105 protein-coding genes (1 of these 105 cut by a window edge) are annotated in these 114105 nt (G+C 70.5%); 59 read left to right on the top strand and 46 right to left on the bottom strand.

Annotated elements, in window-relative coordinates:
* Nucleotides 1–3 precede the first annotated feature (3 nt).
* The 8 genes from ABZ463_RS16205 to ABZ463_RS16170 form a co-directional block, all read right to left on the bottom strand.
* Nucleotides 4–324, bottom strand: coding sequence for a Dabb family protein (locus ABZ463_RS16205; RefSeq protein WP_352013830.1), 321 nt, complete (start codon nt 322–324; stop codon nt 4–6).
* A complete protein-coding gene (locus ABZ463_RS16200) occupies nt 321–992 on the bottom strand; it encodes a hypothetical protein (RefSeq protein WP_352013829.1) in 672 nt (223 codons plus the stop codon). Before ABZ463_RS16200 ends, ABZ463_RS16205 begins: the two co-directional genes overlap by 4 nt.
* A gap of 54 nt (nt 993–1046) precedes the next feature.
* A complete protein-coding gene (locus ABZ463_RS16195; protein ID WP_352013828.1) occupies nt 1047–1820 on the bottom strand; it encodes a thioesterase domain-containing protein in 774 nt (257 codons plus the stop codon).
* Nucleotides 1817–3013, bottom strand: a complete 1197-nt coding sequence (locus ABZ463_RS16190; RefSeq protein WP_362776669.1) for an acyl-CoA dehydrogenase — start codon at nt 3011–3013, stop codon at nt 1817–1819. The genes ABZ463_RS16195 and ABZ463_RS16190 overlap by 4 nt, the downstream gene beginning before the upstream one ends.
* On the bottom strand, nt 3006–3689 hold the full coding sequence (locus tag ABZ463_RS16185) for an acyl-CoA dehydrogenase family protein (protein ID WP_362776667.1): 684 nt from the start codon (nt 3687–3689) through the stop codon (nt 3006–3008). Before ABZ463_RS16185 ends, ABZ463_RS16190 begins: the two co-directional genes overlap by 8 nt.
* Nucleotides 3686–5278, bottom strand: coding sequence for an amino acid adenylation domain-containing protein (locus ABZ463_RS16180; RefSeq protein ID WP_362776664.1), 1593 nt, complete (start codon nt 5276–5278; stop codon nt 3686–3688). The genes ABZ463_RS16185 and ABZ463_RS16180 overlap by 4 nt, the downstream gene beginning before the upstream one ends.
* On the bottom strand, nt 5275–5556 hold the full coding sequence (locus tag ABZ463_RS16175; RefSeq protein WP_362776661.1) for an acyl carrier protein: 282 nt from the start codon (nt 5554–5556) through the stop codon (nt 5275–5277). Before ABZ463_RS16175 ends, ABZ463_RS16180 begins: the two co-directional genes overlap by 4 nt.
* Nucleotides 5557–5625: 69 nt before the next feature.
* Nucleotides 5626–6681: an iron-containing redox enzyme family protein gene (locus ABZ463_RS16170; protein WP_362776659.1), complete on the bottom strand. Its 1056-nt coding sequence runs from the start codon at nt 6679–6681 to the stop codon at nt 5626–5628.
* 326 nt (nt 6682–7007) lie between these two features.
* On the opposite strand from ABZ463_RS16170, the gene leuC reads away from it, so the two are divergent.
* From leuC to ABZ463_RS16140, 6 genes are all read left to right on the top strand, one after another.
* Complete coding sequence (leuC, locus tag ABZ463_RS16165; RefSeq protein WP_352013822.1) at nt 7008–8411, top strand: 3-isopropylmalate dehydratase large subunit; 1404 nt, start codon at nt 7008–7010, stop codon at nt 8409–8411.
* Between the two features lie 4 nt (nt 8412–8415).
* Entirely contained in the window at nt 8416–9018 is a 603-nt protein-coding gene (gene leuD / locus ABZ463_RS16160) for a 3-isopropylmalate dehydratase small subunit (protein ID WP_352013821.1), read from the top strand.
* Nucleotides 9019–9125: 107 nt separating this feature from the next.
* The gene (locus ABZ463_RS16155) at nt 9126–9359 is read left to right on the top strand and encodes a 4-oxalocrotonate tautomerase family protein (protein WP_352013820.1); all 234 of its coding nucleotides are present in this window, start codon (nt 9126–9128) and stop codon (nt 9357–9359) included.
* Between the two features lie 305 nt (nt 9360–9664).
* On the top strand, nt 9665–10660 hold the full coding sequence (locus ABZ463_RS16150; protein WP_352013819.1) for a class I SAM-dependent methyltransferase: 996 nt from the start codon (nt 9665–9667) through the stop codon (nt 10658–10660).
* A 103-nt stretch (nt 10661–10763) separates the two neighbouring features.
* Entirely contained in the window at nt 10764–11057 is a 294-nt protein-coding gene (locus tag ABZ463_RS16145; protein ID WP_352013818.1) for a YciI family protein, read from the top strand.
* A gap of 74 nt (nt 11058–11131) precedes the next feature.
* Nucleotides 11132–12043 (top strand): hypothetical protein, encoded by a 912-nt coding sequence (locus ABZ463_RS16140; protein WP_362776655.1) that lies wholly within the window; start codon nt 11132–11134, stop codon nt 12041–12043.
* Nucleotides 12044–12086: 43 nt separating this feature from the next.
* On the opposite strand, the gene ABZ463_RS16135 is transcribed toward ABZ463_RS16140, so the two are convergent.
* A complete protein-coding gene (locus ABZ463_RS16135; RefSeq protein WP_352013816.1) occupies nt 12087–13298 on the bottom strand; it encodes a pyridoxal phosphate-dependent aminotransferase in 1212 nt (403 codons plus the stop codon).
* Between the two features lie 101 nt (nt 13299–13399).
* Nucleotides 13400–16096: a M4 family metallopeptidase gene (locus tag ABZ463_RS16130; RefSeq protein ID WP_362776652.1), complete on the bottom strand. Its 2697-nt coding sequence runs from the start codon at nt 16094–16096 to the stop codon at nt 13400–13402.
* A 283-nt stretch (nt 16097–16379) separates the two neighbouring features.
* Here ABZ463_RS16130 and ABZ463_RS16125 point away from each other — a divergent pair, with 283 nt between their 5' ends.
* Nucleotides 16380–17519, top strand: a complete 1140-nt coding sequence (locus ABZ463_RS16125) for a hypothetical protein (protein WP_362776650.1) — start codon at nt 16380–16382, stop codon at nt 17517–17519.
* On the opposite strand, the gene ABZ463_RS16120 is transcribed toward ABZ463_RS16125, so the two are convergent.
* Together ABZ463_RS16120 and mca are read right to left on the bottom strand one after the other, a co-directional pair.
* Complete coding sequence (locus ABZ463_RS16120; RefSeq protein WP_352013813.1) at nt 17514–17705, bottom strand: hypothetical protein; 192 nt, start codon at nt 17703–17705, stop codon at nt 17514–17516. The genes ABZ463_RS16125 and ABZ463_RS16120 overlap by 6 nt on opposite strands.
* Before the next feature lie 67 nt (nt 17706–17772).
* A complete protein-coding gene (gene mca, locus ABZ463_RS16115) occupies nt 17773–18657 on the bottom strand; it encodes a mycothiol conjugate amidase Mca (RefSeq protein WP_352013812.1) in 885 nt (294 codons plus the stop codon).
* A 221-nt stretch (nt 18658–18878) separates the two neighbouring features.
* On the opposite strand from mca, the gene ABZ463_RS16110 reads away from it, so the two are divergent.
* The 3 genes from ABZ463_RS16110 (at nt 18879) to ABZ463_RS16100 (ending at nt 21384) form a co-directional block, all read left to right on the top strand.
* Entirely contained in the window at nt 18879–19307 is a 429-nt protein-coding gene (locus ABZ463_RS16110; RefSeq protein WP_352013811.1) for a DUF4307 domain-containing protein, read from the top strand.
* 106 nt (nt 19308–19413) lie between these two features.
* Entirely contained in the window at nt 19414–19914 is a 501-nt protein-coding gene (greA, locus tag ABZ463_RS16105) for a transcription elongation factor GreA (RefSeq protein ID WP_352013810.1), read from the top strand.
* A gap of 222 nt (nt 19915–20136) precedes the next feature.
* Nucleotides 20137–21384, top strand: a complete 1248-nt coding sequence (locus ABZ463_RS16100) for a C40 family peptidase (RefSeq protein WP_352013809.1) — start codon at nt 20137–20139, stop codon at nt 21382–21384.
* A 188-nt stretch (nt 21385–21572) separates the two neighbouring features.
* Here the strand turns inward: ABZ463_RS16100 and ABZ463_RS16095 are convergent, their stop codons facing one another.
* Nucleotides 21573–22172, bottom strand: coding sequence for a TetR family transcriptional regulator (locus tag ABZ463_RS16095; RefSeq protein WP_352013808.1), 600 nt, complete (start codon nt 22170–22172; stop codon nt 21573–21575).
* A gap of 122 nt (nt 22173–22294) precedes the next feature.
* Here ABZ463_RS16095 and ABZ463_RS16090 point away from each other — a divergent pair, with 122 nt between their 5' ends.
* The 8 genes from ABZ463_RS16090 to ABZ463_RS16055 all read left to right on the top strand — a co-directional run bounded on the left by ABZ463_RS16090 (nt 22295) and on the right by ABZ463_RS16055 (nt 30357).
* Nucleotides 22295–22822: a hypothetical protein gene (locus ABZ463_RS16090; RefSeq protein ID WP_352013807.1), complete on the top strand. Its 528-nt coding sequence runs from the start codon at nt 22295–22297 to the stop codon at nt 22820–22822.
* A gap of 290 nt (nt 22823–23112) precedes the next feature.
* The gene (locus tag ABZ463_RS16085) at nt 23113–24912 is read left to right on the top strand and encodes a phosphoenolpyruvate carboxykinase (GTP) (protein WP_352013806.1); all 1800 of its coding nucleotides are present in this window, start codon (nt 23113–23115) and stop codon (nt 24910–24912) included.
* Nucleotides 24913–25127: 215 nt separating this feature from the next.
* Entirely contained in the window at nt 25128–26123 is a 996-nt protein-coding gene (locus tag ABZ463_RS16080) for a TIGR04222 domain-containing membrane protein (RefSeq protein WP_362776644.1), read from the top strand.
* Nucleotides 26116–26937, top strand: coding sequence for a DUF692 domain-containing protein (locus ABZ463_RS16075; protein ID WP_362776641.1), 822 nt, complete (start codon nt 26116–26118; stop codon nt 26935–26937). Before ABZ463_RS16080 ends, ABZ463_RS16075 begins: the two co-directional genes overlap by 8 nt.
* Complete coding sequence (locus ABZ463_RS16070) at nt 26930–27331, top strand: hypothetical protein (protein ID WP_362776638.1); 402 nt, start codon at nt 26930–26932, stop codon at nt 27329–27331. Before ABZ463_RS16075 ends, ABZ463_RS16070 begins: the two co-directional genes overlap by 8 nt.
* 129 nt (nt 27332–27460) lie before the next feature.
* Entirely contained in the window at nt 27461–27970 is a 510-nt protein-coding gene (locus ABZ463_RS16065) for a hypothetical protein (protein ID WP_352013802.1), read from the top strand.
* A gap of 47 nt (nt 27971–28017) precedes the next feature.
* Complete coding sequence (locus ABZ463_RS16060) at nt 28018–28785, top strand: isoprenyl transferase (protein ID WP_352013801.1); 768 nt, start codon at nt 28018–28020, stop codon at nt 28783–28785.
* Nucleotides 28786–29007: 222 nt separating this feature from the next.
* Nucleotides 29008–30357 carry a PhoH family protein gene (locus ABZ463_RS16055; RefSeq protein WP_352013800.1) on the top strand — a complete coding sequence of 450 codons (1350 nt, stop codon included), beginning with the start codon at nt 29008–29010 and terminating at the stop codon, nt 30355–30357.
* 23 nt (nt 30358–30380) lie between these two features.
* On the opposite strand, the gene ABZ463_RS16050 is transcribed toward ABZ463_RS16055, so the two are convergent.
* The 3 genes from ABZ463_RS16050 to ABZ463_RS16040 are packed head-to-tail and all read right to left on the bottom strand — an operon-like array spanning nt 30381 to nt 33072.
* Nucleotides 30381–30941: a hypothetical protein gene (locus tag ABZ463_RS16050; RefSeq protein WP_352013799.1), complete on the bottom strand. Its 561-nt coding sequence runs from the start codon at nt 30939–30941 to the stop codon at nt 30381–30383.
* A gap of 32 nt (nt 30942–30973) precedes the next feature.
* Entirely contained in the window at nt 30974–32401 is a 1428-nt protein-coding gene (locus ABZ463_RS16045; RefSeq protein WP_352013798.1) for an ATP-binding protein, read from the bottom strand.
* The gene (locus tag ABZ463_RS16040) at nt 32398–33072 is read right to left on the bottom strand and encodes a response regulator transcription factor (RefSeq protein ID WP_352013797.1); all 675 of its coding nucleotides are present in this window, start codon (nt 33070–33072) and stop codon (nt 32398–32400) included. The genes ABZ463_RS16045 and ABZ463_RS16040 overlap by 4 nt, the downstream gene beginning before the upstream one ends.
* Before the next feature lie 326 nt (nt 33073–33398).
* Here ABZ463_RS16040 and ABZ463_RS16035 point away from each other — a divergent pair, with 326 nt between their 5' ends.
* Entirely contained in the window at nt 33399–34109 is a 711-nt protein-coding gene (locus tag ABZ463_RS16035) for a lytic transglycosylase domain-containing protein (RefSeq protein WP_352013796.1), read from the top strand.
* Between the two features lie 60 nt (nt 34110–34169).
* Nucleotides 34170–36149, top strand: a complete 1980-nt coding sequence (locus ABZ463_RS16030; RefSeq protein ID WP_352013795.1) for a glycosyltransferase family 2 protein — start codon at nt 34170–34172, stop codon at nt 36147–36149.
* Here ABZ463_RS16030 and ABZ463_RS16025 read toward each other — a convergent pair.
* The 5 genes from ABZ463_RS16025 to ABZ463_RS16005 are packed head-to-tail and all read right to left on the bottom strand — an operon-like array spanning nt 36134 to nt 41275.
* Entirely contained in the window at nt 36134–38032 is a 1899-nt protein-coding gene (locus ABZ463_RS16025; RefSeq protein WP_352013794.1) for a GAF domain-containing protein, read from the bottom strand. The two genes, ABZ463_RS16030 and ABZ463_RS16025, sit on opposite strands and share 16 nt — an antisense overlap.
* A 34-nt stretch (nt 38033–38066) precedes the next feature.
* Nucleotides 38067–38813 carry a 3-hydroxybutyrate dehydrogenase gene (locus tag ABZ463_RS16020; protein WP_352013793.1) on the bottom strand — a complete coding sequence of 249 codons (747 nt, stop codon included), beginning with the start codon at nt 38811–38813 and terminating at the stop codon, nt 38067–38069.
* Between the two features lie 50 nt (nt 38814–38863).
* The gene (locus ABZ463_RS16015) at nt 38864–39427 is read right to left on the bottom strand and encodes a GyrI-like domain-containing protein (RefSeq protein ID WP_362776629.1); all 564 of its coding nucleotides are present in this window, start codon (nt 39425–39427) and stop codon (nt 38864–38866) included.
* Between the two features lie 43 nt (nt 39428–39470).
* Nucleotides 39471–39857 carry a tautomerase family protein gene (locus ABZ463_RS16010; RefSeq protein WP_352013791.1) on the bottom strand — a complete coding sequence of 129 codons (387 nt, stop codon included), beginning with the start codon at nt 39855–39857 and terminating at the stop codon, nt 39471–39473.
* Entirely contained in the window at nt 39854–41275 is a 1422-nt protein-coding gene (locus tag ABZ463_RS16005; protein WP_362776627.1) for a class II fumarate hydratase, read from the bottom strand. The genes ABZ463_RS16010 and ABZ463_RS16005 overlap by 4 nt, the downstream gene beginning before the upstream one ends.
* Before the next feature lie 144 nt (nt 41276–41419).
* Between ABZ463_RS16005 and ABZ463_RS16000 the strand changes: the two genes are divergently transcribed.
* Entirely contained in the window at nt 41420–42667 is a 1248-nt protein-coding gene (locus tag ABZ463_RS16000) for an SLC13 family permease (protein WP_362776848.1), read from the top strand.
* Between the two features lie 55 nt (nt 42668–42722).
* Here ABZ463_RS16000 and ABZ463_RS15995 read toward each other — a convergent pair whose 3' ends face one another.
* The 5 genes from ABZ463_RS15995 to ABZ463_RS15975 form a co-directional block, all read right to left on the bottom strand.
* Nucleotides 42723–44357, bottom strand: coding sequence for a serine/threonine-protein kinase (locus ABZ463_RS15995; RefSeq protein WP_362776626.1), 1635 nt, complete (start codon nt 44355–44357; stop codon nt 42723–42725).
* A gap of 35 nt (nt 44358–44392) precedes the next feature.
* On the bottom strand, nt 44393–45571 hold the full coding sequence (locus tag ABZ463_RS15990; RefSeq protein ID WP_352013788.1) for a serine/threonine-protein kinase: 1179 nt from the start codon (nt 45569–45571) through the stop codon (nt 44393–44395).
* A 69-nt stretch (nt 45572–45640) separates the two neighbouring features.
* Nucleotides 45641–46249, bottom strand: a complete 609-nt coding sequence (locus ABZ463_RS15985; RefSeq protein WP_352013787.1) for a superoxide dismutase — start codon at nt 46247–46249, stop codon at nt 45641–45643.
* A 254-nt stretch (nt 46250–46503) separates the two neighbouring features.
* Nucleotides 46504–46947 (bottom strand): TIGR03668 family PPOX class F420-dependent oxidoreductase, encoded by a 444-nt coding sequence (locus tag ABZ463_RS15980; protein WP_362776622.1) that lies wholly within the window; start codon nt 46945–46947, stop codon nt 46504–46506.
* Between the two features lie 104 nt (nt 46948–47051).
* On the bottom strand, nt 47052–48704 hold the full coding sequence (locus ABZ463_RS15975) for a fumarate hydratase (RefSeq protein ID WP_352013785.1): 1653 nt from the start codon (nt 48702–48704) through the stop codon (nt 47052–47054).
* Between the two features lie 199 nt (nt 48705–48903).
* Here ABZ463_RS15975 and ABZ463_RS15970 point away from each other — a divergent pair, with 199 nt between their 5' ends.
* The gene (locus ABZ463_RS15970) at nt 48904–49179 is read left to right on the top strand and encodes a hypothetical protein (protein ID WP_352013784.1); all 276 of its coding nucleotides are present in this window, start codon (nt 48904–48906) and stop codon (nt 49177–49179) included.
* Nucleotides 49180–49199: 20 nt separating this feature from the next.
* Here the strand turns inward: ABZ463_RS15970 and ABZ463_RS15965 are convergent, their stop codons facing one another.
* Nucleotides 49200–50006: an SDR family oxidoreductase gene (locus ABZ463_RS15965; RefSeq protein ID WP_352013783.1), complete on the bottom strand. Its 807-nt coding sequence runs from the start codon at nt 50004–50006 to the stop codon at nt 49200–49202.
* A 273-nt stretch (nt 50007–50279) separates the two neighbouring features.
* Between ABZ463_RS15965 and ABZ463_RS15960 the strand changes: the two genes are divergently transcribed.
* Nucleotides 50280–51068 (top strand): 5-deoxy-glucuronate isomerase, encoded by a 789-nt coding sequence (locus tag ABZ463_RS15960; RefSeq protein WP_362776619.1) that lies wholly within the window; start codon nt 50280–50282, stop codon nt 51066–51068.
* A gap of 160 nt (nt 51069–51228) precedes the next feature.
* Complete coding sequence (locus ABZ463_RS15955) at nt 51229–51840, top strand: DUF1707 domain-containing protein (RefSeq protein WP_352013781.1); 612 nt, start codon at nt 51229–51231, stop codon at nt 51838–51840.
* 4 nt (nt 51841–51844) lie between these two features.
* On the opposite strand, the gene glpX is transcribed toward ABZ463_RS15955, so the two are convergent.
* Nucleotides 51845–52879: a class II fructose-bisphosphatase gene (gene glpX / locus ABZ463_RS15950; protein ID WP_362776616.1), complete on the bottom strand. Its 1035-nt coding sequence runs from the start codon at nt 52877–52879 to the stop codon at nt 51845–51847.
* An 85-nt stretch (nt 52880–52964) separates the two neighbouring features.
* On the opposite strand from glpX, the gene ABZ463_RS15945 reads away from it, so the two are divergent.
* Entirely contained in the window at nt 52965–53567 is a 603-nt protein-coding gene (locus tag ABZ463_RS15945; RefSeq protein ID WP_362776613.1) for a TetR/AcrR family transcriptional regulator, read from the top strand.
* 38 nt (nt 53568–53605) lie between these two features.
* A complete protein-coding gene (locus tag ABZ463_RS15940; protein ID WP_362776610.1) occupies nt 53606–54151 on the top strand; it encodes a DUF4245 domain-containing protein in 546 nt (181 codons plus the stop codon).
* Here ABZ463_RS15940 and ABZ463_RS15935 read toward each other — a convergent pair.
* On the bottom strand, nt 54148–54387 hold the full coding sequence (locus ABZ463_RS15935) for an exodeoxyribonuclease VII small subunit (RefSeq protein WP_352013777.1): 240 nt from the start codon (nt 54385–54387) through the stop codon (nt 54148–54150). The two genes, ABZ463_RS15940 and ABZ463_RS15935, sit on opposite strands and share 4 nt — an antisense overlap.
* A 128-nt stretch (nt 54388–54515) precedes the next feature.
* On the opposite strand from ABZ463_RS15935, the gene ABZ463_RS15930 reads away from it, so the two are divergent.
* On the top strand, nt 54516–54986 hold the full coding sequence (locus tag ABZ463_RS15930; protein WP_362776607.1) for a GNAT family N-acetyltransferase: 471 nt from the start codon (nt 54516–54518) through the stop codon (nt 54984–54986).
* Here the strand turns inward: ABZ463_RS15930 and xseA are convergent.
* Together xseA and ABZ463_RS15920 are read right to left on the bottom strand one after the other, a co-directional pair.
* Entirely contained in the window at nt 54964–56172 is a 1209-nt protein-coding gene (xseA, locus tag ABZ463_RS15925) for an exodeoxyribonuclease VII large subunit (protein ID WP_352013775.1), read from the bottom strand. The two genes, ABZ463_RS15930 and xseA, sit on opposite strands and share 23 nt — an antisense overlap.
* 28 nt (nt 56173–56200) lie before the next feature.
* The gene (locus ABZ463_RS15920) at nt 56201–57271 is read right to left on the bottom strand and encodes a hypothetical protein (protein WP_362776605.1); all 1071 of its coding nucleotides are present in this window, start codon (nt 57269–57271) and stop codon (nt 56201–56203) included.
* A gap of 108 nt (nt 57272–57379) precedes the next feature.
* Between ABZ463_RS15920 and ABZ463_RS15915 the strand changes: the two genes are divergently transcribed.
* Nucleotides 57380–58348, top strand: a complete 969-nt coding sequence (locus ABZ463_RS15915) for a 4-hydroxy-3-methylbut-2-enyl diphosphate reductase (protein ID WP_352013773.1) — start codon at nt 57380–57382, stop codon at nt 58346–58348.
* A gap of 46 nt (nt 58349–58394) precedes the next feature.
* Here the strand turns inward: ABZ463_RS15915 and ABZ463_RS15910 are convergent, their stop codons facing one another.
* Together ABZ463_RS15910 and ABZ463_RS15905 are read right to left on the bottom strand one after the other, a co-directional pair.
* Nucleotides 58395–59102, bottom strand: a complete 708-nt coding sequence (locus ABZ463_RS15910) for a DUF6542 domain-containing protein (protein ID WP_362776603.1) — start codon at nt 59100–59102, stop codon at nt 58395–58397.
* A gap of 88 nt (nt 59103–59190) precedes the next feature.
* Nucleotides 59191–60495 (bottom strand): DNA recombination protein RmuC, encoded by a 1305-nt coding sequence (locus ABZ463_RS15905; RefSeq protein WP_352013935.1) that lies wholly within the window; start codon nt 60493–60495, stop codon nt 59191–59193.
* Between the two features lie 98 nt (nt 60496–60593).
* On the opposite strand from ABZ463_RS15905, the gene ychF reads away from it, so the two are divergent.
* The 9 genes from ychF (at nt 60594) to ABZ463_RS15860 (ending at nt 74055) form a co-directional block, all read left to right on the top strand.
* Nucleotides 60594–61682, top strand: a complete 1089-nt coding sequence (gene ychF / locus ABZ463_RS15900) for a redox-regulated ATPase YchF (RefSeq protein ID WP_352013771.1) — start codon at nt 60594–60596, stop codon at nt 61680–61682.
* Nucleotides 61683–62798: 1116 nt separating this feature from the next.
* A complete protein-coding gene (locus ABZ463_RS15895; protein ID WP_352013770.1) occupies nt 62799–63626 on the top strand; it encodes a conjugal transfer protein in 828 nt (275 codons plus the stop codon).
* 134 nt (nt 63627–63760) lie between these two features.
* Nucleotides 63761–64051, top strand: coding sequence for a hypothetical protein (locus tag ABZ463_RS15890; RefSeq protein ID WP_352013769.1), 291 nt, complete (start codon nt 63761–63763; stop codon nt 64049–64051).
* 47 nt (nt 64052–64098) lie between these two features.
* Nucleotides 64099–66909, top strand: coding sequence for a TcpE family conjugal transfer membrane protein (locus tag ABZ463_RS15885; protein ID WP_362776598.1), 2811 nt, complete (start codon nt 64099–64101; stop codon nt 66907–66909).
* 72 nt (nt 66910–66981) lie between these two features.
* Nucleotides 66982–69474: an ATP-binding protein gene (locus ABZ463_RS15880; protein ID WP_352013767.1), complete on the top strand. Its 2493-nt coding sequence runs from the start codon at nt 66982–66984 to the stop codon at nt 69472–69474.
* Nucleotides 69471–71852 carry a type IV secretion system protein gene (locus ABZ463_RS15875; RefSeq protein WP_362776594.1) on the top strand — a complete coding sequence of 794 codons (2382 nt, stop codon included), beginning with the start codon at nt 69471–69473 and terminating at the stop codon, nt 71850–71852. Before ABZ463_RS15880 ends, ABZ463_RS15875 begins: the two co-directional genes overlap by 4 nt.
* 2 nt (nt 71853–71854) lie before the next feature.
* Nucleotides 71855–72502 (top strand): conjugal transfer protein, encoded by a 648-nt coding sequence (locus ABZ463_RS15870; protein WP_352013765.1) that lies wholly within the window; start codon nt 71855–71857, stop codon nt 72500–72502.
* 58 nt (nt 72503–72560) lie between these two features.
* Entirely contained in the window at nt 72561–73649 is a 1089-nt protein-coding gene (locus tag ABZ463_RS15865) for a bifunctional lytic transglycosylase/C40 family peptidase (RefSeq protein ID WP_352013764.1), read from the top strand.
* A gap of 13 nt (nt 73650–73662) precedes the next feature.
* Nucleotides 73663–74055 carry a (deoxy)nucleoside triphosphate pyrophosphohydrolase gene (locus tag ABZ463_RS15860; protein ID WP_352013763.1) on the top strand — a complete coding sequence of 131 codons (393 nt, stop codon included), beginning with the start codon at nt 73663–73665 and terminating at the stop codon, nt 74053–74055.
* 8 nt (nt 74056–74063) lie between these two features.
* Here ABZ463_RS15860 and ABZ463_RS15855 read toward each other — a convergent pair whose 3' ends face one another.
* Nucleotides 74064–74834, bottom strand: a complete 771-nt coding sequence (locus ABZ463_RS15855; protein ID WP_362776590.1) for a hypothetical protein — start codon at nt 74832–74834, stop codon at nt 74064–74066.
* A gap of 1113 nt (nt 74835–75947) precedes the next feature.
* On the opposite strand from ABZ463_RS15855, the gene ABZ463_RS15850 reads away from it, so the two are divergent.
* A complete protein-coding gene (locus tag ABZ463_RS15850; RefSeq protein WP_362776587.1) occupies nt 75948–77630 on the top strand; it encodes a hypothetical protein in 1683 nt (560 codons plus the stop codon).
* 395 nt (nt 77631–78025) lie between these two features.
* Here the strand turns inward: ABZ463_RS15850 and ABZ463_RS15845 are convergent, their stop codons facing one another.
* The 7 genes from ABZ463_RS15845 to ABZ463_RS15815 all read right to left on the bottom strand — a co-directional run bounded on the left by ABZ463_RS15845 (nt 78026) and on the right by ABZ463_RS15815 (nt 86007).
* Nucleotides 78026–78787, bottom strand: a complete 762-nt coding sequence (locus tag ABZ463_RS15845) for a succinate dehydrogenase/fumarate reductase iron-sulfur subunit (RefSeq protein ID WP_352013759.1) — start codon at nt 78785–78787, stop codon at nt 78026–78028.
* Between the two features lie 2 nt (nt 78788–78789).
* A complete protein-coding gene (locus ABZ463_RS15840) occupies nt 78790–80682 on the bottom strand; it encodes a fumarate reductase/succinate dehydrogenase flavoprotein subunit (RefSeq protein WP_352013758.1) in 1893 nt (630 codons plus the stop codon).
* Between the two features lie 9 nt (nt 80683–80691).
* The gene (locus ABZ463_RS15835; RefSeq protein WP_352013757.1) at nt 80692–81477 is read right to left on the bottom strand and encodes a hypothetical protein; all 786 of its coding nucleotides are present in this window, start codon (nt 81475–81477) and stop codon (nt 80692–80694) included.
* 294 nt (nt 81478–81771) lie between these two features.
* The gene (locus tag ABZ463_RS15830; protein WP_352013756.1) at nt 81772–82221 is read right to left on the bottom strand and encodes a response regulator; all 450 of its coding nucleotides are present in this window, start codon (nt 82219–82221) and stop codon (nt 81772–81774) included.
* Entirely contained in the window at nt 82214–83797 is a 1584-nt protein-coding gene (locus ABZ463_RS15825; protein WP_362776583.1) for an ATP-binding protein, read from the bottom strand. Before ABZ463_RS15825 ends, ABZ463_RS15830 begins: the two co-directional genes overlap by 8 nt.
* Entirely contained in the window at nt 83794–84960 is a 1167-nt protein-coding gene (locus tag ABZ463_RS15820) for a SpoIIE family protein phosphatase (protein ID WP_362776580.1), read from the bottom strand. The genes ABZ463_RS15825 and ABZ463_RS15820 overlap by 4 nt, the downstream gene beginning before the upstream one ends.
* A 114-nt stretch (nt 84961–85074) precedes the next feature.
* Nucleotides 85075–86007, bottom strand: a complete 933-nt coding sequence (locus tag ABZ463_RS15815) for a LysR substrate-binding domain-containing protein (protein WP_352013753.1) — start codon at nt 86005–86007, stop codon at nt 85075–85077.
* 209 nt (nt 86008–86216) lie between these two features.
* Between ABZ463_RS15815 and ABZ463_RS15810 the strand changes: the two genes are divergently transcribed.
* From ABZ463_RS15810 to ABZ463_RS15780, 7 genes are all read left to right on the top strand, one after another.
* Nucleotides 86217–86975, top strand: coding sequence for a succinate dehydrogenase cytochrome b subunit (locus tag ABZ463_RS15810; RefSeq protein ID WP_352013752.1), 759 nt, complete (start codon nt 86217–86219; stop codon nt 86973–86975).
* The gene (locus ABZ463_RS15805) at nt 86972–88897 is read left to right on the top strand and encodes a fumarate reductase/succinate dehydrogenase flavoprotein subunit (protein ID WP_352013751.1); all 1926 of its coding nucleotides are present in this window, start codon (nt 86972–86974) and stop codon (nt 88895–88897) included. Before ABZ463_RS15810 ends, ABZ463_RS15805 begins: the two co-directional genes overlap by 4 nt.
* Before the next feature lie 72 nt (nt 88898–88969).
* A complete protein-coding gene (locus tag ABZ463_RS15800) occupies nt 88970–89707 on the top strand; it encodes a succinate dehydrogenase/fumarate reductase iron-sulfur subunit (RefSeq protein ID WP_352013750.1) in 738 nt (245 codons plus the stop codon).
* A 183-nt stretch (nt 89708–89890) separates the two neighbouring features.
* A complete protein-coding gene (locus tag ABZ463_RS15795; RefSeq protein WP_362776576.1) occupies nt 89891–90580 on the top strand; it encodes a DUF4097 family beta strand repeat-containing protein in 690 nt (229 codons plus the stop codon).
* 90 nt (nt 90581–90670) lie between these two features.
* The gene (locus tag ABZ463_RS15790) at nt 90671–92197 is read left to right on the top strand and encodes a hypothetical protein (RefSeq protein ID WP_362776573.1); all 1527 of its coding nucleotides are present in this window, start codon (nt 90671–90673) and stop codon (nt 92195–92197) included.
* Between the two features lie 12 nt (nt 92198–92209).
* Entirely contained in the window at nt 92210–92650 is a 441-nt protein-coding gene (locus ABZ463_RS15785; RefSeq protein ID WP_362776570.1) for a hypothetical protein, read from the top strand.
* A gap of 160 nt (nt 92651–92810) precedes the next feature.
* Entirely contained in the window at nt 92811–94412 is a 1602-nt protein-coding gene (locus ABZ463_RS15780) for an MFS transporter (protein WP_352013746.1), read from the top strand.
* 449 nt (nt 94413–94861) lie between these two features.
* Here the strand turns inward: ABZ463_RS15780 and ABZ463_RS15775 are convergent, their stop codons facing one another.
* Nucleotides 94862–95050, bottom strand: a complete 189-nt coding sequence (locus ABZ463_RS15775) for a hypothetical protein (RefSeq protein WP_362776567.1) — start codon at nt 95048–95050, stop codon at nt 94862–94864.
* A 211-nt stretch (nt 95051–95261) separates the two neighbouring features.
* Between ABZ463_RS15775 and ABZ463_RS15770 the strand changes: the two genes are divergently transcribed.
* The 5 genes from ABZ463_RS15770 to ABZ463_RS15750 all read left to right on the top strand — a co-directional run bounded on the left by ABZ463_RS15770 (nt 95262) and on the right by ABZ463_RS15750 (nt 100904).
* Entirely contained in the window at nt 95262–95831 is a 570-nt protein-coding gene (locus tag ABZ463_RS15770; RefSeq protein ID WP_362776565.1) for a MauE/DoxX family redox-associated membrane protein, read from the top strand.
* Between the two features lie 11 nt (nt 95832–95842).
* Nucleotides 95843–96391 carry a TlpA disulfide reductase family protein gene (locus tag ABZ463_RS15765; protein ID WP_362776563.1) on the top strand — a complete coding sequence of 183 codons (549 nt, stop codon included), beginning with the start codon at nt 95843–95845 and terminating at the stop codon, nt 96389–96391.
* Nucleotides 96388–98307, top strand: a complete 1920-nt coding sequence (locus ABZ463_RS15760) for an ABC transporter ATP-binding protein (RefSeq protein WP_362776561.1) — start codon at nt 96388–96390, stop codon at nt 98305–98307. Before ABZ463_RS15765 ends, ABZ463_RS15760 begins: the two co-directional genes overlap by 4 nt.
* Entirely contained in the window at nt 98304–99008 is a 705-nt protein-coding gene (locus ABZ463_RS15755; protein ID WP_362776559.1) for a S26 family signal peptidase, read from the top strand. The genes ABZ463_RS15760 and ABZ463_RS15755 overlap by 4 nt, the downstream gene beginning before the upstream one ends.
* Before the next feature lie 603 nt (nt 99009–99611).
* A complete protein-coding gene (locus tag ABZ463_RS15750) occupies nt 99612–100904 on the top strand; it encodes a phospholipid carrier-dependent glycosyltransferase (RefSeq protein WP_362776557.1) in 1293 nt (430 codons plus the stop codon).
* Between the two features lie 36 nt (nt 100905–100940).
* On the opposite strand, the gene ABZ463_RS15745 is transcribed toward ABZ463_RS15750, so the two are convergent.
* Complete coding sequence (locus tag ABZ463_RS15745; RefSeq protein WP_352013740.1) at nt 100941–101525, bottom strand: Clp protease N-terminal domain-containing protein; 585 nt, start codon at nt 101523–101525, stop codon at nt 100941–100943.
* A gap of 2 nt (nt 101526–101527) precedes the next feature.
* A complete protein-coding gene (locus ABZ463_RS15740) occupies nt 101528–101761 on the bottom strand; it encodes an RNA polymerase subunit sigma-70 (RefSeq protein ID WP_362776554.1) in 234 nt (77 codons plus the stop codon).
* A gap of 114 nt (nt 101762–101875) precedes the next feature.
* Between ABZ463_RS15740 and ABZ463_RS15735 the strand changes: the two genes are divergently transcribed.
* The 3 genes from ABZ463_RS15735 to ABZ463_RS15725 are packed head-to-tail and all read left to right on the top strand — an operon-like array spanning nt 101876 to nt 105987.
* Nucleotides 101876–103627: an ABC transporter ATP-binding protein gene (locus ABZ463_RS15735; RefSeq protein WP_362776552.1), complete on the top strand. Its 1752-nt coding sequence runs from the start codon at nt 101876–101878 to the stop codon at nt 103625–103627.
* On the top strand, nt 103624–105465 hold the full coding sequence (locus ABZ463_RS15730) for an ABC transporter ATP-binding protein (protein ID WP_362776550.1): 1842 nt from the start codon (nt 103624–103626) through the stop codon (nt 105463–105465). The genes ABZ463_RS15735 and ABZ463_RS15730 overlap by 4 nt, the downstream gene beginning before the upstream one ends.
* Nucleotides 105466–105510: 45 nt before the next feature.
* The gene (locus ABZ463_RS15725) at nt 105511–105987 is read left to right on the top strand and encodes a hypothetical protein (RefSeq protein WP_362776548.1); all 477 of its coding nucleotides are present in this window, start codon (nt 105511–105513) and stop codon (nt 105985–105987) included.
* A gap of 62 nt (nt 105988–106049) precedes the next feature.
* On the opposite strand, the gene ABZ463_RS15720 is transcribed toward ABZ463_RS15725, so the two are convergent.
* A complete protein-coding gene (locus tag ABZ463_RS15720; protein ID WP_362776546.1) occupies nt 106050–108110 on the bottom strand; it encodes a prolyl oligopeptidase family serine peptidase in 2061 nt (686 codons plus the stop codon).
* Between the two features lie 84 nt (nt 108111–108194).
* Between ABZ463_RS15720 and ABZ463_RS15715 the strand changes: the two genes are divergently transcribed.
* The 6 genes from ABZ463_RS15715 (at nt 108195) to ABZ463_RS15690 (ending at nt 113337) form a co-directional block, all read left to right on the top strand.
* Entirely contained in the window at nt 108195–109607 is a 1413-nt protein-coding gene (locus ABZ463_RS15715) for a hypothetical protein (RefSeq protein ID WP_362776544.1), read from the top strand.
* On the top strand, nt 109564–110469 hold the full coding sequence (mshB, locus tag ABZ463_RS15710; RefSeq protein WP_362776542.1) for an N-acetyl-1-D-myo-inositol-2-amino-2-deoxy-alpha-D-glucopyranoside deacetylase: 906 nt from the start codon (nt 109564–109566) through the stop codon (nt 110467–110469). The genes ABZ463_RS15715 and mshB overlap by 44 nt, the downstream gene beginning before the upstream one ends.
* Nucleotides 110470–110474: 5 nt before the next feature.
* Complete coding sequence (locus ABZ463_RS15705) at nt 110475–110897, top strand: DUF6113 family protein (protein WP_352013732.1); 423 nt, start codon at nt 110475–110477, stop codon at nt 110895–110897.
* Nucleotides 110898–111247: 350 nt separating this feature from the next.
* Nucleotides 111248–111670 carry a hypothetical protein gene (locus ABZ463_RS15700; protein ID WP_352013731.1) on the top strand — a complete coding sequence of 141 codons (423 nt, stop codon included), beginning with the start codon at nt 111248–111250 and terminating at the stop codon, nt 111668–111670.
* Nucleotides 111671–111793: 123 nt separating this feature from the next.
* Nucleotides 111794–111952: a DUF6355 family natural product biosynthesis protein gene (locus ABZ463_RS15695; RefSeq protein WP_362776539.1), complete on the top strand. Its 159-nt coding sequence runs from the start codon at nt 111794–111796 to the stop codon at nt 111950–111952.
* A 416-nt stretch (nt 111953–112368) separates the two neighbouring features.
* Nucleotides 112369–113337 (top strand): MBL fold metallo-hydrolase, encoded by a 969-nt coding sequence (locus tag ABZ463_RS15690; protein ID WP_362776537.1) that lies wholly within the window; start codon nt 112369–112371, stop codon nt 113335–113337.
* 6 nt (nt 113338–113343) lie between these two features.
* On the opposite strand, the gene ABZ463_RS15685 is transcribed toward ABZ463_RS15690, so the two are convergent.
* Nucleotides 113344–114105 carry the 3' end of a penicillin acylase family protein gene (locus ABZ463_RS15685; protein WP_362776535.1) on the bottom strand. Its footprint extends 1773 nt past the window's final position, so 762 of the gene's 2535 nt are visible here — the last part of the coding sequence; its start codon lies beyond the right edge, outside the window; it ends in the stop codon at nt 113344–113346.

Here is a 114105-nt window from a genome sequence, read left to right as displayed (position 1 = left end):
CGATCAATATGAGAGATGCTTTGTATCGGATTGTGAGATGATCGTCGGTGTCCGGTATTCGAAGACGAGCAGTTCGGCGTCTCGCAGCAGCGTGGTCCGCAGCGGGGCGTGGGCCGGGTGGTCGCTCCAGGCCGCGATGTCCTCCGCGTCACCGAAGCTCAGCGCGAACATCCGGTCGTAGCCGAGGCAACGACCACCGATGTCCGCGGCCACCTCGATGTCCCGCAGGCAGGGGACGGTGCCCCTGAGCCCCGCCAGGCGGGCGAGTTCGTCGTCGATCCGAGCCGGCCGATCGGTCCTGACCAGCACCACGCGCTTGATCACTCCGGCCTCCGGCTCTCCACCGGCACGCTGGAGCTGCCGAGGCTGAGCCGTACCTCCATGGCGGTAGCCCTGCCGTTCTCGTCCTCGAAGACGGGTGGCGCCCAGGCGCCGACGCTCAGCGCCACGTCGTCGCCGAAGCTCTCCAGATGGCAGATCATGTTCAGCGGCCAGCCCCCGTTGCGGAACAGGTACTCGTCCATCGCGGTGGGGCGGTGGCTGAGCAGCTGGCCGTTGGCGTGCTCGGGCCAGAAGCGGTGCATGTCCGCGTGCATGTGGACGGAGCCGAGCACGTCCAGCCCCTGCGCCTCCGCCTCGCGGATGATCTTCAACAGCTCGGCCGGATCACACCAGTAGCCGCGCCTGCCGTTGGTATAGGAGGAGCCGAAACACGGCACGATGACTTCGGCGAACTCCTCCAGCACCGCCTCGTCGCTCTCCCGGACGTTGCCCGCCCAGCGCAACGCCTGCACCCGAAGGGCGCCCTGGTCCATCTGGCCCAGCAGCAGGGCCCAGCAGCGGGGAAGGTAGGGCTCGCCGCGGCGGGAGCCGTCACAGGCCCGCCGGTACTGGGAGAGCGCGTCGTCCAGCAGCGGGTCGAGGACCCCGGGGGCGATCAGCACCAGCGGTGCGGGGGCGGTGTCGGGGAGGACGTCGGACCGCAGGACCATGAAGGTTTCCTTTCCCTGGTCGAACGTGCGGGTGGACGCACGGTTCAGGACGGTTCAGGACGGTTCGGCAGGAGGAAAGCGCCGGATGAGGTCGGCGGAGACCACGGGCAGCAGATCGGTCAGGCCGTGCCGGTAGAAGTGACCGCCGGGCAGCACGTGCGCGGCGAATCCGCCGGTGGCGACGGACCGCCACTCCAGAGCCAGGGACGGCTGGAACTCCGTCTCCCGCGCCCCGACGAACGCCACCACGGGGCAGCCGACCGCGACAGCGGCGGCGGGCCGCCAGGACGCGGCGGCCCGTACGTCGGCCCGCATCAGAGGGGTCAGCAGCCTGCGGGCCGTGTCGTTCCCGGCCACCTCGGCCGACAGGCCGCCCAGGCCCAGCATGTGGCGCCACAGGCCGTCGTCGTCGAGGTGGACCAGGGGCTCGGCGGTGGAGTGGAGCCATGGTGGAGCGGCCGCGCTCAGATAGAGCACGCTCGGCGACCGGCCCCGGCGGTGTGCCCTGGCCGCCCAGGCCACGGCGGCCAGGGCGCCCATGCTGTGCCCCAGCAGAGCCCAGGGACTCCCGGCCGGGGGCGTGAGCTCCTCGTCGAGCGCGCCCGCGAGCTCCGCCAGATCGGTGAAGGGCGGGGTGGCCATCCTGCGCCCACGGCCCGGAGGTTCGACCGGGCACGGGGTGACCCCCGGTCCGAGCGCGTCCGGCCAGTCGCGGTAGAGCGTGGTCGAGCCACCGGCGGCGGGCAGCAGGAACAGCGGCGGCGATCCTTCGACCGGGGTACGGCAGGGCAGCGCGGCCGATCGGCGCGCGGGAACGGCTTCGGTCACCGCAGCTCCCGGGCGATCACCATGAGCAGGGCCTCGTCGCTGCCGCCGGCCAGGGCGAGGCCGGTGGCGTCGCGCAACGCGCGTTCCGCCAGCCCCGGATCGGCAGGGTCGAGTCCGGCGAAGCGCGGCCGGGTCGAGGCGAGTTCCGCCTCGCGCCGGAGCGCGGCCTCGGCCGTACGCCGCAGCACGTCGGCCGATCGGAGCTTGCAGCCCGCCGCGGTCCGGGGCGGGCAGCCGCCGGCTCCGAGCAGTTCGAGCGCCCGCCGGCAGGACGCCCGCTCCTGGGCGATGTCGACGAACAGCTCGGCGGCGGCCCGGTCGGCGTACCCGGAGCGTGGCCCACCGGCGGAGCGGAGCAGGGCGAGCAGCCCCTCGGCCATCGCCGTCATCCGCAGCGCCACCATGACGCGCTCGTGGACCCAGTGCCTCATCAGGGTGAGCAGGCCCGTACCGGGCGAGCCGAGCAACGCCTCAGGCGCCAGCCGGACGCCGGTCAGCCGGATCCGCCCGGTGACGCCCCGGTGCCCCAGGGTCCGCAGCGGGTGGACCTCGACCCCCGGCGCGTCCACGGGGACCCGCACCAGGGAGTGACGCCCGAGCGCCGAGTCGGCGAAGGCGGTGTCCCGGGCCAGCACCAGCAGTTCGTCCGCGAAGGGGGCGTTGCTGGAGAGCCACTTCTCCCCCTCGACGACGACCCCCTCGTCACCGCGGCGCACCGAGGTGGTCATGGCGTCGAAGTCCAGGCCGCCGCCGGGCTCGGTCACCGCGAGCGCGGCGAGAGACCGCCCCGCCAGGGCCTGGCGGGCGGCGTGGGCGGTGGCCGGGAAGGCGGCCAGCAGTTTGGCGGCCACCTCGACCTGGGTGAGGACCACCGCCCCTGCGGGCAGCAGACCCAGCTCCTCGTGCAACGCCGCCGCGAACTGCCAGGACGGGGCCGGGTCCGGCTCCGGCGGCACCCGCCGAACCGGGGCGGGGGCAGGGGCGGCCGGGGCGAGCAGCCCGGCGCGGCCCAGCAGGACCACCGCCTCCCGCCCGGGCGGAACGCGGCCGGGGACGTCCCAGACCGCGGGCGCGAACACCTCGGGGTGACGGTCGACCAGCGCCCGGACGCTCCGGCGGAACGCGGCCGGGGTGGCGAACCCCGGTCCTGGCCGCCCGTGGTGCGGGGCCGTCGCGGTCGGAGGCTCAGTCATCGGCCCCTCGCAGGTGCCGGGCGACGGCGTCCAGCAGCTGTTCGTCGGAGATTCCGTCGGCGGGCCGGTGACCGGCGAGCAGGAGCCGCTGAGCCGGGTGACCGGCGACATACCCACTGGCGCCGTGCAGGTGCAGGCAGACCCTCGCGGTACGGCGCAGCAGCTTGCGGGCCTGGAGGCGGGCGGCCTCGACCACGCCGTCCCCCCGCGCGCCGGCCGCCGTGTCGGCCGTGGCCGCGTGCACCAGATGCCGCGCGCCTTCGGCGTAGGCCATCAGCTCCGCGAGCCGGAACCGTACGACCTGGTGGTCGATCAGGCGCTGCCCGAAGGAGTGGCGGGTGCCGAGCCAGCCGCCGGTCGTGGCCACCAGGCGGGCTGAGGCGGCGACCTGCAGCGCGGCCACCGGCAGGCCTGCGCCCGCCCCCGGCCTGTCGTGGCGGGCCAGCACCTCGGCGGCCGGGTCGAAGTCCAGCGCCGCGGCGAGACTCTCGGCGAGGACGACCCGGTCGGGGAGTCCGGGGAAGCACAGGCCCGCCGCGTCGAGCGCGGCGACGACCGGCTCGGCACGGTCGGAGGCGCACTCGCGCAGGCACTCGGTGACGCGGGCGCGCAGTCCGGCGGGCGCCAGGTCGTCGACGGGCGAGCCGGCCGGGGCCGCGGCGCGCGGCGCGTTCACGCGTCCCCCCGAGGGGAGGCCGCGGTCAGGCGCCGCACGATGCCGCGGACGTCGGGTTTCCCGCTGGAGAGCAACGGAACCGCGTCCAGCAGCCGGAAGTCGGCGGGCACCATGTAGCCGGGCAACCGCTCCGACAGGTGCGTCCGCAGCGCGCGTGCCCGGTCGGCGTCCAGGGCGGGCAACGGGCTCTCGTCGCCGCAGGGGACGCTCGCCGGGGCGCCGGGCGGGGTGACCGCGCAGGCGAGGATCTCCCGGCCGCGCCCGTCCCGGGAGGCGGTGACGAACGCGCGCCCCACCGTCCGGTGGGCCTCCAGCGTCTGGCGCACCTCCTGCGTGTTGACCCGGTAGCCGCGGACCTTGACCTCGTCGTCCCGCCGGCCGTGGAAGTGGAGTACGGCGTCGGCGTCACGGTGCGCCTGGTCGCCGGTGCGGTAGAAGCGGGTGCCGTCGAGGTCGAGGAAGGCCCGCCGTTCCTCCTCGGGACGCTCCAGGTAACCACTCATGAGCTGTGCGCCTGCGACCAGGAGCTCGCCGGGCCCCTCCTCGTCGATGTGCCCGTCGTCGCGCAGGAAGCGCACGGTGACCCCGTCCAGCGGACGGCCGATGGGGTAGGGCGCGGTGCGGTCCGGTTCCCGTTCGTCGATGGGATGGGCGACGACCAGGCAGGTGGCCTCGGTCGGGCCGTATCCGTTGATCACGACGAGTTGGGGGGCGGCGGCCAGCCAGCGCTGCACGGTGTGCGGCTGGAGCACCTCCGCTCCGGTCATCACCCGGCGCAGGTGCGACAGGTCGCGTCCGGCGAAGCCGCGGGCGTGGTCGGCGAGCAGGGTCAGGGTCGAGCCGACCGCGGCGAAATAGGTGATCCGCTCCTGCTCGATCAGCCGGTTCAGCAGCGGCGGCATCGGGACGGCGGGCGCCAGGTGCACCGTCGCGCCCCGTGTCAGCGGGTAGAGCAGATCGACGACCGAAACGTCGAAGTGCAGCGCCGAGGTGTTCAGGCAGCGGTCGTCCGGCCCGACACGGAGCAGCGGATGGACCGCCGCGAAGAAGGCGTCCACCGCCCGGTGCGGGATCTGCACCCCCTTGGGGCGGCCGGTGCTTCCCGAGGTGTACATGCAGTAGGCGACGCTCTCCGGGGAGATCTCCTCCGGCAGCGGGGCCGTCGCTGGTTCGGCGGCGGCCTCGCCGACGCCGAGCGGGAGGGTCCCGGTCCGTTCGGCCAGGTCGCGTGCGAGGTCGGTGTCGGTGGCGGAGACCAGGACGAGCGGGCAGCGCGCGTCGGCGACCAGGTCGGCGAGCCGGGCCGCGGGTGCCCGGGGATCGAGCGGTACGTAAGCCGCGCCGGCCCGTTGTACGGCGAGCAGCGCGACCACCGCGTCCACCGTCTTGTGGCCGACCACGGCGATCCGCTGGGTGGGGCCCACCCCCCGGCGCACCAGCGCCGCGGCGGTCCGCTGGACGCGCTCGTGCAGCTCCCCGTAGTCGACGCCGCGATCGTCGGCGACCAGGGCGGTGCGCCGGGGGGTGTCCTCGGCCAGGGCGGAGAGCGCGCCGAGAAGCGACGGGAGCCGGCCGTGGCGCGGGTTCATCGCGTCCTCCGGTCGCGGACCAGGGCGGTCAGGGTGTCGAGGGAGGCCAGAGCGGGAAGGTCGTCGGCCTCGGCGCCGACCTCTATCCCGTACTCGGTGTCCAGGCGTACCGCCAGCTCGACGAAGTCGAGCGAGTCGTACTCAAGTGCCGAGGCGTAGTCGTCGGTTTCGCCGAGGGCCGTGGGGTCGCTGTTCTTGATCCGGCAGACCAGCAGCCGCAGCTCTTCACGCAGGACGTGTTCGGTGTGCGGTGGCCGGCCGCGCTGGGGGACGGGCATGGCGGACTCCAGGGGGTGCGGGTGTGTGGGGCCGGAGGACGGGCCTCCGGCCATGGGACACATCACTGCTCAGGAGCGGGAGCGCGCCTCTGCCAGCCGCTCGTCCAGGTAGCGCGCGGAGGAGTTGAGTCTCAAGAGCGCGCCGCGGGCGATGCCGCGCCGCATGGCCGGCGACTCCGCCGCCGGAATGATCACGTTGTGGAACCACCCTGCGGCGTGCAGGGAGTCGACCGTGATGTGCAGCCGGTGGTAGACGATGCCGACGTCCGGCAGCCCCAGCCGCTCCCAGGCGTGGACCACCTGGACGAAGCGGTCAGGGGCGAACCACTCGGTCATCCCGAGGAAGCCGACGGCCTCCGGGTACAGGCGCCGGTAGCGGCAGAGCATCACGGCGAGGTTGCCGGACAGCAGGGCCTCGGCCGTCAGCGCGTCCTCCAGTTCGTCCGCGCCGATGTCGAACACCTGGAAGATCTGGTTGAACAGATGGGTGTGGACCTGGTCGGCGTCACCGTTGCCCATCTCGTCCCAGTAGTTGCGGGCGATCTCAAGCTTGGCGTCGTCCGTGGTTCCGACCTGCATCATGGCCAGCAGGTCGTCGAAACGGCCGTCGACCACCGACTCCTGGATGACGTAGGTACGCAGGTCCTCGCGCCCGGCGCGGTCGCGGATGAACTCGGCGTAGTACGGATGCTTGTAGGCGGGGTGCCGGCGGGCGAGGTTCTTGAGCCAGGACAGGTAGTCCTTCGGGTCGGCGGGCGCCTCGTCCAGCAGGACGGTGTCGACCCCGTGGTCCTCGCGGGCCAGAGTGGCCTCCTCCAGCAGTCGGACCACCTCGTGGAGTACCACGGAACCTTCGGCGGTGACCGCCTGGGGGAGTCGCAGCACCAGGCCGTAGAGCCTGGAGAGCAGTAACTGTTGTTGATGGAAAGCCGCTGAGTCGCCGCCGCCCGCCAATTCGTTCATCGTGCGCACGGCCTCGATCACGATCCTGCGCTGGTCGGCGTTGACGGTGAGATCGAGTTCGGTGGCGGGAATGTGCAGCCAGGAGCTGATGATTTCGACGAGTGCACGGGGGCTGAGAGCGTCCGCGCATCGGGGAAGGGCTAACTCCACAGAAACGGACATAGCGACAATCTCCTTCTGTGAACGGCCACTCGGCCATCTCCCGGGCAGGGTTGCGCCGTTGGCGAAGCTACTTTTGGAGACTGAGTATGTCTACGATTCCGGCTAAAAATCTCAGAATTCGAGACTCATATCCGGAGGGGTTTAATCCATAGGGAGATTCCAGATATTCCGAAGGGGGTTTAGTCCGTAAAGAGATTGGGTCACAGTTGTCCTGTGCCGTTTTGGGATTTGGCTCCGGACGTGGCTTGTGATCGACTAGAGTCCGGTCCGTTGCGAGACGTGTCGTCTCACATTTCAAGATAATGCACGGAAACTCGGAGGGCCGTATGGGACGGACAATCGCCGAGAAGGTCTGGGACGAGCACGTCATCCGACGTGTCGAGGGCGAGCCCGACCTTCTCTACATCGATCTGCACATGCTTCACGAGGTCACCAGCCCGCAGGCGTTCGAAGCCCTCCGGCTTGCCGGGCGCTCGGTACGGCGCACCGACCTGACCATCGCGACGGAGGACCACAACGTCCCGACCGACGTGATCGACCGCATCAGCGACCCGGTTTCCCGCAACCAGATCGAGACGCTGCGCCGCAACTGCGACGAGTTCGGTGTGCGGCGGCACTCGCTGGGCGACGCCGAGCAGGGCATCGTCTTCGTCATGGGCCCTCAGCTGGGCCTGATCCAGCCCGGCATGACGGTGGTCTGCGGAGACTCGCACACCTCGACCCTGGGCGCCTTCGGTGCCCTGGCGTTCGGCATCGGCACCTCGCAGGTCGAACACGTGCTGGCCACCCAGACCCTGCCGATGGCGCCGTTCCGGACGATGGCCGTCACCGTCGAGGGCGAGCTGCCGGAAGGGGTCACCGCCAAGGACCTGATCCTGGCCGTGATCGCCGAAATCGGCACCGGCGGCGGCCAGGGCCATGTGATCGAGTACCGCGGCGAGGCGATCCGCGGGTTGTCGATGGAGGGCCGGCTGACCATCTGCAACATGTCCATCGAGGCGGGCGCCAGGGCCGGGATGATCGCCCCGGACGAGACCACCTTCGCCTACCTGAAGGGCCGTCCGCACGCGCCGCAGGGCGAGGACTGGGACGCGGCGGTGGCCTACTGGAAGACGCTGTACACCGACCAGGACGCGGTCTTCGACAAGGAGGTGGTGATCGACGCCGCCGCGTTGACGCCCTTCGTCACCTGGGGGACCAACCCCGGACAGGGCGCTCCTCTGGGCTCGCTGATCCCGGCTCCGGAGTCCTTCACCGACCCGGTCGAGCGCTCCGCCGCCGAACGGGCGCTGTCCTACATGGGGCTTGAGGCCGGCACGCCGCTGCGCGAGGTCCGGGTCGACACGGTGTTCCTCGGCTCGTGCACCAACGGCCGGATCGAGGACCTGCGCGCCGCCGCCGACGTGCTGCGGGGCCGCCGGGTCGCCGAGGGGGTCCGGATGCTGGTGGTCCCCGGCTCCGCCAAGGTCCGGCTGCAGGCGGAGACGGAGGGCCTGCACCAGGTCTTCACCGAGGCCGGCGCCGACTGGCGGTTCGCCGGCTGCTCGATGTGCCTGGGGATGAACCCGGACCAGCTGGCGCCCGGCGAGCGCAGCGCGTCCACCTCGAACCGCAACTTCGAGGGCCGGCAGGGCAAGGGCGGACGCACCCACCTGGTCTCGCCCGTCGTCGCCGCCGCGACCGCGGTCACCGGCCGCCTCTCCTCCCCCGCCGACCTGCTGGAGGCCTGACACCATGGAGAAGTTCACCGTCCACACCGGCCGGGCCGTCCCGCTGCGCCGCAGCAACGTCGACACCGACCAGATCATCCCCGCCCACTTCCTCAAGCGGGTGACCCGCGACGGCTTCGAGGACGCGCTCTTCGCGGCCTGGCGCGCCGACCCGGAGTTCGTGCTGAACCGGCCCGAACGGCAGGGCGCGACCGTGCTGGTCGCGGGACCCGAGTTCGGTACCGGCTCCTCGCGCGAGCACGCGGTCTGGGCCCTGCAGAACTACGGCTTCAAGGCCGTGATCTCCTCCCGGTTCGCCGACATCTTCCGCGGCAACTCGCTCAAGAACGGCCTGCTCACCGTGGTGCTGCCGCAGGAGGTCGTGGAACGGCTGCAGTCCCTGACCGAGGCCGACCCGGCGGCCGAGATCACCGTGGACCTGGAGTCCGGTGAGGTACGCGCCGACGGTGTGACCGCCCCGTTCGAGATGGACGAGAACGCCCGCTGGCGGTTGCTCAACGGTCTGGACGACATCACTCTGACACTGGGCCACGAGGACGAGATCGCCGCGTTCGAGGCGAACCGCCCGTCCTACAAGCCGCGGACCCTGCCCCGTCCGGCGGCCTGACCGAGGCTCGCCGTCCCAGACGCGCTGCACCTGATTCATTGATCACGGCGCCGGTCCGAGGCCGCCAACGGCCGGCGCCGACGGCTTCCCGACCCGGAGGTAGCGTTATGCCGATCGTCACCATTCAGGTTATCAACGAGAACCTCACCGCCGAGAAGAAGAAGCAACTCATCGACGGCGTCACCGACTTGGTGCACGACGTGCTGCGCAAGGATCCGGAGCGGATCTACGTCATTGTTCAGGAAGTGCCGCTGGACAACTGGGGCGCCGGAGGATTCACTGTTTCTGAGCGCCGCGCCCAGGGCTTCGACGGTTTGTGCACCTGCCCGAAGCACGAGTGATCATCGCATTCCGTCCCAGAATAAGAGAAAATCGATCCCGGCCTCTGGTTCGTCACCGGCGCGTGCGGCATAATCATCGCGTCGGCTGATCCGACTCCCACGGCGAGCCTGGAGGATTTACCCGTCGGCCCGTTTTCGACAGCCCCGCCGATAGTTTCCGGATTTCTTTTTCCGGCCCTGGGCGAACGTTTTGTCCCATGGTCGGGGCGGCTTTCCGGCGGGCGCTGAACGTCCTCGTATCCTGTCGTCCAATTTCCTGCGCCGCTGCCCGTGGGGCCGCGGAGAGGAAACATGAAAGGACTGTTATGGCCACGAACGACTTCGCTATCCGGGGCATCCCCCGTCGGCACTCCTTCGAGCTGCTTGAGGGTTACATCATGTGTTCGGTCATCGCCTCGCTCGACGACCTGGGCGTGCTGGACATCCTTGAGGAGAAGGGGCTGCGCGTCGAGGACGTGGGCGGCAACCTCCAGCTGGCCCGGGACACCGTCTTCTACCTGGTCGACCGCGGGGTCGTGGCACCCGACGGCGACGTCTACCGGCTCACCGGGTACGGCCGGGAACTGTTGCGCGACCGTGGCTACATCTTCTGGATCGCGGGAGGCTTCGGCGAGCCGTTCTGGCGCTTCGGCGAACTGGTCTCCGGCAAGAGCAAGTACGGCAAGGACATCTCGCGCGACGGCCGGATCGTCGCGGTCTCCTCGGCCGACCTCGGTCTGGAGGACCTCAAGCCGTATGTGCACTCCCTGCTGTCCGAGATCGAGTTCACCCGGGTCGCCGACTTCGGCTGCGGGAACGCCCGCAACCTCATCGGGATCTGCGGGCTGAAGGACGCCGACGGCCTGGGCGTGGACATCAGCGCCGACGCGATCGCGGAGGCCCGCCGTGAAGTGGCCAAGGACGGCCTGACGGAGCGCATCACGGTGGTCGAGGCGGACGCCTCCAACGCCGCCGCGATCCCCGGCCTGGAGACCGTGGACCTCGTGGTCGGTTTCTTCTTCATGCACGAGGTGCTGGAGCAGGGCCTCGACTACTTCGTCTCATATCTGCGTGGCCTGGCCGAGCGGCTCCCGGCCGGGGCGCACGTGCTCGCGGCCGAGGTGCTTCCCCCGCAGCGGGACCGCGCCTGCCCGGAGACCTTCACCCCGGAGTTCACCCTCATCCACGCGCTGATGGGGCAGGGCCTGCTCAGCGAGGAGGGCTGGAGCGACGCCTTCCGCCAGGGCGGGTTCGAGATCCGCAAGACGGTCCGTCCCAACATCCCCGGTGGCCTGCTGCTGCTGGCCCAGAAGACCGACTGACCCGGACGGACCGGAGGGGGGCGCGCCGTCGTCGTCCGGCGGTGCGTCCCCTCACCCCGTCCGTCGTCGCCCATCACCGACAATGAGCTCTGGGAGCGGCCGCATGTTCCTGGTACTGCTGTCCTATCTGGTCCCGGAGGAGCGAATTCTCCCGCTGCGCGATGAGCACTACGTCTTCATCGACCAGCACTTCAGGAGCGGGACGTTCCTTCTGGGCGGCCGCAAGGTGCCGGCCACCGGAGGGTTCATCCTCGCCCAGGGGGTGTCCCGTGAGGAGCTCGACCGCATTCTGGGGGAGGACCCCTACCTGCGGGCGGGTCTGGTGGCGCACGAGGTCACGGAACTGCTGCCGACCCGGGCCCGGCCCGACCTGGCGGCGGTGATCGGCGTTCCCTGACAGGCCACCGGGCACATCGGAGCACGGCCCGGGCTCCTGCTCCACGACCTTTCCCACCCGCCTCGGAGGCTTCCGTGAACGATCTCACCCGGGCCATGCGCGCCGTCCTGGAGCCCTACCATCTGGTGGCCGTCCTCGCCCCGCAGGCCGGCGAAGCCTTCCGGCGGCTCGGGCTGACCGGCCGCTGGACGCCGTACTTCGCGCTGCGCACCGCTCCGCTGGGGGAGGTCTCCCCGGCCGCTGTCCACGCGTTGTTCCACCACTTCAGCCCGCGCATGGTGGAGCGCGAAGTCCGCGCGGTCCGGGCGGAGACGAACCCCGAAGCGGTGCTCGCGGCGCGACTGGCCGCCGCGGACGCCGGTCTCCGCGCGATCCTCGGGGAGGAGTCCGTCGCCGCACCCGAGCTGGCCGAGGCGGCCGGGCTCGCCGGGCTCGCCGCGAACGCCTGCCGGGATGCCCCGGGCCGCCCGCTGGGCAGCGCCAACGCCGCGCTGCCCCTGCCGTCGCGACCTCACCTGGCGCTCTGGCAGGCCGCGACCACTCTGCGTGAACACCGGGGTGACGGCCACTTCGCCACGCTGTTGCACTCCGGCGTCGAAGGGCCGGAGGCCCTGGTGCTGGTCGTCGCCGCGGGCGCGGACCGGCGCGAGCGTCTGCAGGGGATCCGGGAGTGGACGGACGAGGAGTGGGAGGCGGCCGAGCGGCGCCTGATCACCCGCGGGCTGCTGGAGCCCGACACGCGCGCTCTCACCACCGCGGGCCAGGCCCTCCGCCGGGCGGTCGAGGAACGGACCGACGAACTCGCCGAACGCCCCTGGGCCACCCTCGGCGCTGACGCCACCCACCGGCTCCACGACCTGCTGGCCCCCGTCGCCGACCGGATCATCGCCCACCTCGGCCTGCCCGCCCGGCCAGGGGCCGCGCACACGCGGGAGGCGCCGGTGGACGGTTCGCCGCGCCACCGTGAGGGGGCCGGGCGGTCGTGACCGCCTTCCCGTCAGGGCACGACGGAGAAGCGGTCACGGGACGTCACTGCCGGTAGGTGGACAGGAAGCCCCCCAGGCGGCCGATGGCCTCTTCGAGGTCGTCGGCGTGCTGGAGGGTGACCAGGCGGAAGTGGTCGGGGCGGGCCCAGTTGAAGCCGGTGCCCTGCACGATGAGGAGCTTCTCCCGTTCGAGCAGGTCGAGGGCGAAGCGGACGTCGTCGGTGATCGGGTGGACCTCGGGGTCGAGCCTGGGGAAGACGTACAGCGCGCCCAGGGGCTTGACGCAGCTCACCCCGGGGATGTCGTTGAGCAGCTTCCAGGCGCGGTCGCGCTGCTCGCACAGGCGTCCGCCGGGCCGTACGAGGTCCTCGATGCTCTGGTGGCCGCCGAGGGCGGCCTGGATGGCGTGCTGGCCGGGCACGTTGGGGCACAGGCGCATGTTGGCCAGGATGTCGAGGCCCTCGATGTAGGACGACGCCCGCTCCCTGGGACCGGAGAGCACCATCCAGCCCGAGCGGTAGCCGCACACCCGGTAGGTCTTCGACAGGCCGGAGAAGGTCAAGCAGAACAGGTCGGGGGCCAGCGCCGCGATCGAGGTGTGGACGGCGCCGTCGTAGAGGATCCGGTCGTAGATCTCGTCGGCGAGGACGACGAGACCGTGCCTGCGGGCCAGGTCGGCCAGGCCTTCGAGCAGCCGGGGCGGGTACACGGCGCCCGTCGGGTTGTTCGGGTTGATGATCACCAGGGCCTTGGTCCTGTCGGTGATCTTCGAGGCGATGTCGTCGAGGTCCGGCAGCCAGTCGGCTCCCTCGTCACAGACGTAGTGGACGGGGGTTCCGCCGCTGAGCGAGACCGCGGCGGTCCACAGGGGGTAGTCGGGGGAGGGGACCAGCACCTCGTCGCCGTTGTTGAGCAGCGCCTGCATCGCCATCACGATCAGTTCGGAGACGCCGTTGCCGAGGTAGACGTCCTCCACGCCGAGGTCGGGGAAGCCGTGCCCCTCGTAGTGCTGCACGACGGCCCTGCGGGCGCTGAGGATGCCCTTGGAGTCACCGTAGCCGTGGGAGACGGGCAGGTTGCGGATGATGTCCTGCAGGATCTCCTCGGGAGCCTCGAAGCCGAACGGAGCAGGGTTGCCGATGTGCAGCTTGAGAATGTGGTGACCCTGGGACTCCAGCTCTGCCGCGCGCTTCGGTACGGGACCGCGAATGTCGTAGCAGACGTTGGCCAGCTTGTCGGACTGCCGTACGTACATCATCACACTTTAACGGCGGATCCATCCGATACTGCCCGTTGATCCCGCTCGCGGAGCCGTCCAGCGGGCGCCCCCACGCCCGCTGGACGACCTCGGTACGGTTACGCCGCCCGGCAGGCACCCCTCGGGCGGGCCCGGGTGGCCAGGTCCACGTGGGCCGCGGTGCCGTCGATCCAGATCACCCTGCCGCCCTCGCCCGAGGCGAACTGGGCCTGCTCACCCCGGTTGCAGGTGACCCGTACGGCCTTGCCGCCCCTGGCCGGGATCTGGGTGATCTTGGGCAGGGTGTCGTTGCTGATCACCGTCAGGTCGGGGTAGACGCTGTAGGTGACGGCCGTGTCCGTGGCGTCCATGTCCAGCAGCCTGGGCGAGGTGGCGTCGTCCGGAGTGAGCGCCACCGGGGAACCGCCGTCGGCGTCGGCGCGCATGATGCCCTGAAGACCGTCCTGCTGGGCGTCCTGGAGCCAGAACAGGGAGGTGCCGGTCAGCACCGGGCCGCTCACGAGCCCGATCACGTTCGGCGGGCTCGGCGGGGCCGGCAGGTCGGTCTCCTGGCCCGTCGCGAGGTCACGGGTGGTGATGACCATACGGCGGGGGCCGCCCTCCCACAGGTACAGCTTGATGTAGGCGATCCGGCCGCCGCTGATCGTCGGCACCCTGCTGTAGATCCCGGGCTGCGGCGTCATGTTGACCGGGGCCGCGTCGCCCTTCTTGACCCACAGGTCGTAGCCGCCCGTGGCCGAGTCCCAGACCGAGTAGGCGATCGTGTCACCGTCGACCGCCATGTTGGGCACGTCGCCGTCGCCCTCGTGGATCAGCCGCTGCGGCTGGGAGCGGTCGAGCGGCCTGCTCCACAGCTGCATCTTCCAGCCGTCCTCCCGCTGGACGTAGGTCGTCCACACCGAGCTCCTGCCGTCCGTCACGGCGTCGTAGCTCGACATCTCGTTCGGCTCGGAGAGCTGGACGGCCTTGCCGCCGCGCACCCGTCCGGTGTAGACGGCCGCGGGGGCGGTCTGGTCGGCGGAGGAGTTGGTGACCACGTAACGGTCACCGGCCGCGTCCGGCTGGGCGTAGGGGTCGGTGACGCCGCGCAGCAGGACGTCGTGGTCGGTGGCGATGCGACGCTCCCAGCCGTTCCTGATGCCGTGGGCGTCGAAGGCCCGCGCGATCGTCAGCAGGTCCCGCGCCCCGAGCCGGGACCGTACGGCCGCCGCCAGCACCGCGCGCCTGCCGTCGCTGAAGTCGTCGAGCGGGGTCATGTACTCGGACAGGGCCTTGAGCACGACCTTGTCGGCCCTGGCGCCGAGCTTCTCGCGGATGTCCCACAGCGCGCCGCTGAAGATCGTCGAGTTGAGGTGGACGCCCGCGCTGTCGATGCGGCCGGTGGAGCCCACGTAGTCGTCGGCGGCCACCCGCCCGTCGTTGAGGTCACGCAGGGCGCACTGACGCGGTGTCCCGGTACGGCAGAGCGTCTCGCCGAGCAGCCCCGCGTCGGGGTCGGCCGGGTCGATCCCCTCGGCGTCACTCTGGATGGCGTTGCCGAAGTAGTCGGCGATGCCCTCGTTCATCGCGCCGGACTGGCCGAAGTAGACCAGGTTGGCGGTGTGCTCGACCACGCCGTGGGTCATCTCGTGGCCGACCACGTCCAGGGCCGAGGCCAGCGAGTAGTACTGGTCACCGCCCCCGCCGTAGACCATCTTGGTGCCGTCCCAGAAGGCGTTGATGTACGGCCTGCCGGAGGAGGTGACGTTGACGACCGAGAGCATCGAGCCGCCCTTGCCGTCGAGCCCGTCACGTCCGAGCCGCCGGTAGTACTCGTAGACCTGGTTCGCGCCCCAGTGGGCGTCCACCGCGCCGATCTCCGTGGTGGCGCCGGTGAAGGTGGGGGTGTCGGAGGCGACGATCGGGGTGTCCGCGGGCAGCGAGCCCTGGAACCGCGAGACGTCGCGCTTCTGCGCGTCGTAGGTGACGACCTCGCCGGCGGTGCCGTTCCACCGGGTGCGGTCGCGCAGCTCGTACCTGCCGTCGGCCCGCTGGTAGGCGTTGATCGGCACCGTGGCGCCGCGCACCGTCGTGCCCGTGGTGGCGAGGGGTCCCTCGGCGGAGCTCTCGACGGCGGTGCGGATCCGGTCGGAGGCGAACAGCGGGGCGCCGTTCCCGGCGTTGACGTAGACGTCGGTGAGCAGCGGCAGCTGCCTGCGCGCGTCGGTCCCGGTGACGGTCACCCGCCAGGCCAGCAGGCCCTTGCCGGTCGGGACGACGACGAGGCCGCCGGAGACCGCGGTGAGGGCCTCCTTCTCGCCGCCGGTCCGTGCCGCGGTCCGGGAAAGCGCGACGTCGAGCGCGAGTCTTTCCGGGAATTTCGGCGTGGTCGAAACACTCAATTCGGTGAGGAAACGGCCGCCCGCTCCGGTGACCCGGTGGGCGTTGCCCTCCTTCGTCATCTGCACGAGGTAGTTGGCGCCGAAAACGCGGATGCCCTGGTAGCGCTGCTCGAACCGGACGGTCTCGTCCTGGCCGTCGCGGACCACGTCGAGGGGGACCAGGTCGGTGTTCACGTTCGTGATCCCGTACCGGCCCTGGCGGAGGTGGTGCCGGGCGACGGTGACGGGGTCGCCGCTGACCGGAGCCTCGTTCAGGCCGCTGACCAGGGCGGGGGTCTCGGTGCCGGTGCGGGGCTCCACCTGGGCGGGCGGGTCGGCCGCGTGGGCGGGGGTGCTTGTCACGAGGGCCGCGGTGAGGGAGAGGATCACGGCGACGGGCGTCGCCGTGGCGACGCTTCTGGGGGGTCGTAGCACGAGTTCTCCTGACGTCTCGAAGATCGCCGAGACTGCTCAAAAGGCGATAATCATGATCTAGCAGGAGATTGGCGAAAAATCATGACTATTAGTCATGTCTGTTGTCTGATAGATTTAAAGCGACAAATGAGGAATGGGTGCTTTCTAGATGGCTTTCCCGGCGCCGGGGAAAACGGCCGGAGGGATGGGGTGAGGTGTCCCGGCGATCCCTCTTTGGACGCGGGGAGGAAGTTTACGGGCTGGGAGGTGTGTTCGAGCGGCTTCGCGCGTAGGCTCACTGGGCGTGGATCTCGACTTCGTCTGTGTGCACGCGGGACGGCCCGCCCTTGAGCTGACCCGTCGTGACGTGGCCCGCGCGCTGCTCGCCGTACCCTCGGGGGTCGCCCTGGTGGCGGTTCCCGACCTGCGCAGGGCGCTGGCGGCGCTGGGCAATCCGCTGTCCCCCCACTTCTGGGACTCGGCCAAGACGACGCTTGGCGCGATCGAGTCCGGCAACGCGACGGTCGGTGACGTGCAGCGGTGGCTGGAGTCGACCGGCACGGAACCCCTCCTGCTCACCCGCAGCTTCTTCGTCTGGCCCGAGGAGGACGAACGAGGCCCGGTCGCCAGGGAGATGTTCCAGCGGATGGTGTCCTTCCTTGAGGAGCGGGTCGCCTCGGGGGAGATCGACCCGGACGCGCTCGCGCTACGGGACGAACGGGCCAGGGAGGCCTACGAGGACCTGCAGGAACGCTGGCTCAACGGCCCGCTGCCCGACGGGCGGGTGCCGGGGATCGCGGTGAGCGACGAGCAGGACGAGGAGCTGTTCGCGGCCTGGGACGAGGAGGAGGCGTTCGCGCTCGGCGAGCTGCGGCGCATCCTGGCCGAACTGCCGCCCCCGGAGCGCCCCGCCGCGGACCTGCGCGCCGCCTGCGTACGGCTGCGCGAGGTGCTGGCCGACCCCGGCTACCCGGGAAACGTGCTGCGGGCCTGCGCGGGCTACGAGGGGGAGCCGCTTCCCGCCGACGACGAGGAACTGTGGCTGAGCGTCACCGCGGGCATCGCGGGACCGGTCTCCGACCTGCCGGAGGACGACGACGTTTCCGAGGAGTTCGCCGACCTGGACGGTGAGCTGAGCCACGAGGACGCGGTGCTGGCCGCGCTGTGCGCCATCCACCACGCCGACTGGCTGGCCGTGGTCGCGACGCTGGCCAGGCGGGGGCCCGGCGTGCTGGCCTCACCGGAGCGGATCGCCAGGTTCATCGCCGAGTCCGAGGACATCGACGTCCAGATGGACGACCCGGAGGACCTGGAGGCGGCGGAGACCCTCTTCAGCTCGGTCACGCCGCTGTGGGCCTGCCTGGGCATCGTCGACAAGAGCGAGGTGCTCACCCCGCTGGGGCGCTGGGGCCTGCCGAAGGCCCTTGAGCGCGCCTGGTCATGAGATCGGCGTGGCGCCGTCCCTGTCGCGCTGCCGCAGCTCGGCCTCGGACGGCACCTCGATCTTGGAGATCTGCCGCCGCATCGACTTGACGAGCAGGTAGAGGGCGAGCCCGAGCGCGGCGACCATCAGGAAGCCCAGCAGGCCGGGGCTGACCAGGGAGTTGAGAGAGTTCGGATCTGTAGGCACCCTTCAAGTCTGCCATCCCGACCCCGTGGTCCCGCCTCCGGCGGGGCCGAAGGGGCCGGTGATTTCCCTAGTGGCAGGCGGGGGAGACCTCGTCGGCGTGGATGCCGGCGAACAGGTCGTCCTCGGGGAGCGTGGTGTCGATCAGGGAGCGGGCCAGGTGGTAGTCCTCGGTCGGCCAGATCTCCGCCTGGAGCTCGCGCGGGCAGACGAACCAGAAGCCGTCCGGGTCGACCTGCGTCGCGTGCGCCAGGAGCGCCAGGTCACGGACCTCGAAGTAGTCGCCGCAGGGCACCCGGGTGGTCACCGGCCACTTCTCCGGCCGGTCCTCCCACCGGGAGATCCAGTCGGCGTACGGCGAGCCCATGCCGCGGGCGTTCATCGCCTCGTGGAGCGCCTCGAAGCGGGCCTTGGTGAAGCCCATCTGGTAGTAGAGCTTGAGCGGCTGCCAGGGCTCGCCCGCCTCCGGGTAGCGGTCGGGGTCGCCCGCCGCCTCGAAGGCCTCGACCGAGACGCGGTTGGTCATGATGTGGTCGGGGTGCGGGTAGCCGCCGTCGTCGTCGTAGGTGAGGATGACGTGCGGCCTGAACGAGCGCACCGCGGCGACCAGCGGCGCGGCGGCGACCTCAAGCGGCTGCACGGCGAAGCACCCCTCGGGCAACGGCTCGCTCTCGTCCTCGGGAAGGCCCGAGTCGACGAACCCCATGAAGCGCTGCTCGACGCCGAGGATCTCCCGCGCGCGTTCCATCTCCAGACGCCTGACCTCCCCGATGTTCTCCAGGATGTCGGGACGGTCCATCTTGGGATTGAGGATCGAGCCGCGTTCCCCTCCGGTGAGGGTACAGACGAGCACGTCCACGCCCTCGGCGACATAGCGTGCCATGGTCGCGGCACCCTTGCTCGACTCGTCGTCGGGATGCGCGTGAACTGCCATCAGCCTCAGCGGTGCACTCACGGGCTCGGTGTCTCCTCTTCGTTGGGCGCGCTGGGGTCCGCGCGGGCCGCACGGACGCGCTCATCGCCGTGACGTGCTCGGCCCCGCCTGCCGCACCGCTCCCCGGGTTGGGCTGGGTCACTCTAAAGAGAGGTTAGTTTCTCTTGGGCGGTCGCGAGGGCAAGGCCCCCGCGAGAGACAATTGTCTTGGATAACACCGAGGTAGCGCAGGGAGATTCCGCATGGCCACCAGCGAGGCCGGGACGGGCCGTCAGACCGGCCCCGTGCTCGGCACCCCGGACGACTTCCCCGACCGTCCGGAGCGCAGGGGGCGCTTCGTCGTGCACGTCGTGATCGCGATCCTCTGCGCGGTGTGCGCCGGGGGCTGGGGATACGTGATGTGGGCGTCCAAGGGCAACACCGAGGTCATCGACCAGGTCATCGCGTTCGACACCAGCCGCGGCGATTCTCTGCAGATCACCTTCGAAGTGGTCAAGCCGTCCAGCCGCGCCGCCGTGTGCAGGCTCAGGGCCATGGATGTGGATCACGTCGAAGTGGGCAGCCGCGAGGTCAATATTCCCGCTGGTGAGGGGTATGTCCGCCTTACCGAGAGGCTAGAGACCAGTAGCCAGGCTACTTCCGGCGACGTTCACTACTGCTATCTCGTATAGTGAGACATTTGGGGAAGCGCTCGGCCGGTTAACTTGTTAGCCTGTCGAAATTCGAACGAGCGCTACCCCTTAGTACCAAGCCCCACAGAGGAAGCAAGGAGAACCCGTGGCCGACTCCCGAAACGAGAGCGTCACCTGGCTAACTCAGGAGGCGTACGACCGCCTGAAGGCGGAGTTTGAGTACCTCTCGGGGCCCGGGCGTGTCGACATCGCGAAGAAGATCGAGGCCGCCAGGGAAGAGGGCGACCTGAAGGAGAACGGCGGCTACCACGCCGCCAAGGACGAGCAGGGCAAGATGGAGGCCCGCATCTTCCACCTCCGCCAGATCATCGACAACGCCAAGGTCGGTGAGGCCCCCCGTGCCGAGGGCGTGGTCGGGCCCGGCATGACCGTCACCGTACGGTTCGAGGGAGAGGACGAGGAGGTCGCCTTCCTGCTCGCCTCCCGCGAGGAGAGCGGTGCCCCGATCGACGTCTACTCGCCCAAGTCGCCGCTGGGGGCGGCGATCAACGGCAAGAAGATCGGCGAGAAGGCCACCTACACCATGCCGAACGGCAGGTCCAACACGGTTGAGATCATCGAGGCCGTGCCGTACATCGGCAACTGATCCGCATCGGACACGCTGATCCGCCGGGACCGGGTCCCGGCGGATAGCCATGTCCAGACCCGTGTCCGTACCCATGTTGGGGGCCCTTCGGGCCGGCCGAAACCCCGACGCCACTGCACAGCGTGTCGTGTTTGGAGCGTTTTGGTGAGTTCCTGCGCATTGTGGCGCGGCGTACGGCACTCTACGTAGGGGTGGATCAGGACGGGTGGAAGGGAAGATGTCGTGCCCGACAGGCGGACGCGTGTCTCCCGGTTGATCGACGAGGCCAGACAGGACCTCGCCTACAGCCCCCGCATCCGCACGCCGCGCCCTGCCGTTCCCATCGTGGCGACGGTCGCGGTGGTCATGCTGACCGCGGCCGTGGTGATCGTCCTGAGGCTGCCCGACGACTCCTCGACGACGGCCCTGCGCAGGCCCGTCGCCAGACAGACGCTCCAGGGAGCTCTCCAGGAGGTCCCGCAGAACACGGCGACCCCCACCCCGGCCCAGACCCCGCCACCGCCGGTCGCCCCGCTGACCACGATCCGCAAGCCGCACCTGTTCGTCGTGACGAACAAACCGCTCAGCTCGGCGGTCGTGGCGAGGGTGACCCGGCTCTCCGGGGTACGGGCGGTGGAACGCGCCGACGCCGCCGAGGTCGTCCTCGACGGGAAACGGGTGCAGACGCTGGGGGTCAACCCCTCGACGTTCCGTGCCTTCACCCCCAAGCCGACCGCCCGCTCCGACCGGCTCTGGCGCAACGTCTCGGCGGGAGAACTGGTCGTCTCCTTCGTCCTGGGCAACGACGGCGGCATGACCCTGGGCAAGACCGTCTCCACCTCCAGGACGAGCCTGCGCGTCGGCGCCTACGCGACCATGGGCATGGGCGCCATCGACGCCGTCGTCTCCCAGCAGACCGCGCGCTCCCTCGGTTTCCCCCAGGACAACGCGCTGGTGGTGAGCGCGCCGGGCGCCGACTCGGCCGAGCTGCGCAACAGGCTGTTGCGCGTCCTGCCCAAGGGCAGCCAGGTCGCCACGATCAACCCGGTGTTCACCGCCCCCAGGCGCACCGTCTGGCCCGTGGGCGCCTTCCCGACGGCCCCCCAGATCAGGACCGTCCTCACCGCCGCGATCAGCAAACTCGGCCGCCCCTACGTGTGGGGAGCGGAGGGCCCCGACACCTTCGACTGCTCAGGCCTGGTCCAGTGGGCCTACCGCCAGGCGGGCATCCAGGTCCCCCGGGTGACCCACCAGCAGTTCGTCTCCGGGCCGCGGATCGAACTGTCCCAGGCCCAGCCGGGTGACCTGCTGTTCTGGCGGAACGACCCGACCAACCCCGGCTACGTCTCCCACGTGGCGATCTACTGGGGCGACGGCAAGATGCTGCACGCGCCGAGGACCGGTGACGTGGTGAAGCTCGTCCCGATCTACACCAGAAACTTCGCCGGCGCCGTCCGCATCAGCCCCCAGATAGCCGCCCAGGTGAGATGACTGTGCCTATTTGCGCCGCCTGCGGCGTCGCGGGCTTGGGCGCGTCGGGTCGGTGCCTTCCCTCGCCGCTCATCCGCTTCGCTCCTTCGCTCCTCAGTCCAAGCACCGACGCGCCCAAGCCGAAACTCCTCACACACGGCACCGGTAAGGCACAAGCCACACCCCTCACGGATGGCACCGGAGGAGTCCTAGACCTTTAGGCCTCCTTCCAGGAGGGACAGGGCCTCGTCGACGGTGTCTGCTAGGCGGGTGACGCCGCCGGACTCGGCCCAGCCGAACAGGGCGGGCAGGATCGCGCCGACCACCGCGCCCGCGGCCGTACGGCTCAGCGGATCGCCGCTGTGGCGGCCCAGACGTCCGGCGAGGGCCTCGGCCAGGGTGTCGATCGTGCAGATCATGCTGTCCACGGCCCTGGCCCGCAGCGCGACGTGGCGTAGCTGGAGCCTGGTCATGGCGAGGATCTGCGCCTCCTCCTCGGGGGCGAGCCGGGTGAAGGCGGTGTGCACCGCCGCGCGCAGCGCCGGGACCGGTGCCAGCTCAGGGGGCTGGGCGGCCAGCTCCGTCATCACCAGGGGGGTGTGGTCGTCCTGGACGACGACGTCCTCCTTCGTGGGGAAGTAGCGGAAGAAGGTGCTCGCCGAGATCTCCGCGGCCTCCGCGATCTGTTCGACGGTCGTCTCGTCGTAGCCCTGCTCGGCGAACAGGCGCAGTGCCTGCTCCTGGATGGTTCGCCGGGTTCTGGCCTTCTTGCGTTCGCGTAGTCCCTCGGGGCGCTGAGGTGAGCTCATGGGCCGATTGTCGCGTCTAGGCGACAGGTGTGAACACTGCAACGAGTGCCACAGGAGGCCCACCCGTCCCTGTCCGGGGCCGGCGATGGTCCCCTTGGATGAAGCGATGTAATCTCGATTACATGGATAGTGACGAAGCGGTCGAGAAGCTGCGTGGCTGGTTCTCCGGGCGGTTGCCCGAGGGGTGGTTCGAGGGGCGTCCCGAGATCGTGCTCGACCGTGAGGAGATCACGGTCGTCGGCAGGCTCGCCGCGCCCGCGCCCGCCGAGGGCGTCTCCGAGATCGAGCGGGCCGCCGCCGTCGAGGGCGGCATCCAGCGCTTCCGTGAGGAGACCAGGGAGCGGCGCGTCGAGATCGCCAGGGAGGCCGAGCACCGCTTCCGCAGGAAGGTCTCGTGGGGCATCGCGGTGGGTGACGAGACGGTGATGTTCACCACACTCTCGGTCCCGGTCATGACACGTCTGCGCCAGCCCGAGCGGCGCGTCCTGGACACTCTTGTGGCGGCTGGGGTCGCACGCAGCCGCAGTGACGCGCTCGCCTGGTGTGTGCGTCTGGTGGGCGCCCACACCGACACCTGGCTGGCCGATCTGCGCGACGCGCTTCAGCACGTCGACCGGGTGCGCGCCTCCGGCCCGGACATCGGTTCCTGAGGCGGGCCAGGGAAAACGGGCCGAAATTGGTCTGAACCTGTGCGGTGATTGGTTTAGACCTCTGTTAATGGCCTATACCACTGGCGGAACACGCTCCTTTAACGTCGCTTCTTTTGGGTAGGTCACCCGGAACATCATGACTCCTGCCTGCCCTTATGCCGGTCGCCGGGGCCGGTTCGGAGTCGTTGCGGCGACGGACAGCCGTTATTCACTGGTCTATGCCAATTGGATTAACGGCGGTTTGGTCGTCAATGATGACCTGGCCCTGAGGAGCGTAAGGAGCCGTAGCAGTGTCCGTTATCGAGGACGTAACCGCCCCCAGTCCTACCACCCACGAAGAGTTGGCCGCGTGGGTCAACGAGATCGCCGAGCTGACCCAGCCCGACCGGATCGAATGGTGCGACGGCTCGGAGGTCGAATGGACCCGGCTGACGAACCTGCTGGTCGAGCAGGGGACGCTCACCCGCCTGTCCAAGCGGCAGAACAGCTTCTACGCCGCCTCCGACCCCACGGACGTCGCCCGTGTCGAGGACCGGACCTACATCTGCTCCGAGCGCGAACAGGACGCGGGCCCGACCAACAACTGGATCGCCCCCGACGAGATGCGCCGGACCTTCGCCGGGCTCTTCAAGGGCTGCATGCGCGGGCGCACGATGTACGTCGTGCCGTTCTGCATGGGGCCGCTGGGCGGTGAGATCTCCCAGCTCGGCGTCGAGATCACCGACTCGCCGTACGTGGTGGTCTCCATGCGGATCATGACGCGGATGGGGGAGCGGGCGCTGCGGCTCATCGAGGAGCGCGGCGGTTACGTCAAGGCCGTCCACTCGGTCGGCGCGCCGCTCGCGCCCGGCCAGGCCGACGTGCCGTGGCCGTGCAACTCCACCAAGTACATCAGCCACTTCCCCGAGACCCGCGAGATCTGGTCGTACGGCTCCGGCTACGGCGGCAACGCCCTGCTGGGCAAGAAGTGCTACGCCCTGCGCATCGCCAGCACGATGGCACGCGACGAGGGCTGGCTCGCCGAGCACATGCTCATCCTCAAGCTCACGCCCCCCTCAGGGCAGACCCGCTACATCGCCGCGGCCTTCCCCAGCGCCTGCGGCAAGACCAACCTGGCCATGCTCCAGCCGACCATCCCGGGCTGGAAGGTCGAGACGGTCGGCGACGACATCGCCTGGATGCGCTTCGGCGACGACGGCCGCCTGTACGCCATCAACCCCGAGGCCGGGTTCTTCGGCGTCGCCCCCGGCACCGGCGAGTCGACCAACGCCAACGCGATCAGGACGCTCTGGGGCAACAGCATCTTCACCAACGTCGCCCTGACCGACGACGGCGACGTGTGGTGGGAGGGGCTCACCGACGAGCCTCCCGCGCACCTGACCGACTGGCGGGGCCGCGACTGGACGCCGGAGAGCGACGAGCCCGCCGCCCACCCCAACGCCCGCTTCACCGTGCCCGCCGGGCAGTGCCCGACCATCGCCCCCGAGTGGCAGGACCCCAGGGGCGTGCCGATCTCGGCCATCCTCTTCGGCGGGCGCAGGGCCAGCGCCGTACCGCTGGTGACCGAGTCGCTGAGCTGGAACCACGGCGTGTTCATCGGCGCCAACATCGCCTCGGAGAAGACCGCCGCCGCCGAGGGCAAGGTCGGCGAGCTGCGCCGCGACCCGTTCGCGATGCTGCCCTTCTGCGGCTACAACATGGGCGACTACTTCGCCCACTGGATCGGCCTGGGCAGGCGTGAGGGCGTCAGCCTCCCGCGGGTCTACTACGTGAACTGGTTCCGCAAGAGCGAGGACGGCCGGTTCATCTGGCCCGGCTTCGGGGAGAACAGCCGCGTCCTGAAGTGGATCGTGGACCGCCTCAACGGTGAGGCGGAGGCCGTACGGACGCCCATCGGCCTGCTGCCCGCCGAGCTGGACACCGAGGGCCTCGACATCCCCGCCGAGGACCTGCGCACCCTGCTCACCGTGGACGAGGAGGTCTGGCGCCAGGAGGCGGCCCTGGTCCCGGCCTTCTTCGAGACCTTCGGCGACCACCTGCCCAGGGAACTGTGGGACGAGTACCGGGCGCTGGTCGAGCGTCTGGGCTGATCCACGCGTCCCTTTCGCCGGGGACATCCGACACGCCGGTTCCGGTACGGGGACCGGCGTGTCGTGTCGTACGGGTGCCGTACGGGGGTAGGGGAAGACCAAGGCGACAAAGATGACGACAAAAAGGCGGTCAGGCGCAACCTCGGGGACGTTCCCCACGTCTACCTGACAGAACAGTCACGCGCGCACGCCTTGCCTTTCCCCCGGAGGCGGACATGGAATTCACACTGCTCGTCATCGGCGTCACCCTCGTGGCGGCTGTATGGACCACCGCGGTGGGGCTGCGGAGCGAGCATCGCAGGGTGCTCGCGGGCCCCCCGAGGGGTACGGGCGCGCCCCTGGGCCCCTACGAGCTGGCCTATCTGGCCGGTGGGCCGCTCAGGGCGGTCAACACCGCGCTCGGCGTGCTGGCCAGGGCGGGTTCGATCCGGGTCGCCAGGGGCGGCCGGATCAGCCTCGTGACGGGCGCCCTGCCTCCCGCGGAACCTGTCGAGAAGGCCGTTCTCGACGCCCTCAGGCAGCGGGGCGGCTCCTGCCCGGCGGCGGAGCTGCGCCGTACGGTGGGGACCGGGGTCGCCGTGGACGGCCTGCGTTACCGCCTGCTGGGGATGGGACTGCTGGTGCCCGAGGGCGCCTTCGCCGAGGCGCGCAGACTCCACGGCAGGCTGCTGGTCCTCACCGTGATCGCGGCGCTCTTCGAGTTCGGCTCGCTGCTGTCCGTCCTGTCGTGGGGGCACCTGGGCGTGCTGTCCACGCTGGCCGGGGCGGTGGCCTCGGTGAGCGGCCTCGTCGTCTACTCGCGGATGCGGCGAGCCCTGCGGGGGGCGCTCAGCCGGGCCGGGCACGAAACGCTCGCCGCCGCCCGCGGGGTCCACGTGCGCGGCGCCCGTCCCGCGACCTCCGACCTGGCCTTCGCGGTCGCCTTCCCCGTGGCCCTGTACGGCCTGGGCGAGCTGGGCGACCCGCTGCTGACCGAGGAGCTGAAGAGGAACGCCCACACCGCCGGCGGCGGGTCGAGCTGCGCCGCGGGCGCCTGCGGCGGAGGCTCGTCCTCCTCCGACGGCTCCTCCTTCGGCGGCGGTGGTGACTTCGGGTCGGGAGACTGGGGCGCAGGAGGGGACTCGGGCGGTGGTGGGGACTCGGGCGGGTCGAGCTGCGGCGGCGGCTCCGGCTGTGGTTCCGGCTGCGGAGGAGGATGCGGCGGTGGCTGAGCACGGGGCGGCCGGGCGACTGGGGGTCGGCCTGGGCTGGCGGCCCGAGATCGACCTGACCGTCGAGCGCATGCCCGGTGTCGACTTCGTCGAGGTGATCGCGGAGAACATCCGGCCCGGCGCGCTCCCCGAGTCGCTGCGGGTGCTGCTGGCCCGAGGCGTTCCGGTGATCCCGCACGGGGTCGGCCTCGGGATCGGCGGCGCGGAGCCGCCCGACCCGGACAGGCTGGCCCACCTGGACGCCTGCGCGCGGGCTCTGGGCTCACCCCTGGTCAGCGAGCACCTGGCCTTCGTGCGGGCGGGCGGCATGGAGGCGGGCCACCTGCTGCCCGTGCCGCGCACCAGGGCCGCCCTGTCGGTCGTGGTGGAGAACGTACGGCGGGCCCAGGACGCGCTGGCCGTACCGCTGGCGCTGGAGAACGTGGCGGCGCTGTTCGGCTGGCCCGAGGACGAGATGACCGAGGCGCAGTTCCTCGGGGAGCTGGTCGAGGCGACCGGGGTCGGGCTGCTGGTCGACGTCGCCAACCTCTACACCAACCAGGTCAACCTGGGGCTCGGGGCGGTCTCCGCGCTGGACGGGCTGCCGCTTTCCGCCCTGGCCTACGTCCACGTCGCGGGCGGGCACTCCCACCACGGGCTCTGGCACGACACGCACACCTCCCGGGTGCCGCAGGAGGTGCTGGAGATCCTCACCGAGCTGTGCGCCAGGACCGAGCCGCCGGGCGTGCTGCTCGAATGGGACGGCGACTACCCCAGTGACGCCGTGTTCGAGGAGGAGCTCGGCCGTATCCGCGGTGCGATGGCCCGTGTCTGAGCCTTCCCGTGAGCGGGCGCGGCAGGAACTGGGCAGGGCGCAGGCGGAGCTGGTCGCGGCCCTGGTCGCGGGGGGCGAGGTCCCCGAGGGGTTCGACGCGGCGCGGCTGCGGGTCCAGGAGGGGGCGCTGATCTCCAAACGGCGCGGTACGGTCGCCAGGGTCAGGCCCGACCTGGTCGTCCTGCTCGGCGACGGCTTCGCGGCCCACTTCGACGGCTACGCGCGCGGACGCCCCAAGCCGGAGGGCGGCTCCCGGGCCGACGCGCGTGACTTCGCGGCCTGGCTCGGCGAGCGGGGGCTGCTCCCGGAGCCCCCCGGTGCCGCCGCGCCGGTCGGCCGCTCCGGCGGGCTGGGACGGCTGCTCGGCCGGGTCCTGGGGAGAGGGAGCGGCTGAGCCGGGACGGGGGTGTCCCATGGTGGCCCGCTCGGCCCCGGGGACGTTTTGGCAGCCTGTGCCAGGGATACCCTCTCTGAGGTGGGGGGATTGCGTTGCCTTGATGGGTCGTACCTGACCGTTACGCCGGTGGCGTGCCGCGACAGCATCGGCTCGCCGTACGAGGTCACGCTCGAACTCCACCGGGACGGCGCGCTGTACGGGACGGTCGGCGAGAGGTGCGGGTGGTTCCTCGTCAGCCTCGCCACGGGCGTCGCGGAGGCCCGCGCCGGTCAGCAGGACCAGTGGCCGGATCCGGACGACCGTTTCCCCGAGGACGACGAGCTGTTCACCTTCCGGTACCGGACGAGGAGGGGGATCGTCAGCGGGGGTGAGCTGCGCTGCCAGCTGCGCACCATCCCGATCTGGATTCCCGGGGGCCGGGACCACCCCGGAGAGTGGCGCCTGGCCAGGCGGGCTTTCCTCGAAGCCTGGGGCCAGGGCGGTGTCGGGATGCGCGCGGTGCTCACCTCAGCGGAACTCGGGGCCTTCGTGGACGGACTCGTCGCCGAGGCCGAGGAATGTCTGGGAGCACAGAAGTCCGGCAACTCCCCCAGAACCCCGATAGAGGGGGCGCGGAGGTCTCTGGGGCGGCGATAATTGCCTGGCGGCGCCCTTCGACGGCGGGCGTTGAGGGGAGGGCTTCAATGGGCGTGCGTGATCTCGTCTACCGGCTCTACGAGAGGCGGCTGGAAGGGAAGCTGTCCCGTCAGAGCGAGATGGTCCCCCGGCATGTCGGCGTGATCGTCGACGGGAACAGGCGCTGGGCGCGTTCGATGGGCCTTGAGGACGTCAGCCGAGGTCATCGCAAGGGCGCGGACAAGATCTCCGAGCTGCTCGGCTGGTGCCGGGAGGCCGGGGTCGAGGTGGTCACCGTGTGGCTGCTGTCCAGTGACAACCTCAACCGGTCCCAGGACGAGCTGGACCTCCTGGTGAAGATCATCGAGGACGTGGTCCAGGAACTCGTGGATGACGGCTGGCATGTCAAGCCCATGGGAGCGCTTGACCTGCTGCCCGATCACACGGCCCGTGTCCTGAAAAACGCTAAAGAGGCAACATCACACCGTCCGGGTTTGATTGTGAACGTTGCCGTTGGGTATGGGGGAAGGCGTGAGATCGCTGATGCGGTGCGCTCCCTTCTCCAGGAGCACGCCAGCAAGGGCGCGAGCATCGAGGACATCGTGGAGGTCCTCGATGTCGAGCACATCGCGGAGCATCTCTACACGCGCGGCCAGCCCGACCCTGACCTGGTCATCAGGACCTCGGGAGAGCAACGGCTGTCCGGCTTCCTGCTGTGGCAGAGCGCCCACTCGGAGTTCTACTTCTGCGAGGCCTACTGGCCTGACTTCCGCAGAATCGACTTCCTGCGGGCCCTGCGCTCGTACGCCGCGCGGCACCGACGGTACGGCTCCTGAAACAGGACGTGAACTCCGTCTTTCGGCAGGACTTGCCCTGTTGGAAGACGGGCATTCAGGACGTACCGTAACAAGTAGGCGGGCGCAGCTCGTCTACTCCGGAGAGGGCCCACCTTTGCGTCACGACCTGCCAAGGAGGGCCGGTCACCGGTGCCTCCTCGTCATGCCGCGAGCGTGGGTCCGGGTCCGGTCCGCATCCCAGCTCATGGCAGGGCGCCCCCCATGGCGCCCGGGGGAGAACGCGTGGCAAACCCTTCGTCGTCCTCACCGACGTCGCCGGTCACCAACCGGCGTACGTACGTCCTGGACACCTCGGTCCTCCTGGCGGATCCAGCGGCGATAAGCCGTTTCGCGGAGCACGAGGTGGTCCTCCCGATCGTCGTCATCACCGAGTTGGAGGGCAAGCGCCATCATCCAGAACTCGGATACTTCGCGCGCAAGGCGCTGAGGTCCCTCGACGACCTGAGGGTGACACACGGACGGCTGGACGAGCCGATGCCCATCGGAGAGGGCACCATCCGGGTGGAGCTCAACCACAGCGACCCATCCATCCTTCCCGTCGGCTTCCGGCTCGGCGACAACGACACCCGCATCCTGACCGTGGCGCGTACGCTCGCCGCGGAGGGGCACGACGTGGTTCTGGTCTCCAAGGACCTGCCGATGCGGATCAAGGCCGCCTCGATCGGTCTCGCCGCCGAGGAGTACCGGGCGGAACTGGTCGCCGTCGAGTCGGGCTGGACGGGCATGGCCGAGCTCCAGGTGACCACCGAGGACGTCGAGACGCTCTTCGAGCACGGCACGGCCGACCTGGCCGAGGCACGTGACCTGCCCACCCACACCGGCCTGCGGCTGCTGTCCAGCCGTGGTTCCGCCCTCGGCCGGGTGCAGCCGGACAAGTCGGTCCGTCTGGTGCGCGGCGACCGGGAGGTCTTCGGCCTGCACGGCCGTTCCGCCGAGCAGCGCATCGCGCTCGACCTGCTGATGGACCCCGAGGTCGGCATCGTCTCGCTGGGCGGCAGGGCGGGAACCGGCAAGTCGGCCCTGGCCCTGTGCGCGGGCCTCGAAGCCGTGCTCGAACGGCGCCAGCACCGCAAGGTCATCGTCTTCCGCCCCCTGTACGCCGTCGGCGGCCAGGAGCTGGGCTACCTGCCCGGTTCGGAGAACGAGAAGATGGGCCCGTGGGCCCAGGCCGTCTACGACACCCTGGGCGCGGTGACGAGCCCCGAGGTGATCGAGGAGGTCATCGACAGGGGCATGCTGGAGGTCCTCCCGCTGACCCACATCCGCGGGCGTTCGCTCCACGACGCCTTCGTCATCGTGGACGAGGCGCAGTCACTGGAGCGGGGCGTCCTGCTCACCGTGCTGAGCAGGATCGGCGCCAACTCCAGGGTCGTGCTTACCCACGACGTCGCCCAGCGCGACAACCTGCGGGTCGGCAGGCACGACGGCGTGGTCGCGGTGGTCGAGAAGCTCAAGGGACACCCGCTGTTCGCCCACGTCACGCTGACCCGTTCCGAGCGCTCGCCGATCGCCGCGCTGGTCACCGAGATGCTGGAGGACGTCACGATGTGATCGGGCCGCAGGGCCCGTGACGATCACGGGGGGAGTCGCACCCCTTTGGCCGCGAGATCGCGGTACTCGAAGCAGGTGTGCTCCCCCCAGGTCTTCGGCGCTCCGGGGAACAGCCTGGTGACCTCGACGCTCCAGATGCTCTCCTGCTTGTTCTGCCGGATCGTGCAGGTGATCTGGGCGAGAGCCTCCCTGGACATCTCCCCGGCGCCCGTGACGATCACGGTCAGCCGGTAGCCCAGGTTGCCCGACGGGTCGTTGCGCGGCGACTCGTCGCGGTACCTCGTGGTCTCGGTGTCGTGGTGGCTGAAGGAGCCGAGCGCGCTGGTCAGCTTCAGCTCCGGCTTCGGCGGCTGCTTGCCCGCCCTGAACAGGGCGTCGATGATGTTCTTCGCCGAGTTCGAGCCGACCGGGACGTTGGCGGGCTCCAGACGGCCGTTGTGGAGCAGGTAGACCGTCACCCACGTGGGGCTGTAGCTGATCACCGGGGGGCGTCCCAGGTCTTGCACCTCGGTCGGTGCGATCCCGCACGCGCTCAGCGTCAGGACGGCCGTCAGCAGGCAGGTGAGCCGCCGCGCGCGCCGCATCGCCGTTCTCCTCGTTCTCCTGGTGTCTCGGTTCATGCGGGGGGCAGCCAGACCGTGAAGAGCGTGCCCGGGTCCTGCGGGCGCACCGAGATCGTGCCGCCGTGCAGGTGCGCGTTGGCCCGCGCGATGGACAGGCCGAGACCGCTGCCGTCACCCCTGGCCCCGGCCTTGTAGAAGCGGTTGAACACGTGCGGAAGGTCGGAGGCGGGGATTCCCTTGCCGTGGTCGCGCACCTTCACCTCAAGCCCGTTCGGCGTGCTCCGCGCGGTCACCACGACGGGGGGCTCGCCGTGGCGCAGGGCGTTGCCGACCAGGTTGGCCACGATCACGTCGAAGCGCCGGGGGTCGAGGGAGAAGGTCAGGCCCTGCGGCACGTTCGTCCGCACCTTGTCCAGCCAGCCCCGCACCTCAAGGCAGTCGCTGACCGCGTCGGCGACGTTCACGCTGTCCAGGTGCAGCGTCGCCGTCCCCGAGTCGAACCGGCTGGCCTCGATGAGCTGCTCGACCAGGGTCCGCAGCCGCGCGATCTCCCTGAGCACCAGCCGTACGGCCGCCGCGGGCTCGCTGGGCAGCCGGTCCGCCTCCTCGGAGAGCATGTCGGTCACCGCGGTCATCGCGGTCAGCGGGGTCCGCAGTTCGTGGGACACGTCCGCGACGAAACGACGGGACATGGCCTCAAGCGCGCGCAGCTCGGAGACGCTGCGCTCAAGGGCGGCCGCGGTGTCGTTGAACGTCGCGGTCAGCTCGGCCAGCTCGTCCTGGCCGTGCACCGGCAGCCGGGTGTCCAGGTGGCCGGCGCCGAGGGCGCGCGCGGCGGAGCCGAGCCTCCTGACGGGCAGCAGCACCCGCCTGGCCGACAGCAGGGCGACCGCGAGCGCGATGCCCAGCATGATGACCCCCGCCGCCGCCAGGGGCTGGCGCAGGTCGTTCAGGAGCTGCTCCTCCTCGGACAGCGGGACGAAGGCGAAGATGCTCATCCCGGTCGGCTGGGCGGTGTGGATCGGCTCGATCCGCCACACCGGGGTGCCGACGATCAGCCACATGCGGCCGTTGATCCGCTGCCGTTTGATCGCGATCTTGCGGTCGGCCCCGAGGACGAGGTCGGTCGGGACGTCGTTCATGCTGAAGTCGCCGTCCGGGTAGAGGTACTCGTCCCGCGGCACGCGGGGGTCCTCGTAGCGGACGACGACGGCGCCGTTGGGGGTCCGCAGCCTCTTCTGCAGCTCGTCGATCTCCGTGTCGGTCGGCGGCGTCTCACCGGGCCAGAGGCCGCCGATGGGCACCCTTATCCCTTCGAGGGTGTTGCGCACGTCGCCGACCGCGACCTGTTCTGCGCGTTCGATCACCCGGGTCTTGACCAGCTCGTAGCCGATCCCCGCGACGAGGGAGGAGGCCGCGATGGCGATCAGGGTGAAGGTGATGACCAGGCGCCCGCGCAGGCCGGTGTAGATCCGTCTCACGGCGGACTGAAGCGGTAGCCGAAACCACGCACCGTGTGGATGAACTCGGGCTCGGCGGGCACCGCCTCGATCTTGGCGCGGACCCGCTGGACGCAGGCGTCGACCAGCCGGGAGTCCGCGACGTGGGTGTGGTCCCACACGGCCCGCAACAGGTATCTGCGGTTGAGGACCTGGCCGGGGTGACGGACCAGTTCGAGCAGCAGGCGCAGTTCGGTCGGGGTCAGGTGGACCTCCCGGCCGGCGAGCGAGACCTTCAGCGCCCCCCGGTCGACGACCAGGTCGCCGAAGGTGATGCGGTCGGAGGCCAGGGACTCGACCCGGCGCAGGACCGCGCGGATCCGGGCGTCGAGAACCCTCGGCTCGACCGGTTTGATCACGTAGTCGTCAGCTCCGGCCTCAAGCCCGACCACCACGTCCAGGTCGTCGCCCCGCGCGGTGAGCAGGATCACCGGGAGCTGGTCCAGCTTCCTGATCCTGCGGCACACCTCGACTCCGTCGATCCCGGGAAGCATGACGTCGAGCACGGCGATCTCGGGGCGGCGCGACCGGATGTGGTCGAGTGCCTCCTCGCCGGTGCCGTACGAGGTCACGGTGTGGCCCTGACGGCTCAGTGCCAGCTCAAGTCCCGTCCGGACCGAGGGGTCGTCTTCTACAAGGAGGATGCCAGCCACGCGGTCATTATTGTTGCAATGCCCGATAGCACCTGCCACGTCACGAAACTGTGACGAGGGTTGGGCGAGATCATGACGCTGTTCTGTGAGGCTTGACCGAGGCCACTTCCCTCGGAACAGGGGCCCGTGGGACAGGTCTCCTGAGAAAAGTGTGATTAACATCACATTTGCCGGTCAGTGTCAAGGAAAGACCATGTAGTCACGCACCTAGGTCACACAAATCCCATTGGACGTTCCGTGAACAGCCGTCAACTCCATCGTTCGGGTTGCGAAGCACCCCCCAGAGCACGGCAAGCTCATAGGTCGTGAGTTCAGGATCACCGCACTTGAAGGAGCCCCGGGCTCCGCGTTCCCGTCGTACGGCCCGCTCCGACGGGACCGTCAAGCCGCGGGGATGGCTGACTCCCAAGCGCGCCGTCATCATCGGCACGTCGATCGTCGTGGTGGTCGGCGGCGGGGGCTTCACCGTCCACACCGCCATCCAGAACGCCTCGGCCACCTCCTCGGCGTCGGCGCTCTCGGTGGACGAACTGGCCAGGGTGTTCGGCGGCGGCGACCCGTTCGCGCCCGACCCCAAGACCGACGTCATGAAGGCGCAGGCGGCCCAGGCCGCCAAGGAGGACAAACTCAAGGCGGCGCGCGGCGACCGTGACCCGCTGGACCCGATCGTCATCCCGAAGAAGGCGCCGGGCGGCAACGGCTTCGACCCCAAGGCCTTCCCGCCGGGAAGCGCGAACCCCACCGGCAACAAGGCCCTCGGCAAGAGCATGCTTGAGGCCATGGGCTGGGGCGACCAGTGGGGCTGCCTGGAGAAGCTCTGGATGAAGGAGAGCGGCTGGAACGAGCGGGCGATGAACCGCTACAGCGGCGCCTACGGCATCCCGCAGTCCCTGCCCGGCAGCAAGATGGCCAGCGCGGGCAGCGACTGGCAGGTCAACCCGGCCACCCAGATCCAGTGGGGCCTCACCTACATCAAGGGGCGTTACGGCACCCCTTGTGGTGCTTGGGGCCATTCCCAGGCCACGGGGTGGTACTGAGACTCCAAGAGTCGGCAAGTCTGACCATCTCGAAGACGCGGGCGTCGCACGCTTGGGCGCATGGATGTAAAAGTCAGCGTCGTAGTGCCGGTGTACAACCCCGGTGATACCGCCGACGCGTGTATCCGGTCCGTGCTCGAACAGTCGATGTCCTCGGAGGAGTACGAGGTCATCTTCGCCGACGACGGATCGGACGACGGAATCCAGCTCCGCCTCGACGCCATCGCCGCGGTCCGCTCGAACGTCCGGGTCCTGCACCTCGGGCGGACCGGCTCGCCGATGCGCGGGCGCAACGTCGCCATGGCGGTCGCCAGGGGCGAGTACGTCTACCTGCTCGACCAGACCGACCGCCTCGACCGCCTCGCCCTTGAGCGCATGTACGACCGGGCGGTCGAGACCGGAGCGGACATCCTCATCGGGCGGCTGGCGGACGGCCAGGCGCCGCCGTCCAAGATCTTCGAACGCAACCGGGAGAACGCCGACCTGCTCGGGGACCGGCTGCTGACCCTGCCGACGCCGCACAAGCTGTACCGCAGGGAGTTCCTCGACGAGGAGGTGCTCACCTTCCCCGACCCCGGGGGGACGCTGGCCGAGCAGACGTTCGTGACCAGGGCCTACCTGCGGGCCAGGACGATCACCGTCCTGGCCGACCGGGTCTGCTGCCTCCTCGGGGAACGTCCGGCGCGTCAGGAGGACGACCCCTACGTCCACGCCACCGAACTACGCGAACTGCTCGACGTCGTCGACTACGAGGTCCCCCAGGGGCGGCGGCGCGACCGGATGTACGCCCACTGGTTCCGCACGGCCGTGCTGCGCCGTCTCGCGGGGGCCGGGTTCGTCACCTCGTCCAAGGACAGGGCGGCGACCTTCACGACCCTGCGCGAACTGGTCGTGCAGCGTTTCCCCCCACGCCTGGACCGCTACCTGCCCGTCCACATGCGTGTGCGCGCGGCGCTGCTGCGCGCGGGCAGGCTCGACCAGCTCGTCGAACTCGCCCAGGCCATGCGCGGCACCCGCCTGCGGGCCGACCTCAGGGGCCTGTCCTGGCAGGACGGCGCCTTCACCATGAACCTCGCCGTGGAGATCGTCCGCGCGGGCGGGGAACCGGTGCGGTTCGTCCGGTACGGCGACGACGGCCTGGCCTGGGAGCCGCCCGTCCCCCTCGACGGCCTCAGCCTGCGGCCCGAGCTGGCCGACGTCACCCACGCCGCCTCCCGGGCCAGGTTCGAGGTCTACGTCAGGCACGAGGAGAGCGGGCTCATCTACTTCCTGCCCGTCACCTGCTCGGTGATCCAGAGCAGGCACCACAACGGGGTCAGGCTCCAGGTCACCGGATCGGCCAGGCTCGACGCCTCCTCCGCGGCCCTCGGGGAGGCGCTGCCCCCCGGCCTGTGGGAGGTCCACGTCCGCATGTACGGCGGCCCCCACCAGGTCCGCGCCCGGGTGACCGGCTCCCCGCCGAACCGCACCGGGACACTGGCCGACCACTCCGAGCGCCTGGTCATCCCCTGGTGGTCGGACCGGGGTGAACTCGGCGTGTGCGTCGAGCCCCGCTCGTTCGCCGAGTCGATCGCGCTGGTCTCCCCGGGGGCGACCGTCACCTCGCGGCGCGACCACGTGTTCGTCGTGGTGCCCGTGCCGTACGTGCCGCCGAGCGGGGGGCCCGCGGCGGAGCTGGTGCTGCGCAGGGCCAGCAGGGGGGAGCACGAGATCTGCGCGCCCGCGCTGGTCGAGCCGGGCGTGCCGGGGCAGCTCGCCGGGCGGCTCGTCGCCAAGGTGCCGGTACGGCGGGTCTACCGTGAGGGGTTCCTCGCCCCCGGCGACTGGCGGCCGTTCCTGCGGATCGGGGACCGGGAGGTCGGACTGCGCTTCAAGGTCGGGATGAGCCTCGGTGGCCGGGTCGAGGTCCGCGCGGCCTCCGCCGCGAGGAGACCGGCCCCGCGCTACCCGCTGTTCAAACGGGTGGCGTTGCGCATCCCGGGGGTTCGCAGGGTCGTCAGGGTGACGAGGGCCGCCCAGCGGCGTTACGTGCCCGGCTGACCCGGCGGGGCCGAGCCCGGCCGGCCGCTGAGCCGGTGCAGCCGCAGGGCGAGCTGGACCTCCAGGGCCCGTTCCGGGGCCTGCCAGCCCGGCCCCAGGAGCTGCGCCACCCGGTCAAGGCGCTGGGTGACCGTGTTGACGTGGATGTGCAGGGCCTCGGCCGTACGGGACAGGGAGCAGCCGGTGCCGAAGTAGGCGGTGAGCGTGCGCACCAGCGCCGTCCCCCGCCGGGCGTCGTAGTCGAGCACCGGGCCCACGGTCGCGGTGAGGAACGCCTCGATGTCACGGCCTCCGCCGACGAGCAGCCCGACGAAGCCGAGCTCGGCGACGCCCGCGCCCTCTCCCTCGCGGCCCAGGGCCACCAGGGCGTCCGCGCAGCGCCTTGCCTCCTGGTGGGCCCCGGCCACCTCTCCGGGGCCGCGTACGGGGCCACAGGCGCCCGCCGTCGCCGGACGGCCGAGGGCGGCGCCGAGTTCGGCCGCGACCCGCCTGGCGAGCGCGCCGGGGTCCTCGCCGGGCAGCAGCAGCACGACCTCGTCCCCGCCCTGGGCCGCCAGGCCGCGGTTGAGCGCGGCGTGCGAGGAGGCCCAGAACGCGGCCCGCTCCCGCTCGTCGCCGTAGCGGGCCACGACGACCACGTGGGCGGCCCCGAGATCGACGCCGACCCGCCGGGCCCGCTCGGTCAGGCCGTCCATGCCGGGACGGGAGATCAGGTCTTCGAGCAGCTCGCCCCTGACCCGGCCCTCGGCCTCGGCGACCGTACGGCGGAACAGTGTCAGCAGCGCGGTGACCAGCGCCGCCCGTTCCAGGATGCGCTGGTCGGTGTCGGCGACCGGTTCCGCGGCCCGCAGCACGAGCGTGCACAACGGTTCCGCGCCCACGTCGACCGAGGCGACCAGCAGGTTGCCCCTCCTGACCGTACGGCCGAGCGCGCGGGACGTCCTGGCCGCCTCGGCGATCACCGCCGTGACGCCCTCGCCCAGTTCGCCCGGGTCGCCGGCGATCGGCCGTCCCGCGTCGTCGAGCACGACCAGAGAGCCGCCGAGCACCTCGGTCACCACGGCGGCCACGTCCTCGACGCCGCCGCCGCGCAGCACCAGCCCGGCCATCCGGTCGTGGGCGTGCGCCGCCCGCTCGACGGCCCCGCTGTGGGCGCTGGCCAGGCGGCTGGTCTCGCTCAGCTCCTCAAGGGCGTTCCTGGTCTCCTGCAGCAGCCTGGCGTTGTCGATCGCCACCGCCGCGTGCGCGGCCAGCGAGCCCAGGAGCACCACCTCGTCCTGGCTGAAGGGCCGCACGCCGCGGTTGGCCGCGAACAGCACGCCGATGACCCGGCCGCCGAGTTTGAGCGGGACGCCCAGGATGGCGACCAACCCCTCCTCGACCACGGCGTCGTCGATGTCCGTGTTGTGGCGGAAACGGGGGTCGGCGAAGTAGTCGGCCGTCGAGTACGGCGTCGCCGTCTGGGCCACCAGCCCGCCGAGCCCCGCTCCCATGGGCAGCCGCAACGCCCTGAACTTGGCCGAGACCGAGCCGTCGGTCACCCGCATCCAGGTGTCTCCCCGGTCGGGGTCGTGCAGCGTCATGTAGGCGGCGTCGGTGCCGAGCAGCTGCCTGGCCCGGCGCACGATGGCCTCAAGGACGGCGTCGAGGTCGCGCAGCCCGGCCAGGTCGCCCGCGGTGTCGAACAGCGCCGACAGCTCGGCCTCACGCCGGGCCCTGCGCCGCAGCAGCTCCCGCACCCGCAGCGCGACGATCTTGGCCTCCTCCAGGTCGGCCAGCGTCGCGGCGTCCGCGCCCGCGCTCCTGGCGGCCAGGACCGGGCCCTCGAACTCCACGGCGGACGCCTCCCTGGCCAGTAGTTCGAGGAAGACCCGCGCGCTCATGACGTCATTGTCGCGCCCGCCCCGGCGGTGGCTCTCAGCGGGCCGTCCAGCCTCCGTCGAGAGGCAGGGAGGCCCCGGTGACGAACGAGCCGTGCGGGCCGCACAGGTAGGCGACCAGCTCGGCCACCTCCTCCGGTTCGATCAGCCGCTTGATCACCGCCGGGCCGAGCATGATCCGTTCCACGACCTCGTCCCTGCCGATGCCGTGGTTCCTCGCCTGGTCGTCGATCTGCTCCTCGACCAGGGGCGTGCGGACGTAGGCGGGGTTCACGCAGTTGGAGGTGACGCCGTGTTCGGCGCCTTCGAGCGCGACGACCTTCGACAGCCCTTCGAGGGCGTGCTTGGCCGTGACATAGGCCGACTTGTACGGCGAGGCACGCAGGCCGTGGACCGAGGAGACATTGACGACCCGCCCCCAGCCCCGCCGGTACATCCCCGGCAGCACCGCCCTGACCAGCAGGAACGGCGCCTCGACCATGACCTTCAGCATCGTGGAGAACACCTCGGGCGGGAACTCCTCGATCGGCGCCACGTGCTGGAACCCGGCGTTGTTCACCAGGACGTCCACGTCGGCGGGGACCAGGTCGACGAAGCCGGGCGAGGCCAGGTCGGCGACGACCGGCGTCCCGGCGACCTCCCTGGCCACCTCGGCGGCGGCCCCCGCGTCCCTGTCCAGCACGACCACGTGCGCCCCGGCGGCGGCCAGCCGGTGCGCGCACGCCCGTCCGATCCCGCTGCCCGCCCCGGTCACCAGGGCCAGTCGCCCCGCCAGATCAGTCATGACGTCGAATGTAGTGTCCGGTCCCGCCGATCCGGTGGACGCCAGGCCCGTCAGCCGACGGGGTAACGGATGACGGTCCGCTGCTTCTCCAGGGCGGTGCGGCGGAAGTCCGACAGGTAGATCTCGTGATGCCTGCCCGTCAGGGCCAGGCCCTGCCCGGTGATGAACTCCATCAGCGTCTTGACCGTCGCGGGCTCCTCGCTGAAGGGGCCGACGTGCAGGATCTGGGCCGACCTGCCCTCGTTCACGGTGCCCAGCCGCAGGCCGTCGAGCCGCGTCCCGGGCCGCTTACGCCGTACGGTCTCCACCGCCCGCTCGACGATCTCGGCGGTCACCTGGGCGGGCTGGGGGATGAGGGCCGTCCAGCGCATGGTGGACAGGTCCCCGGGGTCGCCGTCCCAGAGCCCTTCGATGGGGGCGACCGAGTAGGTCACGACCGGCTTCAACTCGGCGCGTACGGCGTAGGCCACGCCGTACAGGGCGGCGACGGCGTCGAGGTACGACTCGTCCGAGGGGGCGCCCGAGCCGTCGAACATGAGGCAGGGCAGTTCGGGGACGTCGAGGAGGCGTGGGGTCGTGGTGGCCTTGTAGAGGTCGCGGTGGATCTGCTTCATGCCGTAAGGCTGGACTCTCCCACGGGGGGAGAGTCCAGTCGCCTCAGACGGAAACCGGGTAGGTCAGCGTGAGCTCGTCACCGGGCAGGCCCCTGATGCCCCAGTTGACCTGCGGAGACTCGATGATCACGATCTCCAGGTCGGCGGCGGGCAGGTCGAGTCGCTCCTGGGCCCTGGCGAACAGCGTGCGGATGAGGTCGCGTTTGGCCTCGTCCGTCCTGCCGGTGAAACAGACGATCTCCACGATGAGGTACCGCTCGCTCCGTTGCGGGCAGAGGAGGTCCTCGGCGTCGAGCAGCAGGAACCGGTGGAAACGCTTGTCCTCGGGCAGCCGCCACACCTCGGTGAGGCACGCGTGCAGGGTGTCGGACACCTCCCGGCGCCGGTCGGCCCAGACGTCGCGGCGGCCGTAGATCTTGATCTGTGTCATGTCCGGGAGTCTCCCCGATCCTCGGGAGCCGACGGCGGCCGGGTCATGGAGAGCACGTCGAGCAGCGCGTCGAGCTGCTCCTCGGTGAGGGCGCCGCTGGCGACGTGACCGCGCTCGACCACGACCTCCCTGATCGTCCTGCGCTGTTCCAGGGCCTGCTTGGCGATCTTCGCGGCCTCCTCGTAGCCGACGTGCCGGTTGAGGGGGGTGACGATCGAGGGGGACGACTCGGCGTATTCGAGCAGCCGGTCCACGTTGGCGGTGATCCTGGCGATGCAGCGGTCGGCCAGCAGCCGGGAGACGTTGGCCAGCAGCCGGATCGACTCCAGCACGTTGCGGGCGATGACGGGCAGCATCACGTTGAGCTCGAAGTTGCCCGAGGCCCCGGCGAAGGCGATGGCCGCGTCGTTGCCGATGACCTGGGCCGCGACCATGCACACGGCCTCGGGGACGACGGGGTTGACCTTGCCCGGCATGATCGAGGACCCGGGCTGGAGGTCGGGGAGGTTGATCTCCCCGAGTCCGGTGCGCGGCCCCGAGCCCATCCAGCGCAGGTCGTTGGCGATCTTGTTGAGCGAGACCGCGACGGTGCGGAGCTGGCCGGACAGCTCCACGATGGAGTCCCTGGCCCCCTGCGCCTCGAAGTGGTCGGGGGCCTCGGAGAACGGCAGGCCCGTCGCCTCGCGGAGTTTCTCGATGACCTTGGGGGCGAAGCCGGGCGGGGTGTTGATCCCGGTCCCCACGGCCGTGCCGCCGAGCGGCAGCTGCACGAGGCGGGGGACCACCCCGCGAACCCTGGTGATGGCGTTGTCGATCTGGGTGGCGTAACCGCCGAACTCCTGCCCCAGCGTCACCGGGGTGGCGTCCATCAGGTGCGTACGGCCCGCCTTGACCACGTCCTCGAACTGCAGCGCCTTGTTCCTGAGCGCGGTCGCCAGGTGCCGCAGGGACGGGATCAGGTGGTAGGTCACCTCGGTCGTCGCCGCGACGTGGATCGAGGTCGGGAACACGTCGTTGGAGGACTGCGAGGCGTTGACGTGGTCGTTCGGGTGGACGGGGCGGCCGAGACGCTCTTCGGCGAGGGTCGCGATCACCTCGTTGGCGTTCATGTTGGAGGAGGTGCCTGAGCCGGTCTGGAAGACGTCGACGGGGAACTCGGCGTCCCACTCGTTCTCCGCGACGTCCGTCGCCGCCTCGGCGATCGCCTCGGCCATCTCCTTGTCGAGCACACCGAGCTCGGTGTTGACCTCGGCCGCGACGGCCTTGATCAGGCCGAGTGCCGCGATGTGCGCGCTGTCCAGGCCACGGCCGGAGACGGGGAAGTTCTCGACGGCCCGCTGTGTCTGCGCCCGCCACTTCGCGTCCGCCGGGACCCGCACATCGCCCATCGAGTCATGTTCGATCCGAAACTCGCTCATGCTTCCAGTTTGCGCCTTCGCCGGACACGGACGCCTGGGGTGACGTGACCATACCTGAGGGCGTTTGCGAGACTCCTCCCACAGTTGTGGCCGCCCTGTCCGTGCCCGGAAGGTCCCGCCCAGGAAAGGACGCCGTTGAACGCCGTGCTCGCCGAGACGGTCTCGGTCCTCCTGCTCCTGGCGGTGCTGGCCTGCGCGGTCATCCGGCCGTGGGGCTGGCAGGAGGCCGTGGTCGCGGTCCCCGCCGCCGGAGCGGTCGTCGCGATCGGGGCGATCTCCGTGGAACAGGCCGTCGCCGAGATGGCCCGGCTGGGACCGGTTGTCGGCTTCCTGGCGGCCGTGCTCGTCCTGGCCAAGCTGTGCGACGACGAGGGGCTGTTCCACGCCTGCGGCGTCTGGATGGCCCGTGGCGCGGCGGGACGGCCACGTCACCTGCTGGCCCAGGTGTTCGCCGCCGCCTCGCTCATCACCGCGGTGCTCAGCCTGGACGCCACGGTCGTGCTGCTGACGCCGGTCGTGCTCGCCACCGCCGCCCGGCTCGGCGCCCGCCCAGGGCCGCACGTGTACGCCTGCGCCCACCTGTCGAACACGGCCTCGTTGCTGCTGCCGGTCTCCAACCTGACGAACCTGCTCGCCCTCGCCGCCAGCGGCCTGAGCTTCACCCGGTTCACGGCCCTGATGGCGCTGCCCTGGCTGGTCGCGGTCGGGGTGGAGTACGTCCTGTTCCTGAGGTTCTTCGCCACGGACCTGGACGCGGGGGCCGTGGCCCCGGCCGTCGCCGAGCCTCGTGAGACACCGGTCTTCGCGCTGGTCACCGTGGTGTGCACGCTGGCCGGGTTCGTGGTCGCCTCCTGGCTGGGGATCAACCCCGCGTGGGCGGCCCTGGCGGGCGCGGCCGTACTCGCCTGTCGTGCCCTGGCCAGGGGGCACACCACCCCGGTGGCCGTCGTGCGGTCGGCCGCGGTGCCGTTCCTGGCCTTCGTCCTGGCGCTGGCCGTCGTGGTGCGGGCGGTGGTCGGCAACGGTCTCGCCGACGCGCTCGGTCACCTGGTCCCGGGTGGCACCGGCCTGCCCGCCCTGCTGGGGATCGCGGCACTGGCCGCGGTCCTGGCGAACGTGATCAACAATCTGCCCGCCGTACTGGTCCTGCTGCCGCTGACCGCCCCCGCCGGGCCGGGCGCGGTCCTCGCGGTGCTGATCGGGGTGAACATCGGGCCCAACCTCACCTACGCCGGGTCCCTGGCGACCCTGCTGTGGCGGCGGATCGTGCGCGAGCACGACACCGGGGTCGGGCTGGGGGAGTTCACCCGGCTCGGCCTGCTCACCGTCGGCGCCACGCTGCCGCTCGCGGTCGTGGCGCTGTGGGTGTCCCTGAACGTGATCGGGGTCTGACCCGGCGACGCCCCGTGGCGCCCGGTCCGTCGCCGGGCGCCGTGGTTCAGCCGGTTCAGCCGGTCAGGAAGGACACGCCCAGGATGACGATCACCACCAGGGCGACGGCCGCCACGCCCATGAGGACGAGCACCCCGGCCCGGCTCCCGGAGGACTTCCGCTGGGGAACCTGACCGTTCTGGGCGGAGGGGCCGTTCTGCCCGGCGATGGCGAACAGGTCGGTCCCGAGCCCGTGGGAACGCACGCCGTCCCCCGGCTGCCCGGCGGGCGCCCAGGGACCCTGCGGCGGCCCCTGCGGCGGTCCTTGGAGCGGCGGTCCTTGCGGCGGCGGTACGGCTCCGCCGGGCGGGAAGCCCGGGGAAGGGGGAGGGGCCGAGGGGCCCGCGACCGGCCTGTCCCGCACCGGAGGGGCAGGCGGGGAGGGAGTCCGCGCTCCCGCGACCGGCGTTCCGAGGCCGGGTACGGCAGGGCGCCCGTCGACCGGCGCGGGGGCCGTCGGCGGGACGGGAGCGGCGGCCTGCGGACCGGGAGGCAGGCGCAGACCCCCCTTGGGGCGGATGACCACCACCGTGCGGTTGGCGTCGAACTCCTCGTCGTCTCCCTGCGAGGAGACCGGAGCGGGAGCCGGCGCGGAGGGCTGGGCGGGAGCCGGAGCCGGGGCCTGTACGGGCGGCTGGGCCGTGGAGGGGCGGGACGGGGACTGGACGGGGTTGACGGGTACCCCGGCAGGCCTGGACGCCCCAGGGACGGCCTTCGCAGTAGTGCCCCCGGTGCCCCCGGCGGCTGTTCCGGGCGCCGCCTTCTGGGAGGTCGCCTTCTGGGACGCGCCGGGGGCCTCCAGGGGCGGCACGACCGGGATGGACCCGGTCGGGGTGTCCGCGACGGTCCTGAGCATCGCGATCGCCTGCAGGTGTGAGGGACGGGCGGTGTGGTCCCGCTCCAGGAGGTGTTCGAGCACCGGCCGGAGCGGGCCGGCCTGGGTCGGCGGATCGGCCTTGTCCGTCATCAGCGCGGCCAGGGTCTCGGCCACCGAGGAACGCTCGTAGGCCGGACGGCCCTCGACGGCGAAGTACAGCGTCGCGCCGAGTGACCACAGGTCGGACTCGGGGCCGGTGTGCTCACCGCGTGCCCGCTCCGGCGCCGTGTAGCCGGGCGAGCCGATCACCATGCCGGTCTTGGTGAGGCTGCTGTCCCCCTCTGCCTTGGCGATGCCGAAGTCGGTGAGCACCACCCTGCCGCTCTCGGTGACCAGCACGTTGCCCGGCTTGACGTCCCGGTGCAGGATGCCCTGGTCGTGGGCGGCGCGCAGCGCGCCGATCAGGTCCACGCCGATCTCGGCGACGAGCCGGGGCGGCAGCGGCCCCTCCTCCTCGATGACCTGTTCGAGGGAGCGGGCCTGGACGAGCTCCATGATGATCCACGGGCTGCCGTCCTCGACGATCGCGTCGTGGACGGTGGCCACCGAGGGATGACTGATGCGGGCTGCCGTACGACCCTCACGGATCATGCGCTCCCGAAGTTCGGCGCGTTGTGCCTCGCTGAGCCCGGGCTCCTGACGGATCTCTTTGATCGCGACCTCACGACCGAGGGAACGGTCGTGGGCACGCCAAACGGTCCCCATCGTCCCCCGGCCGAGCGGTGTGATCAGCTCGTAGCGGTCAGCGAGCACGCGCGTCTGCTGTTCCGGCATGAGAAGAAGATAGCGATTCTTCCTTGAAGCTCGCTTTATCTTCGCTTACGGAGCTCCTTAGGCCACAACAGCCGAGGGAGCACCAGGCGGATCAGGGGCGTGACGAACCGGACAAACGGCCGCGGTTCCGGGGCCTGGCTCATCGGCTTGCGGTGCATCCCCTCCGCCGGGCGGCGGTGCGCCCTGGACGAGGGCGGCGGGTACGGCGGGGGTGGCGCGGGAGGCTGCGCCACGGTCTGCGGAGGCGGAGGGATGAGCGGGGGCGGCGGCAACGGCGCGGAACCCGCGCGGTGCAGCCCACGGTGCTGCGGACGGCGGTTGAACGACGGGACCGTGAGCGTCGCGGTGTTCCTGCCGATCCTGCCCGTGGTCCTGGCGAGCGGCTCCTCCGCCGTCCCGCCCGCCGCGACCCTGGCGAGCATCATCGAGGCGCGCACCGCGTCGAGTCTGGCCGCCGGGTCGATCATGAGCAGGCCGCGCAGTACCGGGGTCAGCGGGCCGGCCTTCTCCATCGGGATCGGCTCACCGCTGGTCAACGCGGCCAGGGCGGCGGCCGCCGTACGGCGGCCGTGCAGGCCGCGGCCCTCGACGGCGGTGTAGAGGGTCGCGCCGAGCGACCACAGGTCGGCCGAGGGGGTGGCCTTGGCGCCGAGCACGCGCTCAGGGGCGATGTATCCGGCGGAGCCGAGCACGATGCCCGCCTGGGTGATCGACACGTCGCCTTCGAGCGCGGCCAGGCCGAAGTCGGTGAGCACCGCCCGGTCGTCGGTCACCAGGACGTTGCTCGGCTTGACGTCCCGGTGCAGGATCCCCTTGGCGTGTACGGCCCGCAGCGCCCCGAGGACCTGGCGGCCGATCTCGGCGGTCTCGCGGGGCGGCAGCGGTCCCCGGTCCTGCAGGAGCTGCTCCAGGGATCTGGCGCGCAGCAGCTCCATCACGATCCAGGGACGCTCGTCCTCCGTCACGACGTCGAAGACGGTGATGACCGAGGGATGGGCGACCATCGCGGTCGCCCGCCCCTCACGCTCGGTCCTGGCGCACAGTTCCGCCCGCAGGTCCTCGTCCAGGACGAGGGGCAGCCGCACCTCCTTGACCGCGACCTCGCGGTCGAGCAACTCGTCGTGCGCGCGCCAGACGGTACCCATGCCGCCGCGCCCGACCGGCTCGGAAAGCCGGTAGCGCGCTGCAAGGAGGTATCCGGAGGGCGCACGCATGATGGGCAGCTTACCGATTTGCGTAATGCGACCAGTAGGGACCGGGCCGAAACTTCTTGCGTTCTTCGGTCAGATTTTCGCGCTCGTCGCTGTCGAGAAGCGCCGCTTCACGTCGTCCCAGTTGATCAGCGACCACAGCTTCTCGACGTAGTCGGGGCGCACGTTGCGGTACTGGAGATAGTAGGCGTGCTCCCAGGCGTCGAAGACCAGCAGCGGCGTGGTGTTCAGCCCGACGTTGCCGTGGTGGTCGTAGATCTGCTCGACGACCAGGCGGCGGCTGAGCGGCTCCCAGGCCAGCACGCCCCAGCCGGAACCCTGCACCCCGGCGGTCGCGGTGGTCAGCTGCTTCTGGAAGGCCTCGAACGAGCCGAAGTGCTCGTCGATGGCGGAGGCCAGCTCACCGTCGGGGCGGTCGCCGCCGTCGGGGGAGAGGTTCTCCCAGAAGATCGAGTGCAGCACGTGGCCGGACAGGTTGAAGGCGAAGGTCTTCTCAAGGCCGACGAGACCGCCGAACTCGCCCTTGTCACGGGCCTCGGCCAGCCGCTCCAGGGTGTCGTTGGCGCCCTTGACGTAGGCGGCGTGGTGCTTGGAGTGGTGCAGCTCCAGGATCTCGCCGGTGATCGCGGGCTCAAGCGCCGCGTAGTCGTAGGGCATATCCGGAAGGGTGTACTCACCCATGAAGGTCTACCTCCTCGTTGGTCGGTGCTTCGCCGACACTACTGCCGGATACATGCATGTGCATCAGACTTGCGACCTAGGACTCTCAGTAGTTGCAAGTAATTCGCAATTACATCATGATGGCAGGTGTCAGCTGGTCCAGAGGGGGTCCCGCACACCCGTACGGCGCGGCGCGGACGGAAGCATGGTCCAGGCCGTCGCCCGAGCCGGTCGGATCGAGGGCGTTCGCACCGTCCTCCCGCGCGGGACCTTTCTCAGCCCTCCCTCGGCGGATCGCTGAAGGCCCATCCCGTCCACGACGTCACCTCGATGAGCACGACGGGGCCGTGCGGAGGCCGTTCGCGATACTGCGGGTAGCGCCGGGCCAGACGGGCCAGGGCACGCTCCCTGCCGGGCCCGTCCGTGACGATCCTGGCCCTGCCGTCGGCACGGACCCACCACAGCCGCGTCCAGTCGTCCTCGTAGTGGTCGGCCAGCAGGCACACCCGGTCGTCGGCGGCGATGTCACGCAGCCGCCGCAGATCCGTCGTGCGCTTCGGCTTGTGGTCGATCGCGAAGGCGACCGTGTCACCGTCCACGTCGAAGGTCACCGGGACGATCCGGGGCGCGCCGGCGCTGACGGCGGCACCGGCGCTGACGGTTGCCAGGCGGGCGACCCTGGCGGTCACGAACAGGGCCCGCGCCCGTGAGGTGTCCATCCGGCCATTGAAACGCGGCCGCCGGAACACCTTGGCAGGGACGCAAAACGGAACACGGAAAAGGGGGCGAGGATCTCCCCGCCCCCTCCCAGGGTCGTCTCAGGTCAGCGCCGCCCGATGGACAGCACCGGCCCCGTGCGGTCGGTGAAGAAGTCGTCGCCCTTGTCGTCGACCACGATGAACGCCGGGAAGTCCTCGACCTCGATCTTCCAGACGGCCTCCATGCCCAGCTCCGGATACTCCAGGACCTCGACCTTCCTGATGCAGTCCTGGGCGAGCCGGGCGGCGGGGCCGCCGATGGAGCCGAGGTAGAAGCCGCCGTGGGTCGCGCAGGCGTCGGTGACCTGCTTGGAGCGGTTGCCCTTGGCCAGCATGACCATGGAACCGCCCGCGGCCTGGAAGCGCTCGACGTAGGAGTCCATGCGGCCCGCCGTCGTCGGGCCGAACGATCCGGAGGCGTATCCCTCGGGGGTCTTGGCGGGACCGGCGTAGTAGACCGCGTGGTCCTTCATGTACTGCGGCATCTCGCCGCCCGCGTCGAGCAGCTCGCCGATCTTGGCGTGCGCGATGTCACGGGCCACGACCAGCGGGCCGGTCAGGGACAGGCGCGTCTTGACCGGATACTTGGTCAGCTCGGCGAGGATCTCCTGCATCGGGCGGTTGAGGTCGATCCGTACCACGTCGTCGGACAGGTGCTCGTCCGTGGTCTCGGGCAGGAACCTCGCCGGGTCGGTCTCCAGCCGCTCAAGGAAGATCCCGTCGGCCGTGATCTTGGCCAGCGCCTGGCGGTCGGCGCTGCAGGAGACCGCGATGGCGACCGGGCAGGAGGCGCCGTGCCGGGGCAGGCGGATGACGCGGACGTCGTGGCAGAAGTACTTGCCGCCGAACTGGGCGCCGATGCCGAGCTTCTGGGTGAGCTCGAAGACCTTCGCCTCAAGCTCGGTGTCGCGGAAGCCGTGGCCGCTGGGGGAGCCCGAGGTGGGGATGGAGTCCAGGTAGCGGGCGCTGGCGTACTTGGCCGTCTTCAGGGCGAACTCGGCAGAGGTGCCGCCCACGACGATCGCCAGGTGGTACGGCGGGCACGCGGCGGTGCCCAGGGAACGGATCTTCTCCTCAAGGAAGGCGAGCATCCGCTTCTCGTTGAGGACCGCCTTGGTCTCCTGGTACAGGAAGGACTTGTTGGCGCTGCCGCCGCCCTTGGCCATGAACAGCAGCTTGTACTCGTCGGGGTGCCCGTTGGGGTCCTCGGCGTACAGCTCGATCTGGGCGGGCAGGTTGGAGCCGGTGTTCCTCTCCTCCCACATGGTGATCGGGGCCATCTGGGAGTAGCGCAGGTTCAGCCTGGTGTAGGCGTCGTAGACACCGCGCGAGATGTGCTCGGCGTCCGCGCCGTCGGTGAGCACGTGACGCCCCCGCTTGCCCATGACGATCGCGGTGCCGGTGTCCTGGCACATCGGCAGCACGCCGCCCGCCGAGATCGAGGCGTTCTTGAGCAGGTCGAGCGCGACGAAGCGGTCGTTCCCACTCGACTCGGGGTCGTCGACGATCTTGCGAAGCTGGGCCAGGTGGGAGGAGCGAAGGTAGTGGGAGATGTCGTGGACGGCCGTCTCGGTCAGCAGTCGCAGCGCCTCGGGATCGACTTCGAGGAACCTGCGGCCCGCCGCCTCGACGACACGCACCCCCTCGGTGCTGATCAGGCGGTACTCGGTCTCGTCCTGTCCCAGCGGAAGCAGGTCGGTGTAGTCGAACTCGGGCATCGTCCTCGGTCCTCCGTGCCGGTGGCCTTCTCCGGTCTCATAGAGGGTACGGCCTGCCGCTCACGCCTCCTCGCCGTGGTCGGGCACCACAAACCCACCAAAAGGCATATATCAACATTTGGGCCTTTAATGACGGCTTTTCGACCACCCTTCGCGAAGAAGAGGAGAAAGGTGGAAAGAGAGAAGGCCGGAGGACGTCATGGGAACCGTGGACACCATCCTGAGCAGCAACATCGTGATGCTCGCGATCCTGGCTCTCCTCGTGGTCGCGGGACTGGCGGTCTCGCTGATCGCGATAGCGCTGGCGACCATCAGAAGCAACGAAGGCGAGGCGCCCCAGCAGCCGGCCGACATCTCCAAGGCGGAGCAGCGCAGGCGCCGGCTGGAGAGGAGTGACCTGCCCAGCCAGCGCAGCGCCCCGGAGCAGAGCCCCGGACAGATCCAGGGACAGACCCACGAGCGGCTCACCCACTGACCTCCGGAGGAGGCGACGGATCAGACCGCCTTGAGGAAGCCGCCGTCCACCACGAAGTCGGCCCCCGTGGTGCTGGCCGACCTCGGGGAGGCCAGCAGCGCGACCGCGTCGGCCACCTCCTGCGGGTCGACCAGGCGGCCGGTGGTCAGGCGCATCATCTCCGGCGCCAGGCGGTCCATCACGCTGTCCCGGTCGGAACCCGTCATCGAGGCGATGACGTCGGCCGCGCCGCCCTGCTTGGTCCACCACGGCGTGCGGACCGGACCGGGGGAGACCGTGTTCACCCGGATGCCCTGCGGGCCGAACTCCTCGGACAGAGCCTTGGTCAGGTTGTTCACGCCCGCCTTGGCCGCGCCGTAGTCGACGTTCATCTGCGAGGGCTGCCTGGCGTTGCCCGAGGAGACGTTGACGATCGCCCCGCCGCCCCGCCGCAGCATCAGCGGGACGGCCGCCCGTACGGCGCGCACCACCGAGAACAGGTTGAGCTCGAACACCGTCCGCCAGTCGTCGTCACCGGCCTCGAAGAACGACGAACGCGGCAACGTCACCCCGGGCGGCGGCCCTCCGGCGTTGTTGACCAGGATGTCCAGCCCGCCGAACTCCTCGACGGCACGGGCGACGACCAGTCCGGGAGCCGACGGCTCCATGAGGTCGACCGCGACGTGCACCAGGTCGTCTCCGGCGAGCGCCTCAAGCCCCGGGCTGCTCCCGCGCGAGGCGGCGACCACCCGGGCGCCCTCGGCCAGCAGGGTGCTCACGACCGCCAGCCCGATTCCCTTGGACGCCCCGGTGACGACGGCCACCTGTCCGGACAGTCGCAGGTCCATGTGTCCTCCTCCAGTCGAACCCCGCGACCCGGTCCCGGGCCGCGGTTGTCGAAGGTAGTCCGGCCGCCCGCCCCGGCCCCGGCGCAGGTCGGACGGGTAATTCGCGCGGGAATCGGCCGTCGTTATGTCGATGTCCACGGCCGCCGTCATACCGTGTGCGGCGGTGGGTCTTGTGGTCGGGCCGACGGTGTTATACGCCTGCCGGTAACGGCCAGGACACGCTGGAGGCGGCATGGGCGAAGGATCGTGCGAAACACGACGTCGGGAGAGACCATGACCCTCGTCCCCGCGGGTACCTCCACCCTGGCGCCGTGGGCGCTGTGGATCACCCCGGAGACGGCGGGCTGGAACCACGCCGGGCTCCGCCTGCTCACGCTCTCCGACGAGAGCGTGCTCTTCTGCACCGGCGACGAGGAGATGCTGGTCCTGCCGCTCTCCGGTTCGTGCCGGATCGAGTGCGACGGCGTACGGCTCGCCCTCGAAGGGCGTGTCTCCGTCTTCCACGCGGTCAGCGACTTCGCCTACCTGCCCGTCGGCGCGACGGTCAGGATCACCGGCGCAGGCCGCTTCGCCTTCCCCACGGCCCGCGCGAGCAGAAGCTTCCCCGTCAGGTACGGCCCCGCCCGCGAGGTGCCCGTCGAGGTGCGCGGGGAGGGCCGGACGAGCAGCCAGATCAACGGCTTCTGCGCCCCCGGCGCCTTCGAGTGCGACCGGCTCGTCGCGGTCGAGGTGCTCACCCCGGGCGGCAACCGTACGCCCTGCCCGCCGTACGAGCACGACGCGACCCCGGAGTGCGGGGCCGTGCGCGAGCGGATCTACTACTTCGAGGGCGGGCCCGGCTACCAGCGGATTCACGGCGCCCACGAGACGGTGACCGAGGTCTCCTCAGGAGACGTGGTGCTCGTCCCGCACGGCTGCCACAGTCCGTCGACGGCGGCGCCGGGCCACGACCTCTACCACCTGAGCGTGCTGGCCGGGCCCGAGCGCCCGGCGGCGGCCACCGAGATCCGGGCGCACGGCCAGGCCCCCGACCCGCGCCTGCCCATGACGAAGGCGCCCTAGACGGCCTCCCGGACGCAACCGTGGACAGGCCGCGGGCAGGGAGGGCCGGAAGCCTCCGGCGAGCCGGGAGACCCGAAGGACCGGGGAGCTGCCGTACCCGACGGTCAACGGACGCTCACGCGGAGGCTTCACGGGTTTCCCGGAAGGTTATGGTCGAGAGGTGGACAGCTACCCTCCCCCGGCGCCTCGCGATCCCGTGTACGAACCGCGTCCCGGTGATCTGAGGGCGGGCAACGACGACCGGGAACGCGTGGCGGCGGTGCTGGCCGACGCGCTCGCCGACGGCAGGCTCACCCCCGACGAACACGAGGAACGCCTCACCGCCGTCTACCAGGCCAGGACCCTGGGTGAGCTCGCGGCGTTCACCACGGACCTGCTCCCGCCGGAGGAGCAGCCCCTGCGCACCGACGTCCGGCCCGTCATGGCCCTCTTCGGCACCCAGACACACGCGGGCCGCTGGGTGGTGCCCACCCGCTACTCCGCCACCGCCATCTGCGCCAACGTCACCCTCGACCTGCGCGAGGCGGTGCTCCAGTCGAGCCACGTGACGCTGAACGTCACCGTGATGGCCGCCACCCTCACCCTGATCGTCCCCGAGGGGGTGCGCATCCTGATGTCCGGGTCGGGGTTCATGGCGGGAAGGAAGAACCAGGTCCCGCCCTCCCCGGACGGGCCGGTGATCGAGATCACCGGCCTCGTCACCATGGGCAACGTCGTCGCCAAGTCGCCCAAACGTCCCCGCAGGCCGTGGTTCCGCCGCCGGTCGGCGTGACGGGTCAGCTCGCGTCGTCGAAGTTGATCGCGCTGTAGGCCCGCAGCTTCCAGAGCTGGTGCTCGCTCTCGATCTTGCGGATCGTGCCGGAACGGCCCCGCATGACCAGGGAGTTGGTCACGGCCCGCCCGCTCCGGTAGCGCACGCCCTGCATCAGCTCACCGTCGGTGATCCCGGTCGCGGCGAAGAAGACGTCGTCCGACCTGACCAGGTCGTCGGTGGTCAGCGTGGCGTCGAGGTCGAGACCGGTGTCCAGCGCCCTGCGCCGCTCGGCGTCGTCCTGTGGCCACAGCCTGCCCTGGATGACCCCGCCCAGGCACTTGAGCGCGCACGCCGCGATGATGCCCTCGGGCGTGCCGCCGATGCCGAGCATCAGGTCGACGCCCGTGCCCGCGCGGGCCGCCATGATGGCACCGGCCACGTCGCCGTCGGTGATGAGCTTGATCCGGGCGCCCGCCTCCCGGATCTGCCGGATGACCTTGTCGTGGCGCGGCCGGTCGAGGATCACCACGGTCACGTCGGAGGGCGCGCCGCCCTTGGCACGTGCCACCGCGGCGATGTTGTCGGCGACCGGGGCGTTGATGTCCACCGCGTCGGCCGCCTCGGGCCCGGTGACCAGCTTGTCCATGTAGAAGACAGCCGACGGGTCGTACATCGAGCCGCGCTCGCTGACCGCGATGACCGAGATGCCGTTCGGCATGCCGAGCGCGGTCAGCCGGGTGCCGTCGATCGGGTCGACGGCCACGTCGCACTCGGCGCCGCTGCCGTCGCCGACGCGCTCACCGTTGTAGAGCATCGGCGCGTTGTCCTTCTCACCCTCGCCGATCACCACCACACCGCTCATCGACACGGTGTTGATCAGCTGGCGCATGGCGTTCACCGCGGCGCCGTCCGCGCCGTTCTTGTCACCCCGCCCGACCCAGCGGGCCGCGGACATCGCCGCCGCCTCGGTCACCCGGACGAGTTCGAGGGCGAGGTTGCGATCAGGTGCGTGTTCACCCGTGGCCAGTTCGGCAGGGACGGTCGTCTGATCGGACATGGCGGAGGGCCCCTCTCGTGGATTGCTGCACATCGATCGTAGTTGTCCCTCTTCTGACCGAGCAGCGGAGGATAATGTCCCCACGATGAGCCGTGACACGGAACGGGAACCCGCGGGCCTGACCGCACGCGCCTCGGAACGAGGCGCCGCGACACGTACGGCCCTGCTCGCCGCAGCCAGGGAGGCCTTTCTCACCGGCGGTTTCGCCGACACCGGCGTCACCGACATCGTCTCCAGGGCCGAGGCGAGCGTCGGCAGCCTCTACCACCACTTCTCCGGCAAGGCCGACCTCTACCTGACGCTGTTCGAGGAGTTCCAGGAGCGGCAGGCCCGGCGGACCAGGCAGGCCGTCCACACGGCCCGCGCCACGGGTGAGGACGACCCCGTGCGGCTGTTCGTCGCTGGCGCCCGCGCCTACCTCGACGGCTGCCTGGCAGAACGCGAGATCGCCGCGCTGTTCCTGCGCGGTGACGGGCCGCCCGGCTTCGAGGTCGTCATGCGCGAACGGCTGCGTCGGTGGACCAGGCGCAGCGCCAGCCTGTTCGACGGCGAGAACGCGCTGGTCGTGGTGCTCACCGGGGCGCTGGACGCCGCCGTCATCGAGGTCGTCCTGTCACCGGACGAGGAGACCTCCCGCGCCCTCGCCGAGAACGTACTGGGCATCATCGGGCAGATCCGGCGCCCCTGAGGCGGGAGCGCCCCCGCGAGCGGATAGTCTCGATGGTCGTGAGACGGTTCACTCAGGGCTTCTACGGATACGCGTTCGCGATGATGGTCTGTCTCGCGGGCGTCGGTGTCTTTCTCCTGGTGACCCCGCAGAGCCGTACCGAGCACATTCCCAAGGTCGACTACTCGATCGACGTGGCCAACATGCGCCGGGACGCGCCGTACCAGGTGTGGTCCCCCGCGTCCGTGCTCGCCAACTGGGTGCCGACGAGTTCGCGGATGACCAAGGGCAAGGACAGCGAGGGCAAGACGACCGTGACCTGGCGGCTCGGCTTCGCCACCGCCAAGCGCGCCCACGCCCTGATCGCCCAGAGCGACGAACGGCCCGCCGCGGGGTTCGCCAACCGGATGGCCAACAGCGACCGCCCCCAGGGCAGCCTCCAGGTCGACGGGGTGACCTGGGAGAAGCGCTTCCGCGAGGACAAGAACCAGCGCTCCCTGGTGCAGGTCCTGCCCGACGTCACACTCGTCGTCACCGGCACCGCCCAGTGGGACGAGCTGTCCGCCCTGGCCGCGACCCTCAAGCAGCAGACCAAACTGACCTAGAAGGGCTGGAAGGGCGCGTCTCCCGCCGGGTCCGGCCCCCTGCGCTGCGCCATGGCCGCCGCCAGCTTCACCCGGGCGCCCTGCAGCCACTCCTCGCACAATGCCGCGAGCCGCTCGCCCCGTTCCCACAGCTGGATGGACTCCTCCAGGGTGAGCCCGCCCGCCTCAAGACGGCGGACCACCTCGGTCAGCTCCTCACGCGCCTGCTCGTACGACGGTGTCTTCTCATCGGCCACGCCCCCACCCTAGGGCTTGTTCCGCGGGGCGCGGCCTGGGCGACCTCGGTAGGTGGAAAGTTCCGCGGACAGGCCCCTGACGGGGACCCGCCGACTGCCGACGATCTTCCGCCTGGGAGACTGGGCCGGTGAGTGTTCGCCCCGCGACATCCGAGGACATCCCCGAACTGGTACGGCTCCGCCAGATCCTGGCCGACCGCATGGCGATGGACGGCAGTTTCCCGATCGACGGAGGCTGGCGTGAGTCCTACGCCGACAGCCTCAGCGAGCGGATCGGCAGCACCGACACCGCCGTCTACGTGGTCGACGCCCCCGAGGGCGGACTCGCCTCCTGCGGGGTCGGTCTCATCTTCGACCGCTTCCCCGGCCCCGGCCTGCCCGACGGACGCTACGGCTACATCCAGGGCATGACGACCGACCCCGCCCACCGCAGGCAGGGACACGGCAGGGCCGTGCTGGCCGCCCTCATGGCGTGGTACCGCGCCAGGGACATCCGCAGGATCGACCTGCACGCCACCTCCGACGGGGCGCCGCTCTACCGGGAGATGGGCTTCACCGCCGACGGCTACCCCTCGCTCACGTGGCGGAGTCCCGTCTGACGGTGACCCGGTCGTCGGGGAACCTGATCGTCAGCTCGGCGCCGGGGGCGACGTCGGCCGCCCGCCGTACGACCTCGCCGCCGGGGCGCTGCACGATCGCGTAGCCGCGCTCCAGCGTCGCCGCGGGCGACAGCGCGACCAGCCGGGCCCGCAGATGCCCCAGGGCGTCCTCCGCCCGGTCGAGGGAGGCGCCCAGGGAGCGCCGGGCACGGTCCCTGAGCTGCTCGGCCTGCTCGGCCCTGCGCTCGATCTCCCGGACCGGGTCGGCCAGCGCGGGCCGGGACCGTACGGCCGCCAGCCAGGTCAGCTCGCGGTCGAGCCACCCGCCCGCGACTCTGCGCCCCCGGTCACGTAGCTGGCGCACCAGCGTGAGCTGCTCACCGACGTCGGGCACGACCTTCTTGGCCGCGTCCGTGGGGGTCGAGGCCCGCACGTCGGCGACCATGTCGAGCAACGGGTTGTCCTGCTCGTGGCCGATGGCGCTGACCACCGGCGTACGGCAGGCCGCCACGGCCCTGACCAGCGACTCGTCGGAGAAGGGCAGCAGGTCCTCAAGGGAGCCGCCGCCCCGCGCGACGACGATGACCTCGACCTCGTCGTCCGCGTCGAGCCCGCGCAGCGCCTCGGTGACCTCGGTCACGGCGTACGGCCCCTGCACGGCGACCGTCTCCACCTTGAACCGCACCGCGGGCCAGCGGCGCCGCGCGTTCTCCAGCACGTCGCGCTCGGCGGCCGAGTCACGGCCGCAGATCAGCCCCACGACGCCGGGCAGGAACGGCAGCCGCCGCTTGCGGTCCACCTTGAACAACCCCTCGGAGGCGAGCAGCTGGCGCAGGCGTTCGAGCCTGGCCAGCAGCTCGCCGACCCCCACGGGGCGCATCTCCAGGGCCGTGAAGGCGAAGGAACCCTTGTTGACCCAGAAGTCCGGCTTCAGGTGCATGACGACCCGGGCGCCGTCCACCGGGCGGGGGACGGTCGCCTCGTACACGCCGCGCGGGCAGGTGACACGGGCCGAGACGTTGGCCACCGGGTCGCGCAGCGTCAGGAAGACCGTGCCACCCCGGGCGGTCAGCTCGGTGATCTGCCCCTCGACCCACACGGTGCCGAGTTTGCCGATCCAGCCGCCGACCATCTGCAGCACCGTGCGGACGGGAAGCGGCTGTTCGGGGGTGGTCTTCGAGGTCATGTCCGCAGAGCCTACGCGGCCCGGGCCGTCATTCGGCGGCCTGGAGCTTGGCCAGGCGGTTCTCGTACATGCGCACGACCTCGGGCCTGGCGGAGGTGGCCCGCTCGTAGGCGAGCAGCTCACCGATCTGCTCGGCGGACTTGCCGCGCATCCGGGCGCGCAGGGAGGCGATCGTCAGGGTGGCGTACCCCGGCATCGGCTCCACGAGCGCGCTCTTCTCCTCCTCGGCCGCCTTCGTCCCTGAGGCCTCTGAAGGCTCAGCGGCCTCAGCGGCTTCGGGGGCCTTGGCGGCTTCGGGGGCCTCGGTGGTCTCAGCCTGCGGGGCGGCCTTCTCCGGGGTCCCGGTGGTGGTCTCAGCGAGGGGCTCGGCAGGGGCCTCCGCAGGGGCGTCCGTGGAAGCCTCAGCGGGGGCTTCGGCGGGGGTCTCGGCCGAAGGCTTGGCGGGGACGTCAGCGGGGGCGCTCACGGCGGCGTCGGTGGGGGCGTCAGCCGGGGCGGCGGAGGCTTCCTCGGCGACCTCACCGACGGGCTTCGCGGCGGGCTCAGCGACGGCCCCGGGAGTCTCGGCCTGCGGGGCGGCCTTCTCCGGGGTCTCGGTGGTGGACTTCGCGGTGGGCTCGGCGGCGGGCTCGGTGGTGGACTTCGCGGTGGGCTCGGTGGCGGGCTCGGTGGTGGACTTCGCGGTGGGCTCGGTGGCGGGCTTCGCGGCGGGCTTCGCGGGGGCGAAGATGACGGGTTCGGGGCGCGTCCTGGCGCCGTTCGCCTCGGCCTTCGGCTCGACGGGCTCGGCGGTCTCCTTGGCGGCCGTCCTGTCGGGACGCGGGGCGAAGATCACCGGCTCCCTGCGGGCGGGCTTGTCGTCGGCGGCCTGCTCGGCGGTCTCGGTGGTTTCGGTCTCCTCCTCCACGTCCTGCCCGGCGAGGCGCCTGATCCTGTCCTTCACGCGGCCGCCGAACTGCAGGGCCTGGCCGACCCCGCTCAGCGTGCTCTGCAGCACGTAGAGCGGCAGATCCTTGGTCTTCTCCTTGAACTCCTCACGGCTGGAAAGCGCCTCGCGCACGTTTCTGGTGACATTGCGAATGATGTCGGGGACTGACATGTCGTCTCCCTGATGGATCTGTTTGGGTCGTTCCGTATGGCAAGTGTCGGGCAAGACGATGCCTCATGTGGCCACAGGACGAGTGGGCGCTCCACGTAGCATAAGAACATGACGTCAGAGACCCCCACGATCCGGCGCGTCCTAGTGGCCAAGCCTCGTGGTTACTGTGCCGGAGTGGACCGCGCGGTCCAGGCTGTGGAGAAGGCCCTGGAGCGGTACGGCGCGCCGATCTACGTCCGCAAGCAGATCGTCCACAACACCCATGTGGTCCGGACGCTCGAACAGCGCGGCGCGATCTTCGTCGAGGAGACCGAGGAGGTGCCCGAGGGCGCCATCGTCGTCTTCTCCGCGCACGGGGTCTCCCCAGCCGTCCACGAGGAGGCCGCGCAGCGCCGCCTGAAGACCATCGACGCCACCTGCCCGCTGGTGACCAAGGTGCACAACGAGGCCAGGCGCTTCGCCTCCCAGGACTACGACATCCTCCTCATCGGCCACGAAGGCCACGAGGAGGTCGAGGGCACCGCGGGCGAGGCACCCGAGCACATCCAGCTCGTCGACGGCCTCGACTCGGTCGAAACGGTCAAGGTGCGCGACCCCGAGCGGTTGGTGTGGCTGTCACAGACCACGCTGTCGGTCGACGAGACCACCGAGACGGTCTCCCGGCTCAAGGCGCGCTTCCCCAACCTCATCGACCCGCCCAGCGACGACATCTGCTACGCCACCCAGAACCGCCAGGTCGCGGTCAAGGAGATCGCCGCCCAGGCCCAGCTCGTCATCGTCGTCGGCTCGGAGAACTCCTCGAACTCCAAGCGCCTGGTCGAGGTCGCCCTCGACCACGGGGCCGACGCCGCCCACCTGGTCGACGACTCCTCCTTCATCAGGGACGAGTGGCTCGACGGCGTCACGACGGTCGGCGTGACCAGCGGCGCCTCCGTCCCCGACGAACTGGTCGCCGGGGTCCTGGCCCGCCTCGCCGGGCACGGCTTCGACCACGTCGAGGAGGTCGAGTCGGTCGAGGAGAGCGTCCGCTTCGCCCTGCCGCACGAGCTGCGCAAGGACCTGCGCGCGACCGTCTGACCCGTCCCGCCACCGGGCCGCGCGGGTGCCGTACGGCACCCGCGCCCTACCGGCCGTCCGCCGCCTGCTCCTGGGCGGGCCGCTCCTCGGTGGGCTGCTCCTCGCGCGGCGTGCCGTACACCTTGGGTTCGAAGTAGCCCTCGGGCTCCGGGGCGAAGGCCGCGCCGGTCGCCTTCTGCCGTGCGGGGGCCGGTCCCGCCGCCCGCAGCTCCTCACGCAGCTCGCGCACGCACGTGGCCAGGCCGCGCCGCCAGGCGACGAGCAGGACCAGCAGCGACCCCGCGAACAACCACGGGGCACTGGCCGACAGCAGCGCGAACATGCCGAGCCCGAACGCCTGGACCGGCACCTTGGCCCCCATCGCGCTCACGGCCTCGGTGACCAGCGCCGCGACGAAGAAGACCAGTGGTGGGCTGACCACCAGCGAGAGCAGGTCCCGCCGGTTCACCAGCACGACCGCGCCCGCGCAGCCGGCCACGAACGTCAGGCCGAGCAGCGCCGACGGCCCGACCACCGCCTGGAGCACCCTGCCCGCCAGCGTCGAGACCAGCACCAGCGCGATCGCGCCCCTCGCGGTCAGCCGGACACCGCCGCCCGGCCGCCCGCGTTCGTCCTTACGCCCCGTCCCGCCCGTACGGCCTGCGGCCCCACCCGTACGGCCCGCCCCGTTCGACTGGCCGGTCCCGCCCGGCCGGTCGGCTCCGCCCACACGGGCGGCCTCATCAAGCGGCTGCCCGTCGCCTCGCTCGTTCACCACTGTGCCCCCCTCGACCTCGGCCCGCGTCGACCCCCCTGTCCGCCTGCGGTCTCCGGCCGCCTGCGCTTCGCGGGGAACAGCATCTCTAGGGCAGGTCGCCCGCCAACTTACCGTTCAGGCGGGAGATGGGAGACGGGCTTGACTCCTCTTCTGCCAGCAGTTCGGGCGAGGTCAACGCCCGCGGCAGGTTCTCGACGCTGCCGGGGCCGTCCAGCTCGCCGTCCACGAGGCCCAGATCGTTCAGTTTGCGCGCGCTCACCAGGACCCGGCTCTCCAGGGAACCGACGGTCTTGTTGTACGCCTCGACCGCCCTGCCCAGGGAACGGCCCATCGTCTCCATGTGCTGCCCGAGGGTGCCGAGCCGTTCGTAGAGCTCCTTGCCCAGCTCGAAGACAGCCCGCGCGTTCTCGCTGAGCGCCTCCTGCTGCCAGGCGTAGTGCGCGGTACGGAGCATTGTGATCAACGTGGTCGGCGTCGCGATGTGGACCCGCCGCCGCATGGCGTATTCGAGCAGCCCCGGGTCACGTTCGAGCGCGGGCGCCAGGAAGGCCTCACCGGGGATGAACAGCACCATGAACTCGGGCGCCGGGCTGAACGCCTGCCAGTAGGCCTTGCCCGCCAGCCGGTCCACATGCTCGCGCACATGCCGGGCGTGGGCGTCCAGCCTGACCGACTGGCGCTCGGGGTCGGCCGACTCCGCCGCCTCCAGGTAGGCGGCCAGGGAGACCTTGGAGTCGACCACGATGTTCTTGCCGCCCGCGAGCCGTACGACCATGTCGGGCCTGAGGGCGCCGTCGGCGGTGGTCACGCTCGCCTGCTCGTCGAAGTCGCAGAACCGCTGCATCCCGGCGATCTCGGCGACCCTGCGCAGCTGCAGCTCGCCCCACCTGCCCCTGGCCTCGGGCCGCTGCAACGCCCGCACCAGCGCCGTCGTCTGCAGCCGCAGCTGCTCGTTGCTCTCCCTGACCACGTCGATGTGCTTGGCCAGCTCGGCGTGGGCGGCCCGCTGACCGGCCTGGGTGTCACGCAGCTGCGTCTCGACCCGCGCCAGGGTGTCCTTCAGTGGCTCGATCAGGTGTTCGACGGCCTGCTTGCGCTGTTCGAGCTCTCCCGCGGCCTCCGCCCGGCCCGCCGCGAGCCTGGCCTCGGCCAGTTCGAGGAAACGCAGGTTGTTGACGTCGAGCGCCTTGGCCGACAGCGCCTGGAACCGGTCGGTGAGCTGCCCTTCGACGTAGGCGAGCTTCTCCTCGGCGGCCTTCGCCCTCGCCTCGGCGTCCGCCATGCGCGCCACGACGTCGTCCGCACCCGTGGAGGCACGGGATCTGCCGAGCAGGAACCCGATGGCGAGCCCGGCGGCGAGTCCTACGGCGAGTTGGAAGGCGAGCGCCATGACATCCACCACGGAATGATGTCAGCACCGCCGGTTCCGGGTGCCTCCGGCCCGCAGCGGCGGTCAGCACCGGGTGATTCGCCGTAAACTCGGCTGACGTGAGCCTGAGCATCGGCATCGTCGGATTGCCCAACGTCGGCAAGTCAACGCTTTTCAACGCGCTGACGAAGACCGCTAACGCCCTGGCGGCGAACTACCCCTTCGCCACCATCGAACCCAACGTGGGCATCGTCGGTGTTCCCGACCCCCGTCTGGAGAAACTGGCCGAGATCTTCGGCTCCGCGAAGATCCTCCCGGCGAAGGTCGAGTTCGTGGACATCGCCGGACTGGTCAAGGGCGCCTCCGAGGGGCAGGGGCGGGGCAACCAGTTCCTCGCCAACATCCGGGAGACCGACGCCATCTGCCAGGTCATCCGTGTCTTCGCCGACCCCGACGTGACCCACGTGGACGGCGCCGTCGAGCCGGGCCGTGACATCGAGACGATCAACACCGAGCTGATCCTCGCCGACCTGCAGACCCTGGAGAAGGCGCTGCCCCGCCTCCAGAAGGAGGCCAGGACCAACAAGGACCGCAAGTCGGCCCTCGACGCGGTCGAGGCGGCCGTCAAGCTCCTCGACGGCGGCACCACCCTGTACGCCGGGGCCAAGGGCGCGGGCATCGACCTCGCGGACCTGCGTGAGCTGCACCTGCTGACCGCCAAGCCGTTCCTGTACGCCTTCAACCTCGACGCCGACGAGCTGACCGACGACGACCTCAGGGCGCGTCTGTCCGCGCTCGTCGCCCCCGCCGAGGCGGTCTTCCTCGACGCCAAGATCGAGTCCGAGCTGGTCGAGCTGTCCGAGGAGGAGGCCCTTGAGCTGCTGCAGTCCGTGGGCCAGCAGGAGTCGGGCCTGGCCCAGCTCGCCCGCGTCGGCTTCGAGACGCTCGGCCTGCAGACCTACCTGACCGCGGGTCCCAAGGAGACCAGGGCCTGGACGATCCGCAAGGGCGCGACCGCCCCCGAGGCCGCCGGGGTCATCCACACCGACTTCCAGCGTGGCTTCATCAAGGCCGAGATCGTCTCCTTCGACGAACTGGTCGAGGCGGGCTCCATCGCCGCCGCCCGCCAGGCGGGCAAGGCCCGCATCGAGGGCAAGGACTACGTGATGCGCGACGGCGACGTCGTCGAGTTCAGGTTCAACGTCTGACGGCCCCCGCAGATCCGCGACGCCCGAAGGCCCGATTCCAGGGGTCGTCGTAACACAGGTCGATCAACCGGCTGCCGCCGGAGGCTTGGCGAGACGCTCGGCAGGGGTTTCCCCGCCGAGCGTCTCGCGTGGGGCGGCCGTCGGGTTCGGTTCAGGTCCTTGACGGTGTGGACCCGCCGGATATGCGTCCTTGCGGAAGTATCGGCGTGGCGGGCCGTCGGCGTTCCCGTCGGAACCGCGCCGCCACGGGCCTGCCGGGTCGAGGAAGCGCGTGCCCTGGTCCCAGGTCGGGGAGCGCCACAGGCGTGCTGGATTCAGAGGTACGGCGGGCGGGACGAGACTTTCCGCTCGCCGTATCCGTTCCCGGCCGTTTCCGCGACGAACGGCGCGGCGGCTCCCGGCCCGGCCTTCGTGATCATGGACGCGAGCGCCTCTGACGTGTTGGTTCCGGCCCGCATGGCGGCTCTGTCCCTCCCGGCGCCCTTCGCGACGTCCCTCGCGACGTCCCTCGCGACGTCCCTCGCGACGTCCCTCGCGACGTCCCTCCCCGTGCGCCTCCCGTGCGAGGGGAGCGGGCCTGCGTGAACGGTCACGGTGAGTGACCGGTTCGGGGAGGAAAGGGCAGGTCGGGACAGTGTGGGGACCGTTTGGATAGCAATGCGTGGCGTTTGAGTAATCGACGTAGGGGCTGGCCAGGTGGAATGTGCTTTCTTCGTCTTGTTGTCCCCGGATGGGCCGTCAGCCGGGTTCCAGACCCGGTTTGCTCGGTAACCGTGATGCCTGCAGCATAGGCGTGGCTTTCCTGGAACAATCGTCAAGGCGGTTAGAGTAAGTGCTTGACCATGGTTTACGGGGTCGGGAGTAATACGAGACCGCGTCAGCCGGGGGTTTGGCGCGAGCGGAGGCAAGATGGCTCGAAGGTCAACCGTCCGTGATCCTCGGATCACCGACGACCCTGAGCTGTCGGCATACCCGGGGGCGCCGCACGACCCCGAGTTCGACCGTGCTCCGGCGCGGGGACGTGGTGCGCCGTCCAGGGGTCGTTGGTCCGGTGGCGGTGGTCGTTGGCTCGTATGGGCAGGTCGCGCCATACTTTGGGCGCTAATAGTGGTCATCGTGGTGAACGGGGTCCGTGCACCTTTTGAACGCTTCACCCAGCAGAACACGACCAGTGGAACCCCGCAGATTTCCCCCGACGCCGAATTCCCCGTCAGCAGGGCGACCTCTTTCGCCAGCCAGTTCGCGGCGGTCTATCTGAATTTCGACGCCGTCCGCCTCCAGGAAAGGGCGTCGCGGCTGGCCCCCTATCTCCCCGACGGCGCCGAGCCGCAGTTCGGCTGGGACGGCCTGGGCCGGATGGCCGCCGGGGCGGTGCAGCCGTACGGTTCGGAGATCATCGACAGGCAGAACGCCGTCGTGACGCTGGCCTTCCAGTCGGACGACCGCCGTCAGCTGCTGTCCGTGCCGGTGTTCTACGACACGGAGACCGGGAGGTTCGTGGTCTCCGGCCGCCCGGCCGTCCTGCCCGCGCCCTCCTCGGCGAACCTGCCCGCGATCCCGGCGGGAGACAGGGACGCGGCCGCGGAGACCGAGCTGCGCACACCCCTGGCCGACTTCTTCAAGGCGTACGCCGCGGGCAACAACGTGTCGTTGCAGCGTTACGCCGCCGCCGGGGTGACCCTGGAGGGCTTCGGCGGCGCCTTCACCTTCGTGAGCCTCAAGGACCTCGTCGTTCCCGCGGGGAGCGGGGCCACCCGGGAGGTGACCGCGACGGTCGTGTGGGGGGTGCCCGCGCGGACCACCACGTCCCTCGACTCGACCACCAACGTCGATCCCGGCGAGGCGAGCGGGAAGTTGGAGCAGGCCTACCGGCTCACCGTGGTGAAGCAGGGCGACAAGTGGTTCGTCAAGGACATCCGAGGCGCGAAACGGTCTGTGGGGTAACACATGATCGAATGGTGCCGGTCCACAGTGAACAAACCCCCCCTGATCGGTGAGTCGGCAGTGAGCGGGTTCCCATATGCGCGTCGCGGGCCCGTTATCCCCCGGGCCGTGATCATGAGCACGGAGGACGAGAAATGATCCTGAAGACGATCCTGCTGCACGCGGTCGATCTCGCCCAGCCGACGTCCCCTCCACAGGGTGTGAACACCCAGGGGCTGGCCACCTTCCTCAGGAGCTTCTTCGCGCCGCTCTTCCTCGTCATCGTCTCCGTGGTGGCGCTCTTCTTCCTCTTCACGCGTGAGATCACCAGGTTCGTCCAGTTCATCATTCTCGCGATAGCCATCGGAGTGATCTTCTACGTGCCCAACATCATCGAGGTGACCGCCAAGGCGATCGCGGGAGCACTGGGCATCTCGGCGGGTTGAGACCGCGTGTTTGCGGTCAAAGAACGAGTGGCGGAGAGGAGGAGCGTGTGGATCTACCCACGTATACCAATATCTGGCGGATCGAAAAGCGGCTCTACAAGCTGTACGACCTACGGCTGCCGACGCCGCTGCCGATCGTCTGGATCGGTGTCTTCGTGGGTGTGGCGGCCCCCTGGTCGTTGCTGCTCGCGCTTCTCGGTCTGCCCTTCGACGCCCCCTGGCACGTGGTCTACCTCGTGCCGCCCGGGGTGGTGACCTGGCTCTCGACCAGACCGGTGATCGAGAGCAAGCGGCTCACCGAGCTGCTGCAGTCACAGGTCCGCTACATGGGGGAGCCACGCTCCTGGTGCCGGATGGCGCCGACCTCCGAGCCCGGCGAGATCGCGCTGACCGGCCGGGTGTGGCGGGCCGATCCCAGTCCCGCGCGGGTGAAGGACCGTGTGAAGGGCAAGGCCGGGCGCAAGGCGAAGGGCGCCACGGCCCCGGAGATCGCCCCCTCGGCCCCGGCCCGTGAGGTCCGTCCCGCCGTGGCCGCCGCGGCGGCGGCGACCACCGCTCCCGCCGTCCGCGAACGTCCGGTCAAGGGCACGCCTGCTGTCCCACGCAGGGGTACGGCCCCGGCCCTCGGGACCGAGACGCCGAGCCCGGTCGAGCGGGTCTTCGCCCCTTCCGCACGCGCCCTTCCCGAGCAGGCCCCGGTCCGGGAGGCCGAGGCGGCGCCCGCCGTACCGGTGGCGCGGGTCGAGCCTGTGGTTCAGGCTCAGCCCTCCACGGCGTCCGAGAACGCGCGAACCCCGGCTCCGGCATCCCGCGCCGAGACGGCCACGCCCCAGGCCGCGGCGCCCCGGACCCCCGCCACGCAGGGCCCCACGGCCCAGAGCCCCACTGCGCGGAGCCCCGAGATCGCGCTCTCCCAGGCTCCGGCCCCCACTCCCCAGGCCGTCCCCACGGTCTCGGAAACGGTCTCGGAACCGGCGGCCTCCGAGCCCGTGGCCCCCACGGCGTCGGCGGTCGCGGCGTCCACGCCCGCGGACTCCGTACCGGTGAACCCCGCCTCCGAGGACTCCGCTCTTGAGGAGTCCGCCCCGGCGGCCCAGGAGGCCCCGATCGGTCCGGAGGCGCTGCGCCGGCTGCGCAGGCTCGCCGCCGCCACCGAGGCCGAGCGCGCCGCCGCCTTCCGCGCCGACCCGCCCGCGACCGAACAACCCACGACCGTCACGCGCGACGACAGGCCGGAACGGCAGGCCGTGCTTCCCGGTCCGTCCGAGCGGGCCACCCCCGTCGAGGCCGTGACCGCCCCGGCGCCCGAGGTGCCGAAGGCCCCCGAGAAGCCCGCCGTGCAGGCCCCGGTCCAGGCCGCGGCACCCGGCACCCCGGCCCCCACGACCGAGGCGCCCAAGACCGAGGCCCCTGGCACCTCGGCCCCCGAGATCGCGGCACCCGGCACCCCGGCGGCCGAAGCCCCGGCTCCCGGGGTGCCCGTCGGCCTCCCGGACCAGGAGCCCGTGAAGCGGCCGGAGGCGGCGCCGTACAGGAACGTCCCGCCCGTGGGTGCCCCCGCCGGAGCCGACGAGGGGGTTCGCGCCCAGCACCGCAGGGGGCAGCCCGTCCCCGCGGAGCAGTTCGCCGAGCGACGCCGCCTCGCCGAGGAGCAGCGGGCCGCCCAGGCGGGCAGAGGGCAGGACCGGCTGGTCGCCAGAGCGCCGCGCGCCGAGCAGATCCCCCAGGTACGGCGGAGCCAGGACCAGCAGGCCACCGGGGAACACCCGGTGCAGAGACCGGCTCAGCGCCCCACCCAGCGCCCCGCCCAGCGGCAGGGGCCCCCGCAGGGCGTCTCGATCAGGGCGGTCCCCAGCGGGCCGACGGCGGGCCCGGCACCGGTCGTGCCCCCGGTCCCGGTGTCGAGGCCGGGGCAGGCCGAGCCCAAGGTCCGCCGGGTCGAGTCGGTCGTCGGCAGAGACTCGGCCGGCGGCTGGCGGCGTCTCGCGCAGGTCGTGATCGGGCCGGGCGCGGGCCGTACCGACGGGTCGGAGATCGACGAGGCGCGGGCCAAGGCCATGTTCACCGGCAGCCGCAGGGTGGTCGTGCTCGGGTGCACCGGCGGCGCGGGCCAGACGACGACCGCGCTCATGCTGGGTCACACCCTGGCCAGGCACCGTGAGGACCGGGTGCTCGCGGTAGACGCCAACACCGGGGCGAACGCCCTGTCCGGCCGGATCCAGGCCGAGTCGCCGGAGACGCTGACCTCCCTGCTCGCGGGCCTGGACGGCGTCAACGGCTACCTCGGCATGCGGGCCTACACCAGCAGGTGCGCCTCCGGCCTCGAAGTCCTGGCGGGCGACGCCGACTCGGGCGCCGAGCAGCGGCTCTCCGACCGGACGCTCTTCTCCGACCGGCGGCTCGGCAGGACCATGGACCTCCTGGACCGGCACTACAAGCTGGTCGTGGTCGACCCGGCCGCCGCGCTGGCGGCGAGGGTGCTGCCCTACGCCGACCAGCTGGTCCTGGTCGTCCCGGCCAGCGAGGACGGCCCCGACGCGGTCGCCATGACCTACGAGTGGCTTGACGGACACGGCTGCGCGGACCTGCGCAAGCGCGCGATCATGGTGGTCAACGGAGTGAGCCGCCGCAGCATGGGCGACGTCGAGCAGGCCGAGGCCGTCGCCAGAGGGCGGTGCAGGGCGATCGTGCGGGTGCCCTGGGAGGACGAGCTGGCTCCGGGAAGGTCGGAGCGTGTCGAGCCGTCCCACCTGCGTGCCCCCGGCCGCCGGGCCTACCTCGCGCTGGCCGGGGTCGTGGTCGCGGGCTTCGGGACGGCGCAGGCGGTTCGACCGAGCGAGGAGGAAGTGGCCCAGTGATCCCCCGGGCGCGAGGAGACAGCGAGGTGCTCAGGTGAACCCCCGAAAGGTCGTGCCGGTTGGGGGGCACGGGTGAGCCGCTCTTCGCGGGCGCGCAACCGTCTGGCCGTCCGCTACTTCGACGACAGGATTCTGCTGACCGACACGTCGGTCTGGGCGTACTTCCGGCTGCCGACCGTCAGCTACGAGTTCATCACCCCCGACGAACGGGAGGCGCTGGCCACCAACATCACGATCGCGCTCGCGGCGATCAGGATGCCGGACGCCGAGGTGCACCTGCGGGTCGCGCACCGCACCTACCCGGCGGCCGAATGGGCGATGGCGCTGGACGCCACCTCCGACGAGGGGCCGGGCTGGCGCGACTACCTGGAGGAGATGTACCGGCACGTCTGGGCCAAGGACTTCTGGACCAAGGAGGTCTACCTCGGCGTACGGCTCGGCGCGCGAGGCAGGCAACTCGGCACCGGGGTGCTGTCCCAGCTGTTCGGCTTCTACCAGCGCGGTGAGAAGGTCCTGGGCATCGAGGACGATCACGTTCCCAAGGCGGAGATCACCCGGTGGAGTGAGCAGGCCGAGCGTCTGGGACGGGCCCTGTCGTCGAGCGCGCTGTACGCCAGGCACGCGACCTCGACCGAGATCGCCTGGCTGTTCCAGCACGCCGCGACCGGTTCCCTGGGCGATCCGCCCCCCTCGGCCAGCCCGAGGCGGCAGTGGGGGAGGGGTGAGATCGAGTCCCTCGTGGAGGGGCAGATCCACAACGGCAGGTCCCTGCTGCGGATCGAGCAGCCGGACGGTGACTCCTACGTCGCGCACCTGTCCTTCGCCCGCTTCCCCGACCTGATGCCCTTCCCCGACGGCGAACCGTGGATGCACTTCGCCGACCAGCTGCCCTTCCCCGTCGAGATCAGCTCCAGGATGCGGCTGATCTCGCCGATCAAGGCGAGCAAGGACGTGGCGCGCAAGCTCGCGCACGCCCGCGACATGGACATCCACATCCGCGAGGCCGGGGCGGAGGCGCCACTGGCGCTCGCCGAGCAGATCGACGCGGCCCGGATGCTCGAACACGGCATCACCAAGGAACGCCTGCCCTTCGTGTACGGCTGGCACCGGCTGATGGTGTCCGCCCCGACCGAGGAGATCTGCGTGCAGCGGGTCGAGGCGGTCGTCGAGCACTACCGGGACATCGGCATCGACATCGTCAACTCGACCGGCGACCAGTTCTCGCTGTTCTGTGAGGCGCTTCCCGGGGAGAAGGTCAGGGTCAACGCCTACGCCCAGCGGCAGCCGCTGCGCACGATCGCGGGCGGCATGGCCGGCGCCACCGTCGATCTCGGCGACCGGGTCGACGAGGGCAACGCGGGCTGGATGGGACCGTACATCGGGGAGACCCTGGGCAGGGCCCGCAGCATCGTGCACTTCGACCCGCTGGTGGCGGCGACCCGTAACCGGCCGACGGCCATCGCGATCACCGGTGAGCCGGGCGGCGGCAAGACCACGCTGGCCCTGCTGATGATCTATCAGATGGCGCTGCGCGGGGTGACGGTCGCGGTGATCGACCCCAAGGGCGACGCCGACTCCCTGGTCCAGCTGTTGCAGGCGCGGGGCAGGAAGGCACGGGTCATCCCGCTCGGTTCCGCGGCGCCGGGCCTGCTCGACCCGTTCTCCTTCGGCGACGACATCGCGGCCAAGAAGACCATGGCCAGCGAGACGCTGCGGCTGCTGCTTCCCCGGATGTCGGAGGAACGCGAGTCGGCGATGATCCAGGCGGTCGCGGCGGTCTCCGCCAGGCCGGATCCGTCGCTGGGCAAGGTCGTCGACTTCCTCGAACAGGCCGAGGACGCGGCCTCGAAGAACCTGGGCGCCGTGCTGCGCTCGATGTCGGAGATGCACCTGGCGCGGTTGTGCTTCGACCCGTCGGGTGGCGACCAGATCGACACCGAGGGCTGGACGACGGTCTTCACGCTGGGGGGCCTGACGCTTCCCGACGCCTCGACGGGCCGCGACGACTACTCCTACGAACAGCGCCTGTCCGTCGCGCTGCTCTACCTGGTCGCGCAGTTCGCCAGGGGACTCATGAACGGCCTCGACCGCAGGACGCCGAAGGCGATCTTCCTGGACGAGGCGTGGGCCATCACCTCGACCCCGGAGGGCGCCAAGCTGGTGCCCGAGGTCAGCCGGATGGGGCGTTCGCGCAACACCGCGCTGGTGCTGGTCTCGCAGAACGCGGGCGACCTGCTGAACGAACAGGTGACCAACTGCCTGTCGTCGGTGTTCGCCTTCAGGTCCACCGAACGGGTGGAGGTGGACCATGTCATGGCGCTGCTCGGGGTCGAACCCTCCGAGGAGCACAAGGCGGTGCTGCGCTCGCTGGGCAACGGCGAGTGTGTTTTCCGGGATCTGGACGGGCGCGCGGGGCGGATAGGGGTGGACCTCATCTCCGATGAGCTGCTCCGTTGGCTGGACACGAATCCGACCCACGACAAACCCGCCGAGAACGTGCATGATCTTTCCGGGGGCGACAGAGTCAGTAGGCCGGGGGCCACGGCGCTGGAGGTACGGTCATGAAGGGCTCCCGCGAGGGCAGCAGAAACTCCCGCAAGAGACGACTACGCAGGCGGATAGCCATCACCCTGGTGGCCCTGGCCGCCTTCTTCGCCTTACCGATGCTGGTGCCGACGGGGGACTCGACCGCCGTCGCCGCCGGCCCCTGCGACCTCTCCCCGGACCTGGCCCCCGAGATCGTGGGCTCGGGTGTGGACGGTCTGGTCAAGGCGCCGCCTCCGGACACGCCCGCGGCGGGCACACCCACCGCGGCACCCACCCCGGCGCCGACCGCGCCCGGCGCCGCCCCGCAGAGCAACTACGCCCGGTACGGCACCGGCGGCCAGTTCTGGCACACCTACGGGCTCGGCTGCGGCGACGTCGCGGCGGTCATGGGCAACATGACCGCCAACACCGTCTTCTCCTGGGCCAAGGCGCTCGACCGGCTGACCATCACGACCTACCAGGCGGCGGCGACCGAGGGGCCCCTTGAGTCGATCAAGGGCGTCGTCGACGACATCGTGGGCAACCTGGCCGAGGCGATGTACTGGCCGTACCTGCGGCCCATCGTCATCCTCGGCGCCATCTGGCTGGCGTGGTACGGCCTCATCCGCAAACGCGCGACCACGACCGCCGAGGGCATCATCTGGATGGTCCTGGCCGTCACCGTCGCCGTCTGGTTCTTCAGCAGGCCGGGCGACTTCACCGGTCTCGGCAAGACCGTGACGGACAAGACCGGAGAGGTCGTCAACTCGGCCTTCTCCAACCTGCCCAACGCGGGCGGTGCCTCCTGCCTCGCTCCCAAGGACGTCGCCAATCCCCAGGCGAAGCCCGGTGGTTACGGCCAGACCGGCGTCCCCGGCGTCGACCAGAACGCCGAGGCGCTCTGGTCGACCCTGGTGTGCAAGCCGTGGCTCATGGGTGTGTTCGGTACCGCCGACCCCAACGCGCCGGTGGTGAAGGTCTTCGGTGCGAAGCTGCTGGACATCCAGGCGCTGGACGCGGCCGAGCTGAAGGCGAACCAGACGCCCAACACCAATGCCCACCAGGCAAGATACGAGGAAGAGGTCGCGAGCAAGCTGCAGAACACCCCCATTTTCTTCCTCTTCCAAGGAAAGGATTGGACGAGCAGGCTCGGCATCGCGATCGGCGCCCTGATGGCCGCGATGGTCGCGGGGTTGTTGATCTTCCTGGTCGCGGTCTCGCTGCTGGTCCTGAAGATCGGGTTCCTGCTGCTGCTGATCCTCGCGCCGGTCTTCCTGCTGATCGGCGTCCATCCGGGGTCGGGGCGGATCATCGCGATGCGCTGGGTGGAGATGCTGATCGGCACCCTGCTCAGACAGGCGGTGCTGGCACTGGTCCTGGGCGTCCTGGTGTACGGCTACGCCCTGATCATCGCCACCGAGCTGCCGTGGGGCATGCAGGTCATGTTCATGGCGCTGATGACGATCGCGGTGTTCTTCTACCGGCGGCCGTTCCAGCACCTGTTCTCCTCGATGGACGGCCACACGTTCACCACGCGCATGCTGGGTGAGGCGGCCTCCGCGCCGACCCTGCAGCGCGCGGCGGGGGTGCTGCCCCCGGTCGCGGCGGCCAGGGCGGGCCGGTGGGGGATGCGCAAGGCCGAGCCCGTACTGCAGGCGGCGGCCATGGCGGGCGGTGCCTCCGTCGCGACGGCCGCGGCGGCGGTCGCCCAGGGCAAGGTCAGGGGCGAGGAGGGCGACCGGGGCGCGGGAGCGGGCACCCGGGTCCCGGCGGGCGCGCAGCCCGCGCCGCTGGACACCGAGGCCCAGTCGGGCAACCGGCGCAAGGGCGTGGGGCGTCCCGTCACCGCGACCCGTACGGGCGCGGCCCCGCCGCTGAACCTGTCCGGTGGCGCGGGCGGCTCCACCTCGGCCAGGACGGGCTCAGCCGGTCGTGGCACCGGCTCGGGCGGTTCGGCCGGTTCGGGCGGCTCGGGTTCCGGCGGTGGCTGGTTCGGCGGGTCCTCGGGGGGCTGGGCTCCGCGAGGCTCCTCTGGCGGGTCGTCCACGGGCAGGTCGTCGGGCGGTGGCCGGTCCTCCGCGCCGTCCTCGGGCAGCAGGCCGTCCTCCGGCGGTGGCAGGTCGTCCGGTTCCTCCGGTGGTGGCCGGTCGGGCGGTGGTCTCTTCGGCGGCGGTGGCGGCAACAACGGCGGCGGTTCCCGGCGTGCCGAGTCGAGCCCGCGGGGCTCCGGCTCCTCGGGCGGTTCCTCCAGGTCCGGCAGCAGCATCTTCAGCTCCTCCGGTTCCCGGGACGACGCGGGGCGCGGCCGGTCCTCAGAGGCACCGCCGCTCTGGCTGGCCAGCAGACCGGAGCGCGACAGGCAGGCAGGGGAGGCGGCGCCGTTCTGGCTGCGTGCCTCGAACCCCGATAAGGACTGACGATGGTCGAAGGCAGGCGGGGCGTCGTCTTCGCGGTGCTGGTGGCGGTGCTCGCGCTGGTCGGGCTCTACCTGACCATGTGGTCCGGTCCGGACGGCGGCGGGCAGGAGCCCGCCGCCGAACCGGCGGGCGTGAGCCGTACGACACGGGGGGAGGCCGAGCCGCCGCACGCCGAGGCGACGGCGAGCAACGCGCCCTTCGACGTCTACTCCTACCTGCCGATGACCAAGCAGGAGCTGGCGGCAGCCGCCGACTACGCCCGGCGGTTCACCGTCGAGTACGGCACGTTCAGCTACGACGAACAGCCCTCCGCCTACGGTGACCGGCTCAGGAGCTACACCACGTCGGACTTCGCCGACGTGCTGCTGCGTACGGTCACCTCGCCGGGCACCATCGCGGCCAACACCGCCGACGAGGTGGTCTCCGTCGGATCGGCGAAGGTGAAGGAGATCAGGCAGATCCAGCGGTCCTCGGTGATCTTCGTGGTCACCGGGACCCAGACCGTCACCGCCAAGAGCGGCGCCAAGGAACGCACCGCCGACTACGCCGTGACGGTCGTCGAGATGGGCACCGAGTGGCGGATCCACGACCTGCAGCCCGCCGACGAGGGACAGGACGGAGACGACCAGTCCTCGGGCGCGGCCGGATGAGAGGGAAAGCGATGCTCGTCCGCCTGATCCCGTACGGCGTGCCCTCCGGAGCGGCTGGATGAGGGACAACAAGAGGATCCGTCTCGCGCTGATCCTGGCCGTCGGGGCGCTGTGCCTGTTCACGCTGAGCATGGCGCCGGTGCTGATGATCGGCTCCTTCCCATCCTTCACCGGCGGTGACCTGCCCGACTGCAACGACAGGGCGCAGCCGGTCGGAGACGAGTCGGAGACCGCGGCCTCCGACATCCCCTCCGAGTACCTCAAGCAGTACCGCGCCAGCGCCAAGAAGATCGGCGTGCAGTGGAACGTGCTCGCCGGGGTCGGCAAGCGGGAGACCGACCACGGACGCTCGACACTGCCGGGGGTCAGCAGTGGCACCAACTACGCGGGCGCCGCGGGGCCGATGCAGTTCCTGATCAGCACCTGGGGCGGCAAGGCCAAGATCAAGATCCCGTCGACGTTCAACGGCTACGCCTCGGACGGCGACGGCGACGGCTGGGCGGACGTCTACAACCCGGCCGACGCCATCCTGGGCGCGGCCAAGATGCTCAAGCACAACGGGGCGCCCGAGAACGTGCGCAGGTCGCTGTTCGTCTACAACCGGGCCTGGTGGTACGTCGACCAGGTCATGGAGATCGCCGAGCGGTACGCCAAGGACGGCGCGGTCGGCGTGCCGTCACAGGCGGAGGAACTCTGCGACGAGCCGCTGATCGCGGCGGCCCCCTCCGGCACGGTGGCCGGGATCCTGGAGTACGCCCTGAACCAGCGCGGCAAGCCGTACCTGTGGGGTGGCACGGGGCCCGACGCCTTCGACTGCTCGGGGATCATCTACATGGCCTACCGCAGCGTCGGCCTGACGATCCCGCGCACGACCTTCGGCCAGTGGCCGTTCGGCGTCAAGGTGCCGGAGGGGCAGGAGCAGGCGGGAGACCTGGTCTTCTTCAACGCCGGGCCCGGCACCTCGGCCGACCGGCCGGGGCACGTCGGAATGGTGGTCTCACCGGGCAAGATGGTCGAGGCCAGGTGCCGTCTGTGCGGGCCGATCAAGGTCACGACCTACAAGGACCGTACCGGCATCGTCGGGTTCACCCGGCCGCTGGCCAACCCCCAGGTCGTCGAGCAGCTCAGGTTGAGGGAACAGGGCTGACACAATCGAGCCCATGGACAAGGTCGTTGTGGGAGCCGCGATCGTCGACGGCAACGGGAGACTGCTCACCGCACAGCGCGCCGACCCCCCTGAGCTGGCGGGCGGTTGGGAGTTCCCCGGAGGGAAGGTCGATCCGGGGGAGGACGACCGCACCGCGCTGGTCCGGGAGTGCGAGGAGGAACTCGGCGTCCTGGTCGAGGTGGGGCAGCAGATCGGCGGTGACTGGCCGCTGGCGGGTGGATACGTGCTGCGGGTCTGGCTGGCGCGGATCGTCGAGGGCGAGCCGGAGGCCAAGGAACACCTGGACCTGCGCTGGCTGGCCGGTCACGAACTCTACGACGTGCCGTGGCTTCCGGCGGACCTGCCGATCGTGCGGGCCGTACAAGGTCGGCTCGGCGGGGGTTGATCGGCTACTCACTGTGACATAACACCACTGAACGTTTGTTGTCGCGTGTCCGAATCGGGGGATCGGAGAGATGCGGTGACCGGATGGTGGCGGGGTGCCCGGATCATGTCGGCGGTCGGAGCGGGGACATTCGTCCTCGGCGGGGGGCCGGTGGTCCACGCGGCCGGGGCGGGCGACGCCGTACCACCGGACGTGGTCCGTGCCGACGGGACGGCGGGGTTCCGGGTGTGGCTGAGCGGGCCGGGCAGTGAGGCGCGGCTCACGGTCGTGGCGACGCCGGGTACGGAGATCCGGTTCGTCGGCTGTCCCGCGCCGGGACTCACACCGGGGTCCAGGTCGGGACCTGAGCCGGGGGCCGCGTCGGGACTCACACCGGGGTCAAGGTCGGGGTCCGCGTCAGAGCCTGAGCCGGGACGCGGGTCGGAGCCTGAGTCGGGGGCCGCGTCGGGATCCTCGGAGGGCTTGGGGTCGTCAGGAGCTGTGCAGGTATGGCGGGAGTGCCTCCTGGGGGAGGTGAGCGCGCGCACGTCCGTTGACGTGCTGGTCGACGCGCCCACGGCCGGGGCCTGGCCCGTCGGGCTGGCCGCGCTGCTGCGGATGCGCACCCCGGAGGGCGAGTGGGTGACCCGTACGGCCACCGGCCTGCGGGGGGCACGGCCCATGGGCGGCCCCGGGGAGGCGGACTCTCTGCCGCGGCGGCGCCCCGAGGGGATCGAGATCGAGCCGATCGCCTGGGAACGGCCCGAGGGAAGCGGTTCGTCGGCACCGGGCCCGGACACCCGGGGTGTTCCTGGCTCGCCGGGAGAAGCGGGGGCGGGGGAGCGGGGGAGCGCGTGGGCCCCGGCGATCCAGGGGCCGGGATCCGTTCCGCCGGCCCAGGGGACTCCGCCGGTCCGGGAACCAGGGGAGACCCTTCCAGGGCAGGGGGCTGAGGCCGCCCATCCGGTCCCGGGGGTGGAGGTCGTGCCTACGGTCCGGAAACCGGGGACCGTCCGTCCGGTGAAGGGAGCGGGAGGGGTCCCTCCGGCCTTGGGCGTGGAGGCTGTGCCGCCGGTTCAGGGGTCGGGGAACGTCCGTCCGGTCCCGGGGGCGGAGGTCGTCCCATCGGTTCGGGGGGCGGAGGCTGTGCCGCCGGTTCGGTGGCCAGGGGTTGTCCGTCCGGTTCCGGGGGCGGAGGTCGTGCCGCCGGAAGGCGGTTCCGGGGAGGTGGATCAGGGGGCGGACCCCGGGCGGGACCGGGGCGAGGTCACGGAGGTGGGTGTCCAGCCTGGGCCTGAGCCGTATGAGACGGTCACGCCGCCCACGTCGCATAAGGCGGTCAGAGCGCCGAAGGGGCCGGGCGCCGGGCGTCGGGCGGAGGTTCCCGGGCCGCCGGTCCCGGCCGGTGTCCCAGGGGCCGGGCGGACGGCCAACATGCTGGGGGCCGGGCAGGCGGCCAACGTGCCGGAGACCGGATCGGCGGCCAATGTGCCGGGGGCAGGGGCGGCGGTCAACGTGCCGGGGGCCGGGCAGGTACCTCCGCTGTGGAACGACCCCAACCTGAGGATGCCGCTGGCTGCGCCGACGGCCGTCGGCGCAGGGCCCCCCGCGTCCCCCGCGATCGCCACGGATGCCCCGCCGCCGGGTGCGCCGTTGCCCCAGGACGTGGACGGGCCCGGTCAGGAGATCGAGCCGGTGGCCCTGTGGACTCCGTCCTTGACTGGCGCGAATGGATTTCCCGTGGTGGGGGGTTCGGTCGGCGGTCTGCTCGGTCTGCTGTGGCTGCAGGCGCGTATTCAGCGCAGACGCGGTACGCGATAGGTGTCATGAAACAGGGGTTTGTTATTCCTTTTATCCGACTAGTATTTCCTTGACTTGACTGGGCTTGTATAGGGAATCCTCGGAGGGCACCTGTGAGGCGATCACGGCGTGCGGCGACCGTCTCAGCCGTCCTGGTGTCGGTGGGAGTGTGCGCGGGACTGGTGGTCGCCAACGCGCCGTTCGCGAACCGGACCCCGGTCGGGGTCACCCGGCTGCTGGCCGCCAACCCCTCGGAGATCCCGGGCTGTGACATCGATCCCGCCGGGCCGTGTGAGGAGGAGCCGACGCCGGTCGTCACCGTCACGGTCACCAGCGACCCGGACCCGCTTCCCCCTTCGCCGACCCCGCAGAAGACGGTGACCACCACGGTCACCGTGACGCCGAGCCCGAAGCCCAAGAAGCCCAAGAAGCCGCAGGTTCCGGAGCCGACCCCCACCCCGGCGACGGTCGAGACGCCGACCACCGCGCCGGTGGTCCCCGATCCGACGCCGACGGCCGATCCGACGCCCTCCGACCAGGCGCCGGTCTTCCCCACCACGGAGGAGACCCAGCAGCCGACCCCGACCCCGACCCTGACCCCCGTGACCGGCGCCACGCCCGAGCCGACCGAGAGCACCACGTTCGAGGACAACGGGCCCGCCTCGGTGCCCTACGAGATCCGTAACGCGGGCTCCGACTTCGACGCCGCCGGGCTGAGCCAGCGGCTCGGCATCCCGGCGTTGGTCCTGGCGCTGCTGGTCCTGTTCGCCGTGTTGATCTTCGAGGGCAGGCTGCGCCGTCTGGCCCACGCCTCCGCCGTACGCAGGGCCGGACCGCGTGGCCCGGGTGCCGGGCTCGACCCGAGGCTCTACCCGCAGGGCGCCGCCTACGCCCCCGCGCCGGGCATGCCGCCCACGGTCTATCAGGGCGGTACGGCCTACGCCCCGATCATCAGCTTCGTCCCCATGCAGATGTACGCCCCGGTGCTTCCCGAGGGCTACGCGCCGGAGCAGTACGAGCAGCCGACGAGCTACATGCCGGTTCCCGGACAGGAGCAGCCCTTCGGACAGGAGCAGCATCCCGGGTACGGCGAGCCTGCGCGGCCGGAGGAGTTCACCGGGGACGCCGCGAGGCCGTTCCCCCAGGGCTCGGAGCGCTTCGACGGCCCTCTCCCGCAGGCTCCTCCCGGCGTTCCCCAGAGGGGCGTTCCCGGCGCCGTGCAGGGGGACTTCCCCGGAGCGCCGTTCCCGCAGCGACCGGACGAGTTCCCCGGGGCGCCGGTTCCGCCCGGTAACCTCCCCGGCGGAACCGGCGAGTTCCCCGGCGGCCTCCCCGGCGGAGCGGGAGGGTTCCCCGGTGGACCCGGGGAGTTCACCGGGCCGATCCACGGGCCGCAGGGGCCGGGCGAGTTCCCGGGGGCGCCGTTCCCGCAGGAGCCGCGGGACGACAGGCGTCCCTTCGGTCTCGAACCGCTGCCCGGCACCAAGCCCGCAGGGGAACAGCAGCCTCGGCGTCCCTTCGGCCTTGAGCCGTTGCCCGGCACCAAGCCCGAACCCTCGGGAGGCCCACAGGAGCCGCAGGGCGCCCGCCGTCCCTTCGGCCTTGAGCCGCTGCCCCCGGCCAAGTCCAGGAGGGGCAGGTCGAAGGCCCCCAAGCCCGAGACTCCCAAGCCTGAGGCGCCGGCCCCCGAGGTCTCCAACTTCGAGCCACCCGGTTCTGGCCCCTCGGGCACCGCGGTCTACCCCCTCCCCGGGGAGGGCGGCAAGAAGAAGCGCGGCCTGTTCCGCAAGAAGTAGTCACCTACCCTCGGGTCGCCACCCGGGGGTATTTGGCATGAAATACCTGGTCAAAGGCGATATGTCGGCCAGGGGTGAGATTTCCGGCCCTAATAATTCATCAGCATTTTTCCGGATATGTCCTGACAGGAAATGGCCGGTCAACGCGGTGAAGCGAGCCGTACGGCACCGCCACGCGGCCGACGCGTCACAGCCGGCGCGGGGCGGTGGCGCCGTCACGCGGGTGGCGAGCCACGGACCGCGCATCACGGCCGGCGGACCACGGCTGGCGCGTCATGAAGGGCGTGGACCGGCGAAGTCGTTACGTGGGCGGCCGGTCGCGAGCCGTACGGGGTCATGAGCCCTGACATGCCGAGGCGCCGGTCACGGGGGTGACCGGCGCCGGGGCGGGGGTGTCAGCTCTTCGAGCCGGACCGCTTGAAGATCTTGTTGCCGAGCCAGACCAGCGGGTCGTACCTACGGTCGACGACCCGTTCCTTCATCGGGATCAGCGCGTTGTCAGTGATCTTGATGTGCTCGGGGCAGACCTCGGTGCAGCACTTGGTGATGTTGCAGTACCCCAGACCGTGCTCCTCCTGGGCGGAGTCCTTGCGGTCGGCCACGTCGTAGGGGTGCATGTCCAGCTCGGCGATCCGCATCAGGAAACGCGGACCGGCGAAGGCGGGCTTGTTCTCCTCGTGGTCACGGATCACGTGGCAGACGTTGTTGCACATGAAGCACTCGATGCACTTGCGGAACTCCTGGGACCGCTCGACGTCGATCTGCTGCATGCGGTACTCGCCCGGCTGCACGTCCGCGGGAGGGGTGAAGGACGGGATCTCGCGCGCCTTCTGGTAGTTGAAAGACACGTCCGTGACCAGGTCCTTGATCACCGGGAACGTCCGCATGGGCGTCACGGTGATCGTCTCGTCCTCCGTGAAGGTGGACATCCGGGTCATGCAGCCCAGGCGCGGCTTGCCGTTGATCTCCATGGAACACGAGCCGCACTTGCCGGCCTTGCAGTTCCAGCGGACCGCGAGGTCGGGGGCCTGGGTGGCCTGGAGCCTGTGGATGATGTCGAGGACGACCTCGCCCTCGTTCACCTCGACGGTGAAGTCCTCAAGCTTCCCCTCGCCGCCCTCGCCCCGCCACACGCGGAACTTCGCCTTGTAACTCATGGCTACTCCTTGACCAACGCGTCGAAGTCGGCCAGCTCATCCTCGGTGATGTACTTCTTCAGCTCGGCCCGGTCGAAAAGCGTGATCAGGTCGTCGCGCATGGGGGGCTGCACCTTCTCCTCGACGGACACGCCGGAGCCGTCGGAGGACAGGGCGCACACCAGGAGCCTGCGCCGCCACTCGGCCGACATGCCGGGGAAGTCGTCCCGGGTGTGACCGCCGCGGCTCTCCTCACGGATGAGAGCCGCCTTGGCGACGCACTCGGAGACCAGCAGCATGTTGCGCAGGTCCAGGCAGAGATGCCAGCCGGGGTTGTAGATCCTGCTGCCCGCGGCGCCGACCCCCTGGGCCCGCTCCTTGAGCTTGCCCACGGCCTCCAGCGCCTCGGTGACCTCCTGGGCGTTGCGGATGATCCCGACGAGCTCGTTCATCGTCCGCTGGAGCTCCTGGTGGACCTGGTACGGGTTCTCCCCGGTGCGCTCAAGCGGGGCCAGCGCCTCCGCCTGCGCGGCCGAGACCGCCTCCTCGGTGGCCTGCGGCCTGGCGGCGAGCCCGTTGACGTACGCGGCCGCTCCCGCCCCCGCCCGGCGGCCGAAGACCAGCAGGTCCGACAGCGAGTTGCCGCCGAGCCGGTTGGAGCCGTGCATGCCGCCGGAGACCTCACCCGCGGCGAAGAGGCCGGGGACGTCCGCGGCGCCGGTGTCGGCGTCCACCTCGACCCCGCCCATGATGTAGTGACAGGTCGGGCCGACCTGCATGGGCTCGGCGGTGATGTCGACGTCGGCCAGCTCCTTGAACTGGTGGTGCATCGACGGCAGCCGCTTGATGATCTCCGCGGCCGGGAGCCTGCTGGACACGTCGAGGAAGACGCCGCCCTGGGGTGAGCCGCGACCGGCCTTCACCTCGGCGTTGATGGCCCTGGCGACCTCGTCACGGGGCAGCAGCTCCGGAGGACGCCGGTTGTTGGCCTGGTCGGTGTACCAGCGGTCGCCCTCCTCCTCGGTGGTGGCGTACTTGTCCTTGAACACGTCGGGGATGTAGTCGAACATGAAGCGCCTGCCCTCGGAGTTGCGCAGCACCCCGCCGTCACCGCGGACCGACTCGGTGACGAGGATGCCGCGGACCGAGGGAGGCCAGACCATCCCGGTCGGGTGGAACTGGATGAACTCCATGTTGATCAGCTTCGCCCCGGCCAGCAGCGCCAGCGCGTGGCCGTCGCCGGTGTACTCCCAGGAGTTGGAGGTCACCACGTAGGACTTGCCGATGCCGCCGGTGGCCAGCACGATCGCGGGGGCGTCGAAGACGATCAGCTTGCCGTTCTCCCGCCAGTAGCCGAAGGCCCCGGCGATCGCGTCGCCGTCCTTCAGCAGCCGGGTGATCGTGCACTCCTGGAAGACCTTGATGTAGGCCTCGGGGTCGCCGTGCAGCCGCTCGTCCTCCTGCTGGAGCGCGACCACCCGCTGCTGGAGGGTGCGGATCAGCTCAAGGCCGGTACGGTCGCCGACGTGGGCCAGCCGGGGGTACTCGTGGCCGCCGAAGTTGCGCTGGCTGATCTTGCCGTCCTTGGTGCGGTCGAACAGCGCGCCCCAGGCCTCAAGCTCCCAGACCCGGTCGGGGGCCTCCTTGGCGTGCAGCTCGGCCATCCGCCAGTTGTTGAGGAACTTGCCGCCCCGCATGGTGTCGCGGAAGTGCACCATCCAGTTGTCGTCGCTGTTGACGTTGCCCATGGCCGCGGCGGCGCCGCCCTCGGCCATGACGGTGTGGGCCTTGCCGAACAGTGACTTGCAGACGATCGCGGTGCGCTTGCCCTGCTGGCGGGCCTCGATGGCCGCCCGTAGTCCCGCCCCGCCCGCGCCGATGACGACGACGTCGTATTCGTGACGCTCGATTTCCACTGGTGATCCTTATGCGAACGGGAAGTTGACGATGCCCTTGGCGACCAGCCGTACGTAGAGGTCGGCTCCCATGACGGTGAACATCGAGATGAGGGCGAGTTCCTGGTGCTTGGCGTTGAGCTTGGAGACGAAGCCCCAGGCCCGGTAACGGACCGGGTGCTTGGAGAAGTGGTTCAGCCGCCCGGCCGTGATGTGCCTGCAGGAGTGGCACGACAGCGTGTACAGGTTGATGAACACGGCGTTGACCACCAGGATCAGCGTCCCGAGAGCGAACGGCTTCTCCACCAGGGCCAGCACCGCGTCCCAGGCGAGGATCAGGCCGACCACGATCGCCGTGTAGAAGAAGTAACGGTGGGCGTTCTGCAGGATCAGCGGGAAGCGGGACTCACCGGTGTACTTGCCGTGCGGCTCGCTGACGGCGCACGCGGGCGGCGAGAGCCAGAACCCGCGGTAGTAGGCCTTGCGGTAGTAGTAACAGGTGAAACGGAAACCCGCGGGCAGGGCCAGGATCAGCAGGCTGGGCGACAGGGTGTACCAGTCGCCGAAGGGCGCGAACCCGAACAGGCGCGCCCCCTCGGGGCAGCTCGTGGCCAGGCACGGGGAAGAGAACGGAGCGATGTACGGCGCCGCGTAATAACTGTTGTCGAAGAGCGTCCACGTGGCGTAGACGAGGAACCCCCCGAAGATGATGAAGGTGACCAGCGGATAACGCCACCACTGGTCGGTGCGCAGCGTGCGCTCCTTGATCTGCGCGCGCTGCCTTCTGGCCGGGTTCTCGGCCGCTGTCTGGGTCATCGGAGACCTCTCCACCTCCCGCGGACCCCCGCTGCTCGCCGGAGGGGTCCGGGTCGTTTCAGTTGTCCGCGCACCGCGCCGTGGTCGCGCCGGATCACCGTGCGCGCGCTTGTTGGTGGGGATACGTTACGACGCTGCTACCCGCTCATGTGAGAAGCGTCACTCACATTTTCCGTCACCCGGTGTGATTCCTGTCACGTTGGTCAGGAGCAGGGAATAAGGACGCCACATTCCGCGAGCTGGGGAGGGCCGAGTGGAGATCCTCGGTCACGGGCCCCGCAGGGCCCGACCGGGTCAGTAATGCTGGTCGGAGCTGGGCAGTTTGACCACGGTCACGAAGAAGTCGTCGATCCTGCGGACCACGCTGATGAACTGGTCGAAGTCGACGGGCTTGGAGACGTAGGCGTTGGCGTGCAGGTGGTAGCTGCGCAGGATGTCCTCCTCCGACTCCGAGGTGGTCAGCACGACCACCGGGATGCCGCGCAGCTTCTCGTCGCCCTTGATGTCCTGGAGCACCTCCCTGCCGTCCTTGCGGGGCAGGTTGAGGTCCAGCAGGATCAGGTCGGGCCGGGGCACGTCGGCGTACTCGCCCTCCTTGCGGAGGAAGGCCATGGCCTGCTCGCCGTCGTTGACGACGTGCAGTTTGTTCCTGACCTTGTTCAGCTCGAACGCCTCACGCGTCAGCAGGACGTCGCCCGGGTCGTCCTCGACGAGGAGCACGTCGATCCAGCGCAGGTCATTCATCGCTCTCTCCAGGGGGAAGGGTCCACCGGAAGGTCGTTCCCGGGTGCTCGGGAGCCTCGCTCTCCACCCAGATGCGGCCGCCGTGGTACTCGACGATCTTCTTGCACAGGGCCAGACCGATGCCGGTGCCCGCGTAGACGTCCCGGCCGTGCAGCCGCTGGAATATCAGAAAGATCCGGTCAGTGTACTTGCTCTCGATGCCTATCCCGTTGTCCGAGCAGGAGAACTCCCACATGTCCCCGGCGCGCCGTACGCCGATGTGGATCACGGGGGGCTCCTCGGAGCGGAACTTGACGGCGTTGCCGATGAGGTTCTGGAAGAGCTGGACGAGCTGGGTGCGGTTGCCGTGCACCGTGGGGAGGTCGTCGGAGGTGATCGTCGCCCCGGCCTCCTCGATCGGCGCGGCGAGGTTCCTCAGCGCCGCCTGCAACGGCACGTCGGCGTCGACCGGGGCCGGTTCGCCGCCCTTCCTGCCGACCCGGGAGAAGTCGAGCAGGTCGTTGATCAGCAGCTGCATGCGCTTGGCGCCGTCGACCGCGAAGGTGATGTACTGCTTGGCCCGGTCGTCGAGCTGGTCGCCGTAGCGCTGTTCGAGCATCTGGGTGAAGCTGGCCACCTTGCGCAGCGGTTCCTGCAGGTCGTGACTGGCCACGTAGGCGAACTGCTCAAGCTCGCCGTTCGAGCGCCGCAGCTCGGCCGCCTGCTCCTCAAGCTTGGCCTGGGCATCCTCGACCCTGCGCCACTCGGCGATGATGCGCCGCCGCATGGAGTTCACATGGCCGGACAGCTCCGACAACTCGGAGGGGTGGTCGACCTTCAACCGGTGCTCGAAGTCGCCCTGCGCGACCGCCCGGACCTGCCCGCTCAACTCGGCGAGCGGGCGCAGTACGGCGTTGCGCACGATGAGCGCGGCGCCGATCGCGGCCAGGAGCAGCGCCGCGACCACCCCGCCGAGCGCGAGGTACAGGGCCTGCCAGCCCCGGTCGAGACGTGCGCTGCCCTCGACGTGCAGCCGGTCGAGATTCTCCTGGAGGGCGACGATCGAGCGGCGGACGTCGGCGAACCGGCTGGCGTTGATGGGAGCGTTCCGCGAGGCCGTCTCCGACTTGTGGACGGGGATCTCGGCGATGACCTTGTCCACGTAGTCGCGGCGCCACGCCTGGGCCGCGGTCCTCAGGCGCTCCACGTCGGCTCTGATCGGCTGCTCGTCCGGCATCCTGGGCAACAGGCCGTCGAGCGCGCGCAGGGCGTCGGTCTCCGCGGCGACGGCCTCCCGGTAGTCCTCAAGGGAGACGGCCTCGTTGGTCCTGCCGTACGCCCTGGCCGCGCTCTCCTGCGCCGACAGCGCGTTGGCGACGTCCATGGTGCGCAACGCCGCGGGATCGACGACGTCGGCCACGGCCACGCTGGCCGCCCTCGTCTCCTCGATCGAGGAGACGGTGAAGGCGGCGGAGATCGCGAACAACAGGGTGATGGCGACCCCGGTGAGCATGAACCACTGACCGACCCGCAGCCTGCCGAAGCCGCTCGCCGGGGTGACGGCGGGCAACGGCCTGATCTCCGCTCGCCGGCTCACCGTCCGCCGTTCCCGGAGGAGCCGCGGGAGATGAGCACGGTGGCGAGGTCGTCGCTGAGAGAGTCACCGTTGAGCTCGATCACCCGCTCGATCAACCGGTCGAGGTGGATGCCGCCGTGCTCGTGCACCAGGGCGAGCAGGCCCTCCGTGCCGAGCAGGTCGGGGCCTCCGCCGACGGTCGCCTCGATCAGGCCGTCGGTGTAGAACAGCAGCGACCAGTCGTCGCCGAGCGCGACCTCGATCTCCGACCAGACGACGTCCTTGAAGATGCCCAGCGGCGGCCCCGAGGGTGTGCCGGGGACCACGCCGATCGTGCCGTCGCGGATCAGCAGCGGTGGCGGGTGGCCGACCACGTGCATCCGCGCCCGGCTGAGCGTGGGGTCGATCGTGGCGATGCACAGCGTCGTGAAGATCTCCGCGGACTTGCGCTCCAGACGCAGCACGGAGTCGAGGACGCTCAGCAGCTCGTTGCCGGTGTGCCCGGCGAGCACCAGGGCCCGCCAGGCGATGCGCAGCGCGACGCCGAGCGCGGCCTCGTCGGGCCCGTGCCCGCACACGTCGCCGACGACCACGTGCACGGCGCCGTCCGGGCTCTGCACGGTGTCCCAGAAGTCACCGGCGAGCAGGGCGCGCCTGCGGCCGGGAAGGTAACGGGCCTGGTGTTCGAGGCCGCCCTGTTCGAGCAGGGGGACGGGCAGCAGGCCGCGTTCGAGCCGGGAGTTCTCCTTGGTGAGCAGCTCGGCCTCGACCAGCCTGCGCTGGGCCAGGTCGGCGCGCTTGCGTTCCATCGCGTAACGGATGGCCCGCGCCAGCAGCCTGGCCTCCACGTCCTGCTTGACCAGGAAGTCCTGGGCGCCCGCCGCGACGGCCTCCACGCCCACGTGGGCGTCGTTCAGCCCGGTCAGCACGAGCACGGCGGCGTCGGGCACCATCGCCAGCACCTGTTCGAGCGCCTCAAGACCGGTGGCGTCGGGCAGGGAGAGATCGACGAGGACGCACTGGACGTCGTCGGTCAGCCGTTCCCGGCTCTCCTGCAGACTGCGCACCCAGATGATCTTCGGCGGGTTGTTGGCCTGGGCGAGCAGTTCCTCCACGAGAAAGGCGTCGCCCGCGTCGTCCTCAATGAGTAGGACGGTGAGCGTTTCGTTGGGCGGGGCGGTCACTGACCCCTCTTCGCTGTCTCAGGGGGAACCTACTTGACGGTATGAAGAATAGTGCGGCACCCGGACGTACGGGACAACGACCGCCCGGACTGCGCCGTCCGGGCGCGCGCTCGCTCAGTCCTGGACGATCAGCTCAAGGCCCTCGGGAAGACTACCCTCATGGGAGGCCTCGGCCAGGAAGAACAGCAACGTGTCCCGGAACGCCTGGGCGGCCCTGGTCGGTTCGACGTCCTTGCGGTGGGCGATGGCGATCGTACGGCGCAGTCCGGGAGGCGCCAGCGGCGTCCCGGTCAGCCCGGGGCGGCCGTCCAGGACCATCGAGGGCACCAGGGCGATGCCGAGCCCGGCCTCGACGAAGCGGAGCACGGCGTCCATCTCACCGCCCTCGACCGACAGCCTCGGTTCGAACCCTGCCTGACGGCAGGCGCCCAGCGTCGCCTCCCGCAGGTCGTAGCCCCGCCGGAACATCACCATCGGCTGCCCGCGCAGATCCTCTATCCGCATGTACGGCCTGCGCGCGTGCGAGATGGACGGGGCGACCACGACCAGGTTCTCCCGCAGCACCTCCTCGGTGACCAGGGAGGGGTCGTCGTTCTGCAACGGCATGATGATCAGCGCCATGTCGAGCTGGCCACGGGCGAGGGCGCGGACCAGGTCGCGGGAGCCGCCCTCCTCGACGAGCAGCTCGATGCCGGGGTAGGAACGGTGGAACCTGGCCAGGGCGTCGGCCATCAGCCCGGCGCACAGCGAGGGAGTGGCGCCGAGCCGTACCCTGCCGCGGCGCAGGCCGGCCAGCTCGGCGACCTCGCGCCTGGCCGTCTCGGCGTCGGCCAGCATCCTGCGGGCCAGCGGCAGCAGCGCCTCCCCGGCGGCGGTCAGGGTGACGTTCCCCCGGGCCCGGCTGAACAGCGGCGCGCCGAGATCGGCCTCAAGAGCCCTGATCTGCTTGCTCAGCGAGGGCTGCGCGACCCGCATCCGCTCGGCCGCGTGGGTGAAGTGCCGGGAGTCGGCCACAGCCACGAAGTAGGCCAGTTGCTGGAGCTGCACGTTTCCCTAGCGTACGGATGGGCCGGTGGCGGATTCGGGGCGGCCCCCCGACCCCGGGACAATGACGGGCCCGGTGTGAGATTGCTCGCATCCGCGCGGGGGCCGTCGTTGTAAAACCCGCATAAACCCAGACCTGATAGCCGGGGGCTATGGGAACCACATCCACGATGACTTGGACGAGGGGAAACCACCCTACCTAGCGTCGAGACGTGACTGCCACGATTGAGCGCGGCGCCGCCACAGCGCCGGTCAAACCCTCCGGGTCCGCCAAGACCCCATCCCCCAGGAGGTCAGGCGGCTTCCTGGGCTCGTCCAACGGTAAGAAGGCCGTGATGGCCGTCACCGGTGCCATCCTGGTGCTCTTCCTGGTCGGCCACATGGCCGGCAACCTCAAGAGCTTCTTCGGCGCCGAGGCGTTCAACACCTACGCCGAGTTCCTGCGGACGATGGGCGAGCCGCTCGTGCCGCGCAGGGTTCTGCTCACCCTCGTCGAGGTCGTGCTGTTCGCCTCCGTCGTACTGCACATGTGGTCGGCCGTGTCCCTGGCCCGCAGGGCGAACAAGGCCCGCCCGGTCAAGTACGCGGCCAAGCGCAAGTCCCAGGCCAGCGGCTACGCCACCCACGTCATGCGCTGGGGCGGCCTGACCATCCTCCTCTTCGTCGTCTGGCACCTGCTCGACCTGACCTTCGGCGTGGTCAACCCGGCCGGTTGGGACGGCACGCCCTACGACAGGCTGGTCGAGGGGTTCGCGACGTCGCGCTGGTGGGTGACCGCCTTCTACGTGCTCGCCGTCGTCATGGTCGGCCTGCACCTGCGGCACGGCCTGTGGAGCGCCTTCCAGACGCTCGGCCTCGCGGGCTCGCGCAGCTACCGCCCGCTGAAGGCCGTCGCGGCCGTGGTCTCCGCCGTGCTGGTGCTCGGCTTCCTCGCCGTCCCCGTCGCGGTCATGATCGGAGTTGTCAAGTGACGAAGTACACCCTCGGTGAGCCGATCCGCGACACCAAGGCCCCCGAGGGGCCGATCGAGGATCGCTGGGAGAAGCGCAAGTTCGGCGCCAAGCTCGTCAACCCGGCCAACAAGCGCAAGCTGCACGTCATCGTGGTCGGCACCGGCCTGGCGGGCGGTTCGGCCGCCGCGACCCTCGGCGAGCTCGGCTACAACGTCACCTCCTTCTGCTACCAGGACTCGCCCAGGCGCGCCCACTCGATCGCCGCCCAGGGCGGCATCAACGCGGCCAAGAACTACCGGGGTGACGGCGACTCGATCTACCGGCTGTTCTACGACACGGTCAAGGGCGGCGACTTCCGGGCCCGTGAGTCGAACGTCTACCGGCTCGCCCAGGTCAGCGTGAACATCATCGACCAGGCGGTCGCCCAGGGCGTGCCGTTCGCCCGTGAGTACGGCGGCCTGCTCGACACCCGCTCCTTCGGCGGCGCCCAGGTCTCCCGCACCTTCTACGCCAGGGGCCAGACGGGCCAGCAGCTGCTGCTGGGCGCCTACCAGGCGCTCGAACGGCAGATCGCCGCGGGGACCGTGAAGATGAACACCCGTCACGAGATGCTCGACCTGATCGTCTCCGACGGCAGGGCACGGGGCGTCATCGTCAGGGACATGGTCACCGGGGAGATCGAGCGGCACGTGGCCGACGCGGTCGTGCTGGCCAGCGGCGGCTACGGGAACGTCTTCTTCCTGTCGACCAACGCCAAGGGCTGCAACACCACGGCCATCTGGCGCGCGCACCGGCGTGGCGCGATGTTCGCCAACCCCTGCTACACCCAGATCCACCCGACCTGCATCCCGGTCAGCGGCGACTACCAGTCCAAGCTGACGCTGATGTCGGAGTCGCTGCGCAACGACGGCCGCGTGTGGGTGCCGGTCAAGGCGGGCGACGACCGCCCGGCGGCGCGGATCCCCGAGGACGAGCGCGACTACTACCTGGAGCGCATCTACCCGGCCTTCGGCAACCTGGTCCCGCGTGACATCGCCTCCCGCGCCGCGAAGAACGTCTGCGACGAGGGCAGGGGTGTCGGCCCCGGCGGCCTGGGCGTCTACCTCGACTTCGCCGACGCGATCCGCCGCCTCGGCCGTGACGCGGTCGAGAAGAAGTACGGCAACCTCTTCGAGATGTACGAGCGCATCACCGGCGAGGACCCCTACACCCAGCCGATGCGCATCTACCCGGCCGTCCACTACACCATGGGCGGCCTGTGGGTGGACTACGACCTGCAGTCCACGATCCCCGGCCTGTTCGTGATCGGTGAGGCCAACTTCTCCGACCACGGCGCCAACCGCCTCGGCGCCTCGGCGCTGATGCAGGGCCTGGCGGACGGTTACTTCGTGCTGCCGACGACCATCGGCGACTACCTCGCCAACGGCCCCTACGGTGAGGTCGAGGAGCAGGCCGTCGCCGACGCGGAGACCGCGGTGCGCGAGAAGATCGCGAAGCTGCTCGCGGTCAACGGCGACCGTACCCCGGACTCCTACCACCGTGAGCTGGGCAAGCTCATGTGGGACTACTGCGGCATGGAGCGCACCGAGGAGTCGCTGCGCAAGGCGCTCGAACGCATCCCCGAGCTGCGTGAGGAGTTCTGGAGGAACGTCAAGGTCTCCGGGACGGCCGAGGAACTCAACCAGGTGCTCGAAAGGGCCGGGCGGGTCGCCGACTTCTTCGACCTGGCCGAGCTGATGTGCCTCGACGCGCTGCACCGCACCGAGTCGTGCGGCGGACACTTCCGCGCCGAGTCGCAGGACGCCGACGGTGAGGCCCTGCGCGACGACGAGAACTTCGCCTACGTCGCGGCCTGGGAGTACGGCGAGCAGGGCCCGGTCCTGCACAAGGAAGAGCTCGACTACGAGTACGTCAAGATGAGCCAGCGGAGCTACAAGTGAGCGCCTCCCGCGTGGCTCCAGACCGACGAGTGGTCCGTACAGCGAACGAGGAGCGGTAAGCGAGCCATGGGTATGAACCTGACACTCAAGGTCTGGCGCCAGAAGGGCCCCCAGGACGAGGGGCGGATGGTCACCTACCGTGTCGAGGACGTCTCGCCGGACATGTCCTTCCTGGAGATGCTCGACGTGCTCAACGAGCGTCTCATCCTGGAGGGCGACGACCCGATCGCCTTCGACCACGACTGCCGCGAGGGCATCTGCGGCATGTGCGGCATGGTCATCAACGGCGTGGCGCACGGCGAGCAGGTGGCGACCACCACCTGTCAGCTGCACATGCGGCACTTCGCGGACAACGCGGTCATCACCATCGAGCCGTGGCGCGCGGCGCCGTTCCCGGTGGTCAAGGACCTGGTCGTGGACCGCTCCGCGTTCGACCGGATCATCCAGGCCGGCGGTTTCGTCTCCGTTCCCGCCGGGTCGGCCCCCGACGCGCACAGCGTCCCGGTGAAGAAGGACGACGCCGACGCGGCCTTCGACGCGGCGACCTGCATCGGCTGCGGCGCCTGCGTCGCGGCCTGCCCGAACGGCTCGGCGTCGCTGTTCACCGCGGCCAAGATCACGCACCTGGGCCTGCTGCCGCAGGGCCAGCCCGAGCGTGACGCCCGCGCCAGGGCCATGGTCGAGCAGATGGACGCCGAGGGCTTCGGCGGCTGCACCAACACCGGCGAGTGCACGGCGGTCTGCCCCAAGGGCATCCCGCTGGACACCATCGCCAGGATGAACCACGACTACCTCAAGGCCTCCAGGTAGGCCCCACAGCCAAGAAGGCCCGGTTCCCCGTGGGGGCCGGGCCTTCGGCCTGCCGTCCGGCGGGCGTGTGGTCCCGGCCGCGGCGACAAGACCGGATGAGGGCCGTCGCCCCCTAAGGGATCCCCGAGGTTTTCCAGGGACATCCCTGATGCGTGTTCGTGGGGCCGTTGGGAGGATCATCGGGTGAAGAAGATCGTGGCAGGCGGGGGCCTGCTGACCGTCGCGGTGCTCCTGACGGGGTGTGGGCTGACGAACATCGGCTCCGCCTCCCATCATGAGACCGCGACCCACCAGGTCACCGAGAAGGTCACAAAGCTGAACGTCAGGGGCAGGTCGGGCGACGTCTCGGTGACCGAGGCCACCGGGGGCGGCGTCAAGGTCGTCGAGACGGCCCGGTGGAACGACGAGAAGCCGGAGACCACGCGCAGGGTCCAGGGGGAGACCCTGTTCGTGAGCTACAACTGCCCGTCGAGCATGGACAACTGCGGCGTCGACTACCGGATCGAGATCCCCAAGGGGACGACCGTCGATCTGCAGACGGGCTCGGGACACGTCAGGCTCACCTCCCTGACCGGGGCGATCACCGCCGTCACGGGGTCGGGCGACATCACCGGCACGGGGCTGTCGGGCAGGAAGGTCTTCACCAAGGTCGGCTCGGGAACCGCCGAGCTGGGATACACCGCCGTCCCCGACGAGGTCGAGATGCGGGGCGGTTCCGGCGACGTGACCGTCCGCCTCCCCGGCGGGCCGTACAACGTGTCGACCAGGGCGGGATCGGGTGACAGGGAGGTCTCCGTGCCGCAGGATCCGGCCTCCGCGCACAAGGTCGTGATGTCCACCGGCTCCGGCGACATCAAGGTGCTGGCCGGCTGACGCTCTTCACGGGCGAGTTGCGCGTGATCCCTTTTATCTGAAATAAGGGGACCCGCAACTCGCTCGGAGTCAGACCACGGGGGACGTCACGTGTTAGATGCCCGGCGCCATGACGACCTCACTCCCCAGCTGATCGACTCACCGATCTGGCACGACCAGATGGTCCAGGAAGCGGGCATCCCGTTCCACGACGTGCCGCTGGTCTCGGTGGGCGGGGGACTCGGCTCCTTCACCCTCGTCGACGTGCTGAGGATCTGCGGGGTGCCCACCTCGTCCATACGCGTGCTGTCCAACAGCGACACCCCGTGGCAGAGCTGGGAGTACCTCACCCGCGTCTCCCAGCTGCCGCCTGAGGAGCGCATCCGCTCCGACGCGGGGGCCAGACCCGACAACATCTGGGGCTTCCCGTCCTACGCCGTGCACGAGGCCTGGCGGGACAGGTCGCCCAAACTGCTCTGGCAGGTCCTGGTCGAGCCGCTCCTGACCGACTTCTTCAGTCCCAGGGCCTCGACGGTCTTCTCCACCGTCAAACGCGAGGCCGACCGCGTCTCGTACTGGGAGATGCTGCTCAAGGGGCAGGTACGGATGGTCCGCCGCAGGTTCGGGGGCGGCTACTTCACGCTCCTCACCCCTCCGGCGGGCATGACGCCGACCAAGCGGGTGGCGATCCGCTCCCGGTATGTGCACCTGGCGGTCGGTTACCCCGGCCTGAAGTTCCTTGAGGACCTCCAGTGCTTCCGGGAGACCTACAACGACTACCACCACGTCGTCAACGCCTACGAGCCGCACGAGCACGTCTACGAGTTCCTCAAGACCAGGCCGGGCACGGTGGTGGTGCGCGGCTCCGGGATCGTCGCCTCCCGGGTGCTCCAGCGGCTGATGGACGACCGGGAGCGCTACGGCCTGCACACCCAGATCGTGCACCTGCTGCGCACGTACGTGACCGGACCCCACGGCCCGAGCCCGTGGATGCGGCGCCCCGGCGGGGACGGCTGGGCCTACCAGGCGTTCACCCTGCCCAAGTCGGCCTTCGGCGGCCAGCTGAAGGCGCGGTTCCGCCGGGCGGAGGGCGCCGAACGCGCGGCGCTGGCCAAGCTCGTGGGAGGCACGACCACGCCGAAGCTGCGCCGCTGGCAGGAGCAGATGCGCCGGGGCCGGGAGGGCAACTGGTACCACGCGATCCAGGCGGTGGTCCACCGGGTCGAACCGACCCCGGACGGACGGCTGGTCAGCTTCACCGGCAGCGACGACGGCAGGGCCGGGCAGGTCGTCTCGGACTTCATCGTCGACTGCACCGGGCTTGAGGCCGACATGCCCGAGCACCGGGTCCTGGCGGACCTGCTCGAACACGGCGGAGCCCAGCGCAACGGCGCCGGTCGCCTGGCCGTCGGCAGGAACTTCGAGGTGAGCGGCGCGGGCAGCGGGGACGGCATGCTGTACGCCTCCGGTGCCGCCGTCGCGGGCAACCACTTCCCGGCGGTGGACAGCTTCCTCGGCATGCAGACCGCCGCCCTCGACATCGCCGCCGACCTCTCCCGGCGCGGGTTCTGCGCCGGCCTCGGCCCCCTGCGCTCGGTCAGCCAGTGGTTCAAGTGGGCCGCGGGCCGTCCCATCTGAGGAGTTCACGTCGTGATCCCCACCCTCGCCGGTCGTCTCCAGACCCGGATCTTCCTGCTCGCCACCGTCGGCGTGGTCCTCACGGCGCTGGTCGTGCCGGTGCTGCCGGGCACGAGAGGCCCCATGTCCAGGACGTACGGCGTCGCCTACCTCATCCTGCTCGCGGTCGCCGTCGTCGGCCTGCTCTGGGAGCTGCTCTACCACCTGCTGATGCAGTTCCGCTGGGACAAGGACTGGCCGACGCTCTTCGGGCTGCTCACGATCGTCCCCGAGGGTCTGCTCATGTGGGTCCTGCTGGACCAGAGGCTGATCCCCGGCATCACCCGCCCGGTGGCCTTCTCGACGTTCGCGACCATGTTCACGGTCGTCTGGATCGGCCAGTGGCTGTTCGCCAACGGCCCGATGCGGGTGCTGTCGGTCCACTGGCGGCTGCGCGGCGGCCGGATCATCTGACCCACAAGCGGTTCACAAGTCACGGATGATGCACTGTTCGACGAACCAAGGCGGTGCGGAACGCATCGAACAAGCAGACATCTCGCGGCAGTGACCGAAACCCGATCGGGCCCATCTCCCGGGTGTCACCCCCCTGACGATCGTGATCCCGAGGGAACTCATGAGCAAACGGCCCGTGGGCGGCATCGACTTCGCCCACCCCCTGGCTTTCTGGACCGGATTCCTCACCTGCGTGGCGGGGGTGGCGCTGCACATCCCGATGTACGTGCACGCCGCGGACATGGGCTTCCACATGGCGGGCATGCCGATGGACATCCCGATGACGGTCGGCATGGCGTTGATCGTCGTCGGGCTGGCGGTGACCACGTACGGGCTCGTCCCGCGTGACCTCAAGGCCGCGAGGCAGGCCGGTGAGGTGCGCATCCGTACCTCCGACGACGCCGGGCTCCGTCCCGCGCACATCGGTCTGATCCTCGTGATGACCGCCGCGGTGACCATCGACGCGATGAAGCCGATCACGCTGGCGTTCGTGGCCCCGGGCATGGGCAAGGAGTACGGCCTCAAGTCGGCCCTCAACCCGGGCGGCGACCTGCCCGTCGCGCTCCTTCCGCTGTTCGGCCTGACGGGAACGGTCCTGGGGTCGTTCCTGTGGGGATGGCTCGGCGACCGGATCGGACGGCGGGCGGCCATCCTGCTGGCCGGGGTGATGTTCGTGGCGACCGCGATCTGCGGGGCGATGCCGTCCTTCGGATGGAACCTGGTGATGTGCCTGGTCATGGGACTCGCCGCGGGCGGCATGCTGCCCATCACCTTCTCGCTGCTGGCCGAGACGATCCCGGGACGGCACCGGGGCTGGGTCATGGTGCTCATCGGCGGCAACCTGGCCCTGGCCTACGCCATGACGAGCTGGCTGTCGTCGGAGCTCATCCCCGTCTACTCGTGGCGGTCGCTGTGGCTGCTGGGCATCCCCACCGGAGTGGTGCTCATCCTGCTGAACCGCTGGATCCCCGAGTCGCCCCGGTTCCTGCTGGCCCACGGCCGTGAGGAGGAGGCGCGGGCCATCATGGTCAGGTACGGTTCCACGGAGGCGGCCGAGGCCAAGATCGAGCGGGCCGTCACCGAGGAGAGCGCCGCGGACAAGGGCGGTTACACGCCGCTGTTCCACCGTCCCTTCACCGGCCTCAGTGTCGCGGTGGTGATCCTGGGGCTGAGCGTCGGGCTGGTCACCTACGGTTTCCAGCTCTGGATCCCCTCCAACCTGCAGAAGCTCGGCCTCGCCCAGCAGGCCGCCGACCGCGCTCTGCGGGACTCGGCGCTGCTGGGTCTGCCGCTGGTCTTCGTCGCCGCCGCGATGTACGGGCTGTGGAGCGCGAAGAAGACCATCGTCGTGCTGAGCGCCCTGGTGGCCGCCGCCCTGCTGGCCTTCTCCGTGGCGGGGGATTCGCTGGTGCACGACGAAACCTGGCTGTACGTGCTGCTCGCGGGCCCGATCGTCGGCACCGCCACGATCGCCGCGGTGGTGGCGGCCTACAGTTCGGAGATCTACCCGACCCGGATCCGCTCGCGCGGCTCCGGCCTGTCCGCCGGGGTCGGCAAGTTCGGCGGGGTCGCGGTCACGGCCGTCCTGGTCGCCGGGGTCACGGTCCCCTCCATCGGCGCCACCGCCCTCCTGGGCGCGGTTCCCCTGGTCCTGGCGGTCCTGGCGGTCGCCCTCTTCGGCGTCGAGACCCGCAAGGCGAAGCCGCTGGGAACGACCGCGTAATCTCCCCCGTCTGTCGTGACACCGTTCTGCGAGCCGCCGCGCGGCTCGCCGTTCGGTACGGCCCCCATGTCACCGGTGCGCCGCTGATGCGCCGCCGGTGCCGGCTGACCGCGGCGCGTTCTGCGTTTCGTCCGTCCACGGCGGCGCGCCGGCCGCCGTCTTTCACGTCGGCTCGGGAAGGCGAAGCGCCCCGTGCCGGACGAACCCTTTCCGGAAACCCGCGCGGCCGGTTTCCGGATAACCCGTATCGGCGTCGTGAAAACAATGTGAGTCAATGCCGTTCGCGCTCTCGGGCGCATGACCGGCGGCGGAGGAGCACATGTCCGAGGGCGGTCCGTGAGGCCGTCCGGCGTGTGCACAGGAATGCCGAATTTCCGGCGGAACCCGCCCGCCGCCGGTCACGATGTTTATCGGCTACCTTTTATTCGGCGGTAACGGCCGCCTCTTATCTAGCAGTAGCAGGTCCTGACGTCGCACCCGCATCCGCTCTGGCAGTACGCGTCACAGGGGGCGTTCCAGCCGCATCCGAAGATGTCCTTGCACTCCCAGCAGCTGGAGTAGCTTTTGATCACGACGGGGCCGCAGGCCGCCGAGGCCTCGACCCGGGGCACGAACATGCCAAGGAGACTGCTTCCCATTGCTTCGAGCTTCTTGAGCACGGCACTTCCTTTCGGCTGGGTTTACACATATGGCGCCGGTCATGCCGATGATTACAAACGGATTTTGTGTTTGCAACGGGCTTTATTGCGAGTTTGTCGTAACAGTGATTTCTGATGATGTCAACACTTGATGGCCGTGTATTCGGATGCCATACTGAAATTCAATTGTTGATCATGTGGAGGGCGTCCGGTGCAATATCTGGCGATCGGGCTCCGCTGTGTCATCGGCGCCGTGTTCCTAATATCTTCGACGGGCAAGCTCATCGGGCGCGACACGTTCGGTGACTTCGTTGCTTCCATACGTGATATGCATTTGGTGCCGCCGGCCTCGGTGCGTTCTCTCGCTCGAATTGTGCTGGGCGCCGAACTCGCGACATGGATGTTGCTCGCGACACCCACACCCGTCACCGGCGTCGCCGGATTCGTGGTCGCGGCGGGACTGCTCGCCGTGTTCACGGTGGTCGTCGTTCTTGTGGTGCGCAGAGGGACGCGGGCGGCGTGCCGGTGTTTCGGGGCGTCCTCCGTCCCGATGGGGCCGCGCCAGGCCGTAAGGAACGTGATTCTCGCCGCGGTCGCCGTCGTCGGCGTGATCGGGACCCTGACACCGCAGAAAGGCCTGGAGACCGCTGGAGTGCTGATCGCCGTCCTCGGCGGGACGATGCTCGGCGTGCTGGTCACCGCACTCGACGACATATTCGAGCTTTTCCAACCAATGAACAAGGGTATTGGGCGTCGCCCATCCCCTCCGGCAGTCGGTTGAAGGAGGACGTCATGCCTTTTGTGATCGCGGCCCTGGTGCTCGTCGGGACGCTCTGCGTACTGAATCTGCTCCTTTCGGTAGGGGTGATCAAACGTCTCCGGGAACACACGGAACTGCTGTCCAAGCCCGGCCACGGAAAAGTCATGCCCTCTCTCGGGGTGGGTGAGGAGGTCGGCGAATTCCTCACCTCGACCGTTGACGGTGGAACGTTGAGCAGGGAATCGCTGGCCGACGACACGGTGGTCGGGTTCTTTTCGCCGAACTGCGGCCCCTGCCGGGAACAACTGCCGAGGTTCGTGGAGTACAGCGGGGCGCTGCCCGGCGGGCGGGGCCGCGTGGTCGCGGTCGTGCTCAGCCACGACGCGGACGAGGCGAACGCCCTTGTCGCCGATCTGGCGCCGGTGGCCTCCGTGGTCGTCGAGACCTCCTCGGGCCCCCTCAGCAAGGCTTTCAAGATCAAGGCCTACCCGACCGTGCTCCGGGTGGCGGCGCGGGGAGGCAGACTCGTGGTCACCGACGAGGCCGTGGACCTGGGGCAGACGGCCACCGCCGTGGCATGAGCCGTACGCGACCCTCCGGGCGGGCACGGGCCTCCGGTGAGAGCCGGACGGACGGCGAGCCGGAGCACATGAACGCTCTGACCGTGACGCGCCGGATCGCCGGCTCCTGGGCGCTCACGGCCAGGGCCGCACCGGGAATCCTCACCCTGTACTGCCTCGTCACGCTGGTCACCGGTGCGCTGCCGGTCGCGACCGCCTGGCTGACCAAACTGGTGCTGGACGCCCTGGTCGGCGGCGCCTCCGCGAGCGCACTGGTCGCGCTGACCGCAGGGATCGCGGCGGCGGCCGTCGTCACCGGGACCCTGCCGCAGGCCACCCAGTATCTACGGACCGAGATGAACCGCCGGGTCGGGCTGCTCGCACAGGACCGGCTCTTCACCGCGGTGGAGGGTTTCACCGGGTTGGGCCGGTTCGAGAATCCGGGTTTCCTGGACCGGCTGCGCATCGCCCAGCAGTCCAGCGACATGCCGAACCAGGTGGTGGACGGAGCGCTGGGCATCGCCCGCGGGACGATCACTATCGTGGGCTTCCTCCTGTCGCTGACGGTGCTCAGCCCGCTGATGGCCGTCCTGGTGCCGCTGTCGGGAGTGCCGTCGCTGCTCGCGGAGATCGCGATGTCGAGGCGGCGTTCCCGGATGTTCTGGAAGGTCGGCCCGATCGAACGGCGGGAGTTCTTCTACGCCGAGTTGCTGTCCAGCGTGGAGGCCGCGAAGGAGGTGCGGCTGTTCGGCATCGGTCCTCTGCTGCGCAGGCGCATGACGGACGAACGGCGTGCCGCCAACGCCGCGAGACGGACGGTGGACAGGCGGGAGGTCGCGGTCCAGGCCGCGCTCAACCTGCTCACCGCGCTGGTGTTCGGCGGGGGCCTGTTCTGGGCGGTGGATGCGGCGCGATCGGGAGGACTTTCGGTCGGTGACGTCACCGTCTTCGTGGCGGCGGTGACGAGCCTGCAGGCGGCCCTCGCCGGTCTGGCCAGGGACATCGCACGGTCACATCACGCCCTGACGATGTTCGGCCACTACACGGCGGTGATCACGGCGCCCCCGGATCTGCCGCTCGTTCCGCGGGCCCCGGCGCCGCCACGGATGCGGTACGGGATCGAACTGCGTGATGTGTGGTTCCGCTACTCCGAGGAGCACCCCTGGGTGCTGCGCGGGGTCAGTCTGCGCGTCCCCCACGGCAGGACGGTCGCGCTCGTCGGGCTGAACGGCTCGGGCAAGTCCACGCTGGTGAAGCTGCTGTGCCGGTTCTACGACCCGACCAGGGGCTCCATCCTGTGGGACGGGCAGGACATCCGTGACGTCGACGTGGCCGGACTGCGGGACAGGATCAGTGCGGTCTTCCAGGACTACATGCACTACGACATGACGGCCGCGGAGAACATCGCCCTTGGGGACCCCGCTGTCTGGGACGACAGGGAACGCGTCCGGTCCGCGGCGGAACGGGCCGGTGTCCACGACACGCTCGCCGGACTGCCCCACGGATACGACACCCCGCTGACGCGGATCTTCTTCTCTGAGTCGGAGAAGAACGACTCGGAGGTCGGCACGATGCTGTCCGGCGGACAGTGGCAGCGGCTCGCGCTGGCCCGCGCGCTCCTGCGCGACGGGCGGGACCTGATGATCCTCGACGAGCCCTCGGCGGGGCTGGACGCCGAGGCCGAGCACGAGATCCACGCCTCGCTCACCGCGCACCGCGCGGAGCGGACCAGTCTGTTGATCTCACATCGGCTCAGCGCGGTGCGTGACGCCGACCTCATCGTCGTGCTCCGCGACGGGCGGATAGTGGAGCAGGGTGACCATGCCCGGCTGATGGCCGACGGCGGAGAGTACGCGCGGTTGTTCGCGCTTCAGTCGTCCGGTTATCGGGATCCCGCCGCCGAAGGGCCGGCGCTGACGGCGGGAGGCGCGGGATGACCGCCGACGCCGGCCCTCGTCGTCCCGGTCGCGAGCGCGTGATGGGGGAGACCGGGGCGCCGGCCGGCGGTCCGGGGCGGGGCCGCGCGCCGGCGGTCTCCACCCGGCCGCCGCGTGCCCGGACGCTGACGGTGATCGGTGTGCTCCTCCTGTGGGGAGGGACGGTCGCGTTCCTCGTCAGGGGAGCGTGGGGATGGGCGGTGGCCTGCGGCGCGTCGGCGTCGGTTCTCGGTCTGGGCCTGCTCACCTCCGCGGTGATGGCCCGCGGGCTGGTCGCGGTGACGGTGCGGGGGTCGAGCATGAAACCCGCCTACCGGGACGGAGACCGCGTCGTCGCGCGGCGTGGCCGCCCCCTGAGGGCCGGACAGGTGGTCGTGGTGGAGCAGCCGACGCCCGAACGTGAATGGCCTGATCCGCCGGTGCCGCCGGGGGCCGGTGAGGCGTCGATGTCCGGAAGGCGCTGGATGATCAAACGGATCGTCGCGGTTCCCGGCGACGCCGTCCCGCGCGCCCGGGTTCCCGCGCTGTCCGACGCGCCGGAGGATCGTGTACCGCCGGGCAGGCTGGTTCTCCTGGGTGACAACCAGGAGGCCAGTTACGACTCCCGGCACGTGGGTTACTTTCCCGCGGAGCGTGTCCTCGGAGTCGTACTGCGCCCACTCCATCGGCGCGGTTTTCGAATCCGAAGTGCGGGCCGATAATTCGCTTTTCATGCCATCCGAAAGGTTGGGAAAGGGGCGGAACGCTCGGGAGGTCCGAAGGCATGGGGACGGCCTGCCGGCGTGTTTCCGCTTCGGATCGAGGTGGGGGTGTGCGGCGGCTGGAAGTACTTCAATATCTGCTACGAATGCCCGGTTTCACGCCCGAGCGGAACGTGTCGCACGCCCTGTTACGGATGATGTGCCGCCGGTCGTGTGGGTGGTCACGGTAAGTCTTGCCGCGTGAACGCAGAGGTGTGCCGAGCCGATGGGAATGGCGGCATGTCAGATATATTCTCGGCACGTATGGGGCTCTCTGGCGACAAATGACCACTTTTCATCGCCAGTTCTAATGGAAATGATGTTGAATGTCGACTTGGGGCGCCCTTATTCGTATATGGTCGCTCCATCGGCATGATCACCTTTGGTGGGCACCGGAGGTGAGCCGTCCCCGGGCCGTCACGATCCGCGGTGGCCGGGAGGCCGGCGTCCCCCTACTGAGCGACGGTTGGATTTCGCGTGGTCACGGCATTGGAATCCCGGCAGGAGCGCCTTTCCCGGTATAGGTGGATTCGCGGGAGTCTTTTCCGGCATCGCTTGTTCGCGGTGGTCGTGACCCTCGCCCTGGGGCTCAGGGCGCTGACGATGCTGGGATTCCGGCCCGGACGGATCTACTGGTACGACACGTACACATACCTTCAGCTCGCCTACGAGCTGACGCCCAGGGAGGATCTGAACCCGAACGGCTACCCCTTCCTGCTCCGGTTGCTCATGCCCTTTCACAGCATTCCGGTGGTCGTGGGAGTCCAGCACGCGATGGGACTGGGCGTCGGCGTGATGATCTACGCCCTGCTTCGCCGTAAGGGCGTTCCCGCCTGGGGGGCGGCGGCCGCGGCCGTCCCGGTGCTGTTCGACACCTCGTTCCTGCGGCTTGAGCACGCCGTGCTCGGCGACACGTTGTTCGTCTTCCTGCTGGTCGCCGCGACCGTGCTGCTGTCCTGGTCGTCCGCTCCGCCGCTCTGGGCGGGGGCGACGGCGGGCGTGTTCCTGGCGTGGGCCGCGCTCACCAGGACCGTCGGGCTGCCGATCTTCCTGGTCGCCCTCGGCTGGCTGGCCGTACGCCGTGTCGGGTGGCGCCCGCTGGTCGTCACGGCGCTCGCCGGCGCGCTTCCGCTGCTGTCGTACGCCGCCTGGTACCAGGCCGAGTACGGACGCTTCAAACTGGTCGGCGGTGACGGGGCGGCGCTCTGGGCGCGTGTCATGACCTTCGCCGACTGCGACGTGATCAAACCGCCGCCCGCCGAGGCGCCGCTGTGTCCCAACGGGACGTGGCGGGACGCGGCGGAGGGCTACTACTGGGCGCCCGAGGCGTCGCTCAACCGCATGCCGGGAGGCCGGAAGGAGAACGACTCGCTCGCCCGGTCATTCGCGGTCCACGCCGTCCTCGCGCAGCCTCTGGACTATCTGCGGACCGTCGCCGGTGACGTCTCGCTGGCCTTCCACTGGACCCCGGCGGACCATCCGATGCGGATGTCCGGGCCGCTCAGCCTGTGGGGAGGCGTGGCGGCGCCGGCCGTTCCCGACTGGGCCCGTTCGTACCTGCGGAGATACGCGCCGGGCGTCACCGGGGAGTACGAGGCGGTCCAGCCGTACGCCGGGTTCCTGCAGGCCTTTCAGAACCCCTCCTACCTGCGTGGGCCGTTCCTCGGGGTGATCCTTCTGCTGGGGGCGGCGGGCCTGCGCCGTAAGGATGTGCTGCTGCCGTGGGGGACGGCGGTGGTTCTGCTGGTGCTGCCCGTCGCCGTGCTCGATTTCGATCACCGTTATGTGCTTCCCGTCGTGCCGTTCGCGTGCCTCGCCGCGGCCCTCGCGGTTTCCGCGCGCTTCCGGGCCGGTTAGGACCGGGCCGGAGAGAGGCCCGGTCCCCGGCCCGGCCTATGCCCGGGAGGCGCCGCCCTGATCCTGGCCGAGCTCCGCGACGATCTCCCGGCGCAGCGCCCCCGTGTCGATGCCGGCGTCGGTGATGACGCGGGAGCCCAGCCCTCTGCCCTCGCGGAGGATGCCGAGCAGCAGGTGGCCGTCGCGGATGCCCTTCTGCTTGAGCGCCAGCGTCTCGCGCAGGGACAGCTCCAGGGCCTTCTTGGCCTGTGGGGTGAAGGGGATGTGCCGTCCGCTGCGGAGCCCGTTCCTGGTCGTGACGGGGTCGCGGTCGAGGGAGCCGGGCCCGAAGGCGGCCTCGACCCTCTCCCTGATGGCCGACAGGTCGATGCCGATCGTTTCGAGGGCCTCGGCGTCGAGGGCGGTGGCGCGTCTGACGGGGGTGAGCCGTACGACGGCCCGGTAGGCGCGTTCGTAGTCGAGGCCGTGCCCGGTCAGCACCCGGGTGACCATGCAGGAACGCTGGTCGAGCAGGCCGAGCAGGATGTGCTCGGTGCCGCAGCGGTCGTGGCGCAGTCGTCTGGCGTTCTCCTGGGCGAGGGTGACCGCCTGGCGGCTCTCCTGGTGGAACCGTTCGAACATCGCTACTTCTCCCGTCTCAGCAGCCCGCGGCCACCGGCGTACTTCTTGTGGACCGCCTGCCTCGTCACCTCAAGGCAGTGGGCGATCTCCTGCCAGGACCAGCCCTGTTGTCTGGCGTTCTCGACCTGGAGGGCCTCCAGCCGATCGACGAGGATCCGCAACGCCCGTACGGCCCGCAGGCCGACGGCCGGGTCGCGGCTGCCCGCGTCCGAGGCCAGCTGTGCCGTGTCGCTCATGTATGTCAATGTAAGTTGACGCCATCGAGATGTCAACCTTGATTGACGAGGCCCGTCTCACGGTCAGAAAACGGTTTGCCGGGTGATCGTGGGGTTTGTCAGCCTGGTAGGGCTATGCGTTCCCTGCCTGCCGCTGATCCCGGCGATCCCGATTCCCGAAGTCCCTTCCGATATCTCCTCTGGACCGCCCGCTCGCAGGCCGGTCCCCTGCTCATCGGCATCGGCTACGCCATCCTGTGGTGGACCTCGATGGCCCTGATCCCCGCCGCGATCGGTCGCAGCGTGGACGCCATCTGGAACCAGGACATGCGGAGCCTGCTCATCTGGACGGCGGTCGTGTTCGGCCTGGGAGTGGCGCAGGCGGTGACGAGCACCCTTCGTCACCGGATGGCCGTCTTCAACTGGCTGTCCGCCGCCTACCGCACGGTCCAGGTCACCGTCAGGCAGGCCACCAGGCTGGGGGCGACCCTGCCCAAGCGGGTGTCGACCGGCGAGGTGGTCAGCGTCGGCAACTCCGACATCGCCCACATCGGCAACGCGATGGACATCCTGCTGCGGGGCACGGGGGCGGTCGTCGCCGTCGTCACGGTCACCGTCATCCTCATCAGCACCTCGCCCGCGCTCGGACTGACCGTGCTCGTCGGTGTTCCGATCATGGCCGTCGCGGTCGGCCCCCTGCTCAGGCCGCTGCACCGGCGCCAGCACGCCCACCGTGACCTCCAGGGGGAGCTCTCGACCAGGGCCGCCGACATCGTCGCCGGCCTGCGCGTGCTGCGCGGCGTCGGCGGCGAGCAGATCTTCGCCGAGCGCTACGCGGAGGAGTCCCAGAAGGTACGGCGGGCGGGCGTGCGGGTCGCCGCGATCGAGGCGACCCTTGAGGGAGCCCAGGTCCTGCTGCCCGGCCTGCTGATCGCGGGCGTGACCTGGCTCGGCGCCAGGTTCGCGCTCAGCGGGGAGATCACCGTGGGCCAGCTCGTGGCCTTCTACGGCTACGCCGCCTTCCTGATCTCCCCGCTGCGCACGCTCACCGAGACCGCGGACAAGCTGACCAAGGGACACGTGGCCGCCCGCAGGGTGGTGCGGATCCTCAACCTGCGGCCCGAGATCACCGGCGGCACCGGGACCTCGCCCGGCGGCCTGCTGCGTGACGTCGCCTCCGGCGTCGCCGTACGCCCGGGTGCCCTCACGGCCGTCGTCTCGGCCGTCCCCGAGGAGAGCGCGACGATCGCCGACCGGCTCGGCCGGTACGCCGACGGCGACGTGGACTTCGGCGACGTACCGCTGGACAGTCTGCCGGTCGCCGAGGTCCGCCGCCGGATCCTGGTCGCCGACAACGAGGCCGGGATGTTCGCCGGGGTGCTCAGGGACGAGCTGGACGTGACCGGGACCGCCTCCGAGGAGACGATCAACCGCGCCCTGCGCGCCGCATGCGCCGAGGACGTCGTCGAGGCGCTGCCCGGCGGTCTCGACGCGGCCGTCGCCGAGGCGGGCCGGGAGTTCTCCGGCGGCCAGCGGCAGCGGCTGCGGCTGGCCAGGGCACTGGCCGCCGACCCCGAGGTGCTCATCCTCATCGAGCCGACCAGCGCGGTCGACGCGCACAGCGAGGCGCGCATCGCCGTACGGCTGGCGGAGGCCAGGGCGGGCAGAACCACCCTCGTCTGCACCACGAGCCCGTTGGTGCTCGACCACGCCGATCACGTGGTCTACGTGGAGGAGGGCGTCGCGCGGGCCCAGGGCACCCACAGGGAACTGCTGGCCGTCAGCGCGGACTACCGCGCCGTCGTCACCAGGGGAGAGGAGGAGTCCACGCGGCCCCCGGAACCCGCCGGCGCCGGACGCGGGAACCCAGGAAAGGAGGCCGCGTGAGCGGGCAGATCCTCCCGGTCGCCGACCGGGCACAGGTACGGGCCTACGCCCGCAGACTCACCCTGAAGTATCCCGGCACGCTGTCGGCGGCCCTCGGCCTGCACGGCCTGGCCGCGGCGGCGGGCCTGGTCGTGCCGTGGATGCTCGGCGACCTCGTCCACGGCATCAAGAGCGGCACGGGGATCGACGTCACCGTGGTCGCGCTGGCCATCGCGGGCTTCCTCGCCGCGCAGGGGGTGCTCGTCAGGTTCGCGGTCTACGTCTCCTCACGGCTCGGGGAGAAGGTCCTGGCCGAACTGCGCGAGGAGTTCGTCGGCCGGGTCCTCGCCCTGCCGCTGTCCACGGTCGAGCGCGCGGGGTCCGGCGACCTGATCACCCGCACCTCACGGGACGTGGACACCCTCTCCCGCAGCGTGCGGCACGCCGTACCGGAGACGGTGATCGCCCTGGTGGCCTTCGTGATCACCGCGGGGGCGCTGATACTGACCGGGCCGTTGCTCGTGCTGCCCGCGCTGCTGGTCGTACCGCTGCTGTGGATCTCGACGCGGTGGTACCTCAGGCGGGCGCGGGACGGCTATCTGCGGGAGAACGCCGCCTACGCGGACATGACCGAGGGGCTGGCCGAGACGGTCGGCGGCGCCCGTACCGTCGAGGCCCTGGGACTCCAGGAGCGCAGGCGGCGCCGTACGGACGTCGACATCGCCAGGTCGTGGGCGGCCGAACGTTACACCCTCGGGCTGCGCATGGTGTGGTTCCCGGCCGTCGAGTTCGGTTACGTGCTCCCGATCGTGACGACGCTGCTGGCCGGGGGTGTCTTCTACATCCAGGGCTGGGTCACGATCGCCCAGGTGACGGCGGCCACGCTGTACGTGCAGCAGCTGGCCGACCCGCTCGACCGGCTGATGTCATGGGTGGACGAACTCCAGGTGGGTGGCGCCTCCATGGCCCGGCTGCTCGGCGTCGCCGAGGTGCCCGACGACCGGGAGGCCGGTTCCGAGGCTCCCGAGGGGGAGGAGTTGCGGGCCGAAGACGTCCGCTACGCCTACCGCGAGGGGCACGACGTGCTGCACGGCGTCGACCTGGTGGTCAGGCCGGGGGAGCGGCTGGCCATGGTCGGTCCCTCCGGGGCGGGCAAGTCGACGCTCGGCCGCCTGCTCGCGGGCGTCCACGGGCCGCGGACCGGCTCGGTCACGGTCGGCGGCGCCCCGCTGGTCGAGCTCCCGCTCGACGACCTGCGCGGCCACGTCGCGCTGGTGACCCAGGAACACCACGTGTTCCGGGGCACGCTGCGGGAGAACGTGCTGATCGCCCGTCCGGACGCCGACGCGGACCAGGTCAGGGCGGCGCTTGAGGCGGTGGACGCCTGGGAGTGGGCCGCCGGTCTGCCCGACGGGCTGGACACGATGGTCGGTTCCGGCGGTGAGCCGGTCCCGCCCGCCCAGGCCCAGCAGCTCGCCCTGGCCCGGCTGGTCCTGGCCGACCCGCACACCCTCGTCCTGGACGAGGCGACCTCGCTGATCGACCCCAGGGCGGCCCGTTCCCTTGAGCGTTCGCTGGCCGCGGTGCTCGACGGCCGTACGGTGATAGCCATCGCCCACCGCCTCTACACGGCGCACGACGCCGACCGGGTCGCGGTGGTCGAGGACGGGCGGATCAGCGAACTCGGCTCCCACGACGAGCTGGTCGCCGCGGGTGGCTCCTACGCCGCCCTGTGGAGCAGCTGGCACGCCAACGGCGGAGTGAAGGAAAACCGTCCTGTCCGGTGGGGAAAGGAGGGGAACCTCCGGGTGCACCTTCCGGGGGAAACGGCTCCGCGCGACTACAGTGATCGTCACTGACAGTGGTCAGTCGAGTGCGAAAAGTCGCAGGAAAGGGGTGCCCCCGTGTCACCTGAATCGATCGCATCCGTCACGAGCTCGACGCTGGGCAGGCTCCTGGCGGGAGCCGCCCTTCTTGTCCCCGCCTTCATGATCTGCGGGGGGCCGGCCGAGGCCGCCGTGCCCGCCGTCGGTCACACCGTCACCGCGGACCCGGCCCCCGTGGCGACCCCCTCGCCCGGCCCGACGAAGACCGGGCGGCCCGCCAAGCGGAACAGGGCCACCGAGGACGCAGGCCAGGACGTCCGCTCGATGACCGGCGGCCACAGCGGCGGCAAGGTCGGCGGCAGGGGCGGTGGCAGGAACGGGGGCGCCACCGGCCCGCAGGGCGGGGACACCTACGACCCCGAGGCCAGTGCCGACGACGCCGCCCCCGGGGGCCGCAGCGCGGGTGCGGGCCCCGGCTCCAACACGGGCCCCGCTACCGGCCACGGCCGCAACGGCATCAAGCGGTCGGCGGGCAAGTGGCAGCGTTTCAAGTGACGCCCCAGGACTGAACGGAAGCGGCCGCCGTACCCCGGGGAGGGTACGGCGGCCGCTCCTCGTCAGGACAGGGCCTTGTTGAGGAAGTCCACCTGCAGCAGCAGGAGGTTCTCGGCCACGACCTCCTGCGGCGTCATGTGGGTGACGCCGGACAGCGGCAGCACGTTGTGCGGGCGCCCGGCGGCCAGCAGCGCGGACGACAGGCGCAGCGTGTGCGCGGCCACCACGTTGTCGTCGGCCAGGCCGTGGATCAGCAGGAGCGGGCGTTCGAGCTTCTCGGCGTCCGCGAACAGCGACGAGGCGTCGTAGTGCCCCTCGGCGGGCTGGCCGAGATAGCGCTCGGTGTAGCAGGTGTCGTAGAGCCGCCAGTCGGTCACCGGGGCTCCGGCGATGGCGGCGTGGAAGACGTCGGGCCGCCGCAGCACGGCCAGCGCCGCGAGGTAGCCGCCGAACGACCAGCCCCTGATGCCGACCCTGGACAGGTCCAGGTCGTCGGGGAAGCGCTCCGCCGCGCCGTGCAGGGCGTCCACCTGGTCGTCGAGGACCGGGGTCGCCAGGTCGTGCAGGATCTCCCGCTCGAACTCGGGGCCGCGTCCCGGGGTGCCCCGGCCGTCGGCGACCACGACCGCGAAGCCCTGGTCGGCGAACCACTGGCTGGTCAGGTAGGCGCCCGAGGCGGACAGGACACGCTGGGCGTGCGGGCCGCCGTACGGGTCCATGAGGACCGGGAGCCTCGCCGAGCCGGGCACGTGCCCTGACGGGAAGACCACGGCGGTCGACAGCTCGCGCTCGCCCGTACGGATCAGGGAGACCCGCAGGTCGAGGCCGTGGCGTTCGGCGTGGGAGGTGATGTGCCCGACGTGGCGGCCGTGGTGGGAGACGCGGGTGACCGGTCCCTCTCCGTCGAAGGTCTGGCCGGTGACCACGAGGGTCCCGCCCGCGGCCTGGCCGCTGTAGACGCCGCTGTCCTGCGGGCTGACCAGGGTGATCCGCCCGTCCTTGTAGGCCCACAGCGCGATCTCGGACGGCTCGCCGCTGGCGCGGAACAGCACCGTGTCGCCGCTGACGCCCGCGACGTCGCGGACCTGGAGGGAGGCCGGGGTGACGGGCTGGTCGCCGACGACCAGGCGGCGGCCCCCGTCGAGGTTCGTCACCCAGACGAGGGAGCCGTCCGACAGGTGGCCGGGGACGCCGGTGACGACGTCGACCCAGGCGGCGTCGGTGTCCTCGCGGACGAGGGAGGAGGTGCCGGTCTCGGGGTCGACGTCGAACAGGCGCATGGTCCGCTGGTCACGCGTCATGGTGACGATGGACAGGCCGTGGTCGTCCCAGGCGGCGTTGACGAGGTACTCGTCGGTGAAGGGCACCGGGACGCGGCCACCGGCCAGGGACAGCACGAACAGCTCGACCTTGGCGTTGGGGGACCCCGCCGCGGGGTAGCGCTGCTCGGTCGCGGGCCTGGCGGGGTTGGCCGGGTCGGCGATGTGCCACTTCTCGACCGGTGAGTCGTCGGCCCGCTCGACCAGTACGGCCTCGCCGGACGGAGACCACCAGTAGCCGCGCATCCGGTCCATCTCCTCGGCGGCGATGAACTCGGCCAGGCCGTAGGTCACCTCGGGCGCCTCGGGGCGGGCGAGCGCGTGGTCGACCTCGTCCTCAAGGTCCTGGACGTGGAAGGCGCCACCGGTCACGTATCCGACGTGCACACCGGTCGGGGAGAGCCGGGGGTCGATGACCGGGCCCGGGGTGCGCAGGTGGCGCACGCTCCTGGTCCGCAGGTCCACGACGTACAGGCCGCCGGAGAGGGCGAAGGCGGCCGTGGTCACCGCGGCGTCGGTGCTGTAGGCGACGATGCCGCCCGCCGACTCCCTGGCGCGCTCGCGGCGTGCCCGTTCCTCCGGCGGGAGGTTCTCCTCGTCGGCGGCGATGACCCGGGGATCGGCGATCAGCCGTTCCGTGCCGCTGGCCACGTCGAACTCCCACAGACAGGTGACCGGGTCACAGCCGCCCTTGGTCCGCAGGAAGACAATCCGCGCACCGTCGGGCGCGACCGTGAACGCACGGGGAACGCCGAGGGTGAAGCGGCGGGTCCTTGCGTGCAGCCGAGGAAAACTCTCACTCATACCAGTCATCTTGCCAGTACGGTCCCGGGAAGGGATCTCCCAGGATGGTCCAAATGAATGTGATCATGGGAGAAACTTGGGCGAGTGACGCTTACCGAGCGAATCGCTCGCTCCCCCGGGACGCCCGCCGTTCTGGCCTTCGCGTTCGTGATGTGGGGGATCGGCGTCCCCTCGTTCTGGCGTGACGAGTCGGTCAGCGTCCTGGCGGCCAGGATGTCCTTCGACGAGCTGCGCGAGCTGCTCTCCCACATCGACACCGTCCACGCGCTGTACTACCTGCTGCTACGCCCCTTCGCCGCCCTCGGCGGGGAGGTCGCGGTCAGGCTGCCCTCCGCGCTCGCGGTCGCCGGGGCGGCGGCCGGGATCACGGCCCTGGGCCGCAGGCTCTCCGCCCCCGGCTCCTGGACCGGGACCTACGCGGGCCTGGCCTACGCGCTCATCCCCATGGTCAGCCGCTACGGCCAGGAGGCACGCAGCTACGCCCTGGTCAGCGCGGTCGCGGTGGCCTCGACCCTGGTCCTGCTCGGCGAACGGCGCTCCCGCCACGCCGGTTACGGCCTGCTGGTCGCCCTGCTCGGCTGGTTCCACCTCTACGCGCTGCTCCTGCTGCCCGCGCACGCCCTCGTCGTGCTCCGCCGCGGGCGCCGGGAGATCCTGCCCTGGCTCGCGGCGCTCGCCGGGGCGGCGGTGCTGCTGGTTCCCCTGGTCCTCATGGCCTCCGGGCAGCGGGACGAACAGCTCTTCTGGTTGAAGACGCCCGACCTGGCGGCCCTGGCGCAGTTCGGTGTGGAGATCTCCGGAGGACCCGTCTCCTGGCAGGACTCGGGCACCCCGCCGCTGTTCCTCGCCCTCCTGGGGCTGCTCGCCCTGCTCGGCGTCTGGTACGGCAGGGCGTCGCTCACGGAGGTCGCCCTGCCGTGGGCCCTCGTCCCGGTCGCGCTGTCCTACGCGATCTCCCAGGTGTACCCGGTCTACAACCCGCGCTACGTCATGTTCGTCCTGCCCGCCCTGGCGCTGCTGGCCGGGGCCGGTCTGGCGGGGCTGCCCCGGCCGTTCTCCGGGCGGGCGCCGATCGGCCTGGCGGCCCTGGCCGCCCTCGCGGCGCTGTCCATGAGCGCCCAGCTGACCGTCAGGGGCCCCGCCAACCGCCCCGACGACCTGCGCACCCTGGCGGCCGAACTCGGTGCCGCCGAACGCCCCGGCGACGCCGTGCTCTACGCGCCGGAACGCTTCTGGCTGTTCGTCTCCGTGTACGGCGGGCCGTACGGGAAGCTGGTGCCCTTCGACCCCGGCGCGGAGCGGGTGTGGCTGGTCTCCCGGCGGCTCCCGGGGACCGAGTGGCAGAGCGACCCCCGGCTGGCCGCCCTGAAGCGGGGCTTCACCAAGGCCGGGCCCACCCGGATATCCGGTGCGGTCCGTGTCACGCTCTACACCCGGCGGCTACCCTCGAACCATGAACGACCGCCGTCTGCTGCTCGTGCACGCCCATCCCGATGACGAGACGATCGGCACCGGCGCCACCATGGCGAAGTACGCCGCCGAGGGGGCCGGGGTGACCCTGGTGACCTGCACCCTGGGCGACGAGGGCGAGGTCATCCCGCCCGGCCTGGCCCACCTGACGTCCGACCGCGACGACGCCCTCGGCAGGCACCGGATCGGCGAGCTGGCCGCCGCCTGCGCGGCCCTCGGCGTCACCGACCACCGCTTCCTCGGCGGCCCGGGGCGCTGGCGCGACTCCGGCATGATGGGCGTGGCCTCGAACGACCACCCCGCCGCCTTCTGGCGGGCCGACCTCGACGAGGCGGCCGGAGAACTGGTCAAGGTCATCCGCGAGACGCGTCCCCAGGTCCTCGTCACCTACGACGAGAACGGCTTCTACGGCCACCCCGACCACATCCAGGCGCACCGCGTCTCGGTACGGGCCTTCGAACTGGCCGCGGACCCGGCGTTCGGCGAGGGCGAGCCGTGGCGGATCGCCAAGTTCTACGTCACCGCGGTGGCCAGGTCCACGATGCGCAGGACCGCCCAGGCGCTGGTCGAGGCCGGGACGCGCTTCCTCCCCGAGCGGGTCGAGGACCTGCCGTACGGCTGCGCCGACGAGGACGTCACCACCGAGATCGACGCCCGCGCGCACATCGAGGCCAAGTTCGCGGCGATGCGGGCGCACGCCACCCAGATCAGCGTCGAGGCCCCGTGGTACGCCCTGTCGAACGACGTCGGCCAGGAGGTGCTGGCGGTCGAGCACTACATCCTGCGCTCCGGCCTCCCCGGCTCCGGCGCTCCGGCGGCACCGGTCGAGGTCGGCGGCCTCGGCGAGCCGTACAAGCCGGAGGACGATCTCTTCGCCGGGATCGACTAGCCTCCATGGTTGTGATGGAGCAGGTCCCCACGGCCGAGCGGTCCTCGGGCAGGGCGGTCGCCGTGGCGGCGTACGCCGTCCTCTTCGTTCTCGGCCTTCTCATGGGCCTTCTGGGCGCCTTCCAGCATTCGTGGTACCTCAGGCCGACCACGGTCCCGATCTCCTCCTTCGGCTGCGTCCTGGCGCTGTTCGCCGTCTGCTACGGGGCCGGGCGGATGATGCGCGGCAAGCTGGCGGCCCTGGCCGCCGCGAGCGGCTGGCTGGTGATGACGATGATGTGGCTCTCCGGCAGACAGGAGGGCGACGTGATCATCGCCGCCGACCTGTCGGGCTACGTCTACCTCTACGGGGGCATGATCGCCGCCCTGGTGGCCGTCCTGATCACCCCGACCTCACACGGCGGCTCCTGGCTGCTGACCCGCCACTAGGGAGCCCCCGGCGTCTCGGCCAGGGCCTTGAGCCGGGCGGCGCGGGCGGACCACCCGGCGGACGATCCCGCGCACACCCTCCACGGTGGCGTCGAACCCGAAGGGAGGCGAGTGGGCGCCGGTGACGCGCAGCCCCGCCAGTCTTCCCGCCCACACCACCGGCATGCCGTCGGCGACGACCAGTTCGGAACAGGTGATCAGGTCCGCCAGGGCGGGGTCACGGGCGGCGGCGCGTCGCAGCCGTCAATCGTAACCTCGGACTCGCGAACGGTCACGAGGCAGACGATCTGGTCATCTCCCGTACCGGAGAGCCGTTGGCTCCCCGCGGCACGGCGGCGCACAATCCTGGTATGCGGCGGTTGCATCGCGTACGGCGCACGCTCAACTACCTCAACCTGTCCACCCCGCTCGGACTGTTGCTGGTACGGCTGGGCGGCGCCAGGAGGAGGGCGGGGCCGGACGGGCTGATCCTCGCCTACGGCTACCGCATCCCGTTCCCCGTCGCCGGGGCGTTCACCGTCGGCAACGTGGTGCTGACCAGGTCGCAGGAGGGGAGTCTGACCGAGTCCCTGGTCAGGCACGAGGGCAGGCACGCCTCGCAGTACATGTTCTGCGCGGGACTGCCGATGCTTCCGCTGTACGTCGTGGCGGTGGTCGTCTCGGTGCTCGTCTGCGGTGACCCCTCCTCGTGGAACGTCTTCGAACGCCTCGCGAACCTGGAGGACGGAAACTACATCCGTAAATCACCGTGGTGGTTCAGGACGCGGTTTTAGGATTTTGTGACGGCGGAGGAGGTTGGCGGTAAACCTTCGTCATTTGGCAGGGATCACGGTGGAGCCGGAGTCCGTCCGGCGGATAGTTTTGACGAAATTCCAGCCAGAACACGAAGGGGTGCCGTGGCCTGCTACCACCACTGTGGCTCCTCCGGCCGGGTTCTCATCCGTGTCGGGCGGGCCTTCGACCGGCCCGGACACGACCAGCGCGTCAGGCCCGGGATGACCCTGCCCGGCATGCCGTACGACATCGAGTACGCCTGGGCGAAGGGCCCCCGCTGAACCGACTCCGTGGCGGTGGAGACCGAGGAACATCGGGACGACGCCGTTTTCCGGGGAGACGGTCGCCGGGTTGTTCCACGTCCGGTCCTCTGGGGTGTGATCGGTCGCGGATGATTCGGTGAACATCTCCGTCGGCATTGATTCGTTGATCGATGAACGGCGTGGGACCGAACTCCGCGGTTCCCCGTGACGGAGCGGAAACACTGTGGTGATCCACAGTGGAGGGGCCGGGCCGCGTGCGCGGTCCGGCCCCTCCGGCATGGGCCCCGTGCGTGCCCGAGCGCCTCGCGAACCTGGAAGACGGGAACTGGACCCGTAAATCGCCCTGGCGGTTTCGGCTTAAGTCACCTTAATGGGAATAAATCACCTCATATAGGGATCATCGCCCGGACCGGTGGTTGCCAAGGGGGTCACCCATGTCTCAGACGATCCAGCCTGAGATCTCGCCGCGCGCACCGGAACGGGCGTGGCCACGTAGCTTCAGAGACCGGCTGACCTCTCCGTTGCCCGCCTTCCAGGAACTGCTCGCCGCCATGTGGCACGGCGGGTTCCGGCCGGAGACCGGGGACGCCGACCTGATCCCGGTGACCAGGAACGGGCTGCCCAGGCCGGTGGCGACCGAGACCGTGGTCACCTGGGTCGGGCACGCGACCTACGTCCTGCAGATGGGCGGCCTGACGATCCTCACCGACCCCGTCTGGGCCAGGCGCATCCCCGGGGGCAGGCCCAGGCTCACCCCGCCCGGCGTCGCCTGGACGGACCTGCCCAGGATCGACGCCGTGGTGATCAGCCACAACCACTACGACCATCTGGACGCCCCGACCGTACGGCGCCTGCCCAGAGACACCCCCGTCCTCGTCCCGGCCAGACTGAGGCCCTGGTTCACCCGGCGGGGCTTCACCGACGTCGTCGAACTCGACTGGTGGGAGAGCACCGAGATCGGCGAGGTGTCCTTCGACTTCGTCCCCGCCCACCACTGGAGCCGCAGGTCGATCAGCGACACCTGCAGGACGCTGTGGGGCGGCTGGGTCATCAGGACCATGGACCAGACGGTCTACTTCGCCGGGGACAGCGGGTACGGCGAGCGCTTCGCCCAGATCGGGGAGCGCTATCCGGCGGGCGTCGACCTGGCCCTGATGCCGGTCGGCGCGTTCGAGCCCCGCTGGTTCATGAAGAACTCGCACGTCGATCCGGCGCAGGCCGTACAGGCGTGCGCGGACGTCGGGGCGCGGCGGATGGCGACCATGCACTGGGGCACCTTCCTGCTGTCCGGCGAGCCGCTGTTGGCCCCGGTCGAACAGGCCCGCGCGGCATGGGCCGCAGCGGGCAGAGACCGCGCCGACCTGTGGGACCTGGCCGTCGGCGAGTCCCGCGTCCTGCCGTGAGACGGGTCACGGCGTGAGGGTCAGGGTGTCGACGGCGGCCTTTCTGACGGACTCCTCGCGGGAGAGCATCGGCGTCGTCCCGCCGTCGGCCCACAGGGGCGCCTGGTCCCAGTAGTTGGCGTGGAAGGCGTGTCCCGAGGCGCCCGTCAGGTTGATCCATCGTGACCTGTCCAGGTCGGCGAGGTCGACGACCATCCGCATCGACGGCAGCCAGCTGACCTCGTACCCCTCCTGGACGTCCCAGCCTGCGGCGTCGACCGCGTCGTCGTTGCCCGGCACCGGGAACGGGCCACGGTTGAACAGCCGTTCGACCAGAGAGATCCCCGAGGAGCCGAAGGTCTGGCTGGTCAGGGTGAGCGTGTGCGCCTCACCCCAGCGCCACGCCTTGACGTCCTCGCCCAGGAGCCGCCGCAGCTCGTCGTAGCCGAGCGCCATGGCCCGGCGCAGCATGTCGTCGCGGGTCTCCCGCTGAGGCGTCCGCGTGTCGTCCCAGAACGGGTCCTGCGGCCGGTCGAGCATGACGCGGACCACCTCGAACCACCGGTCGCCGCCGGTCGGCCAGGCCACCTCCGGCAGGTCGTCGTTGAAGGTCTCGATGAGCAGGTGCCGCCAGACGGCGTTGAAGTACGCCGCGGGGGCCGAGTCGACACCCTGCGAGCCGTCCCAGGAACGCAGCAGGTCGAGGGCGCGTGCCGGGTCCCCGGCCACCTTCAGGGCCGTCAGGCGGGGCACCAGGAAGGGCGCGAGGCCGTTGCCGGTGTCCTGCTG

Origin of the sequence: Streptosporangium sp. NPDC020145 (genome assembly GCF_040631275.1) — a bacterium.
Lineage (GTDB): Bacteria > Actinomycetota > Actinomycetes > Streptosporangiales > Streptosporangiaceae > Streptosporangium.
Note: the sequence above shows the minus strand (reverse complement) of the source record. Positions and strands in the feature narration are given on the sequence as shown.

Bases quoted from the DNA above. Each gene is read 5' to 3' on its own strand.
- ABZ463_RS16200 (WP_352013829.1), bottom strand. From the start codon at position 992: ATGGTCCTGCGGTCCGACGTCCTCCCCGACACCGCCCCCGCACCGCTG.
- ABZ463_RS16190 (WP_362776669.1), bottom strand. From the start codon at position 3,013: ATGACTGAGCCTCCGACCGCGACGGCCCCGCACCACGGGCGGCCAGGA.
- ABZ463_RS16180 (WP_362776664.1), bottom strand. From the start codon at position 5,278: ATGAACCCGCGCCACGGCCGGCTCCCGTCGCTTCTCGGCGCGCTCTCC.
- ABZ463_RS16175 (WP_362776661.1), bottom strand. From the start codon at position 5,556: ATGCCCGTCCCCCAGCGCGGCCGGCCACCGCACACCGAACACGTCCTG.
- ABZ463_RS16170 (WP_362776659.1), bottom strand. From the start codon at position 6,681: ATGTCCGTTTCTGTGGAGTTAGCCCTTCCCCGATGCGCGGACGCTCTC.
- leuC (WP_352013822.1), top strand. From the start codon at position 7,008: ATGGGACGGACAATCGCCGAGAAGGTCTGGGACGAGCACGTCATCCGA.
- leuD (WP_352013821.1), top strand. From the start codon at position 8,416: ATGGAGAAGTTCACCGTCCACACCGGCCGGGCCGTCCCGCTGCGCCGC.
- ABZ463_RS16155 (WP_352013820.1), top strand. From the start codon at position 9,126: ATGCCGATCGTCACCATTCAGGTTATCAACGAGAACCTCACCGCCGAG.
- ABZ463_RS16150 (WP_352013819.1), top strand. From the start codon at position 9,665: ATGGCCACGAACGACTTCGCTATCCGGGGCATCCCCCGTCGGCACTCC.
- ABZ463_RS16145 (WP_352013818.1), top strand. From the start codon at position 10,764: ATGTTCCTGGTACTGCTGTCCTATCTGGTCCCGGAGGAGCGAATTCTC.
- ABZ463_RS16135 (WP_352013816.1), bottom strand. From the start codon at position 13,298: ATGTACGTACGGCAGTCCGACAAGCTGGCCAACGTCTGCTACGACATT.
- ABZ463_RS16110 (WP_352013811.1), top strand. From the start codon at position 18,879: ATGGCCACCAGCGAGGCCGGGACGGGCCGTCAGACCGGCCCCGTGCTC.
- ABZ463_RS16095 (WP_352013808.1), bottom strand. From the start codon at position 22,172: ATGAGCTCACCTCAGCGCCCCGAGGGACTACGCGAACGCAAGAAGGCC.
- ABZ463_RS16090 (WP_352013807.1), top strand. From the start codon at position 22,295: ATGGATAGTGACGAAGCGGTCGAGAAGCTGCGTGGCTGGTTCTCCGGG.
- ABZ463_RS16080 (WP_362776644.1), top strand. From the start codon at position 25,128: ATGGAATTCACACTGCTCGTCATCGGCGTCACCCTCGTGGCGGCTGTA.
- ABZ463_RS16060 (WP_352013801.1), top strand. From the start codon at position 28,018: ATGGGCGTGCGTGATCTCGTCTACCGGCTCTACGAGAGGCGGCTGGAA.
- ABZ463_RS16055 (WP_352013800.1), top strand. From the start codon at position 29,008: ATGGCGCCCGGGGGAGAACGCGTGGCAAACCCTTCGTCGTCCTCACCG.
- ABZ463_RS16050 (WP_352013799.1), bottom strand. From the start codon at position 30,941: ATGCGGCGCGCGCGGCGGCTCACCTGCCTGCTGACGGCCGTCCTGACG.
- ABZ463_RS16030 (WP_352013795.1), top strand. From the start codon at position 34,170: ATGGATGTAAAAGTCAGCGTCGTAGTGCCGGTGTACAACCCCGGTGAT.
- ABZ463_RS16025 (WP_352013794.1), bottom strand. From the start codon at position 38,032: ATGAGCGCGCGGGTCTTCCTCGAACTACTGGCCAGGGAGGCGTCCGCC.
- ABZ463_RS16020 (WP_352013793.1), bottom strand. From the start codon at position 38,813: ATGACTGATCTGGCGGGGCGACTGGCCCTGGTGACCGGGGCGGGCAGC.
- ABZ463_RS16015 (WP_362776629.1), bottom strand. From the start codon at position 39,427: ATGAAGCAGATCCACCGCGACCTCTACAAGGCCACCACGACCCCACGC.
- ABZ463_RS16010 (WP_352013791.1), bottom strand. From the start codon at position 39,857: ATGACACAGATCAAGATCTACGGCCGCCGCGACGTCTGGGCCGACCGG.
- ABZ463_RS16005 (WP_362776627.1), bottom strand. From the start codon at position 41,275: ATGAGCGAGTTTCGGATCGAACATGACTCGATGGGCGATGTGCGGGTC.
- ABZ463_RS15995 (WP_362776626.1), bottom strand. From the start codon at position 44,357: ATGCCGGAACAGCAGACGCGCGTGCTCGCTGACCGCTACGAGCTGATC.
- ABZ463_RS15990 (WP_352013788.1), bottom strand. From the start codon at position 45,571: ATGCGTGCGCCCTCCGGATACCTCCTTGCAGCGCGCTACCGGCTTTCC.
- ABZ463_RS15985 (WP_352013787.1), bottom strand. From the start codon at position 46,249: ATGGGTGAGTACACCCTTCCGGATATGCCCTACGACTACGCGGCGCTT.
- ABZ463_RS15980 (WP_362776622.1), bottom strand. From the start codon at position 46,947: ATGGACACCTCACGGGCGCGGGCCCTGTTCGTGACCGCCAGGGTCGCC.
- ABZ463_RS15975 (WP_352013785.1), bottom strand. From the start codon at position 48,704: ATGCCCGAGTTCGACTACACCGACCTGCTTCCGCTGGGACAGGACGAG.
- ABZ463_RS15970 (WP_352013784.1), top strand. From the start codon at position 48,904: ATGGGAACCGTGGACACCATCCTGAGCAGCAACATCGTGATGCTCGCG.
- ABZ463_RS15965 (WP_352013783.1), bottom strand. From the start codon at position 50,006: ATGGACCTGCGACTGTCCGGACAGGTGGCCGTCGTCACCGGGGCGTCC.
- ABZ463_RS15960 (WP_362776619.1), top strand. From the start codon at position 50,280: ATGACCCTCGTCCCCGCGGGTACCTCCACCCTGGCGCCGTGGGCGCTG.
- glpX (WP_362776616.1), bottom strand. From the start codon at position 52,879: ATGTCCGATCAGACGACCGTCCCTGCCGAACTGGCCACGGGTGAACAC.
- ABZ463_RS15945 (WP_362776613.1), top strand. From the start codon at position 52,965: ATGAGCCGTGACACGGAACGGGAACCCGCGGGCCTGACCGCACGCGCC.
- xseA (WP_352013775.1), bottom strand. From the start codon at position 56,172: ATGACCTCGAAGACCACCCCCGAACAGCCGCTTCCCGTCCGCACGGTG.
- ABZ463_RS15920 (WP_362776605.1), bottom strand. From the start codon at position 57,271: ATGTCAGTCCCCGACATCATTCGCAATGTCACCAGAAACGTGCGCGAG.
- ABZ463_RS15915 (WP_352013773.1), top strand. From the start codon at position 57,380: ATGACGTCAGAGACCCCCACGATCCGGCGCGTCCTAGTGGCCAAGCCT.
- ABZ463_RS15905 (WP_352013935.1), bottom strand. From the start codon at position 60,495: ATGGCGCTCGCCTTCCAACTCGCCGTAGGACTCGCCGCCGGGCTCGCC.
- ABZ463_RS15890 (WP_352013769.1), top strand. From the start codon at position 63,761: ATGATCCTGAAGACGATCCTGCTGCACGCGGTCGATCTCGCCCAGCCG.
- ABZ463_RS15875 (WP_362776594.1), top strand. From the start codon at position 69,471: ATGAAGGGCTCCCGCGAGGGCAGCAGAAACTCCCGCAAGAGACGACTA.
- ABZ463_RS15870 (WP_352013765.1), top strand. From the start codon at position 71,855: ATGGTCGAAGGCAGGCGGGGCGTCGTCTTCGCGGTGCTGGTGGCGGTG.
- ABZ463_RS15865 (WP_352013764.1), top strand. From the start codon at position 72,561: ATGAGGGACAACAAGAGGATCCGTCTCGCGCTGATCCTGGCCGTCGGG.
- ABZ463_RS15860 (WP_352013763.1), top strand. From the start codon at position 73,663: ATGGACAAGGTCGTTGTGGGAGCCGCGATCGTCGACGGCAACGGGAGA.
- ABZ463_RS15845 (WP_352013759.1), bottom strand. From the start codon at position 78,787: ATGAGTTACAAGGCGAAGTTCCGCGTGTGGCGGGGCGAGGGCGGCGAG.
- ABZ463_RS15835 (WP_352013757.1), bottom strand. From the start codon at position 81,477: ATGACCCAGACAGCGGCCGAGAACCCGGCCAGAAGGCAGCGCGCGCAG.
- ABZ463_RS15830 (WP_352013756.1), bottom strand. From the start codon at position 82,221: ATGAATGACCTGCGCTGGATCGACGTGCTCCTCGTCGAGGACGACCCG.
- ABZ463_RS15800 (WP_352013750.1), top strand. From the start codon at position 88,970: ATGAACCTGACACTCAAGGTCTGGCGCCAGAAGGGCCCCCAGGACGAG.
- ABZ463_RS15780 (WP_352013746.1), top strand. From the start codon at position 92,811: ATGAGCAAACGGCCCGTGGGCGGCATCGACTTCGCCCACCCCCTGGCT.
- ABZ463_RS15775 (WP_362776567.1), bottom strand. From the start codon at position 95,050: ATGGGAAGCAGTCTCCTTGGCATGTTCGTGCCCCGGGTCGAGGCCTCG.
- ABZ463_RS15765 (WP_362776563.1), top strand. From the start codon at position 95,843: ATGCCTTTTGTGATCGCGGCCCTGGTGCTCGTCGGGACGCTCTGCGTA.
- ABZ463_RS15760 (WP_362776561.1), top strand. From the start codon at position 96,388: ATGAGCCGTACGCGACCCTCCGGGCGGGCACGGGCCTCCGGTGAGAGC.
- ABZ463_RS15755 (WP_362776559.1), top strand. From the start codon at position 98,304: ATGACCGCCGACGCCGGCCCTCGTCGTCCCGGTCGCGAGCGCGTGATG.
- ABZ463_RS15745 (WP_352013740.1), bottom strand. From the start codon at position 101,525: ATGTTCGAACGGTTCCACCAGGAGAGCCGCCAGGCGGTCACCCTCGCC.
- ABZ463_RS15740 (WP_362776554.1), bottom strand. From the start codon at position 101,761: ATGAGCGACACGGCACAGCTGGCCTCGGACGCGGGCAGCCGCGACCCG.
- ABZ463_RS15735 (WP_362776552.1), top strand. From the start codon at position 101,876: ATGCGTTCCCTGCCTGCCGCTGATCCCGGCGATCCCGATTCCCGAAGT.
- ABZ463_RS15720 (WP_362776546.1), bottom strand. From the start codon at position 108,110: ATGAGTGAGAGTTTTCCTCGGCTGCACGCAAGGACCCGCCGCTTCACC.
- mshB (WP_362776542.1), top strand. From the start codon at position 109,564: ATGAACGACCGCCGTCTGCTGCTCGTGCACGCCCATCCCGATGACGAG.
- ABZ463_RS15705 (WP_352013732.1), top strand. From the start codon at position 110,475: ATGGTTGTGATGGAGCAGGTCCCCACGGCCGAGCGGTCCTCGGGCAGG.
- ABZ463_RS15700 (WP_352013731.1), top strand. From the start codon at position 111,248: ATGCGGCGGTTGCATCGCGTACGGCGCACGCTCAACTACCTCAACCTG.
- ABZ463_RS15690 (WP_362776537.1), top strand. From the start codon at position 112,369: ATGTCTCAGACGATCCAGCCTGAGATCTCGCCGCGCGCACCGGAACGG.